Annotated in this window: 78 protein-coding genes, 3 tRNA genes and 1 pseudogene (1 of these 82 running past the window's edge); 45 read left to right on the top strand and 37 right to left on the bottom strand. The window is 73.3% G+C overall.

Annotated elements, in window-relative coordinates; genetic code table 11:
- Positions 1-204: 204 nt before the first annotated feature.
- From ACFYR0_RS02815 to ACFYR0_RS02780, 8 genes and pseudogenes are all read left to right on the top strand, one after another.
- Entirely contained in the window at positions 205-1,365 is a 1,161-nt protein-coding gene (locus ACFYR0_RS02815; RefSeq protein WP_389321057.1) for a mandelate racemase/muconate lactonizing enzyme family protein, read from the top strand.
- Entirely contained in the window at positions 1,362-2,369 is a 1,008-nt protein-coding gene (locus ACFYR0_RS02810) for a zinc-binding dehydrogenase (RefSeq protein WP_389321054.1), read from the top strand. Before ACFYR0_RS02815 ends, ACFYR0_RS02810 begins: the two co-directional genes overlap by 4 nt.
- Positions 2,370-2,551: 182 nt before the next feature.
- Entirely contained in the window at positions 2,552-3,526 is a 975-nt protein-coding gene (locus ACFYR0_RS02805; RefSeq protein ID WP_389321051.1) for a hypothetical protein, read from the top strand.
- A 194-nt stretch (positions 3,527-3,720) separates the two neighbouring features.
- A complete protein-coding gene (gene chvE / locus ACFYR0_RS02800) occupies positions 3,721-4,833 on the top strand; it encodes a multiple monosaccharide ABC transporter substrate-binding protein (RefSeq protein ID WP_389321048.1) in 1,113 nt (370 codons plus the stop codon).
- Positions 4,834-4,865: 32 nt separating this feature from the next.
- Positions 4,866-6,416 (top strand): multiple monosaccharide ABC transporter ATP-binding protein, encoded by a 1,551-nt coding sequence (mmsA, locus tag ACFYR0_RS02795; protein WP_389321045.1) that lies wholly within the window; start codon positions 4,866-4,868, stop codon positions 6,414-6,416.
- A complete protein-coding gene (gene mmsB, locus ACFYR0_RS02790; RefSeq protein WP_389321042.1) occupies positions 6,413-7,657 on the top strand; it encodes a multiple monosaccharide ABC transporter permease in 1,245 nt (414 codons plus the stop codon). Before mmsA ends, mmsB begins: the two co-directional genes overlap by 4 nt.
- A 103-nt stretch (positions 7,658-7,760) precedes the next feature.
- A pseudogene (locus ACFYR0_RS02785) lies at positions 7,761-7,912 on the top strand (galactose-1-epimerase); the annotation flags it as partial.
- Between the two features lie 159 nt (positions 7,913-8,071).
- On the top strand, positions 8,072-9,592 hold the full coding sequence (locus tag ACFYR0_RS02780; protein ID WP_389321141.1) for a pyridoxal phosphate-dependent aminotransferase: 1,521 nt from the start codon (positions 8,072-8,074) through the stop codon (positions 9,590-9,592).
- A 25-nt stretch (positions 9,593-9,617) separates the two neighbouring features.
- Here the strand turns inward: ACFYR0_RS02780 and ACFYR0_RS02775 are convergent, their stop codons facing one another.
- On the bottom strand, positions 9,618-10,025 hold the full coding sequence (locus ACFYR0_RS02775) for an ankyrin repeat domain-containing protein (RefSeq protein WP_389321038.1): 408 nt from the start codon (positions 10,023-10,025) through the stop codon (positions 9,618-9,620).
- A gap of 490 nt (positions 10,026-10,515) precedes the next feature.
- Here ACFYR0_RS02775 and ACFYR0_RS02770 point away from each other — a divergent pair, with 490 nt between their 5' ends.
- The 4 genes from ACFYR0_RS02770 (at position 10,516) to ACFYR0_RS02755 (ending at position 17,185) form a co-directional block, all read left to right on the top strand.
- Positions 10,516-13,455 (top strand): beta-galactosidase, encoded by a 2,940-nt coding sequence (locus ACFYR0_RS02770; protein ID WP_389321035.1) that lies wholly within the window; start codon positions 10,516-10,518, stop codon positions 13,453-13,455.
- Positions 13,456-13,938: 483 nt separating this feature from the next.
- Positions 13,939-14,538 carry a toxin-antitoxin system, toxin component family protein gene (locus ACFYR0_RS02765; protein ID WP_389321032.1) on the top strand — a complete coding sequence of 200 codons (600 nt, stop codon included), beginning with the start codon at positions 13,939-13,941 and terminating at the stop codon, positions 14,536-14,538.
- A 26-nt stretch (positions 14,539-14,564) separates the two neighbouring features.
- The gene (locus tag ACFYR0_RS02760; RefSeq protein WP_389321139.1) at positions 14,565-15,767 is read left to right on the top strand and encodes an MAB_1171c family putative transporter; all 1,203 of its coding nucleotides are present in this window, start codon (positions 14,565-14,567) and stop codon (positions 15,765-15,767) included.
- Positions 15,764-17,185: an NAD(P)/FAD-dependent oxidoreductase gene (locus ACFYR0_RS02755; protein ID WP_389321029.1), complete on the top strand. Its 1,422-nt coding sequence runs from the start codon at positions 15,764-15,766 to the stop codon at positions 17,183-17,185. Before ACFYR0_RS02760 ends, ACFYR0_RS02755 begins: the two co-directional genes overlap by 4 nt.
- A 104-nt stretch (positions 17,186-17,289) precedes the next feature.
- Here ACFYR0_RS02755 and ACFYR0_RS02750 read toward each other — a convergent pair whose 3' ends face one another.
- The 4 genes from ACFYR0_RS02750 to ACFYR0_RS02735 form a co-directional block, all read right to left on the bottom strand.
- Positions 17,290-18,135 carry an SMP-30/gluconolactonase/LRE family protein gene (locus ACFYR0_RS02750; RefSeq protein ID WP_389321026.1) on the bottom strand — a complete coding sequence of 282 codons (846 nt, stop codon included), beginning with the start codon at positions 18,133-18,135 and terminating at the stop codon, positions 17,290-17,292.
- Positions 18,132-18,905 carry an IclR family transcriptional regulator gene (locus ACFYR0_RS02745; RefSeq protein WP_389321023.1) on the bottom strand — a complete coding sequence of 258 codons (774 nt, stop codon included), beginning with the start codon at positions 18,903-18,905 and terminating at the stop codon, positions 18,132-18,134. Before ACFYR0_RS02745 ends, ACFYR0_RS02750 begins: the two co-directional genes overlap by 4 nt.
- 322 nt (positions 18,906-19,227) lie before the next feature.
- The gene (locus ACFYR0_RS02740) at positions 19,228-20,406 is read right to left on the bottom strand and encodes a PucR family transcriptional regulator (RefSeq protein WP_389321136.1); all 1,179 of its coding nucleotides are present in this window, start codon (positions 20,404-20,406) and stop codon (positions 19,228-19,230) included.
- Between the two features lie 53 nt (positions 20,407-20,459).
- On the bottom strand, positions 20,460-20,618 hold the full coding sequence (locus ACFYR0_RS02735) for a hypothetical protein (protein WP_386381309.1): 159 nt from the start codon (positions 20,616-20,618) through the stop codon (positions 20,460-20,462).
- Between the two features lie 405 nt (positions 20,619-21,023).
- Between ACFYR0_RS02735 and ACFYR0_RS02730 the strand changes: the two genes are divergently transcribed.
- The 12 genes from ACFYR0_RS02730 (at position 21,024) to ACFYR0_RS02675 (ending at position 36,862) form a co-directional block, all read left to right on the top strand.
- Positions 21,024-22,178 (top strand): glycosyltransferase family 4 protein, encoded by a 1,155-nt coding sequence (locus ACFYR0_RS02730; protein ID WP_389321020.1) that lies wholly within the window; start codon positions 21,024-21,026, stop codon positions 22,176-22,178.
- A gap of 122 nt (positions 22,179-22,300) precedes the next feature.
- Positions 22,301-22,978: a class I SAM-dependent methyltransferase gene (locus ACFYR0_RS02725; protein ID WP_389321134.1), complete on the top strand. Its 678-nt coding sequence runs from the start codon at positions 22,301-22,303 to the stop codon at positions 22,976-22,978.
- Positions 22,975-27,252: an alpha-(1->3)-arabinofuranosyltransferase family protein gene (locus ACFYR0_RS02720; RefSeq protein ID WP_389321017.1), complete on the top strand. Its 4,278-nt coding sequence runs from the start codon at positions 22,975-22,977 to the stop codon at positions 27,250-27,252. Before ACFYR0_RS02725 ends, ACFYR0_RS02720 begins: the two co-directional genes overlap by 4 nt.
- The gene (locus ACFYR0_RS02715; RefSeq protein WP_389321014.1) at positions 27,249-28,499 is read left to right on the top strand and encodes a condensation protein; all 1,251 of its coding nucleotides are present in this window, start codon (positions 27,249-27,251) and stop codon (positions 28,497-28,499) included. The genes ACFYR0_RS02720 and ACFYR0_RS02715 overlap by 4 nt, the downstream gene beginning before the upstream one ends.
- Positions 28,496-29,236: a methyltransferase domain-containing protein gene (locus ACFYR0_RS02710; protein WP_389321012.1), complete on the top strand. Its 741-nt coding sequence runs from the start codon at positions 28,496-28,498 to the stop codon at positions 29,234-29,236. The genes ACFYR0_RS02715 and ACFYR0_RS02710 overlap by 4 nt, the downstream gene beginning before the upstream one ends.
- A gap of 4 nt (positions 29,237-29,240) precedes the next feature.
- Positions 29,241-30,167 (top strand): hypothetical protein, encoded by a 927-nt coding sequence (locus ACFYR0_RS02705; protein ID WP_389321009.1) that lies wholly within the window; start codon positions 29,241-29,243, stop codon positions 30,165-30,167.
- A complete protein-coding gene (locus ACFYR0_RS02700; protein ID WP_389321006.1) occupies positions 30,164-30,421 on the top strand; it encodes a Trm112 family protein in 258 nt (85 codons plus the stop codon). The genes ACFYR0_RS02705 and ACFYR0_RS02700 overlap by 4 nt, the downstream gene beginning before the upstream one ends.
- Positions 30,422-30,782: 361 nt before the next feature.
- Positions 30,783-31,583, top strand: coding sequence for an FkbM family methyltransferase (locus tag ACFYR0_RS02695; protein WP_389321131.1), 801 nt, complete (start codon positions 30,783-30,785; stop codon positions 31,581-31,583).
- Positions 31,561-32,169: a hypothetical protein gene (locus ACFYR0_RS02690; RefSeq protein WP_389321003.1), complete on the top strand. Its 609-nt coding sequence runs from the start codon at positions 31,561-31,563 to the stop codon at positions 32,167-32,169. The genes ACFYR0_RS02695 and ACFYR0_RS02690 overlap by 23 nt, the downstream gene beginning before the upstream one ends.
- Positions 32,170-32,405: 236 nt before the next feature.
- A complete protein-coding gene (locus ACFYR0_RS02685) occupies positions 32,406-33,848 on the top strand; it encodes an acyl-CoA synthetase (protein WP_389321000.1) in 1,443 nt (480 codons plus the stop codon).
- Positions 33,845-35,194, top strand: coding sequence for a carboxyl transferase domain-containing protein (locus ACFYR0_RS02680; protein ID WP_389320997.1), 1,350 nt, complete (start codon positions 33,845-33,847; stop codon positions 35,192-35,194). Before ACFYR0_RS02685 ends, ACFYR0_RS02680 begins: the two co-directional genes overlap by 4 nt.
- 630 nt (positions 35,195-35,824) lie before the next feature.
- Complete coding sequence (locus ACFYR0_RS02675) at positions 35,825-36,862, top strand: rod shape-determining protein (protein ID WP_386381285.1); 1,038 nt, start codon at positions 35,825-35,827, stop codon at positions 36,860-36,862.
- Positions 36,863-36,876: 14 nt separating this feature from the next.
- Here the strand turns inward: ACFYR0_RS02675 and ACFYR0_RS02670 are convergent, their stop codons facing one another.
- From ACFYR0_RS02670 to ACFYR0_RS02595, 16 genes are all read right to left on the bottom strand, one after another.
- Positions 36,877-37,656, bottom strand: coding sequence for a phosphate ABC transporter ATP-binding protein (locus ACFYR0_RS02670; RefSeq protein WP_389321128.1), 780 nt, complete (start codon positions 37,654-37,656; stop codon positions 36,877-36,879).
- A gap of 99 nt (positions 37,657-37,755) precedes the next feature.
- Entirely contained in the window at positions 37,756-38,700 is a 945-nt protein-coding gene (locus ACFYR0_RS02665; RefSeq protein ID WP_389320994.1) for a sortase, read from the bottom strand.
- Complete coding sequence (locus ACFYR0_RS02660; protein ID WP_389320991.1) at positions 38,697-39,995, bottom strand: Ig-like domain repeat protein; 1,299 nt, start codon at positions 39,993-39,995, stop codon at positions 38,697-38,699. Before ACFYR0_RS02660 ends, ACFYR0_RS02665 begins: the two co-directional genes overlap by 4 nt.
- 94 nt (positions 39,996-40,089) lie before the next feature.
- Positions 40,090-41,019, bottom strand: coding sequence for a hypothetical protein (locus ACFYR0_RS02655; RefSeq protein WP_389320988.1), 930 nt, complete (start codon positions 41,017-41,019; stop codon positions 40,090-40,092).
- A 50-nt stretch (positions 41,020-41,069) separates the two neighbouring features.
- Positions 41,070-42,899: a WxL protein peptidoglycan domain-containing protein gene (locus ACFYR0_RS02650; RefSeq protein ID WP_389320985.1), complete on the bottom strand. Its 1,830-nt coding sequence runs from the start codon at positions 42,897-42,899 to the stop codon at positions 41,070-41,072.
- A gap of 130 nt (positions 42,900-43,029) precedes the next feature.
- Entirely contained in the window at positions 43,030-44,604 is a 1,575-nt protein-coding gene (locus tag ACFYR0_RS02645) for an Ig-like domain repeat protein (protein WP_389320982.1), read from the bottom strand.
- 34 nt (positions 44,605-44,638) lie between these two features.
- On the bottom strand, positions 44,639-45,622 hold the full coding sequence (locus ACFYR0_RS02640; protein WP_389320979.1) for a substrate-binding domain-containing protein: 984 nt from the start codon (positions 45,620-45,622) through the stop codon (positions 44,639-44,641).
- A 102-nt stretch (positions 45,623-45,724) separates the two neighbouring features.
- Positions 45,725-48,313, bottom strand: a complete 2,589-nt coding sequence (locus tag ACFYR0_RS02635; protein WP_389320976.1) for a hypothetical protein — start codon at positions 48,311-48,313, stop codon at positions 45,725-45,727.
- Positions 48,310-50,049, bottom strand: a complete 1,740-nt coding sequence (gene pstS / locus ACFYR0_RS02630) for a phosphate ABC transporter substrate-binding protein PstS (protein ID WP_389320973.1) — start codon at positions 50,047-50,049, stop codon at positions 48,310-48,312. Before pstS ends, ACFYR0_RS02635 begins: the two co-directional genes overlap by 4 nt.
- A 48-nt stretch (positions 50,050-50,097) precedes the next feature.
- Complete coding sequence (pstA, locus tag ACFYR0_RS02625) at positions 50,098-51,336, bottom strand: phosphate ABC transporter permease PstA (protein ID WP_389320970.1); 1,239 nt, start codon at positions 51,334-51,336, stop codon at positions 50,098-50,100.
- 3 nt (positions 51,337-51,339) lie between these two features.
- On the bottom strand, positions 51,340-52,368 hold the full coding sequence (pstC, locus tag ACFYR0_RS02620) for a phosphate ABC transporter permease subunit PstC (RefSeq protein WP_389320967.1): 1,029 nt from the start codon (positions 52,366-52,368) through the stop codon (positions 51,340-51,342).
- 8 nt (positions 52,369-52,376) lie between these two features.
- Positions 52,377-52,835 carry a hypothetical protein gene (locus ACFYR0_RS02615; protein ID WP_389320964.1) on the bottom strand — a complete coding sequence of 153 codons (459 nt, stop codon included), beginning with the start codon at positions 52,833-52,835 and terminating at the stop codon, positions 52,377-52,379.
- 294 nt (positions 52,836-53,129) lie between these two features.
- Positions 53,130-55,058, bottom strand: coding sequence for an ABC transporter ATP-binding protein (locus tag ACFYR0_RS02610; RefSeq protein WP_389320961.1), 1,929 nt, complete (start codon positions 55,056-55,058; stop codon positions 53,130-53,132).
- Positions 55,058-56,791 (bottom strand): ABC transporter ATP-binding protein, encoded by a 1,734-nt coding sequence (locus ACFYR0_RS02605; protein ID WP_389320958.1) that lies wholly within the window; start codon positions 56,789-56,791, stop codon positions 55,058-55,060. Before ACFYR0_RS02605 ends, ACFYR0_RS02610 begins: the two co-directional genes overlap by 1 nt.
- A gap of 126 nt (positions 56,792-56,917) precedes the next feature.
- Positions 56,918-58,369, bottom strand: coding sequence for an FGGY family carbohydrate kinase (locus tag ACFYR0_RS02600; protein ID WP_389320955.1), 1,452 nt, complete (start codon positions 58,367-58,369; stop codon positions 56,918-56,920).
- Between the two features lie 44 nt (positions 58,370-58,413).
- Positions 58,414-58,719, bottom strand: coding sequence for a YtxH domain-containing protein (locus tag ACFYR0_RS02595; RefSeq protein ID WP_389320952.1), 306 nt, complete (start codon positions 58,717-58,719; stop codon positions 58,414-58,416).
- A 134-nt stretch (positions 58,720-58,853) separates the two neighbouring features.
- Here ACFYR0_RS02595 and ACFYR0_RS02590 point away from each other — a divergent pair.
- The 3 genes from ACFYR0_RS02590 (at position 58,854) to ACFYR0_RS02580 (ending at position 59,268) form a co-directional block, all read left to right on the top strand.
- Positions 58,854-58,926, top strand: a tRNA-Asn gene (locus tag ACFYR0_RS02590).
- A 5-nt stretch (positions 58,927-58,931) separates the two neighbouring features.
- A tRNA-Asn gene (locus tag ACFYR0_RS02585) sits at positions 58,932-59,004 on the top strand.
- A gap of 187 nt (positions 59,005-59,191) precedes the next feature.
- Positions 59,192-59,268 (top strand) — tRNA-Ile (locus ACFYR0_RS02580).
- 21 nt (positions 59,269-59,289) lie between these two features.
- Here the strand turns inward: ACFYR0_RS02580 and ACFYR0_RS02575 are convergent.
- Complete coding sequence (locus ACFYR0_RS02575; RefSeq protein ID WP_389320949.1) at positions 59,290-60,588, bottom strand: RNA polymerase sigma factor; 1,299 nt, start codon at positions 60,586-60,588, stop codon at positions 59,290-59,292.
- A 138-nt stretch (positions 60,589-60,726) separates the two neighbouring features.
- On the opposite strand from ACFYR0_RS02575, the gene ACFYR0_RS02570 reads away from it, so the two are divergent.
- Complete coding sequence (locus ACFYR0_RS02570) at positions 60,727-61,038, top strand: hypothetical protein (RefSeq protein ID WP_389320946.1); 312 nt, start codon at positions 60,727-60,729, stop codon at positions 61,036-61,038.
- Positions 61,035-61,187 carry a hypothetical protein gene (locus ACFYR0_RS02565; RefSeq protein WP_389320943.1) on the top strand — a complete coding sequence of 51 codons (153 nt, stop codon included), beginning with the start codon at positions 61,035-61,037 and terminating at the stop codon, positions 61,185-61,187. The genes ACFYR0_RS02570 and ACFYR0_RS02565 overlap by 4 nt, the downstream gene beginning before the upstream one ends.
- Here ACFYR0_RS02565 and dnaG read toward each other — a convergent pair.
- The 4 genes from dnaG to ACFYR0_RS02545 form a co-directional block, all read right to left on the bottom strand.
- A complete protein-coding gene (gene dnaG, locus ACFYR0_RS02560) occupies positions 61,158-63,059 on the bottom strand; it encodes a DNA primase (protein ID WP_389320940.1) in 1,902 nt (633 codons plus the stop codon). The two genes, ACFYR0_RS02565 and dnaG, sit on opposite strands and share 30 nt — an antisense overlap.
- A 132-nt stretch (positions 63,060-63,191) precedes the next feature.
- Complete coding sequence (locus tag ACFYR0_RS02555; protein WP_389320938.1) at positions 63,192-64,457, bottom strand: NAD(P)/FAD-dependent oxidoreductase; 1,266 nt, start codon at positions 64,455-64,457, stop codon at positions 63,192-63,194.
- A gap of 119 nt (positions 64,458-64,576) precedes the next feature.
- Positions 64,577-65,839 carry a deoxyguanosinetriphosphate triphosphohydrolase gene (locus ACFYR0_RS02550; protein WP_389320936.1) on the bottom strand — a complete coding sequence of 421 codons (1,263 nt, stop codon included), beginning with the start codon at positions 65,837-65,839 and terminating at the stop codon, positions 64,577-64,579.
- Between the two features lie 111 nt (positions 65,840-65,950).
- Positions 65,951-66,751 carry a sirohydrochlorin chelatase gene (locus tag ACFYR0_RS02545; RefSeq protein WP_389320933.1) on the bottom strand — a complete coding sequence of 267 codons (801 nt, stop codon included), beginning with the start codon at positions 66,749-66,751 and terminating at the stop codon, positions 65,951-65,953.
- Positions 66,752-67,185: 434 nt separating this feature from the next.
- On the opposite strand from ACFYR0_RS02545, the gene ACFYR0_RS02540 reads away from it, so the two are divergent.
- The 3 genes from ACFYR0_RS02540 (at position 67,186) to ACFYR0_RS02530 (ending at position 70,685) form a co-directional block, all read left to right on the top strand.
- Positions 67,186-67,872, top strand: a complete 687-nt coding sequence (locus ACFYR0_RS02540; protein ID WP_389320930.1) for a vancomycin high temperature exclusion protein — start codon at positions 67,186-67,188, stop codon at positions 67,870-67,872.
- A 140-nt stretch (positions 67,873-68,012) separates the two neighbouring features.
- Entirely contained in the window at positions 68,013-70,148 is a 2,136-nt protein-coding gene (locus tag ACFYR0_RS02535) for a molybdopterin oxidoreductase family protein (RefSeq protein WP_389320927.1), read from the top strand.
- Between the two features lie 84 nt (positions 70,149-70,232).
- Positions 70,233-70,685, top strand: coding sequence for a carboxymuconolactone decarboxylase family protein (locus tag ACFYR0_RS02530; RefSeq protein ID WP_389320924.1), 453 nt, complete (start codon positions 70,233-70,235; stop codon positions 70,683-70,685).
- Positions 70,686-70,706: 21 nt separating this feature from the next.
- Here the strand turns inward: ACFYR0_RS02530 and ACFYR0_RS02525 are convergent, their stop codons facing one another.
- A complete protein-coding gene (locus ACFYR0_RS02525) occupies positions 70,707-71,162 on the bottom strand; it encodes a gamma-glutamylcyclotransferase family protein (RefSeq protein ID WP_389320921.1) in 456 nt (151 codons plus the stop codon).
- Between the two features lie 488 nt (positions 71,163-71,650).
- Between ACFYR0_RS02525 and ACFYR0_RS02520 the strand changes: the two genes are divergently transcribed.
- The gene (locus tag ACFYR0_RS02520; RefSeq protein ID WP_389320918.1) at positions 71,651-72,154 is read left to right on the top strand and encodes a hypothetical protein; all 504 of its coding nucleotides are present in this window, start codon (positions 71,651-71,653) and stop codon (positions 72,152-72,154) included.
- Positions 72,155-72,265: 111 nt separating this feature from the next.
- Entirely contained in the window at positions 72,266-72,886 is a 621-nt protein-coding gene (locus ACFYR0_RS02515) for a class F sortase (protein WP_389320916.1), read from the top strand.
- Here the strand turns inward: ACFYR0_RS02515 and ACFYR0_RS02510 are convergent.
- Positions 72,821-73,249, bottom strand: coding sequence for a winged helix-turn-helix transcriptional regulator (locus tag ACFYR0_RS02510; RefSeq protein WP_389321125.1), 429 nt, complete (start codon positions 73,247-73,249; stop codon positions 72,821-72,823). The two genes, ACFYR0_RS02515 and ACFYR0_RS02510, sit on opposite strands and share 66 nt — an antisense overlap.
- A gap of 120 nt (positions 73,250-73,369) precedes the next feature.
- Between ACFYR0_RS02510 and ACFYR0_RS02505 the strand changes: the two genes are divergently transcribed.
- Complete coding sequence (locus tag ACFYR0_RS02505) at positions 73,370-74,260, top strand: NAD(P)-dependent oxidoreductase (protein WP_389320913.1); 891 nt, start codon at positions 73,370-73,372, stop codon at positions 74,258-74,260.
- A 213-nt stretch (positions 74,261-74,473) separates the two neighbouring features.
- On the opposite strand, the gene ACFYR0_RS02500 is transcribed toward ACFYR0_RS02505, so the two are convergent.
- On the bottom strand, positions 74,474-75,256 hold the full coding sequence (locus tag ACFYR0_RS02500; RefSeq protein ID WP_389320910.1) for a sulfite exporter TauE/SafE family protein: 783 nt from the start codon (positions 75,254-75,256) through the stop codon (positions 74,474-74,476).
- 180 nt (positions 75,257-75,436) lie between these two features.
- On the opposite strand from ACFYR0_RS02500, the gene ACFYR0_RS02495 reads away from it, so the two are divergent.
- From ACFYR0_RS02495 to nirD, 3 genes are read left to right on the top strand one after another with little or no spacing between them, the layout of a single operon-like run.
- A complete protein-coding gene (locus tag ACFYR0_RS02495) occupies positions 75,437-76,642 on the top strand; it encodes an NAD(P)/FAD-dependent oxidoreductase (protein ID WP_389320907.1) in 1,206 nt (401 codons plus the stop codon).
- Positions 76,639-79,233: a nitrite reductase large subunit NirB gene (nirB, locus tag ACFYR0_RS02490; RefSeq protein WP_389320904.1), complete on the top strand. Its 2,595-nt coding sequence runs from the start codon at positions 76,639-76,641 to the stop codon at positions 79,231-79,233. Before ACFYR0_RS02495 ends, nirB begins: the two co-directional genes overlap by 4 nt.
- On the top strand, positions 79,230-79,580 hold the full coding sequence (gene nirD / locus ACFYR0_RS02485) for a nitrite reductase small subunit NirD (protein ID WP_389320901.1): 351 nt from the start codon (positions 79,230-79,232) through the stop codon (positions 79,578-79,580). Before nirB ends, nirD begins: the two co-directional genes overlap by 4 nt.
- 81 nt (positions 79,581-79,661) lie before the next feature.
- Here the strand turns inward: nirD and ACFYR0_RS02480 are convergent, their stop codons facing one another.
- Positions 79,662-81,578 carry a SulP family inorganic anion transporter gene (locus ACFYR0_RS02480; protein WP_389320899.1) on the bottom strand — a complete coding sequence of 639 codons (1,917 nt, stop codon included), beginning with the start codon at positions 81,576-81,578 and terminating at the stop codon, positions 79,662-79,664.
- Positions 81,575-82,177 (bottom strand): carbonic anhydrase, encoded by a 603-nt coding sequence (locus tag ACFYR0_RS02475; protein ID WP_389321122.1) that lies wholly within the window; start codon positions 82,175-82,177, stop codon positions 81,575-81,577. Before ACFYR0_RS02475 ends, ACFYR0_RS02480 begins: the two co-directional genes overlap by 4 nt.
- A 201-nt stretch (positions 82,178-82,378) precedes the next feature.
- Between ACFYR0_RS02475 and ACFYR0_RS02470 the strand changes: the two genes are divergently transcribed.
- The gene (locus ACFYR0_RS02470; RefSeq protein ID WP_389320896.1) at positions 82,379-83,089 is read left to right on the top strand and encodes a response regulator transcription factor; all 711 of its coding nucleotides are present in this window, start codon (positions 82,379-82,381) and stop codon (positions 83,087-83,089) included.
- Positions 83,086-84,558, top strand: a complete 1,473-nt coding sequence (locus ACFYR0_RS02465) for a sensor histidine kinase (protein ID WP_389320894.1) — start codon at positions 83,086-83,088, stop codon at positions 84,556-84,558. The genes ACFYR0_RS02470 and ACFYR0_RS02465 overlap by 4 nt, the downstream gene beginning before the upstream one ends.
- Before the next feature lie 10 nt (positions 84,559-84,568).
- On the opposite strand, the gene ACFYR0_RS02460 is transcribed toward ACFYR0_RS02465, so the two are convergent.
- Positions 84,569-85,054 carry an excalibur calcium-binding domain-containing protein gene (locus ACFYR0_RS02460; RefSeq protein ID WP_389320891.1) on the bottom strand — a complete coding sequence of 162 codons (486 nt, stop codon included), beginning with the start codon at positions 85,052-85,054 and terminating at the stop codon, positions 84,569-84,571.
- A gap of 406 nt (positions 85,055-85,460) precedes the next feature.
- Here ACFYR0_RS02460 and ACFYR0_RS02455 point away from each other — a divergent pair, with 406 nt between their 5' ends.
- Positions 85,461-86,618 carry an alkaline phosphatase PhoX gene (locus ACFYR0_RS02455; RefSeq protein ID WP_389320888.1) on the top strand — a complete coding sequence of 386 codons (1,158 nt, stop codon included), beginning with the start codon at positions 85,461-85,463 and terminating at the stop codon, positions 86,616-86,618.
- Positions 86,619-86,811: 193 nt separating this feature from the next.
- Here ACFYR0_RS02455 and ACFYR0_RS02450 read toward each other — a convergent pair whose 3' ends face one another.
- The 4 genes from ACFYR0_RS02450 to ACFYR0_RS02435 all read right to left on the bottom strand — a co-directional run bounded on the left by ACFYR0_RS02450 (position 86,812) and on the right by ACFYR0_RS02435 (position 92,072).
- Entirely contained in the window at positions 86,812-87,150 is a 339-nt protein-coding gene (locus tag ACFYR0_RS02450; RefSeq protein ID WP_389320885.1) for an XRE family transcriptional regulator, read from the bottom strand.
- On the bottom strand, positions 87,147-87,509 hold the full coding sequence (locus ACFYR0_RS02445; protein WP_389320882.1) for a type II toxin-antitoxin system RelE/ParE family toxin: 363 nt from the start codon (positions 87,507-87,509) through the stop codon (positions 87,147-87,149). The genes ACFYR0_RS02450 and ACFYR0_RS02445 overlap by 4 nt, the downstream gene beginning before the upstream one ends.
- Positions 87,510-87,744: 235 nt before the next feature.
- Complete coding sequence (gene ppdK / locus ACFYR0_RS02440) at positions 87,745-90,450, bottom strand: pyruvate, phosphate dikinase (RefSeq protein WP_389320879.1); 2,706 nt, start codon at positions 90,448-90,450, stop codon at positions 87,745-87,747.
- A 419-nt stretch (positions 90,451-90,869) separates the two neighbouring features.
- Complete coding sequence (locus ACFYR0_RS02435; protein WP_389320876.1) at positions 90,870-92,072, bottom strand: ROK family protein; 1,203 nt, start codon at positions 92,070-92,072, stop codon at positions 90,870-90,872.
- A gap of 130 nt (positions 92,073-92,202) precedes the next feature.
- Here ACFYR0_RS02435 and ACFYR0_RS02430 point away from each other — a divergent pair, with 130 nt between their 5' ends.
- The 3 genes from ACFYR0_RS02430 to ACFYR0_RS02420 all read left to right on the top strand — a co-directional run bounded on the left by ACFYR0_RS02430 (position 92,203) and on the right by ACFYR0_RS02420 (position 97,754).
- Positions 92,203-93,615: a trehalase family glycosidase gene (locus ACFYR0_RS02430; protein WP_389320873.1), complete on the top strand. Its 1,413-nt coding sequence runs from the start codon at positions 92,203-92,205 to the stop codon at positions 93,613-93,615.
- Positions 93,612-95,552: a glycogen debranching N-terminal domain-containing protein gene (locus ACFYR0_RS02425; RefSeq protein ID WP_389320871.1), complete on the top strand. Its 1,941-nt coding sequence runs from the start codon at positions 93,612-93,614 to the stop codon at positions 95,550-95,552. Before ACFYR0_RS02430 ends, ACFYR0_RS02425 begins: the two co-directional genes overlap by 4 nt.
- Before the next feature lie 120 nt (positions 95,553-95,672).
- Positions 95,673-97,754, top strand: a complete 2,082-nt coding sequence (locus tag ACFYR0_RS02420; protein ID WP_389320869.1) for a CDP-alcohol phosphatidyltransferase — start codon at positions 95,673-95,675, stop codon at positions 97,752-97,754.
- A gap of 37 nt (positions 97,755-97,791) precedes the next feature.
- Here the strand turns inward: ACFYR0_RS02420 and dusB are convergent, their stop codons facing one another.
- Entirely contained in the window at positions 97,792-98,946 is a 1,155-nt protein-coding gene (gene dusB, locus ACFYR0_RS02415; protein WP_389320866.1) for a tRNA dihydrouridine synthase DusB, read from the bottom strand.
- Between the two features lie 193 nt (positions 98,947-99,139).
- Here dusB and ACFYR0_RS02410 point away from each other — a divergent pair, with 193 nt between their 5' ends.
- A protein-coding gene (locus ACFYR0_RS02410; protein WP_389321119.1) for a hypothetical protein crosses the window boundary here: on the top strand, positions 99,140-99,359 show its 5' end (the start). The gene runs 248 nt beyond the window's last position; 220 of the gene's 468 nt are visible here — the first part of the coding sequence; it begins with the start codon at positions 99,140-99,142; its stop codon lies beyond the right edge, outside the window.

Genomic DNA, 99,359 nt, shown 5'->3' with positions numbered 1-99,359 from the left:
CCTTCAGTACCGCCCCCACACCCTCGACGGCTTCATAGCCGGCACCGGCCTCACCCTCGACGAATCGACGTCACCCTAACGAGCCGAAGTCAGTATCTGTGCGACCCATTGACACCCCCACCACCCCGTCCTTACTGTCACGCCAGCATTTCGAACGCATGTCGAAATATCGAACAGAGTCGACGTTCACGAGGGGCAACTGCCGTGCGCATCACCGGAATCAGCACACACGTGGTCGGGACGCCCTGGCGCAACCTGACGTACGTACAGGTGCACACCGACGAGGGCGTCACCGGGGTCGGTGAGACCCGGATGCTGGGCCACACCGACGCGCTGCTCGGCTATCTGCGGGAGGCGGAGGCGAACCACATCCTCGGCTCCGACCCGTTCGCCGTCGAGGACCTGGTGCGGCGCATGAAGTACGGCGACTACGGCCGGGCCGGCGAGATCGTGATGTCCGGGATCGCCGTCGTGGAGACGGCCTGCTGGGACATCAAGGGCAAGGCCCTGGGCGTGCCCGTCTGGCAGCTCCTCGGCGGCAAGGTCACCGACCGGGTGAAGGCGTACGCGAACGGCTGGTACACCACCGAGCGCACGCCCGAGGCGTACCACAAGGCCGCGAAGGGCGTGATCGAGCGCGGCTACAAGGCGCTGAAGATCGACCCGTTCGGGACCGGGCACTTCGAGCTCGACCACGAGCAGTCCCTGTACGCCGTGTCCCTCATCGAGGCCGTGCGCGACGCCATCGGGCCGGACACCGAACTGATGCTGGAGATGCACGGCCGGTTCTCGCCCGCGACGGCCGTGCGGCTGGCGAAGGAGCTGGCACCGTTCGGCCCGGCCTGGCTGGAGGAGCCGTGCCCGCCGGAGAACCTCAAGGCGCTGGAGAAGGTCGCCGCGAAGGTGGACGTCCCCGTGGCCACGGGTGAGCGCATCCACGACCGCATCGAGTTCCGCGAGCTGTTCGAGAGCCAGGCGGTCGACATCATCCAGCCCGACGTCGGCCACATCGGCGGCATCTGGGAGACCCGGAAGCTGGCCGCCACCGCCGAGACCCACTACATGCTGGTCGCCCCGCATAACGTGGGCGGCTCGGTGCTGACCGCCGCCTCCCTGCAGGTCGGCTTCACCTCCCCCAACTTCAAGGTCCTCGAACACTTCAACGACTTCGCGGACTCGGACATCAAGAAGGTCGTCAAGGGCGCGCCGCAGGTGATCGACGGCTACTTCCACCTCTCCGACGCGCCCGGCCTCGGGGTCGAGTTCGACGCCGAGGCCGCCGCCGAGTTCCCGCAGCAGCAGGCCCGGTTCGACCTGTGGGCCGAGGGCTGGGAGCAGCGCAGGCCGAAGGGAACCGACCGGTGACCCCGGCCGCCGTGGTCGTCGAGGCGCCCGGTGAGCACCGGCTGACCGATCACACCCCGCGCGAGCCCGGCCCCGGCGAGGCACTGGTCCGGGTGCACGCGGTCGGCATCTGCGGCAGCGACCGCGAGGTGTACCAGGGCAACCGGCCCGAGGGATACGTCCGTTACCCGCTCACGCCCGGCCACGAGTGGTCCGGGACCGTGCAGGCGGTGGGCGCCGGGGTGCCCGCCTCCCTGATCGGGCGGAAGGTCGTCGGCGAGGGGTTCCGCAACTGCCAGGTCTGCGACCGCTGCCACGCCGGCGAGACGACCCTGTGCACGGCTGGTTACGAGGAGACCGGGTTCACCGAGCCCGGCGCGATGGCGGCCACCCTCACCCTGCCCGCCCGGCTGCTGCACGTGCTGCCGGACGGCGCCGACCTCACCGCCGCGGCCCTGCTGGAGCCGGCCGCCTGTGTCGCGGCGGCCGCGCTGAAGGCGGGCGCCCGGCCGGGCGAGCGGGTCGCGGTCGTGGGCACGGGCACGCTCGGGATGTTCGCCGTGCAGTTCCTGCGGGCGGTGTCCCCGGCCGAGCTGCTGGTGGTGGGCACGCGCCGGGACCGGGAGGCGCTGTCGCGGCGGTTCGGCGCGACCGCCTTCCTGACCAAGGACCAGGAGCTGCCGGACGGCTTCGACGTCGTCGTCGAGACCGCCGGGTCCGCCGACGCGGCGCGTACCGCGGCCGGGCTGCTGCGGCGCGGCGGGCGGCTGGTGCTCACCGGCATCCCGGCGCCGGGCGCCGACGGTCTCGACCCGACGGATCTGGTCGTACGGCAGCTGGAGGTGCACACCGTCTTCGGTGCGCCGCCCGACGCCTGGGCGCACACCGTGCGGGTCTTCGCCGCGGGGCTGCTGGACCCGGTGCCGCTGGTGACGCACGAGCTGCCGCTGGAGGAGTTCGCGCAGGCCATCGAGCTGGTCGGGTCCGGCGATCCGAAGGTCGGGAAGGTGCTCCTGCGCCCCTAGGCCGCTAGGCCCCTGCCGGACGGGCCCTGGGGCGAAACCCGCTCCAGGCCCTGTCGCCGAACTCCCGCAACCCCCGGGGTGCGCCGGTACGGGGCGACCTGACCGTCGCCGTACCGGCGTACCGCCAGCTCACACGCTTGGACGCGAACAACGTCCGAAATACCGAACACGAAGGACAGCTTGTGACCGACGCCTTCACGGCGACCCGGCGGCCCGGCGAGCAGGCGCTCGCCGCGCTCGGCCTGGGCGCGCCCGACCTCTCCCCCGCCGACGCCTCGCCGTACTCCTTCCCCGGCGGCGGCCGCTGGCGCACCGAGATCCCCTCCGTGGAGGGACCCGAGGCGCTGGCCGTCGTCCTGAAGGAGGCCTCCCGGCTGGACGTGCCGGTCCACCGGATCAGCCAGGGCAGCGGTGTGTGGATGCTCACCGACGCCGAGATCACCGAGATGGCCGAGGCCACGGCCGAACGCGGCATCGAGCTCTGCCTGTTCACCGGCCCGCGCGGCACCTGGGACATCGGCGGTTCCGTGCGCACCGATTCGCGGGGTGCCGGAGTGCGCGCCCGGGGCCACGACGCCGTCGCGGGCTGTGTCGAGGACGCCGTACGCGCCACCGAACTCGGCGTGAGGTGCCTGCTGGTGGCCGACGAGGGGGTGCTGTGGACCCTGCACCGGGCGCGGGGGTCCGGCATCCTCCCGGCCGACACCACGCTGAAGGTGTCGGCGCTGATCGGCCCGGTCAACCCGGCCGCGTACGCGGTCTACGAGCGGCTCGGCGCCGACTCGGTCAATGTGCCCAGTGACCTGACGCTGCATCATCTCACCGAGATCCGGCGGGTGTCGGCCGCCCCGATGGACATGTACCTCGAGGCGCCGGACGACCTCGGCGGCTACGTCCGGATGTACGAGATCGCCGAGCTGATCCGGCGCGGGGCCCCGCTCTATCTGAAGTTCGGCCTGTCGAGGGCGCCCGGGATCTACCCGTACGGCGCCCATCTGCGGGACCTGACCCTGGACACCGCCCGGGAGCGGGTTCGGCGCGGCCGGCTCGCCCTGGACCTGCTCGCCCGGCACGGCGCGGACGGCGGGATGGCCCCGCTCGGCTCCCGGCTGCCCGGCGACCTCAGCCGCTTCCCCGCGGAGCGCTCCGCGGGATGACCGCCGCGGCTCGCTTCACGGGATGAGCCGCCGCGGCCGCCCTTACCCGCCCGCGCGGCGCAGCCGCACCCCGACCCAGCCCCGCATCCCTTCGGGGGCACGCCCCACCGACCCGGCCCCGCGCCCCCTCGGGCGCACGCCCCACCCACCGCTTCACCACCTCTCGACGACGAGAAGAACAGGGACCGATCACCATGCGCACTCGTAGAAGCGCCCTCGCCGGCATAGCCACCGCCGCCTGCCTCGCCCTCACCCTCACCGCCTGCGGCCAGAGCTCCGAGGGCGGCAGCGAGGAGGACAAGGGCGGCGGCGAGGGCGCCACCATCGGCATCGCGATGCCGACCAAGTCCTCCGAGCGCTGGATCGCCGACGGCGACAACGTCGTCAAGCACCTGGAGGAGAAGGGCTACAAGACCAAGCTGGTCTTCGGCGAGGACGACCCCGACCAGCAGGTCTCGCAGATCGAGAACCTGATCACCCAGGGCGTGAAGGCCCTGATCGTCGCGGCCATCGACAACAAGTCGATGAACAACGTCCTCCAGCAGGCGAAGGACGCCGGCATCCCGGTGATCTCCTACGACCGTCTGATCCTCGGCACCCCGAACGTCGACTACTACGCCTCCTTCGACAACGAGAAGGTCGGCGAGCTCCAGGGCGGCTACATCGTCGAGAAGCTGGGCCTGAAGGACGGCAGCGAGAAGGGCCCCTTCAACGTCGAGCTGTTCGCCGGGTCCAACGACGACAACAACACCCGCTACTTCTTCCAGGGCGCCATGAACGTCCTGCAGCCCTACATCGACAGGAAGCAGCTCGTCGTCCGCTCCGGCCAGACCGAGCTCACCCAGGTCACCACCCTGCGCTGGGACGGCGGCACCGCCCAGAAGCGCATGGACGACATCCTCACCTCGGCCTACAAGTCCGAGCGGGTCGACGCGGTGCTCTCGCCGTACGACGGCATCTCGATCGGCATCCTGTCGGCGCTGAAGTCCGACGACTACGGCTCGAAGGCCAAGCCGCTGCCGATCGTCACCGGGCAGGACGCCGAGGTCGCCTCGGTGAAGTCGATCATCGCCGACGAGCAGTCGATGACCGTCTACAAGGACACCCGCGAACTCGCCGAGGTCGCCTCGAACATGGTCGACGCGGTGCTCAACGACAAGAAGCCCGAGGTCAACGACGAGAAGACCTACGACAACGGCTCCAAGGTCGTCCCGGCCTACCTGCTGGAGCCGGTCAGCGTCGACAAGGGCAACTACCGGGCCACCGTGGTCGATTCCGGCTACATCAAGGTCGGCGACCTCAACTAAGCACCCCGACACAGGGATTGGAAGGCACGACCATGGCGGGACCCGTCCTGGAAATGCGCTCGATCGTCAAGACCTTTCCCGGCGTCAAGGCGCTGTCGGACGTCACGCTGACCGTCCGGCGGGGCGAGGTCCACGCCATCTGCGGGGAGAACGGCGCCGGGAAGTCGACCCTGATGAAGGTCCTCTCCGGAGTCCACCCGCACGGCACGTACGAGGGCGAGATCCTCTTCGAGGGGGAGGTCTGCTCCTTCAAGGACATCAGGGCCAGTGAGCATCACGGCATCGTGATCATCCACCAGGAACTGGCGCTGATCCCCTATCTCTCCATCGCGGAGAACATCTTCCTCGGCAACGAGCACGCCACCCGCGGGATCATCAGCTGGACCGAGACGCTGCGGCACGCCACCGAGCTGCTGCGCCGGGTCGGTCTCGGCGACCACCCCGACACCCGCGTCGCCGACATCGGCGTGGGCAAGCAGCAGCTGGTGGAGATCGCGAAGGCGCTGTCGAAGAAGGTGAAGCTGCTCATCCTGGATGAGCCGACCGCCGCCCTGAACGACGAGGACAGCGGCAAACTCCTCGATCTGATCCTGGAGTTGAAGAAGCAGGGCGTCACCTCGATCATCATCAGCCACAAGCTCAACGAGATCCGCAGGGTCGCCGACTCGGTGACGATCCTGCGCGACGGCCGGACCATCGAGACCCTCGACGTGAAGGCCGAGGGGACCACCGAGGACCGGATCATCAGCGGGATGGTCGGCCGGGACCTGGAGCACCGCTTCCCCGACCGCACCCCGCACACGCCCGAGGAGGGCGCGGCCCCGGCGCTGGAGGTCCGCAACTGGACCGTGCACCACCCGATCGACCAGCAGCGCAAGGTCGTCGACGACGTCTCCATCGAGGTCAGGCGCGGGGAGATCGTCGGGATCGCGGGCCTGATGGGCGCGGGCCGCACCGAACTCGCGATGAGCGTGTTCGGGCGGACCTACGGCCGGTACGCGGGCGGCACGGTCCTCAAGGACGGTGAGGAGATCCGCACCAGGTCCGTCCCCGAGGCGGTCCGCCACGGCATCGCGTACGTCACCGAGGACCGCAAGCACTTCGGCCTGAACCTCATCGACACCATCAACCGCAACATCTCGCTCAGCGCGCTGGGCAAGGTCGCCAGGCGGGGCGTGGTCGACGAGCACGAGGAGCGGCGGGTCGCCGAGGGCTTCCGCAAGTCCATGAACATCAAGGCGCCGACCGTCTTCGAGCCGGTGGGCAAGCTCTCCGGCGGCAACCAGCAGAAGGTCGTCCTCAGCAAGTGGATCTTCGCGGGTCCCGATGTGCTGATCCTGGACGAGCCGACGCGAGGGATCGACGTCGGCGCCAAGTACGAGATCTACACCGTCATCGACCGACTGGCCGCCCAGGGCAAGGCGGTCGTCTTCATCTCCTCCGAGCTGCCGGAGCTGCTCGGCATGTGCGACCGCATCTACACCATGGCCGCCGGGCGGCTCACGGGTGAGTTCTCGCGGGCCGAGGCCTCGCAGGAAGCGCTGATGCGTCAGATGACCAAGGACAAAGAGGTATCCCGATGAGCACGGATGTGACCGACAGGACGCCGGCCCCGGCGCCGCCCGGCAAGGGCCGCACGGCCACCGGGGACGGCCTGCTCCACCTGGTGACGGAGGGCATGCGCCGCAACATGCGGCAGTACGGCATGCTGATCGCCCTCGGTCTGATCGTGGTGCTGTTCGCCGTGTGGACCGACGGTGACCTGCTGCTGCCGCGCAACGTCTCCAACCTGGTGCTCCAGAACAGCTACATCCTGATCCTCGCGATCGGCATGATGCTGGTGATCATCGCTGGCCACATCGACCTGTCGGTCGGCTCGCTGACCGCGTTCATCGGGTCCATGGCGGCCGTGTTCATGGTCAAGAACGATCTGCCGTGGCCGGTCGCCGTCGTCCTCTGTCTCGCCATGGGCGCGCTGGCGGGCGCGGCACAAGGGTTCTTCATCGCCTACGGCGGCATACCCTCGTTCATCGTCACCCTCGCGGGCATGCTCGTCTTCCGCGGTCTGACGGAGATCTTCCTGGAGGGGCAGACCCTCGGCCCGTTCCCGGAGGGCCTGCAGAAGGTGTCCAACGGCTTCATGCCCGAGGCCGGCCCGGACACCAACTACCACAACCTCACGCTGCTGCTCGGTCTCGGGCTGATCGTCTTCGTGGTCCTCCAGGAGTTCCGCGACCGCCGCCGCCAGCAGGAGTTCTCCCTCGAGGTCCCGCCGTTCAAGGTCTTCCTGCTCAAGCTGGTCGCGCTGGGCGCCGCCATCCTCACCGTGACGATGCTGCTCGCCAGCTACAAGGGCGCCCCGTACGTCCTGCTGGTCCTCGGGGTGCTGCTGGTCGGCTTCGGCTACGTCATGCGAAACGCGATCGTCGGCCGCCACATCTACGCCATCGGCGGCAACCTCCCGGCGGCCAAGCTGTCGGGTGTGAAGGACAGGAAGGTCACCTTCCTGGTCTTCCTGAACATGGGCATGCTCGCGGCCCTTGCGGGTCTGGTCTTCGCCGCCCGCTTCAACGCGGCCTCGCCCAAGGCGGGCCTCAACTTCGAGCTGGAGGCCATCGCCGCCTCGTTCATCGGCGGCGCGTCGATGAGCGGCGGTGTCGGCACGGTGCTCGGCGCGATCATCGGCGGCCTGGTCCTCGGCGTGCTGAACAACGGTATGAACCTCGTCGGCATCGGCACGGACTGGCAGCAGGTCATCAAGGGTCTGGTGCTGCTGGCGGCGGTCGGGTTCGACGTGTGGAACAAGCGGCGGGTCGGTTCCTAGCGGTACAGCTCGGTCGCTCCGGTTCGTCCCCTGCCGGGGGCCGTTGTCGCCTGCTCGCGCGGTTCCCCGCGCCCCTGAAGGAGGGGCCCCCTTGGAGACGTACACCGGCGGTTCCGTCTACCGCCAGGGCGACGCGCTCCGCCTGGAGACCCCAGCTACTTCCCGGACTCGCCCGGCCAGCCGCCCTTCCCCTCGACGGTGCTGCGCCCCGGCCAGGCGTACCGCTCGACCAGGGTGCACTCGTTCGACGCGTGAACCTCCACACGTTCCCCACGAGTTGAACATCACCACGCCGGTCTCCGTATGGATGGGTGGCCCGTGCTCCCCCGCGCGGGCCACCCAGAAACGGAGGACCCCTTGACGACCGGCAACGTCACCTCGCTGTTCCGCAGCACCTCGGCGCACAGTCCGTCGATGGCGGCGCTGGCGCGCGAGGGAGGCGACGGGGCCGGTCCGGTGGACTTCTGCATCCCGTGCAACCCCTACTTCCCCACCCCGGCGATGTTCGACGAGATGGCGACCCGGCTGCGGGACATCGTCACGTACTACCCCAGCAGCGCCGACACCATCACCGCCGAGCTGTGCTCCCTGCTCGGACTTCCGCCGCAGTGCGTGGCGATGGGCAACGGCTCCACGGAGCTGATCACCTGGATCGACCATCTGCTGGTCCGGGAGTCCCTCGCCATCCCCGTCCCCACCTTCGGCCGCTGGACCGACCAGCCCATGGAGACCGGCAAACGCGTCGACATGTTCCCGCTCCAGGAGTCCAGCGGCTTCGCCCTCGACCTCGCCCAGTACGCCGCGTTCATCCGGGCGCGGGGCACCCGGGTCGCGGTCCTGTGCAACCCCAACAACCCCGACGGCGGCTATCTGCAGCGCCACCACGTGGTGCAGTTCATGGACGCCATGGCCGATCTGGACCTGGTGGTCGTCGACGAGAGCTTCCTGGAGTTCGCCGACGCCGAGGCCGACCCGTCCGTCGTGCAGGAGGCGATGCTGCGGCCCAACGTCGTCGTGCTGCGCAGCCTCGGCAAGAACTTCGGCCTGCACGGCATCCGCTTCGGCTACCTCGTCGCCAACCCCGCGCTGGCGGGCAAGGTCCGTTCCATGCTCCCCAAGTGGAACCTCAACTCCTTCGCCGAGCACGTGGTGTTCATGCTGAAGGATCACGGACAGGAGTACGCGCAGAGCCTCCAGCAGGTCCGCCGCGACCGGATGGAGATGTCCAGCGCCCTGTCCTCGCTGCCCGGCCTCACCGTCTACCCCTCCCAGGGCAACTTCCTCTTCGTCCGTCTGCCCGTAGGAGCCGAGGGCACCGTGGTCCGTGACCGGCTGCTCACCGAGCACCGGCTGCTGGTCCGCGAGTGCGGCAACAAGATCGGTTCCTCCAGTCGCTTCCTGAGACTCGTGGTGCGCCCCCAGGTCGACGTGCGTCGCCTGGTGTCCGGCCTGGAACAGGTGCTCTACGGGACCAGGAGGGGAGCGGCCGCCGTGCCCGAGCTGAGCACCGGGACCAGCTACAGCTCGGGCACGGCGGCCGTGGATCGGCTGATGGGCGCGACGAACGGCGCGGGCTTCGCGATGCCGGCCCCCGCCCCCGCGATGGCGGGCGCTCCCATGACCGCGCCCGCGATGGCCGCGCCGGCGATGGCGGCCCCCGCGATGTCCGCCCCGGCCGCCATGGCGGCTCCGCAGATGATGGAGGCCCCCGTGCCGGTGGCGGCCCCGGCGCCCGCCCCCATGCCCGTCGTGCCGCAGCAGGTCGCCCCGCCCCCGGCCCCTCAGCCGATACCCGCCGCCATGGGTCTCACCCCGCCCGGCGTCCCCGCCCAGGGTGGACGCACCGCCGCCGAGGTCAGAGGCACGAACGGCCTCACCCCCGCCCCCGCCACGGGCTGGCCGAACACCCCCAACTGGCCGATGGCCGCCGGCTGACGAAGGCGGCTGCCCCGGCCCGGGATCACCGGGCCGCCTCCAGCAACGCCGCGGTCCCCGGATACGGCCCCCGCCGCGCCCACTCCAGCGGGGTCAGGCCCGTGCCGCCGTCCTCGCGCAGGGACGGGTCGGCGCCGCCCGCGAGCAGGGCCCGCACCGCGGCCTCGTGGCCCCAGCAGGCCGCCGCGCACAGCGGGGTGCCCTCGGAGCCGTGGCCGCTCTCGGTGTCCGGGTCCGCCCCGGCCGCCAGCAGGAGGCGGACGATCTCCGCGTCGCCCTGCACGGACGCCTGGTAGAGCGGGGTCGTGCCGTCCGGGTCGGCGGCGCCCGGGTCCGCGCCCGAGCGCAGCAGCGCCCGGACCTCGTCGGCCCGGCCCAGCAGCGCCGCCGTCACCAGCCGCCGCGACAGCTTCTTGCTCCTGCGTCTGTTCACGGCCGTCGAGCCTATGCCGACCGCGAGTTCCCCGCGCCCCTGAGGGGTGAGCGTGCGTATGCGGGTGCGGGTGGTCGGTGGTTTTCGCGCAGTTCCCCGCGCCCCTGAGAGGGTGAACGTGCGTATGCCGGTGCGGGTGGTCGGTGGTTTTCGCGCAGTTCCCCGCGCCCCTGAGAGGGTGAACGTGCGTGCGCGAGTGCGGGTCGGGGGTGGGGTTTGCGTAGTTCTCCGCGCTCCTGGGCAGGGCGGTCTCGCGGCTCTCGAAGCGGGGCAGCGCAGGGCCCACCCGAAGGGGCGCGGGGAACTGCGCGACCGGCCAGGACGGACCCGCACCCGACAACGCGCACAAGGCATCGCGTCATCCGGGTTCACGACGACCGCCGTACCGCGTAATCCTCCCGTGCCACGCAGGTCGGAGCCCCGTCGCGCCGTCCCCTCACGGACACAATGACCGCGCACCCGCCCCCCACGGACCGTCACGGAGGCTCCCATGGAGCTGAGCAGACGCACCTTCCACACCCTCGCCGGCGCGACGGCCCTGGGTCTCGCCCTGGACGGGACGGCGACCGCGCACCCCCGTCCCGCCGCCGCGCCGCCCCCGGCCGCCGACGCCCTGCGGCACACGGTCGGCTTCGACCGGCACTCCCTGCTCGTGGACGGCGAGCGCGTGTTCGTCTGGTCCGGCGAGATGCACCCCTTCCGGCTGCCCAGCCCCTCCCTGTGGCGGGACGTGCTGCAGAAGATGCGGGCGTACGGCTACAACGCGGTCAGCGTCTACGTCGCCTGGAACGTCCACTCCCCCGCCCCCGGGCAGTACGACTTCACCGGCGTCCGGGACCTGGACCTGTTCCTGCGCACGGCCGCCGAGACGGGCCTGTTCGTGATCCTGCGACCGGGCCCCTACATCAACGCCGAGGTGGACGCGGGCGGCTTCCCCGGCTGGCTGACCGCCACCGCGGGCACCGCCCGCACCAGCGACCCCACGTATCTGGGCCATGTCGACGCGTGGCTGACCGCGGTGAACGGAATCGTCGCCCGCCATCTGTACACGCGGGGCACCGGCACGGTCCTGCTCTACCAGATCGAGAACGAGTACGACGCGCATGTGGACCAGCCCGCGGGCCGCGACTACATGGCCCACCTCTACGCCAAGGTCCGCGCCGACGGCATCGACGTGCCCCTCTTCCACAACGACAACGGGCGCAACGGCCACTGGGTGCCCGGCTCCTTCGACACGGGCGGGGAGACGGGCCGCTGGCTGTACGGGTTCGACGGCTACCCGAGCCCGTTCAGGACCCCGCCGGACTGGGGCCACTTCGGCAGCGGCGGCAGCAAGGGCGGCGCCACCGCCAGCCCGGACACGCCGGGTTTCGTACCGGAGTTCGGCGGCGGCTGGTTCGACCCGTGGGGCGGGGTGGAGTTCCAGGGCAAGGGCTACGCGGAGTCCCGCCGGACCCGTGACGCGGCGTACGAGCGGCGCTTCTACCTCACCAACCTCGCCAACGGCATCACCCTGCACAACGTCTACATGACCTTCGGCGGCACCAGCTGGGGCTGGCTGCCCTCGCCCCAGGTCTACACGTCGTACGACTACGGCGCCGCCTTCGACGAGGGCAGGGGCGCCACCGCCAAGCTCGTCCCGATGCACCAGCTCGGCCATCTGCTGCGCGGCGTACCGGACTTCGCCGAACTCGTCAGGGCGGCGGAGGTGAAGGCGGCCGACGCGCGCGTGAAGGTGTACCACCTGACGGCCGCGTCCACCGGCGCCCATGTCTATGTGCTGCGCAACGACAGCGCGGACCCGGTCGCCACCACCGTCCCCGTGGGCGGCGTCCGGCTGCCGGTGTCCCTGCCGGGGCAGGACGCACGGCTGCTTGCCGCCGGGCTGCGGCTCGGACGGCGGACGCTGCGCTACTCCAGCGCGCAGCCGATGCTCGGGATCACGGCCGGACGGCAGGACGTGCTGGTGCTGACCGGGCGCGGCGGCGAGGCCACCCGCACCGCCCTGGAGTGGGCGGACGAGCCCGAGGTGCGGGTGCTGGAGGGGGACGCGCAGCACTCGTACCAGGACGGCGCCCTGCGGGTCGACGCCCGGCTCGACGGCCTGACGCGGGTGCTGGTCAGCGGGGGCGGGGCGGCCGCGCCCGTGCTGCTGCTGCTCTGCGACGACGAGACCTCGGTGCGGCTGTGGCCGTACGAGACGCCCTCCGGGCCGGTGCTCGTGCACGGCCCGGCGCTGCTGCGGACGGCCGCGCTGGACGGGACCGTGCTGCGGCTGACCGGGGACACCGCCGAGGCGTCCGGTCTGGAGGTGTGGGCGCCGCGCGGTGTCGGCGAGGTCACCTGGAACGGCGTCGCCGTGCGCACCGGCGACTCCCCCTCGGGCGGTCTGCGCGCCGGCACCCCGCTCCCCGGGCCCGGCCCGGTCGCGCTGCCCTCGCTGAGCGGCGGCTGGCGGCGCCGGGAGGAGAACCCGGAGTCCGCGCCCGGCTTCGACGACTCCGCCTGGCGGCGCGCCGACCTGACCGGTTCGTTCAGCACCACGCCGGTGCCGGCCGGGCAGCCGGTGCTCTTCGCGGACGACTACGGCTTCCACTACGGCGACGTCTGGTACCGGGGCCGCTTCACCGGCGCCACCGGCGCCACGTCCCTCTCCCTCGGCTACAGCACCGGTACCCAGGGCATGCTGATGGCCTGGCTCGACGGGGTCGCGCTGGGCCGGCACCGGATGCCGGTGCCGGACAGCGCCAGTGTGCGCAAGGGCAGTTGGGAGGCCACGGCCGAGCTGGCCGTGCCGGAGCGGCTGCGCACCCCCGGCGCGCACGTGCTGTCGGTGCTGGTGCGGCGGATGCAGCACGACATGGACGGCAAGTCCCTGGACACCCACAAGGCCGCCCGCGGTCTGACGAGGGCCGCCTTCACCGGGGCCGCGCCGAGGATCGCCTGGCGGTTGCAGGGCGAGGCGGCGTACGACCCGGTGCGCGGCCCGCAGAACAACGGCGGACTGTACGGCGAGCGGCAGGGCTGGCATCTGCCGGGGCACCCGGACGCCGACTGGGCGGCCGTCGGGCTGCCGGGCGCGGCCGCGCGGCTCGGGGTGACCTGGTACCGGCGGTCGTTCCGGCTGGACGTCGACCCGGGCACGGACGCGTCGATCGGGCTGGTCCTGGACGACGACCCGGCGCTGGCGTACCGCGCGCAGATCTTCCTCAACGGCTGGAACATGGGGCAGTACATCAACGACGTGGGTCCGCAGCACACGTTCGTGCTGCCGAACGGGATTCTGCGGACCCGTGGCGGCAACACGCTCGCCCTCGCCGTGCTGTCCGACGGCACGACGGCTTCTGGGCCGGGGGTGGTGCGGCTCGCCCTGCTGGGCGCGGTGGTGGGGGGTGTGCCTGTCGAGGCGGTCGAGTCTCCTGGTCGGTGAGCTGACTCGGGCGGAGTCGGGGGCGTGGTCCTGCGTCGCTTGTCGGGGGGTGGTGGGGGTTGGTTGGCGGCTGACCGTCGCCGGTGGTTGTTCGCGCAGTTCCCCGCCCCTCAAGAAGGGCGGGTGCCGCTCGAGCGGGGCGGGAAGCTGATGCCAGGCGCGTCCACGCGGCGGAGCCGCATATCGACACAGCCCCGCGCCCCAAGAAGGGCGGGTGCCGCTCGGGCGGGGCGGGAGGCTGATGCCAGGCGCGTCCACGCGGCGGAGCCGCATATCGACACAGCCCCGCGCCCCAAGAAGGGCGGGTGCCGCTCGGGCAGGGCGGGAGGGTGGCGTTGGGCGCGGCCGGGGGCGGGGGTTTGGGTCGAGAGGGGTCAGGCGTGATCACTTCCGGTCGGACAACGGTCTTCGGATCGAGTGACGCGGGACGTTCTCCCCGCGTAGGCTCGAACAGCTTGCCGTACGGCGGTGGAAGGGGGCTCGATGGACAGCGCGGGGGCGCGCGGGAAAGCGGCCCGGTGGGTCGCGGCACTCCGGCGGCCGAGGGCGGCCTCCGCCATGCGCGGGCTGGCCCGCGATCTCGGTGCCGCGCTCGGCGAGCGGGCGCGGCAGCCCGCCGACGTGCGCGAGCTGTGCCGGGCCCTGTGCGAGGAGATGAGCGCGCGGCGCGGCGGCAGACCCGTCGAGCTGCGCTTCGAACGGTTCCCGGACGAGATCGAAGTGACCGGGCTGTGCGTGGAGTTCCAGGACTTCGACCTGGTCATCGTGGAGGAGCGGGCCGAGGCCTCCCAGCAACTGGTGATCCTCGGGCACGAGTTGTGGCATCTGCACGCGGGACACCGCCATCTGCACGGCCCCGGGCACGCGGCCGCCGCGCACGCGCTGGCCGGATTCGGCGGTTCCGCGCTGACCGTCGCCGCCCGCAACGGCTCCCGCCAGGCCGACGAGGCCCAGGCCGACGACTTCGGCCACCGCCTCGCCACCGCCTTCCGGCCGCTGCTGAGGGGCCAGGACCCGCGCCCGTCCCTCGACCCCGTCCAGCGGTCGATGGGCTACCGGGGACGGGGAGGTTCCGCGCGGTGACCCCCGCCCTCGGCGGGCCGCTCGCGCTGACCGCGCCCCGCGTGCTCACCGATCTCGACCTGGCCATCTGGCTGCCGACGGCGCTGCTGGCCACCGCCCTGGCGATCAAGCTGCCCAGCATCGTCAAGATGTGGCGGGACCCGCTGCTGCGCGCGGTGGGCGGACTGCTGCTGTTCGGCTGCGCGGTGTTCGTCTTCGCGGCCCCCTCCACCATCGCCTGGACCAACCGGGTCACCGGCGTGCCCAACATCGCCGCGCCCTGGGTGTACTCCCTGCTCACCACGCTGTGCGCGTCCTGGCTGCTGCTGATCGTCGCCTGGCGCAACGGCGCCGACCGCTCGGACGCCACCCGCCGGGCCACCCGCCGGGTCGTCGCCGCCTGCGCGGGCGTGGTCGTCACCCTGTGGGTGCTGTTCGCCTTCGCCGACGCGCCCGTGGAGCGGACGCGGGACCTGGACACGTACTACGCCAACACGCCGTTCATGCGCGAGCAGATCGTGCTGTACCTGATCGCGCACACCGTGGCGTGCGGGGTGATGGCCCGGCTGATCTGGAACTGGATCCGCACCGACGGCCTGGACGCGTGGCTGCGCTGGGGGCTGCGGTTCCTGGGCATGGGCTACACCACGAACCTGCTGTTCGACGCGGCCAAGTTCACCGCCGTCGGGGCCCGCTGGACGGGACACGACCTGGACTGGCTGAGCACGTACGTGGCGCCGGCCGCCGCCTGCTTCTCGGCGGCCCTGGTCGGCGTGGGCTTCATCGTCCCGCACACCGGCCAGTACCTTCAGGAGCACTGGCGGCTGCGCGCCCAGTACCGCGCACTGCGGCCGCTGTACGTGGTGACGCGCGCGGTCAGCGGCGGTCGCGAGCCCTACGACCCGCGCGCCACGGCCGAGTTGCGGCTGATCCGCCGCGAGACCTTCATCCGTGACGCCCTGCTCCAGGTGTCCCGGTACCTCGACGACGAACTGGGCAGCCGGGCCCGGGCCGCCGCCCGCGCCCTCGGCCACCCGCCCGGCCGGGCGGAGGCGCTGGCCGCCGCCGTGGCGCTCCTGGCGGCCGTAGAGGCCCGGCGGCTGCACCCCGACCGCGAGGGCAGCGGCCCGGCGGACACCGAGTACCTGATGCGGGAGATCCAGTCCGTCTCGCTCGCCCTGCGACGTCCCGAGGACCTCGAGGCGGTCCGCGCCCGTGCCACCGCCCCGGCAGAAAGTACACCCGCATGACCGAACGCACCTCCCCCGACGCCAGACCCGACGCCAGAACGGCCGTGGTCCTCGGGGGGTCCCACTCCGGCATGCTCGCCGCCCGTGCCCTGACCGCCGTCGCGGACCGGGTCGTCGTCGTCGAGCGTGACACCCTGCCGACGGGCTCCGCACCCCGCAGGGGACTGCCGCAGGCCCGGCACGCCCATGTGCTGTGGTCGGGCGGCGTCCGCGCGATGGAGGACCTGCTGCCGGGCGTCACCGGCGCCCTGCGCGCGGCCGGGGCCCACCGCATGCCGGTCACCACGGGGATCGTGGCCCTGTCCCCGTGGGGCTGGTTCCGCCGCTGGCCCGAGTCGCACCATGTGATCCTGGTCGGCCGCGACCTGCTGGACGCCACGGTGCGGGCCGAGGTCCTCGCCGACGAGCGCGTCGAACTCCTGGACGGCACCGAGGCGCTGGAGCTGACCGGCACGGCGGGGGCCGTCACCGGCGTACGCGTACGGCGGTGCGGCGGAGGCGAGGAGCGGGTCCTGGAGGCCGGTCTGGTGGTCGACGCCACGGGACGCGGCTCGGCGCTGCCGGGCTGGCTGGCCGCCCTCGGCCTGCCCGCCCCCGAGCGCCGCGAGGTCGACTCGGGCCTCGCCTACGCCACCCGCGTCTTCCGCGCCCCCGAGCCGGCCCTCACCGGCTTCCCGGTCGTCAACATCCTGCCCGACCCGCGGGCGGGCGGCCCCGGCCGCAACGGGCTCCTGCTGCCCATCGAGGACGGCCGCTGGATCATCACCCTGTCCGGCACCCGGGGCGGCACGCCCTCCCCGGACACCGCGGACTTCGCCCGCTTCGCCCGCGAGGAACTGCGCCATCCGCTGATCGCCGACCTCGTCGACCGCGCCGAGCCGCTCACCGACGTGTCCTTCACCCGGACGACCGTCAACCGCCGCCAGTTCTACGAGCGCATGCCGAGCTGGCCCGAGGGCCTGGTCGTACTCGGCGACGCGCTCGCCGCGTTCAACCCGGTCTACGGCCACGGGCTCGCCGCCGCCGCCCAGAGCGCGCTGATCCTGCGGGACGTGACACGCCGTCACGGCTGGGGCGCGCCGGGTGTCGCCCGCCGGGTGCAGCGGGCGGTGGCCCGGCCGGTGGGCGCGGCCTGGGACCTGGCGGTCGGCCAGGACGTCTTCTATCCAGGCGCCACCGAGCACGGTCCCACACGGCGGGATCGGCTGCTGGCCGACTACGTGGGGCGGCTGATGCTCACGGCCACCGGGAACGGCCGGATCGCGCGCCGGGTGACGGATGTGACGTCCCTGGAGCGCGGCGGCGCGGTGCTGCTGACGCCGAGCGTGCTGCTGGCAGCGGCGGTAGGCCCGCTCAGACCGGCGCTGGACGGACCGCCGCTGACCGTGGCGGAGAGAAAGGCGGCGGGCCTGCCGTAGGGCGAGGACCCCGCCCCGCTGCACCCCGTCCGGCGGACCCAGCCCTGCTCCACCCCGTCCGGCGGGGACCCGCCCTGCTCACCCGGTCTCCCCGGTCTCCCCGCTCACCCGGCGAACGCGGGCTGCGCGATCCCCTTCCCCGCGCCGGGGACGACCAGCAGCGACCCCGAGAACGGGCCGGGCCCGGTGAGTCCCGTGCGGGCCGTGGTGATGTACAGGTCGGACAGGTCGGCGCCGCCGAACGCGCACGCGGTCGGCCTGCGCACGGGCAGTTCGAGGACCCGGTCCAGGACGCCGTCCGGCGTGTACCGGCGTACGGCGCCGCCGTCCCACAGGGCGACCCAGACACAGCCCTCGGCGTCCACGGTCAGTCCGTCGGGGAAGCCCGCGCCCTCCTCGATCGCGGCGAGGGTCCGGCGGCCGGAGACGCTGCCCTCGGCGTGGTCGAGGACGTCGACGCGGCGGGCGTGCGAGTCGACGTAGTACATCAGCCGCCCGTCCGGGCTCCATCCGGTGCCGTTGCTGACGGTGACCCGGTCGAGGACGACGGACGGCCGCCCCTCGCCGGTCAGCCGGGACAGGGTGCCGCCGCCCGCTGCCTCGTCGTAGCGCATGGTGCCCGCCCACAGGGAGCCGTCGGGCGCCACGGCCGCGTCGTTGCCGCGCCGGCCGGGGACGGGCTCGCGGTGCAGCCAGCGGAAGGAGTCGTCGGGGTCGAGCAGGCCGACGCCGTCGCGCAGGTTCAGCACCAAGCCGCCGCCGGTCCGCGGCTTGGCCGCGCCCACGTGCTGCTCGGTGCGGCGCACGGTGCGCACACCGGTGAGCGGGTCGTACGTGTGCACCCGGCGACCCAGGATGTCGACCCAGAGCAGCCGGCCAGCGGCGGCGTCCCAGGTCGGGCCCTCGCCGAGCTCTGCCCCGGCGCGGACCGCGATCTCGCAGCCGCTCACACCGCGCTCCGGTGGCCGAGCCGCTCGGACAGTTCGGCGGCGCCCTTCACGGCGAGCTGCTCCAGCTCGGCGTGGCGGTCCTCGCTCCAGCGGATCATCGGCACGGAGATGGACAGCGCCGCGACGACCTGCCCGGTGCGGTCGCGCACGGGCGCGGCCACGCAGGAGACGTCCGGGTTGGACTCCCGGCTCTCGACGGCGATGCCGCGGGTCCTGATCCCGGCCAGGGCCTCGCGCAGCGCGCCCGGGTCGGTGATGCTGTTCGGGGTCATGGCGACCAGCTCGGCGCCGTCGGGGACGCGCGCGGCGAGCTCCTGCTCGGGAAGGGAGGCGAGCAGCATCTTGCCGACGGAGGTGCAGTGCGCCGGCAGTCTGCGGCCGGCCGCGGAGACCATCCGCACGGCGTGGGTGGAGTCGACCTTGGCGATGTAGATGACGTCCGTGCCCTCCAGGATCGCCACATGCACCGTCTCGTCGCAGGTCTCGGCGACCGAGCGGGCCACCTGCTGGCCCTCGGCGGCCAGGTCGAGCTGCTCGGCGTAGCGGCTGCCGAGTTGGTAGGGGCGTACGCCGAGCCGGTAGCGTCCGGGCTGGCCGGGCACGGGGACGATGTACTGGCGTGCGGCGAGCGTGGTCACCAGCTCGTGCACGGTGGTGCGTGGCAGCTGGAGCCTGCGCACGACGTCGGGGGCGGAGAGTGTGCCGTCCCCGTCGAGGAAGAGCTCGAGTATGTCGAGAGCCCGGGTCACGGCAGGCACGAGGCGTCCCACGTCGGCCCCCTCCCTTGATGAGGCTGTGTTCGAAATTTCAACAGCCGATCGGAATGACGAACACAGGCTACTCAAAGGGGGTTTCGCCCGGCAATGGCCCGGTGCTCCGCGCTCCGCGCGTATCCGGCCCACCGACAGCACCTCTCCGACCGGCCCGGCGGCGCACGCGACGCCCTGCTTCCAGGGGCGCGGGGAACCGCGCGACCAGCCACAACGCCCCGCTCCAAGGGGCGCGGGCAACTGCACGCCTGGCCACAACGCTCCCGCACGGGCGAACAACAGGACAGTCCCCCGCACGCGTGCGCAGCTCGGCGTGGGGCTGTCAGTCGGCCGCTTCGCCCAGGCGGCCGCGGAGGCGCTGGGCGCGCAGGACCAGTTCCAGTTCGAAGCGGCGGTCGGGGTCGTCGATCTCGTCACCCCACATCTCACGGATCTGACGGAGGCGGTAGCGGACGGTCTGCGGGTGGACGCCGAGCCGCGCGGCCACCTCGGGGGCGCCGCCGCGGGTCTCCAGCCAGGCCAGCAGCGTCTCGGCGAGCCGCCGCCCGTGCGTGGGCCCGCAGTCGGCCAGCGGCGCCATGCACCGCAGGGCGAGATCGTCGAGCAGTTCCTCGGGCTGGAGCAGGACGAGCGCCTCGGTGTGCTCGGTGCAGAACAGCACCTCGCCGGCCGGGAGCAGCCGCCGCTGCATCAGCCGCACGGCGGCCTCGGCCCAGCGCAGCGACTTCGCCGCGTCGGCCAGCGGCACCGGCGGCCCGATCGCGCCCGCCCAGCCGGCCAGCGCCCGGTTCAGCAGCTCGCGCCGCCCCGCCGCGTCGGGATCGGGGACGACCATGCGCGGCTGCTCGTACTCCATGTCGAGCAGCACCTCCTGCCCCACCGCGGGCGCGACCGCCTCCCGCGCCGGGCGCAGCAGCACCCCCACGGCGACCCTGCCGGGCAGCGCCCAGCCGACCCGGGCGGCGCGCTCACCGAGGGCGTCGCCGCCGTCGCTGCGGTGCCGGTCGGCGAGGAGCTGCTCCATGAGCCGGCGCTGGAGGCGCAGCCGCTCCCCGGCCTGGCGGGCGGCGGCCTCGGCGTAGCCGCGCACGGTCCGGTCGACGAGGCCGTCGAGGAACTCGTATCCGGCGTCGACCAGCTCGTACATCGCGGGCGGCGGGATCTCGACGCGCTGGCCGATCTCCGCGAACCGGCGCCAGGCGAGGCGTACGCCCATCCGGTAGATGGCCTGGAGGGAGTCCAGGCTGCGGCCCTCCAGTCCCTCGCCGAGGCCGAAGGTGTGGAAGACCTCGGGCGGCACGGTGGGGCGGATCTCGGAGTTCTCCACGCGCCGGACGAAGGCCTCGATGGCATGGCGGATGCCGACCAGGGCCATGGGTTCGCCGTTGTCGTCGAGGACGACGGGCAGGTGGGGGTACTCGCGGCGGATCTCGCTCATGATCTGCTGGGCGAGTTCCGGCGCCTCGGCGAGGGCGATGGCGGCGAACCGGCGCACCTGCATGCGCGGCACGTCGTGCCAGGCGGATCGGGTGGCGACAGCGGTGATCTCTACGGTCACGGTGTGCTCCCGTCGCCCGCCTGCTCATAGGTGATCAGCGGACTGTTGGGCTGCTCGGGTGCGGCTTCGAGCAGGGCGACGACGCCGAGGGCGGCGCCCACGGCGAGCGCGGCGGCGGCCACGACGGTGACAGTTGCGGCGAGCAGTCTGGACATCTCAGGGTCAGCCTCTCCGGTCCGAAAGGTCGTCCCACCCCGGCGTCCCACCCCTGTCTCAGGCGTGCCCAGTGTCGACACACTGTTGACACACAGTCAAGGGTCGGTGATGTGATTTGCCGAACAGTGTGAACATTCGCCCGGTTTTTCGGGCCTCCCCCGGGCCCCCGCCGGACCCTCCCGGGACCACCTCCACCCCCGCTCACGATCTGACGCGGCATCAGCCCCAACCGTGCCCGAAATTGTCACCTCGGTGAGTAGCCGTGGGGAACGCCTGGGCGAAAACTGTCGAACCCCACCCCAGCACAGGCCGTCCACACACCCCTCGTACGAACGGCTCAGTCCCCCCACAGTCACGCATGACCCCACGCTGAGTTCCGCACCCTGAGACCTGTTGGAGCACCGATGCCCCAGCACGTGCCATCCCCGCTGCGCACCGCACTCCCCCGGACGCAGCTCCTCCCCCCGGCGCCTCCCCCAGAACCGCGCCGGATCGTCTTCCTCGCCCACCGCGACCTCGGGAACCCGTCGGCAGGCGGCTCCGAGCTGCTCGTCGACCGGCTCGCCGACGGCCTCACCCGCCTCGGCCACCAGGTCACCCTGCTGTGCGGGGGCCCCGCGGCCTACCGCGACTACCGCGTCGTGTCCGCGGGCGGTACCTACGGCCACTACCTCCGCGCCCGCTCCGCCTTCGCCCGTCAGGTCGGCGAGACCGACCTGCTGGTCGAGGTCTGCAACGGCATGCCCTACCTGTCGCCGCTGTGGCACAAGGGGCCCACGCTGTGCCTGGTCAACCATGTCCACACCGACCTGTGGAAGATGCGCTTCGGCGGGCCCCTGGCCCCCGCGGCCCGCATCGGCCGCCGGCTGGAGCACTGGGCGCTGACCGGGGCCCGGCGGCAGGACGGGCTGCTCGTCGCCGTCTCGCCGTCCACCGCGCAGGCGCTGCGCGGGATCGGCGTCGAGCGCGAACGCATCCGCGTCGTGCACAACGGCGTCGAGGAGCCGGGCCCCCTCGCCGAGCGCTCGCCCGACCCGCTGTTCGTGGCGGTGGGCCGGCTCGTCGAGTACAAACGGATCGATCTCCTGCTGCGGCTGTGGGAGCGGGTCAGACCCGTGACCGGCGGCAAGCTGGTGATCATCGGCGACGGGCCCGAGCGCGAGCGGCTCCAGCGGCTCGCCGGCGAGAGCGTCTCCTTCGTCGGGCATGTGTCCGAGGCCGAGAAGCACCGGCTGCTGTGCGCGGCCTGGCTGCTGCTGCATCCCTCCGCCGTGGAGGGCTGGGGCCTGGTCGTCACCGAGGCCGCCGTCCGGCAGACGCCCGCCGTCGCCTTCGACGTCCCCGGGCTGCGCGACTCCGTCGTGGACGGCGAGACCGGGGTGCTGGCGAGGGGCGAGTCGTCGTTCGCGGCGGCCTGGTGCTCGCTCGCGCTGTCCGCCCGACGCCGTGAGCTGATGGGCAAGGCTGCACGGGAGCGGGCCGCCGTCTATCGCTGGGAGCGGACCGTACGGCAGTTCCGCGCGGTCGCCGCCGAGGCCGTCAGGGGCTGGGGCACGTGACTCCCGACCGACTCGAGGGCGAGGCAGGCTCCCGGACGCGGGCCGTTCACGGCGGCACCGCGCCGACCGCCCGGTTCAAGGACCCCTCCTTCCGGCGGTCCCTCACCCTCTTCCGGGCCTTCCTGCGCGAGCAGGACGACCCCGAGTACTGCTACTCGCTCCTCGCCCGGGACGCCGCCGACCAGGTGGAGGCCCACGCCGGCCCGCTCGGCGGACAGGTCGTCGTCGACATCGGCGGCGGCAGCGGCTACTTCACCGAGGAGTTCCGGCGGCGCGGCGCGAACGCCTACCTGTTCGAGCCCGATCCGGTGGAACTCGGCGAAGGGGCGCCCGACGGGTCCGTCGTCGCCGACGGGTACCTCCTGCCACTGGGCGACGGCGTCGCGGACGTCACCTTCTCCTCCAACGTGCTGGAGCACGTGGCCGATCCGCAGACCTTCCTCAGCGAACTGGCCCGGGTGACCCGGCCCGGCGGCCTGATCTACGTGTCGTTCACCAACTGGCTTTCCCCGTGGGGCGGTCACGAGTGGGCGCCCTGGCACTACCTCGGCGCCGAACGCGCCCGGGAACGCTACCGGCGCCGCACCGGGCGAGCGGCCAAGCACACCCTCGGCGAGAACCTGTTCGCCGTGCACATCGGGCCCACGCTGCGGCAGGTGCGGGCCCGGGACGACGTGCGGGTCGTCTCGGCGCGCTCGCGCTACTGGCCCTTCCTGGCGGAGACGATCGTCAAGGCACCCGGCCTTCGCGAACTCGCCACCTGGAACCTCCTTCTCATCCTCCGGCGGTGTGCCCCATGACGACCACGGTCCAGACTCCTCCCCCGGCGGCCGTCCCCACCTCCGCGACCGCGCCCGGCCCGCCCGAAGAGCCGCGGTCACGGCGCTGGCTGCTGGGGTTCTGGGCCGTGGTCCTCACGCTGTTCCTCGCGGTGCAGCCGGGCCGGCAGACCTTCGACACCAAGCTCGGCGTCACCACCGACCCCGGCCAGTTCCTCGCCGACCTGGGCCAGTTGTGGCACGACCGGGGCGGCTTCGGCGGGATCTCCGACCAGTACGTCGGCTATCTCTGGCCGATGCTGCCCTTCCACTGGGTGTTCCGTACGGCCGAGGTGCCGGTGTGGCTCGCCGAACGGCTGTGGCTCTCGCTGATCGTGACCGCCGCCTTCTGGGGCGCGCTGCGGCTCGCCGAACGGCTCGGCGTGGGCAGCGGCACCTCACGGCTGCTGGGCGCGACGGCGTACGCGCTGTGGCCGGTGTTCACGATCGTCGTCGGCTCCACCTCGGCCGCCGCGCTGCCCGGCGCGCTGCTGCCCTGGGTGCTGCTGCCGCTGGCCGACGAGCGGTACACGGCCCGGGTCGCGGCCCTGCGCTCGGCGCTGCTCGTGCCGTTCATGGGCGGGGTCAACGCGGCCTCCACGCTGGCCAGTCTGGTCCCGGTCGGGCTGTATCTGCTGTCCCGGCCGCGCGGACCCCGGCGGCGCAGACTGATCGCCTGGTGGACACCCGCGATGATCGTCGCCACCGCCTGGTGGTGGATCCCACTGCTGCTGCTCGGCGCGTACGGCGAGAACTTCCTTCCCTACGTGGAGAGTTCGCAGACCACGACGGAGACCATGTCGGCCGCCGAGGCGCTGCGCGGCGCCGGGAACTGGGTGGCCTATCTGCACTTCGGCGAGGCCTGGCTGCCCGCCGGATGGACCGTGGCGTCCTCGGCGCTGGCGATCGTCTGCTCGGCGCTCGCGGCCGGGGCCGGGCTCGCCGGACTGGCCCGCCGGGACATGCCGGAGCGGCGCTGGCTGGTGCTGACCGTGCTGGTGTGCGCGCTGGTGCTGCTCGCCGGGTACGGCGGCACGTTCGGCGCGCCCTTCCACGGGACCGTGCAGACCTGGCTGGACGGGGCGCTGGCCCCGTTCCGCAACATCTACAAGTTCCAGACCGGTGTGGCCCTCGCCCTCACCCTCGGCCTCGCCCATCTGGTGGCGGTGGCCGCCGAGACGCGCGGCGCGCGCACGGTGCCCGGCAGGCGGCTGGTGCCGCTCCTGGCGGCGGTGCTGGTGCTGCCGGGACTGCTGCTGCCGTACCTCAACGGGTCGATCCTCAACCCCGGTTCGTTCCAGCAGATCCCCGCGTACTGGAAGGCGACGGCCGGCTGGCTGGAGAAGTACTCGCCCGACTCGCGGGCTCTGGTCGTCCCGGCCACCGCGCACGGTGTCCACACCTGGGGATCGACCATCGACCAGCCCTTCGACGTGGTCGCCGAGTCCCGCTGGGCGCAGCGCGACTACGTCCCCTTCGGCACGGCCGGCAACCGGCGCGCGATGGACGCCGTCGAGCAGGCCCTGCTGACCGGCGGTGAGGTGCCGGGTCTCGCCGACTACCTGAGCCGGGCCGGGCTGTACTACGTGGTCGTCCGCAACGACCTGGACCCCGACCAGATCGGCTACACCCCGACCACCACCGTCAAGCGGACCCTGGAGCAGTCCGGCTACGAGCGCGTCACCGGGCTCGGCCCGGTCATGACCGCCGGCCGGATCGCCGAGGACACCCCCATCCAGGTCGAGGGCCTGTACCCGCGGGTGCGCGCGGTGGAGATCTACCGGCCCGCCGACACGGCCGTGCCCCGGCCGGGACAGGCCGGGCTGACCGCGGTCGCCGACACCGCCGAGGTCTCCGGCGGCCCCGAGGCGCTGCTGCCGCTCGCGGCCGGACTGCGCGGCCGGGCGTCCGTGCTGACCGGCGACAACCACCCCGGGCTCGGCACCCCGCCGGTCCGCGTCGACGGGGACGGGCTGCGCCGGGCGGACACCCGGTTCGGGCTGGTCAACGCCAACACCTCGTACACGTACACCCGCGACGAGCGCAACGCGCCGGAGGCCCACCAGGACGCGGGCGAGAAGCCGCACCAGATCCTTCCGGTGACCGGCCTCGACCACCAGACGGTGGCCGAGCTGCGCGGCGCCCGCTCGGTGACGGCCTCCTCGTACGGCAGCTGGTTCTTCCATCTGCCGCAGTTCGACCCGGTGGGCGCCTTCGACGGCGACCCGGACACCGCGTGGGCGGAGGGCTCGGCCGGTTCGCCCGACGGGCAGTGGCTGCGCATCGCCTTCACCGGCGAGTACGCCATGCCGTCCTCGTTCGACGTCACTCCGCTGCCGCAGGGCAGTGTGCGGGCCGCGCCGACGAGGGTGCGGGTGGAGACCGAGCGGGGCTCGGTCACCAGCCTGCTGCGGCCGGACGGCCAGAAGCAGAGCGTGCGGGCGCCCGAGGGTGCCACCGGCTGGATGAGACTGACCATCGTCGACTCGGTCGAGCGGCGCACCGGGCTGGCCGGCGCGGGCTTCTCCGAGATCGGCCTGCCGGACGTGACCGTGGCGCGGCTGCTGCGGCTGCCCAACGACTCCCGCGACTCCGGTTCCGCCGCGGACGTGGTGTCCCTGCACCGCACGGCCGACCCGGCGAGCGTCTCCCCGACCGGCACCGAGGCGGGCCTGCGCCGCGTCTTCGGCGTGCACGCGGCCGGCACCTACCAGGTCCGCGCCTCGGCCGTGCCCGTGGCCGGTGAGCAGCTCGACCGGCTGCTGTACGAGGTGGCGCCCGACCAGCGGAGCCGGATCACCGCCACCGCCGACTCCACCGCCCGCCTGGGCGTGGGCCTGTCGGCGCGCAACCTCACCGACGGCGACCTGACGACGGCCTGGATCGCCGGGGACCGTCCCACGCTCCGGCTGAGCTGGCCGGACAAGCAGCCGGTGAGCGAGCTGGTGCTGGCCCCGGCGGGCGGTCTGACCACCCGGCCGACCGAGGTGACCCTCAGTTCCCCGGACGGCGCCACCGTCGCCGCCGTGGACGGGAACGGCTGGGTCCGTTTCCCGGCCATCACCACCGACCGGCTCGACATCACCGTCACGAAGACGGCACCGCTCACCCTGCACAACCCGGTCGTCGACGAGGACCTCCAGCTGCCGGTCGGCCTGACCGAGGCCTACATCCCCGTCCTCGACCGCTACCGCGCCCCGCAGCCCGACCCCGAGCGCGCCTTCGAACTGCCGTGCGGGAAGGGCCCGGTGGTCGCGGTCGACGGGAAGCTCTACGAGACGGGTGTCTCCGGACTGGTGCGCGATCTGACCGAGCACCGGGCGGTGGACGTCACGCTCTGCGGGACGGACGCCGAGGGCGGCGCGCTGGAGCTGTCGGAGGGCAGCCACCGGCTGGAGTCCTCGGACTCCGGGGCGCTGCTGCTGACCGACGTCACGCTGACCCGGGGCACGTTCACCGAACCGTCCTCCGCCGGGCGGGAACTGGGCATCGAGGACTGGCTGGGCGACCGCCGCGAGGTGACCGTCGGCTCCGGAGCGGCCTCGTACCTCACCACGTACGAGAACCACAACGACGGCTGGAAGGCCACCCTGAACGGCCGGGAGCTGACCCCGGTACGGCTCGACGGCTGGCAGCAGGGCTGGCGCGTCCCGGCCGGGCCGGGCGGCACGGTGCAGCTGTCCTACGAGCCGTCCGGCACCTACGAGGCCGCGCTGATCGGCAGCGGCGTGGGCATCGCCGTCCTGATCGGCCTGGCGCTGTGGCGCCGGCGCGCCGAGAACCCGGACGAGCCGCAGCCGGCCGCGCCCGCGCCGGGCGTCTGGCTCGGCACGGTGGCGCTGACGCTGGTGGCGGTGGTGGTCGCGGGCTGGTTCGCGCTGCTGGTGCCGCCGCTGGCCCTGCTGGCCCACCGCCGTCACACCGTCCTCGTCCCGCTCGCCCTGGCCTGCCTCACGGTCGCGGGCATCGCGGCGGCGACGGGTGCGGGCCGGCCGGTGGCCGACGGGGACGGCGCCTTCGGGCCCGCCGCACAGCTGCTCGCTCTGGTGGGCCTGTTCGCCGCGCTGGTGAGCGTGCGGGAGCCGGGTCCGGCGCCCGGCGGCGGCTCGGGGGTCCCGGGTCCGCGCACGGCGCCCTCCCTGGCCCGGCGGCGCCGCCGCGGCGGTGCGGACGAGCCCTTCCCGCGCGGCGCGTCCGGGCCGACGGTCTCCGCGCGGGGGCCGGGCGGGCCCGGCGCGAAGGGGGACCGCGGATGACGGCCCGGGTCCCCTTCCCCGTCGTGGACGAGGTCTCCCGGCACTGCCTCCAGGAGGCGGAGCCGGAGACCGTCCACATCGAGGTCCACCTCCCCGGGCCCGTCGATCCGCCCCGGCTGCGCAAGGCGTTCTACGAGGCGCTGCGCCGGCACCCCCGCGTCCTGATGCGCGAGGCGCCGGGCCGCTGGTACCGCCGCCGCTACGAGTGGGAGCTGACGGCCGGCCCGGACACGGAGGTGGTGACCTTCACCGGGCCGGGCCAGGACGCGCTGCGCGCCGCGCGGGCCCGCGCCCTGGAGTCCGCGCCCGCGCTGTCGATGTCGCCGCCGGTACGGCTGGAGGCGGTCGAGGGCGTCGACGGGGGCACGGCCCTCGTCCTCACCGTCAACCACACCGCCCTGGACGGCCCGGCCTGTCTGCGGGTGCTGGCCACCGCCGCGGAGCTGTACAGCGGGCGGGACAACTCGCCCGCCGCGCCTCCCGTGCGCAGCGCCCAGGCCGTCCCGCCGCCCGCCGCGCCCTCCAACTGGGCCAGACCCGCGCGCGTCGCCCCCGGCACCCCGGAACACTCCCCGGGCAACGCCGTCATCGTGACCGAACTGCCGCTCCCGGGCCGCCCCGAGGGCGCCGGGTACACGGTGAACGACCAGCTGATGGTGGCGACCGCGCTCACCCTGGCCCACTGGAACCGGGAGCACGGCGCCCGTCCCCGCCCGCTGCGGATGACCATGCCGGTGGACGACCGGCCGAGGGACGCGACGATGCCGATCGGCAACGGCACCCGGCTGGTGGAAGTGACCCTGGCACCGGAGGAGCTGGACGTCCCGCTGCCGCAGCTGCTGCGCCGCACCGCCGCCCGCACCCGCGCCCTGAAGGCGCAGCCGCGGCCCCAGCTCGGTCACGGCGCGGCCCTGCTGACCGCGCCCGTCGCCCCGGTCGTGTGGCGGGCGGCCGCGACCCGGGGCCTGCGCCGGGCCGCCGCGCCGTGGACCTCGACCGCGCTGCTCAGCAACATCGGCCGCATCCCCTACCCGCTGGACTTCGGCGAGGACACGGGCCGCGCCCGGGCGGTGTGGTTCTCCGCCCCCGCCCGCATGCCGCGCGGCCTCACCGTGACGACCGCGTCCACCGCGGGCCGCCTCCACCTCGCGCTGCGCTGGTCGCGCAGCCTGCTCGGCCAGGCCGACGGCGCACGTCTGCGCGACCTCTTCGAGCACCATCTGCACTCCACGGAGGTCACCGAATGACGGCCACCGCTCCGCCGCCCAAGGACCTGCGCGACTTCTACGAGAACCCGGCCGTGCCGGTCGCCTCCGGCAGCGCCCGCTCGCTGCGCCAGGCCCGGATGCTCGCCGAGGCGCTCGGCCCGGCCACCGGCCCCGCGGGGCCCGCCACCGTCCTGGACATCGGCTGCGGCGACGGCACCGCCGCCGCCACCGCCGCACCCCTGCTGGCCGGGCACCGGCTGGTCGGCGTCGACTGGTCGCAGGACGCGCTGCGCCGCGCCCGCACCCGGCTGCCGTACGCGGTGCGCGGCGAACTCACCGGCGGCGGACTGCCGTTCGGGACCGGCTCGGCGGACGCCGTGCTGTTCAGCGAGGTGATCGAGCACCTCGTCGACCCGGACGCGGCCCTGGACGAACTGCGCCGGGTGCTGCGCAAGGGCGGTCATCTGATGCTCTCCACGCCGAACCTGGCCGCCTGGTACAACCGCGGGCTGCTGCTGGCCGGTGTGCAGCCGGTGTTCTCCGAGGTGAGTCTGCGCGCGATCCACGGCCGGCCCGGCCGGGAGGTCGTCGGGCACCTGCGGCTGTACACGGCACGGGCGCTCGGCGAGTTCGTCGCCGCCTCCGGCTTCGAGGTCGTACGGCTGCGGGGCGCGCCCTTCCACGGGGTGCCGCGGCCGCTGCGGGCACTGGACCGGCTGGCCTGCGCCCGCGCGCCGCTCGCCTCGATCCTGCTGCTGCACGCGCGAAGGACGTAACCGGATGTGGTGGGGTGTGGCCGCGGCCCTTCTGGCGAACCTGCTGTACAGCGGTGGGTTCGTGCTGGAGAAGCGGGCGCTGACGGGCATGCCGGAGGTGTCGGTGCGGCGCCCGGCGCGGCTGCTGCGGCAGGTGCTGGGCAGCCCGCTGTGGATCGCCGGGTCGGTGGCGCTCGCCGCCGGGTTCGCCGCCCAGCTCCTCGTCTACCGGACGCTGCCGATCGCCGCCGCGCAGGGCATCTTCGTCTCCGGCCTGGTCCTGCTGGTGCTGCTGTCGGCACGGCTGCTGGAGGAGGAGACCAGCGGCCGTGAGCGGTACGCGCTGGCGGCGATCCTCGGCGCGCTGCTGATGGTGGTGATGTCGCTGGACGAGCACGACCGCAGCGGTGCCACCGTCGGCCGCTCCGCGCCCTACGCACTGGTGCTGCTGGTCTGCGTGCCGTCGCTGGCGGGCGGGGTGTGGCTGTACCGCGCGGCCGAGCGGCGGGCCGCGCGCCGGCACCGGATGCCGACCACGGGCGTCGAGTACGGCGTGGCGGTCGGGGTGCTCTACGGCGTCAGCTCGCTGGCCATCAAGGGGGTGTCCGGGCACCTGGGGGCGGGCGGGCCGTGGGCCGCGCTGACCGGTGTGCTGCGCTCGCCGTACCCCTATCTGCTGCTGTTCACCGGCGCGTTCGGGCTGGTGATGTCGCAGGCGGCGCTCCAGCGCTGCCGGGCGTCGCTGATCGTGCCCGTGTGCACGACCGTGACGTGCCTGTACACGGCCGTGCTGGGCTCGCTGACCTTCGGCGAGGCGCTCCCGGCCGATCCGGTCCGGCTCACGCTGCGGCTGGCGGGCATCTGCCTCGCGGTGAGCGTGCTGCTGTCCATACCGAAGCACGACACCGTTTCCCGACCCCCGATAGGTGCCAAGGAGTTGACCCCACCGTGAAGTCCGACGACCCGCTGCTGAAGATTCTCGCCTGTCCGCTCGACAAGGGCCCGCTGCATCTGCTGGCGCCCGACGACCCGGGCGCGGCCGAGGCGCTGTACAACCCGCGGCTGCGGCGCCGCTACCCGATCGTGGACGGCGTGCCGCAACTGCTGCCGTCCTCCGGGGAGCAGGTGGCGGAGGACGAGCACGAGGACCTGCTGCTGCGGCTGCCCGGGGAGGGCCGTTCCACGGCCCCGGGGACGGCACCGTGAACGCGGCGGGGAAGGGGGTGGGCGCGTGAGCGCGGGCCGGGAGGAGAGCGGGCGGTCGGGCGCGGGCGGCGCGGACACCGGACGCGGGGGCGCGGGCGGCGCGGAGACGGGGCGCGGGGGCGCGGGCCGGGAGGAAGGCGGACGCGGGGACGCGGACCACGCGAAGGGCGGACGCGTGGGCGCGGACCACGCGGAGAGCGGACGCGTGGGCGCGGACCACGCGGAGAGCGGACGCGTGGGCGCGGACCACGCGGAGAGCGGACGCGTGGGCGCGGACCACGCGAAGGGCGAGCGCGAGGACGCGGACCACGCGAAGGGCGGACGCGCGGGCGCGGACCACGCGAAGGGCGGGCGTCCCACGCTGGCCGCACGGGTCGTCCCGCATCTGCCGCCGCGTCTGGTCGCGGCGGCGGCGCGGGCGGTGTACCCGCGCTTCGAACCGGAGCTGGCCCGGCTCGGCGACCTGTGCCCCGCGGGCTGCGGCACCGCCGTGGACGTGGGCGGCTGGTACGGCCCGTGGACCCGGCGGCTGTGCGGGCGGGCCCGCCGGGTGGTGACCGTGGAGCCGGTGCCGCATCTGGCGCGGCTGCTGTCGCGGACGGCCCCCGCGAACGTCCGGGTGATCCAGGCCGCCGCCGGCGACCGCCCCGGCATGGCCCGGCTCTGGTTACCGCAGGACGACCCGGGCGACCGCGGGGTCTCCTCGCTGGTGCGGCGGGACATCCACGCCCGTGCCGTGCCGGTGCGGGTGGTCGCGCTGGACGACCTGGGCCTGCGGGACGTCGGCTTCGTCAAGGTCGACGTGGACGGCAACGAGCTGGCGGTGCTGCGCGGCGCGACCGCGCTGCTGGCGCGCGACCGGCCCGCGCTGTTCGTGGAACTGGAGTCGCGCATCCAGCCGGTCGCGCCGGTGGTGACGTATCTGGGGCTGCTCGGCTACGAGGGCTGGGTGCTGCCCTCGGACCGCTGGGTGCCGCTGGCGGCCTTCCCGCTCCGGGAGCACCAGGCGGGCGCGGCGCACGTCGCCTCGCACGGCCTGCTCCGCCGGGTACTGCCCTTCTCCTCCCGGCCCCGGTACGTCAACTCGGTGCTGTTCCTGCCGGACGGCCGGCGGCCGGGCGGGCCGCGGGTGCGCGACGATGGGGGGCATGCCGTCCGCTGAGCCGTTCACACCGCTCCACTTCCAGCTGGTGCTGCTGCGCCGGATGGCCGACCACAACCCGGGGCTGGTCGAGAACGCCCGGCGCGAGCTCGGGGTGTCGGCGGGCGAGATGCGCGAGGCCAACAAGCGCTGGCAGGCGATGGCCCGTTCACCCCGCGCACGGGGCGCCGCCCGCCGCTACCGCTCCGTCCTCGGCCCTCCGGAGTCCACGGCCGCCCGCCGCGTCGGCGACCTGGACTGCGAGGCCCTGCTCTGGCCCGTCCCGCTCTGGCCCGGCCTGCGCTTCGAGGTGCTGCTCGCCCCGGACGGCGGGGTCTGGAACGAGTGGCTGATCCGCGCCCCCGGAGCCCCGGCACCCCGGCTCCGGACGCTGGAGGACCTCACCCCCTGGTCCTGCACGGTCGAGGAGGCCGCCCGCGCCTTCGCCCCGGCCCGCCCCCTCCAGGGCACCGCCCCCACGCGCTGGGGCCTGGCCTTCACCGCCCCCGACGCCCAGGGTGTACGCCACGACGTGGCGGCCGAGTTCACCTGGGGCCTGCTGCAGCGGACCGGGGCGGGCCCAGCCGCAGGGCCGGGCAGCCCTTGACCTTCACCTTCGGGCGCGGGCGGCGCGGACAACGTCAGCTGTGTGGTGGCGGACGTGGTGGAGGCGACGGCCTGAGCCCGGGAGGACCCGGCGGCTGTCGGAGGGGGTGGACGTCACGGCGGGTCGGTGACCGGGGTCACGGGTCGGGTGCGGCGCGTGGGGGCGGGGTTCGGGTAGGAAGTGGGTGTTGTCCCCCAGTTGTCTCCCCCGGTGTCCGACGGTCAAGGAGTGCCCGCGTGTCCTCCCTCTTCCCCGCACTCGCCCAGGGACCGGGCGAGCGTGTCGCGCTGCGGTTCGGTGAGCGGTCGCTGACGTACGCCCGGCTCGCCGCCGCGGCCGGCGCCCTCGCGCCGCGGGTGCGCGGCGCGCGCCGGGTCGCCGTGTGGGCGACGCCCGAGCTGGAGACGGCGGTCGGCGCGGTGGGCGTGCTGCTCGCCGGGCTGCCGCTGGTGCCGCTGAACCCGAAGTCCGGCGGGAGGGAGCTGGGGCACATCCTGGCCGACAGCGGGCCGGAGATCGTGCTCGCCGCCCCGGGCGCCGAGCTCCCCGCCGCCCTCGGGGAACTGACCCGGATCGACGTCGACGTACACGCCTCGGGAACGCTCCCCGAGGAGACCGCCGGGGACGACGACCCCGCGCTCGTCGTCTACACCTCGGGCACCACCGGCCCGCCCAAGGGCGCCGTCCTCCCCCGCCGGGCCGTCGCCTCGACGCTGGACGCGCTGGCCGACGCCTGGCAGTGGACGGACGCCGACGTGCTGGTGCACGGGCTGCCGCTGTTCCATGTGCACGGGCTGGTGCTCGGCGTGCTGGGCCCGCTGCGGCGCGGCGGCGGCGTACGGCATCTGGGCCGGTTCGACACCGACGGAGTGGCACGGGAGCTGGCCTCGGGCGCCACGATGCTGTTCGGGGTGCCGACGATGTACCACCGCCTCGCCGAGTCCCTGCCCGCCGACCCGGAGCTGGCGAAGGCCCTGGCCGGGGCACGGCTGCTGGTGTCCGGGTCGGCCGCGCTGCCGGTGCACGACCACGAGCGGATCGCCGCGGCGACGGGACGCCGGGTCATCGAGCGCTACGGCATGACCGAGACCCTCATGAACACCAGTGTCCGGGCCGACGGCGAGGCCCGCGCGGGCACCGTCGGCGTGCCGCTGCCGGGTGTGCGGCTGCGGCTGGTGGAGGAGGACGGCTCCGAGATCACGGCCTCCGACGGGGAGAGCGTCGGGGAGATCCAGGTGAGCGGGCCCAATCTGTTCACCGAGTACCTCAACCGGCCCGACGCCACCGCCGCCGCGTTCACCGGCGACGGCTTCTTCCGCACCGGCGACATGGCGGTACGAGAGGTGGACGGGTATGTCAGGATCGTCGGCCGCAGGGCCACCGACCTGATCAAGAGCGGCGGTTACAAGATCGGGGCCGGGGAGATCGAGAACGCGCTGCTGGAGCACCCGGGGGTGCGGGAGGCCGCCGTCACCGGGGAGCCGGACCCCGACCTGGGCGAGCGGATCGTGGCCTGGGTGGTGCCCGCCGACCCCGGGGCGCCGCCCACGCTGGAGGAGCTGGCCGGGCATGTGGCCGCACGGCTCGCCCCGCACAAGCGGCCCCGGGTGCTGCACCACCTCGACGCCCTGCCCCGCAACGACATGGGCAAGATCATGAAGCGGGCGCTGACCCCGTGACCGGCCGTCCCAGCGCACGGCAGGCGATCGGGCTGGTCGCGGACGAGGCGACCTTCACCGAACTGCCGCCGCCCGTCCGCCCGTCCGTGCCCGACGGCCCGCTCGGCTGGCGGGGCTACGACGCCGCGCACGCGAGGGCCGCCGAGCGCACCGGCGAGACCGAGTCCGTGGTCTGCGGCACCGCCAGGGTCGAGGGCACCCTCGCGGTGCTGGTCTCCTTCGAGTTCGGCTTCCTCGGCGGCTCGCTGGGCGAGCGCACCGGGGACCGGCTGGAGGCGGCCTACGTCCACGCCCGTGAACACCGGCTGCCCGTGGTGCCGTTGATCGCCACGGGCGGCAGCCGGATGCAGGAGGGCATGATCGCCCTCACCCAGCTCCAGCGCGTGGCCCGGCAGACGGTGCTCCTGCGTGAGGCGGGGCTGGCGCAGATCGCCGTGCTGCGCGACCCGACGACCGGGGGCGGCTGGGCCACCCTGGGCGCGGGCGCCGACGTGGTGCTGGCGCTGCCCGGGGCGCAGGTGGGCTTCGCCGGGTCCCGGGTGCGCCCGGCGGACGCCGACCCGGCCGCGTACACCGCCGAGGCGCAGGTGGCGGCGGGCGCGGCCGACGCGGTCGTCCCGCCCGGGGAACTGCGCGGGACGCTGGGCCGCTGGCTGCGGCTGCTGGCCGGGCCGTCCCGGGAGGACCGCCCCTCCCCCGCGCCCCCGCCGCCGCCCCTCGGCGCGCTCGACCTGCCCGCGACCGGCTGGGACGCGGTGCGCCGCGCCCGCGCCGCCGGGCGGCCTCGCGCGCGGGCCTATCTGGACGCCTACTTCACCGAACGGGCGGCCATCAGCGGCGACCGCTGCGGCGGCACCGACGAGGGCATGCTGTGCGGCTTCGGCGCACACGACGGCCGTACGGTCGCCTACGCCGCCCAGTGCGGCACCGCCACCCGCCCGGCCGGCTACCGCACGGCCACCCGGCTGATCCGGCTCGCGGACCGGCTGGGCGTGCCGGTGCTGACACTGGTGGACACCCCGGGCGCGGCGAACGACGCCGAGGCGGAGCGGCAGGGGGCGGGCGCGGCGATCGCGGACCTGTTCGCGGCGGTGGCGGGCGCGCGTACCCCGGTGACCACGCTGGTCATCGGCGAGGGCGGCTCGGGCGGCGCCCTGGCCCTGGCCGCCCCCGGCAACACCTGGGCCACGCCGGACAGCTACTTCTCGGTGATCGCCCCGGAACTGGCGGCCGCCATCCTCAAACGCCCACCAGACCAGACCGAGACAACCGCAGCCCAACTCCACCTACGCCCCCAGGACTTGTCAGCCCTGGGACTGACCCGCCCGAACGACCCGTACCAGTAACGACACCCCCAGGGGCGCGAGGAACCGCGCGCCCAGCCCCCGGCCACCCGCACCAAAGAACCCACACGAACCACCCACCCCCAAGGGACGCGCGGAACTACGCGAACATCCACCACCCACCTCCCCAGGGGCGCGGGGAACCACGCAAACGCCCACCTCCCCAGGGGCGCGGGGAACTGCGCGACCAGCCACCATCCACCCGCACCAAAGAACCCACATGAAGCACCCCACCTCTCAGGGGCGCGCGGAACCGCGCAAACACCCACCTCCCCAGGGGCGCGGGGAACTGCGCGACCAGCCACCATCCACCCGCACCAAAGCACGCACACGAACCACCCCACCCCCAAGGGGCGCGGGGAACTGCGCGACCAGCCCCGGCCGCCCCCGGACGATCCCCCGCCGGCCGGAGCCGCCCACGACCGCCCACAGAACACCCGCACCTGACGCCCCCTTAGGCCACAAAGGGCAAATCAACCGTTCGGCGGCGCCCCACCCGGCGCATCCCAGAAGGCGCCCTCCCCCCCACCCCCCGCACGATGCGAGTACGGCCCGCCACCCGGCGGGCGGCAAGCGAGGCCCGCCACCCACCAGGGCGGCGCCCACGGTCTGCGCTCTCGGGAGGACCAGCCAATGACCGCCAGCCTGGAGCAGTTGCGCCGCTGCCACTTCGCCGTCGACCTCGGCGCGGCGCGGACGCGGGTGTACGTCAAGGGCGCCGGGCTCGTCGTCGACCAGCCCTCCGCCGCCGCCGTCAACACCCGCACCGGCGCACTGATCGCGGTCGGCGAGTTCGCCGAGAAGATGACGGGCCGCACCCCCAGCTACATCCGGGTCGTACGCCCCGTCTCGGGCGGCACGGTCGTCGACATCGAGATGGCCCAGCGGATGCTGCGCCACCTGCTCGGCGACAAGATCCGCCGCTCGCTGCGCCGCAGGCCCCGGCTGCGGGCGGCCGCGTGCACCCCGCACGACGCGGACCCGCTGGCCCGGCGCGCCACCATCGAGACCCTGGTCGGCCTCGGGGCGCGCCGCGTCGAACTGGTCGACACGCTGATCGCCACGGCCGTGGGCTGCGGTCTCCCGGTCGAGCAGCCGGAGGCGACCATGGTGCTGGACTGCGGGGCGGCGGCCACCCAGGTCGCCGTGCTCTCCCTCGGCTCGATCGTCACCGCCGAGCGCATCCCGGTCGGAGGCGAGGCCGTGGACCACGCGATCGTCCAGCACCTGCGGCACGAGCACGAGCTGATGCTGCCGAGCCAGTCGGTGCGGCCGCTCCAGCTCGCCCTGTCCGGCAACGGCCTGACCGCGCAGGGCCCGGCCTCCACGGAGATCCACGGCCGGGACGTCGCCACCGGCCTGGCCCGCTCCGTGCAGGTCGACACCGCCGCCGTGCGCGACGCGATCCAGACCCTGCTGACGGCCGTCCTCGACGGCATCGGCAAGGTGCTGCGCGACTGCCCGCCCGACCTGGTGGCCGACCTCGCGGACCGCGGCATCATGATGGTCGGCGGCAGCGCCCTGCTACCCGGCCTCGACCAGATGCTGCGCCAGGCCACCGGCATGCCGGTGCACATCGCGGAACGCCCCGACGTCTGCGCGGTGCAGGGTCTCGGCACCATGCTGGAGGGCCGGATCCAGCCCCTGGAACTGGACCCGCTGGGCTCCTGAGCACCCCCGCCTCCTCAGCCGAAGCGGCCCTCCACGTAGTCCGCCGTGCGCGGGTCCTGCGGCGTGGAGAACATCGCCCCGGTGGCGCCGTGCTCGACGATCGCGCCCGGGGTGCCCTGTTCCGCGAGGAAGAACGCGCACTGGTCGGAGACCCGGGCGGCCTGCTGCATGTTGTGGGTGACGATGACGATGGTCACCTCGTGGGCCAGTTCCCGGATGGTCTCCTCGATCCGGCGGGTCGAGGTCGGGTCCAGGGCCGAGCAGGGCTCGTCCATCAGCAGCACCTTGGGCCGCACCGCGAGGGAGCGGGCGATGCACAGCCGCTGCTGCTGGCCGCCGGACAGCGCGCCGCCGGGCTGCCGGAGCCGGTCCCTGACCTCCTTCCACAGGCCGCCCTTGGTGAGGCACTCCTCCACCAGGTCGTCCTTGGCCTCGGAGCCGAGCCGGAGACCGGTGAGCTTCAGGCCGGAGGTGACGTTGTCGTAGATCGACATCGCGGGGAACGGGTTCGGCTTCTGGAAGACCATGCCGACCTTGCGGCGGGCCTCGGTGAGCCGCTGCCCGGCGGCGTAGACGTCCTGGCCGTCGACCAGGACCTCGCCAGACAGGGAGGCGGCTGGGACGAGTTCGTGCATACGGTTGAGGATGCGCAGGAACGTCGACTTGCCGCAGCCGGAGGGGCCGATGAGGGCCGTGACCAGGCCTGCGGGCATGGTCAGCGACACCCGGTCGAGCACCTTGTGGTCGCCGAACCAGGCCGAGACGCGGCGGGCGTCGAGCGTCGCGCCGGTCACCACGGGCGCCGGGACCGTCGGGAGGGGCAGCGTGGTCTCGGTCTGGGTTGTCTGGTCGGTCACGGCGTGTCCTTCATCAGCGGGTGAACTCAACAGTCGTCACAGCAGGTTGGGCAGGAGCATGAGCGCCCGGTCGGCGACCGCCAGGCCGAGCGCGCCGAGCAGCGGTACGCCGACGACCCAGGTGTGCGGCCTGCCCCAGCGGGCGTGCGCCCAGGCGAGGGCGGCGGCGGCCAGCACGAGCGCCTGTCCCCACAGCACCAGCGCCAGCCAGGCGGACTGTCCGAGCGCCATCGGCTTCTCGTCCTCCGGCAGCGCGCCGGCGGCGAGGGCCGGGGCCGGGGTGGGCTGCACGTCGGAGACCAGGTCGGCGTCCACGCGCAGGATGCCGCGGGGCATGAACGGGGTGCCGTCGGCCGTGACGAGCGTGATGCGGCCGCGGCCGTTCTCCGGTGGGGGCGGCTGCGGGTCGCCGGCCCGGCGCGGGCCGATCACCTTGTAGGTGTGCTTGCCCTGGCCGGTGGTGACGGTGAACGTGTCGCCGGTGTTCAGCTCGTCGAGGTGCCGGAACGGACCGCCGTAGGTGGCCTGGCGGCCCAGGACGACGCTGGTGCCGGACTGGCCGGGCAGCGGGGTGTCCCGGCGGTGGCCGGGGCCGCGTGCCAGGTCGTCGGCGGTGGTGCCCTCGCGGACGACCTCGCGCAGGTCCAGCGCGGGGATCTCCAGGAGCGCCACCAGGTCACCGGGCGCGGGGGCCGTGCTGCCGCCCGCCGAACGCCCGATCGGCGCGGTGCCGTTGGCCAGGGCGAGCCGCAGCGCGGCGTGGTCGACCTGCCGGTCGCGGGACTGGCGCAGATCGCCGACCAGGCCGGCGTCGGCGACGAGGCCGAGGAGCAGCGCGGCCAGGATGCTCAGCGCCGCCCCGGCGACGCGCAGGCCGGGGCCGGCCGCCGGGTGGCGTGCGGGCCGTTCCCGGACGGGCGGGGGAGCCGACGTGCGGTCGGCTGCCCCGGGCCCGGCCGGGGCGGTGGTGGGTGCCGTCATCCGATCCTCACCGCGGCGGAGGTGGCGGTGCCGGTGGAGTAGGCGGTGCGCTTGGCCTTCACCGTGACGGTGAGCTTGTGGCCGCGGTCGGAGCGGGTGGCGACGTAGGTGGAGCGGGTGGCGCCGCTGATCGCCCGGCCGTCGCGCAGCCACTGGTAGGTGTACGAGGTGGCGCTGGGCGACCAGCTGCCCGGCCTGGCGGTCTGCTTGTAGCCGGCCCGGTGGGTGCCGGAGATCGACGGCTTGACGAGGTTCCTCAGCGCGGGGCCGACGGCGACCGGGCCGACCTGCGGGCTGGTGGAGGTGGTGCTGCCGGTGCTGTTGGTGCCCTTGGCCCGGCAGGCGATCTTGTGCTTGTAGTCGGCGGAGGTCAGCTTGCGGGTGCGCGCGGTGGCGCCGCTGATGGTGGTGCCGTCCCGCAGCCAGGAGTACGCCACCGAGCTCGCGCCGTTGAAGGTCACCGCGCAGGTCACCGTGGAGGCGACCTTGACCGTGCCGGTCACCTTGGCCGCCGAGACGACGGCCGGGGGCTTGATCTTGACCTTGTAGGTCAGGTCCACGGACTCCGAGGCACCGTACGCCGGGTCGGCCGGGGTGAAGGCGGCCCTGAGCTTGTGGGTACCGAGGGCGAGGGTGCTGGTGGTGAGGGTGGCCGTGCCGGCGGTGACGGTGACGGGCCCGCCGAGCGCCTGGCCGTTGTCCCGGAACTGGACGGTGCCCGTGGCGGCGGCCGGGGCGACGGTGGCGGTGAGGGTGACCGGCTTGCCCTCGACGACCTCGGTGGCGGGGCTCGCGGTGAGGGCCGTGGTGGTGGCCGCGGCGGGCGCGGTGTCCTGGTAGGCGGTGTTGGTGGTGAACCAGATCGGCGCGGTGAACTCGCCGTAGGTCGCCGGGCCGAAGGCGCCGCGGCAGGTGAGCGTGAAGTCGTAGCGGCCTGCCAGGGTGTCGAACCCGGCGGTGCTGGCGTAGTCGCGCATGGTCGAGGTCAGCGGCACCACGATGCCGCCGCTCGGGGCCCCGGCGTAGGCGCTGATCGGCGAGTTGCCGACCACGACCTGGCCCTCGGCGGGGAAGCCCTGGCCCTTGACCCCGACGATGACGTTGGTGGCCGGCGCGGGGCAGGCCGCCGACGTGGTCAGCGACATGCCCTGGGTGTCCGAACCGGAGTGCGGGGTCACCTCCATCGAGCCGATGGGGTCGGCCTCGGCGCCGCTCGTGCCGAGCGCGAGCGCACCGGCGGCGAGCACGGTCACGAGGGTGGCCGCCAGGGGGCGGCGTACAGCCTTGGCGTGCATGATGTGTCGTCTCTCCAGTAGTTGTCTGGGCGTTGTCGCGGTGCCGGGCACCCCGGCCCACCGGCGGATGCCCTGGTGGGCCGGGGTGCCGGACTCAGAGGTGCGTGCCGCCGGTGCCGGGGAAGTCCTCGCGGGGGCGGGAGCGGCGGACCAGGTAGAGGCCGCCCAGGACCATCGCGGCCGACAGCGCGCCGAGGCCGGCCGCGTCGCTGCCGGTGGCCGCGAGCGAGCCACCGCCGCCGCCCGGACCGCCGCCGGAGGCACCGCCGTCGACCTCGGTGGAGATGTCCTGGGAGCCGTCGCCGCCGTCCGTGGTCGTGTCGTCGGTGGGCGGCGTGGTGTCGTCGGTCGGGAAGCCGGTGTCGGTCGGCTCACCCGTGTCGGTCGGCTCACCCGTGTCGGTGGGCTCGCCGGTGTCGGTGGGCTCACCGGTGTCGGTCGGCGTGGCCGAGCCGCTCGGGGTGGTGCTGGTGGTGTTCGACGGGGTGGGGTCGCCGGTCGCCCCGGACGGGTCGGAGTCCTGGTAGGCGGTGGTGGAGGTGAACCAGACCGACCCGCCGAAGTCGCCGTGGGTGTCGCTGCCGAAGGCCTCGCGGCAGGTCAGGGTGAAGTCGTAGCGGCCCTTCAGGTTCTCGAAGCCGGCGATCTTCGCGTAGTCCTGCATGGTCGAGGTCAGCGGCACCTGGTAGCCGCCCGCCTCGTTCGCCGGGTAGGCGCTGATCGGGGAGTTGCCGACCACGATCTGGCCCTCGGCGGGGAAGCCCGTGCCCGTCACCCTGACGATCAGGTTGGTCGCGGCGGCCGGGCAGGCGGCCGAGGTGTTCAGCGTCATGCCCGACGTGTTCGTGCCCGTCCTGGGCACCACGCCCAGCGTGCCGAGCGAGGCCTGCGCCTCCGCGGCCGAGGCCTGCACGGCGGTCGCGGCCGTGACGAGCAGCCCCGCCGTGCCGACGGCGGCGATCAGCGAGCCGGTGCGGGTCGCGGCCGCCCTGGACATCCGGGGTGTGCGAGCTGTGAGGGACACGGGGTTTCTCTCCTGGGCAGTGGTTCGGTCGGTGGGTGGTGGGTGCGCGGTCACCCGGCCGGGGTCCGGCGGCCGCGCAGCCACAGGGCGGCGCCCGCCGCCAGGGCCAGCGCGAACACGCCGAATCCGGCCAGGGACCAGACGCTCGGGCCGCCGTCGGCGGCCGTGGCGGCGGCCCGGGGCTGTGCCGCGCCCTGCGCGGCGGCGTCGCCGCCGGGCGGGACGGAGCCGGGCACCGGGATGCCGCCCGGCTGCCGGGGCTGCTGCCCCTGCGCCCCGGTCGCGCCGGCCCCGCTGTCCGGGGCCGGGGTGGCGCCGCCGGCCGGCGGGGCGGGCGCGGGGTTCTTGGGCGGCGCGACCTCGGTGCCGTCCTCGTACGCCTTGCCGGCCTTCCCCGGCCGGAAGGTCAGCGAACCGGTGAAGTCCTTGACGCCGTCCAGCTCGAAGGGGGCCTCGAGGCAGCTGACGGTGAAGGTGTAGGTGCCGCGCAGGTCGGTGAAGCCGGCCGTGGTGGCGTAGTCCCGCAGGGTGAAGGTGAGCGGGATGGCGGGGCCGCCGCCGGGGGCCTGTCCGTAAGTGGTGATCGGGGCGTTGCCGACGACGATCTGGCCCTCGGGCGGGAAGCCCGCTCCCTTGACGCGGGCGATGACGTTCCTGGTCCTCGCCGGGCAGGGCCCCGCCGCGGTGAGGGTGATGGGCTGGGTGTCGCTGCCCTCGGCGGGGGTGACGCCGAGCTTGCCGCCGTCCGCGGCCCGTGCGTCGCCGGGCGTACCGGCGACGATCATGGTCGCGGCGAGCAGCGCGGCGGCGGCGAGACCGACGGCCTCCCGGGTGCGGCCGCCGACGGGCGCGAGCGGGGCCCGGGCGGCCCGGCGGCGCCGGATGCGGCGCAGCAGCAGCGCGGCGGTGAGCAGCGCGAGCGCGAGCAGCAGGCCGAGGAAGGCCCAGGGCACGGCGGTGAAGGCCTCGGTGCGGGTGACGCGGGGCAGGACGCGGTGCTTGATGTCGCCCTTCACGGGCAGCGGGTCGACGGTGACCGTCGTCCTGTCGCGGAAGGCGGGCAGCACGCCGGTGGCGGTCGTCCGGAACGTCACGGAGTCGCCGGGCAGCAGCTCGGGCAGGGCGGGCACCTTGCCGGCCTTCGCCGCGCCGCCCAGTCCGTCGCGGACCTCGACCTTCTGACGGGCCGCCAGCCGTACGTTGCCGGTGTTGCGGACGGTGTACGTCACCGTCGCGTCGCCCGTGCCGAAGGGGTTGGCGTCGCCGTGGTACTCGGTGCGCAGGTTCTCGACGGACAGCCGGGGCGAGAGCTCGCCGGCCACCCGGAGGTAGACGCGCGCGCCGACGCGCTGGTCGAGGGCGACGTCGTTGCCCTTGGCGTCCTTGGTGCCCGCCGACAGGGAGGCGACGATGCCGCCGACGTGGTCGCCGGGGGTCGCCTTCGCCGGGACGGTCATCGTGAACGGCACGATCGCGCGGCCGCGGGCGGGGATCTTCACCCGGTTCTCGCGCAACCGGATCCAGGAGCCGACGTCGTCGGGCCTGTGCCGGGCGGCGAAGAGGTCGAAACCGCCGTCGGCGGTGGTGAACGCGTCCTGGGCGTAGACCCGCAGGGTCAGCGGCTTCCTGCCGTAGTTGACGACCGCGATGTGGTCCAGGACGCGGGCGCCGGGGGTGGCGCCGTAGGAGAAGTTCGGGCGGGCGTCGGGCTTCCTGGCGGCCGAGGGCTGGACGCCGAACGTGACGCGTCCCTCGCCCGCACGTCCCGCGTCGCCCGGTACGGCGTCCGGCGCTGCGGCCGCCGCGCCGGCGGCCGGCAGGACCGCGAGGACGCAGGCGGCCAGGACGGCGGCGATGCGGCGGGCGGTGCTGGTGATCATGTCGGGTCGTCCGTTCTCGGCTGGGGCCTGGCCGGTGGGGCGGGGGTGGGCCGGGACGGACGTGCCGTCCGTCCCGGCCCGGGCGATGTCCTCAGGGGTGAGGTGTTCGCCCCCGGCCGTCCGGTGAGGGTCAGATGGCCGTCAGGGTGAGCGTGGCGGTGTAGGTACCGGCCACGGTCGAGGTCGGCGCGTCGAGGGCCAGGTCGGCGCCGAGGTGGGCGGTGCCCAGACCGGTGCCGTTGGCCAGCGAGCGGGACGACTTCAGACCGGCCGAACCGGCGTCGCCGGGGGCGACACCGTGCGCGGCGGCGACCGCGGCACCCGGGGCGACCGTCTGGGACGCGCCCTTGTCGATCAGCTTCGGGGACCAGCCGAGGTTCTGGCCGTTGATCAGGTGCGAGCCACCGTCGGAGAAGTCGGTGACCTGGCCGCTGACGCTCCAGCCCGGGTTGCCGGCACGGGTGTCCGTGAGGGTGACCGGGTTGATGGCGCCCGCGGTGGAGAGCAGGTCGCCGTTGCTGTTCAGCTGCGGCGAGGGCAGCGTCACGTGCGGGTTGTCGACGCTGATGACCAGGGCACCGGCCTCGACCGTGGTGGTGATGTCCTCGGACGCGGTGACACCCTGGAAGGCGCCGACCACGTAGGGGACGGCACCGGAGGTGGAGCCGAGGTGGGCGGCGGTGTCCGCGGGGACGAACACGGCCGTGAAGGAGTGGTCGCCCTCACCGAGGCTGCTGGTGGTGAAGGAGGCCTGGCCGCCGACGACCTGGACGGTGCCCAGGGTGGAGGTGGTGCCGCCCACGGTGTCCTGGAACCTGACGGAGCCGGCCGCCGAGGCGGGCGACACCGAGGCCGTCATGGAGACCGGGCTGAACCTGGTGGCCGTACCGGCCGGGGAGACCGCGAGCGCCGTGGTGGTCTGGGTCGCCGGGGCGGCCTCGACGGTGTAGGCGACGGCGGTGGAGGTGGAGCCGTTGTAGCCGGCGCCGGCCGGGGTGAAGACCGCGGTCAGCTGGTGGCCGCCCGCGCCCAGGGCGCTGGTGACGAGCTGGGCCTGGCCGTCGGCGACGGTGACCGGGCCGCCGAGGGCCTGGCCGTTGTCACGGAACTGGACCTGGCCGCCCGCGGCCGCCGGGGCGACGGTCGCGGTCAGGGTGACCGGGGTGCCCGCGGTGACCGGCGAGGCCGGGGAGACCGCGAGGGAGGTGGCGGTGTCGGTGACCGCGGCCGGGTCGGAGTTCTGGTACGTCGTGTTGGACGTGAACCAGATCGAGGCCGGGAAGTCGCCGAGGCTGGTGGCGTTGAACGCGGTGCGGCAGGTGACCTTGAAGGTGTACTTGCCGGTCAGGTTCGTGAAGCCCGCCGTGTTGGCGTAGTCCCGCATCGTGGAGGTCAGCGGGATGATCAGACCACCGCTGGGCGCGGTGCCGTAGCTGCCGATCGGCGAGTTGCCGACCACGTTCTGGCCGCCGGCCGGGAAGCCGGTGCCCGTCACCGAGACGATGACGTTGGTGGCGCCTGCCGGGCAGGCCGCCGAGGTGGTCAGGGAGATACCGCTGGTGTCCGCACCGGTGGCCGGGGTGACCTCGGCGGTGCCGATCTCGGCGGCCTGGGCGGCCGGAGCCGCGACGATGCCGCCGGCCAGCACGGCGAGGGCACCCGCGATGCCGCCCGCCAGCGCCCGCGAGAGGGTCTTCTTCAGCACTGTCGTGCTCTCCTTCTTACGAAGTTCTCAGAAGTCAGGGGGTCTGCTTGGAGGTGTCGCCGCACTGCGGGCTGGTCGCGAAGCCGTAGGTGTTGATCACCGCGGGCTGCTGGCAGACCAGGGAGTTGCCGCCGACGAAGACCGTGCTCCACGGGGCGGTGGTGAGCTTCGACGTCGGGATCACGTTGTAGACGTCGCGCTTGATCGCGAAGTCGCTGTTCAGCACGTTCGGCGCCTTGTCGTCGATCGTGCCGAGGATCGCGCGGCCGCGGAGGTCGGCGATGGTCTGCGACGCCTGGGAGTTGTACTGCGCGATGGAGAACGGGACGATCGACTTGTCGTCGACGACACGGCCGTCGTGCTCCTGCACCGGGCCGTTCTTGTTGTCCTTCACGCAGGGGTAGTTGCCCGAGGTGATGTCGCCCTCGGTGAGGCCGACCTGGCCCAGCCAGAAGCTGCGGGTGCCGGAACCGGCCTGCGGCAGCAGGGGGGTCACGTCGTAGTTCGGGCCGGTGCCCACGTAGTTGGGGTCGCAGTGGTAGATGGCCGTGAGGTCGGCCTTGGAGAGCTTGCGCGGCACGACCGACGACGGCGTGATCGCGTAGGTCACCGCGTCCACGGCGAACGGCACATAGGTCAGGCCGTTGGCGGTGGCGGCCAGGTTCAGGCTGGAGGAGCGGGAGAAGTCCAGGCAGCCGTTGGCGGCACCCAGGGAGTTCACCAGGGCGGTACGGCCCGCACCCGAGCCGTTCGGGCGGGCCATGCTGCAGCCCGTGGCCTTGGTGGTGATGGTGGCGGAGCCCGTGGCGTCGTAGGAGCCGATGACCTTCTGGCCGCCGATGGTGATCGCGTTGGCCAGGCCGTTCATGACGTCCTGCGTGGTGTCGGAACCGACACCGGCCAGCTGGCGGTACTGGGGCGGGCCGGACGGGTCGGCCGAGGCCTGCGAGACGCTGAGGGTGCCCGTGACGAGGCCGGCGAGACCCACGGCGGCAACTGCGGCCATTCTCTTGTTCACTTGCTTGATACCTCTCGACTAGGCTTTGCCGGGCGGTGATGCCCGGCGCGGTGGTTCAGGACAGTTCGTTGGCGCGGACCTGTCGGTGGATCGGGCCGGGCATCACCTCTTTCGGACGGGTGACTGTCGGTCCCTGCGCCGGTCGGTCACGGCCAGGGCCAGTCGCGGTACGGCCCTCGGGAGGAGGGGACCGCAGACGGCGGCGGCGAGGCCGGCGACGAGGGCGATCAGGAGGGCGTAGCGCACGGCGCCGAGCGCCCAGGCGGGAGTACGCAGCAGCGGGCTGCCCGCGGCAGCCGCCGGTGTGGTGGACGGATTCCCGAAGGGGCCGCCGCTCGCGGCGCTCTCGGTGGCGGACGGAGAGGTGCTCGGGTCCCCGGCGCCGCCGGCCGGCCCGCCGCCGGGGCCCGTCCCGCCGGCCGGATCGCCTCCACCCGTGCCGCCGCTGTCGCCGCCCGGACCGCCGTTCCCGCCGGAGGAGTCGCCGCCGGTGGTCGGCTCGGTGGGCGCCTTGGCCCCGGCCCGGCGCACGATCGCGTCGGCGGCCTCGCGGGTCTGGGTGCGCAGCGCGCCGGGCAGGGGGGCGTAGCCCTCGGGGAGGGTGCCCGCCGCCACGCCGGGAATCTGTCCGTCGCCGACCCCGTACCTCAGCAGGGCGGCGTACTCGCCGGCCGCCTTCCTGTCGAGCAGCTCGGGGACGGTCGCGGCGTAGACGAGCTGGGTGAGCGGGTAGGCGGCCCGGCTCCTGGTGGTGGGGTCGGCGACCAGGAATCCGGGGACGCCGCTGGGCTTCATGGCCGCCTGCGCGGCCAGCAGTCCGCGGTTGTCGGGGGCGACGAACTCACCGGCCGCGTTCTGGAGTCTCGCCGTGACCAGGCCGTAGCGGGCGGCGGTCGCCGAGTCGGTGAGGGCCAGCATGGCCCGTCGGCCCGCGGGCTGGAGCGGGTCCTTCTTGTAGCCCGGCGGGGTGGAGGTGGGGTCCCATGCGGTACGGGCCAGGGTGTCGCCGCGCGCGGCGGCGCGGGCCGCGACGTGCAGGTCGCCGGCGTAGGGGCGCTTGTCCTGGATGCACAGAGGTTGATCCGGATGGTCCTCGAACTGCTGGCAGAACGGGTCGCTCTTGGGGAACTCGCTGCGCGGCAGGGTCATGCCCTCGTAGGCCGGGTTCAGCTTCATGCCCGAGAAGGCGGGGTCGCCGTGACCGCCCTCGTTGTCGGGGGTGCCGGCCAGGAACTCGGCGGCCGCCGGGTCGCTCTTCACCCACTCCCACAGTGCCCAGGTCGCGTCGGACACCGGCTGGGACACGAGCGCGTCACCGAGGGTGCCGACGAAGAGGAGGTCCTTGTAGTCCGGGTTGTGCTTCAGGAACTCGGGGTCGTGGCCGAGGTTGAAGGGGTTCTTCCGGGTGCTCTCCGCCAGGCGGGAGTTGCCGTCCTGGTACGACTCGGTGAGCAGCTTGGCGACCAGGCGCGCGGTGAGGTTCAGCGACCGCAGCCGGGTGCCGTTGCGGGCCTTGACCTCGGCGGGGGCGTCGAACCCCGCCTGGCTCTCGATGAAGAAGCCGAAGGCCAGACCGGACAGGGAGACGGGGGCGTAGACCGGGCGTCGGTCGGCGGGCACCGTGCCGCGGGCGGGCGGGCGGCCGAAGAACACCAGACTCTGTTCCTCGCCCTGCGTCAGCTGTCCGCGGGCCGTGTCGTCGGTGACGGACGAGTAGGAGTAGATGGTCCTTCCCGCCTCGGTGCACATCGCGGGCTGCCAGCGCTCGACGGCCTCGCGGACGAGCTCGGAGCCGAGTGTGGCCCGCTCCTGCGCGCCCAGCGGGCAGAAGGTGCCGATCCGCTCGAACTGCAGCGGTACGACGAGACGGTGCTTCCAGTTGCTCGCGCTGAGCGGCGACGACTGGAGCATGCCGCCGGACTGGGTGGTGTACGAGGTGCCGTCGACCTCCTTGTCGTTGCGCGGCACGACGACCAGCCAGCACTTGCGTCCCACGGTGGACGACCCGTCGACCTTCTCGCCGCAGCCGAGGCCGGGGGCCTCCATGCCGGTCTGGGCCTCGAACCACACCTCGCCCCTGCCGCTGGGGCCGCTGCGGGCGTAGGGGACCTCGTTGGTGGTGTTGCCGTCGAAGAAGTCGTTCGAACCGGGCGTGCTGAACACGTCCCCGGAGACCGAGCGGAACGGCATGAAGGACAGGCCCGTCGGGGAAGGCGGCGGCAGCTCCTGCCCGGGGTCCTTCAGCCCGCTGCCGTAGCTGAGCTGGCGGGAGTTGGTGAAGGCTCCGGCCGTCTGGCCGCCGGCGCCCGAGCCGAAGTCCGACGAGCCGCCGAACTGGCACTGCCGGGGGTCGGGGCCACCGCCGCCGTCGCCCCAGCACTGCATGATCTGGAGGTAGTTCGCGGAGTAGTCGGAGGGCGAGACCGTCTGGGCGGCGCCCTTCCAGGACACCTTGACGACCTGGTTGACCAGGTTTCGGGTCTGACTGACCGTCACCTTCAGGCTCGCGAAGTCGCCCTTGCCCGAGACGGTCACCTCGGAGGAGGTGCCGGCCGCCGCCGCGGGGGCGGGCGCCGAGACCAGCGCGGTGACGCCGATCACGGAGCACAGGGTGACCGCCACGGCCGTGGACGTGGTGAGGAAGCGGCGCGCCGCGCCGGACACGGCGGACCTGCGGACTGCGGAGATCATGCGCGCCCGCCCCGCCTCAGCCGCCGCCCGAGCAGCGGGGGCCCGACCGTGAGGGCGACCAGCAGCACGCCGGCCACCGCCATGAGGGCCGTGCGGGTGCCCGAGCTGATGCTGCGGGAGGTGCTGACGGGCACGGCGAAGGCGTCCACACCGGTGCCGCCGGCCGCCGCGCCGCCGTCGGCGCCGATGACCTGGCCGGTGTCGGGGTCGACCGTCGCGCCGCCGGTCCCGCCGGAGGCCGCGGTGCCGCCGCTGTCCGCGCCGGTGCCGCCGCCCGTGGTGCCCGCGCCGCCGACGGTGGTTCCCGCGCCGCCGGTGCCGGAGCCGCCCGTGGAGCCGGAGCCGTTGCCGCCGCCCGTGCCGCCGCTGCCGCCGGTCGAGCCGCCTGTCGAGCCACCGGAGCCGCCGCCGACCTGGGTCGGTGTCTTGGCACCGCCCGTGCCGGTCGCGCACTGGCTGGAGCCGCGCTTGTCACAGGACTTGGGGTACGGGGCCGTCTTGGCGAGGGTGTTGCTGCCGTCGCTGGAGAAGGTGGGGTTGTTGCACTTCTTGATGTCGATCCGCTGCGTGTCGACGCCGGGGACCTTGCGGACCTGGTCCAGGCCCGCCTGCACCAGGTTGATCGGCAGCGGCGAGTAGCCGAGGCTGTCCACCTTGCGCTGGCCCTCGCACAGGACGTAGTAGGCGAAGGCGCCGAGGGTCTTGCCCTTCTGGGGGTTGAAGTTCTGCTCGGCCCTGGTCGGAATGATCATGTAGCTGTAGCTGGACAGCGGGTACGAGCGCGGGTCGCCGCTGTTGTAGACGTCGTCGAGGATCTGGGTCAGATACCTCGGCGAGCGGGGGTTCTGGTCGATGCGCGCCTTCAGCAGCGCCACCGCCACGTTCTTCGCGGTCGGCTCGACGTAGTACCCGCTCCTGTTCAGCACCTTGGCGACCGGGAACCTGGTCGTGTAGACGGCGTAGGAGTACTCGACGTAGGTGATGGTGCCGACGTTGCCGGGCTGGGAGACGTAGCCGGAGACGCCGTTGGAGCCGGACTGGCCGACGAAGCCGCTGCCGGAGACGACGGGGTAGTTGGACGTGGCGCCGCAGGGCGTGGTGCGGCCCGCGCGGCGGCAGTAGTCGTCCCACAGACCCTGGTACTGCTTGCTCATCCAGGTGGTGAACTGCGCGGTCGTGCCGGAGCCGTCGGAGCGGACCACGGGCACCACCCGGCGGGCGGGCAGCGCGGCGGCGAGCCCCGGGTTGTCGGCCTTGATGGCCGGGTCGTTCCAGGTCTTGATCTGACCGGTGAACATCTTGGCGATCACGTCGCCGGACAGCCGCAGGTTGGTGACCCGCCTGTTGCCGATGGTCAGGTTGTACATGAACGAGGTACCGCCGGCCACGATCGGCATGTACGCGTACTTGCGCGCGGGCGGGTTGTCGACGACCCCGGAGTCCTTGATGCCGTACGGGATCTCGGAGACGGCGTAGTCCACGGTGCCGTTGCGGAACTGGTTGCGGCCGTCGGAGGAACCCGTGCCGTTGTAGGTCAGGTTCATGCCGTACTGCTTGACGTTGGCCCGCCACTGGTCGATCGCGTTCTGGCTCCAGGTGGAGCCCGCGCCCGAGATCGGCACGTAGGTCGCCGCGTGCGCGGGCAGGGCGCCGAGGAACAGGGCGGCGAGCAGCACGAGCGCGGTGACGGCCCGCGTACGGACGTGGGTGGACGTGGCCGGAGGTGATCCGGGCATAACGGGGAACTCCTGGTCGGTGATGTCGCGGGTGTGTGCGGCGGCGGGTTACGCCGGGTTCGGTCCGGACCGGTCGGCGGCCGGCCGGTGCCGTGCGCCGGTGGGCGGGTGGGGGCGCCGGGCGCGCGCGGACATGCGCTGGACGTCGCGCCGTGAGGCCAGCACGCGGCGGTGGCGCTGGCCGCGGGTCAGTTCGCCGGGGCCGCGCCCGCCGGCCACGCGGGCCAGCACGAACAGCAGCAGGACGAGGGCCATGAGGAGCGCGGCGGTGCCGAACCCCCGGACGATGAAGCTGGGCTGCGGCGAGCGCACCAGGTCGAAGGTGGCCAGCGGCAGCGAGATCTGGGGGCCGTTGAACGGGTCGGCGTTCAGGCCGGCGTTGACACCGGAGGTGAGCAGCACGGGCGAGGTCTCGCCGATGCCGCGGGCGGTGCCGAGGATCACGGCGGTGGTCAGGCCGGAGCGGGCGGTGGGCAGCACCACCGTCCACACCGTGCGCCAGCGGCTCGCGCCGAGGGCGTAGGAGGCCTCGCGCAGGGAGCCGGGCACCAGCCTCAGCACCACGTCGGCGGCGCGGATGATGATCGGCAGCATCATCACGCTGAGCGCGAGGGCTGCGGCGAGGCCGGACTTGTCGAAGCCCAGCATCAGGATCACCGTGGCGTAGATGAACAGACCGGCGACGATCGAGGGCAGGGCGGTCATCGCCTCGACGATGGTGCGCACGAAACGCGCGTAGCGTCCGGGCACCTCGTTGAGGAACACCGCGCACGACAGACCGAGCGGGACGGTGACCAGCAGCGAGATGGCGATCTGCCACAGCGTGCCGACGATCGCGTGGACCATGCCGCCCTTGGAGAGCGGCTCCAGCGGGCCGGTGCTGGACATGTCCTCGGTGAAGAAGTTGAGGTGCACCAGCGCCGAGCGGCCGCGCCACAGGGTGAACGCCACCACCATCACCAGCGCGCCGAGCAGCAGCAGGGCGAGGCTCTGCCAGACGACGGCGGCGACCTTGTCGCGTACGGCAGGCCCGTCCTCGTCGAAGGAGACGAGGGTGGCGTACAGGCCGAGGAAGCACAGGTACGCGACGACGACGAAGCCGAGGACCGAGTCGAACGGGGCGACCCAGACGAACAGCAGAGCGGTCAGGGAGAGCGAGCCGGCGGCGGCGCCGGCCAGGGCGAGCAGGTCGGAGGCGTGCACGGTCGAGGTGGAGCGGCGCGTCTCCGGGCCGTTCCCGGCGACGGGCAGCACGGTCGCGGGCTGTTCGAGGACGTCGGTGGTCATGGTTCAGGCCTCCGCGCCGGCGCCCGAGCGGCTGCGGGCCGCGATCGAGGACGCGACGAAGTTGACGACGAGGGTCAGGACGAACAGCGCGAGGCCGGCGGCCATCAGGGCCGACATGCCGAAGCCGCTCGACGAGCCGTAGCGCAGGGCGATCAGCGAGGAGACGGAGTTGGCGCCGTTCTCCAGGACGTGCCACTGGATCTTGAACACCGGCGAGATGATCATGAAGATGGCGATCGTCTCGCCCAGCGCCCGGCCGAGGCCGAGCATGGTGCCGCCGATGATGCCGCCGCGGCCGTACGGCAGGACCACCGCGCGGATCATGCCCCACCGGGTCGAGCCCAGCGCCAGCGCGCCCTCCCGCTCGCCCTGGGGCGCCTGGGAGAACGTCTCGCGCATCACCGAGCAGGCGATCGGCGTGACCATCAGGGCCACGACCATGCCCGCGATGAAGGTCGAGGAGGTGTAGGCGGTGGCCGTCTGGAGCGGGTCGCCCGGGTCGGCCCCGTCCACCCGGAAGACCGGGATCCAGGCGAAGTAGGTGGAGATCCAGCGGGAGACCCCGGTCACCTCCCCCTGGAACAGGAACAGGCCCCACAGGCCGAACACCACGCTGGGCACGGCGGCCATCAGGTCGACCAGGCTGATCAGGGTCCGCTTCAGCTTCCGCGGCGCGTACTCCGAGATGTACAGCGCGGTGCCGAGCGCCAGCGGCAGCGCGAAGCAGATCGCCGTCACGCCGATCAGCACCGTGCCGGTCAGGACGGCGGCGATGCCGAAGTTGTGCGAGTCCGGCTCCCACGCCTCGGTGGTGATGAAGTCCCACCCGGCCACGCGCAGTGCCTGGGCCGCGCGGTAGGTGAGGAACACGCCGACCAGCAGCATGATCGCCAGTACTCCGGCCCCGCTGCCGCGCAGCAGGCCCCGGAAGACGCGGTCCACCGGCTCGACGCGGCCGGGCGAGACCCGCCGCGCGTCGTCGGTGGGGCCGGCCTCCGGTCCGGGCTCGGGCGAGGACCCAAGCCTGGGCATGACAACGCTCATCTCGCACCCGATCCGGCGCGGCGCGTGACGCCGCGGTCCTCGGCGGCGGCCCGGGACCGGACCGCTCGTTCGTCCTTCGTCCGGGGCGGCGTCGGCTCGGTGAGCTCCGCCACCGGGACCGCGTTCAGGAACTGCCCGAGGTTGTACTGGCAGTCCCGCTGCCGCTGGTACGGCCGTCCGGCGTTCGCCGCGGCACGGCCGTCGATCTCCAGGCGCCAGCTCCAGCCACCGGCCGACTCCGTGGTCGTCAGCAGCACCCGGGCGTCCCCGATCCGCTCGCGCAGCGTCAGCAGCGCGGCCCGGCACTCGGCGAACCCGGCGTACATCTCGGCGCTGCGGCCCAGCTCACGATGGTTGGAGCCGACGAGCCGCCAGCCGACGCGATCGCCCTCCCCCGCCCCCACGGGTCTTCGCTGCGCCCCGCGCACGACGTACAGAAAACGCGACGGAACCATGGAAACCACCCCCTCCCTGTCGCCCCAGGGACTGTTTTCCGCCACCGGCGAAGAACAGCCCAAAGCGCACTGAGAGTCCCGGACCTGTGTACGAGCTGAGCCCACAGATGAGTGAAGGCCGAACGCAGGTGAGATGAACGAGAGGGTTCGCTGCTTGTGGAGATTCCGAGGAGAGCGACCCGAACCCCACCCACCTGTCCTGACAGCGCCGGGACATGGGAATCCCCCGGCGCGGGCGTGCCGCGCCGGGGGATCCGGGTGAGGTGGCAGGACCGGGAACGGCCCTGGTACCGGCTAGTCGACCTCCGCGACCGCCTCCGCGAACTGGGCCTTGTACAGGCGGGCGTACGCGCCGTCCGCGGACAGCAGGTCCGTGTGGGCGCCCTGTTCGACTATGGAGCCGTTCTCCATGACCAGGATCGTGTCCGCGTCGCGGATCGTGGAGAGGCGGTGGGCGATGACGAACGACGTGCGGCCGTGGGCGAGTTTGGACATGGCCTTCTGGATGAGGACCTCCGTGCGGGTGTCGACCGAGGACGTCGCCTCGTCCAGGACCAGGATCACCGGGTCGGAGAGGAACGCGCGGGCGATGGTGACGAGCTGCTTCTCGCCCGCGCTGACGCCCGTGCCCTCGTCGTCGATCACCGTGTCGTAGCCGTCCGGGAGCGTGCGGATGAAACGGTCCGCGTGGGCCGCACGCGCGGCCTCCTCGACCTCACCGCGCGTGACCTCCCGCGAGGCCCCGTACGCGATGTTCTCCGCGATCGTGCCGCCGAACAGCCAGGTGTCCTGGAGGACCATGCCGATGGCGGACCGCAGGTCGTCGCGGGACATCCCGGCGATGTCGGCGCCGTCGAGGGTGATCCGCCCGCCGGACACCTCGTAGAACCGCATCAGCAGGTTGACCAGCGTGGTCTTGCCCGCGCCGGTCGGCCCGACGATCGCGACCGTCTGCCCCGGCTCGACCTTCAGCGACAGGTCCTCGATGAGCGGCTTGTCGGGGTCGTAGCGGAAGGAGACCTCCTCCAGCGCGACCCGCCCGCGCAGCTCCTGCGGCCGCCCGCCCGCCACCGGGTCCGCCGACTGCTCGGGCGCGTCCAGGAGTTCGAAGACCCGCTCGGCGGAGGCGACGCCCGACTGCACGAGGTTCGCCATCGACGCGATCTGCGTCAGCGGCATGGAGAACTGGCGGGAGTACTGGATGAACGCCTGCACGTCGCCGATCGAGAGGGAACCGGACGCCACCCGCAGTCCGCCGACCACCGCCACCAGCACATAGTTGATGTTCGACACGAACATCATCAGCGGCTGCATGATCCCGCTGTTGAACTGCGCCTTGAACCCGGCCTCGTACAGCGCCTCGTTCTGCTCGGCGAACTGCTTCGCCGACTCCTGCTGCCGCCCGAACACCTTCACCAGCGTGTGGCCGGTGTACATCTCCTCGATGTGCGCGTTCAGCTGCCCCGTGGTCCGCCACTGCTGCACGAAGTGCGGCTGCGACCGCTTGCCGACCCGGGTCGCCACGACGAACGACAGCGGCACGGTCACCAGCGCGACCAGCGCGAGTATCCAGGACACCCAGAACATCATCGCCAGTACGCCGATGACGGTGAGCACCGAGTTGATCAGCTGCCCCATCGACTGCTGGAGGGTCTGCCCGATGTTGTCGATGTCGTTGGTGGCCCGGCTGAGCACCTCACCGCGCCGGCTCTTGTCGAAGTACGACAGCGGCAGCCGGGACAGCTTCGTCTGCACGTCCTCGCGCATCCGGAACATGGTGTTGTTGACCGACCGGTTGACCAGCCGCGTCGCCACCGCCATCAGCAGACCGGCGGCCAGGAACACCCCGAGCGCGATCAGCAGCACATGCCCGACGGCGGTGAAGTCGATGCCCTCGCCGGGGGTGAAGTCGGTGCCGCCCAGCATGTCGGCGACCTCGCCGTCGCCGCGCCCGCGCATCCCGTCGAGGACCTGCTCCTTGGTCTGCCCGGGCTCCATCTCCCGCCCGACCAGCCCCGCGAACACCAGGTCGGTGGCCGTGCCGAGGATCTTCGGACCGGCCACCGAGAGGCCCACGCTGACGATCACGCACAACAGCAGCAGACCGATCGTCAGCCGTTCCGGGCGGAACTGCCCGACGAGCCGTTTGAACGACCCCTTGAAGTCCAGCGAGCGCTGGTCGGGGCCGCCGCCGGCCATCATCCGCCCCATGGGCCCGGCCATCAGGCGGCCTCCGCTTCCGTCAGCTGGGAGAGCACGATCTCCCGGTAGGTCTCGTTGTCCGCCATCAGCTCGTGGTGGCGGCCCTCACCGACCACCCGGCCCTCGTCCAGCACGACGATCCGGTCCGCGTCCCGGATGGTCGCCACCCGCTGGGCCACGATCACCACCGTCGCCTCGGCCGTCTCCCGGGACAGCGCGGCCCGCAGGGCGGCGTCGGTGGAGTAGTCGAGCGCCGAGAAGGAGTCGTCGAACAGATAGATCTCCGGGCGCTGCACCAGCGTGCGGGCGATCGCCAGGCGCTGCCGCTGACCGCCGGAGACGTTGGTGCCGCCCTGCGCGATCGGCGCGTCCAGACCGCCCTCCAGCGCCTCCACGAACTCCTTGGCCTGCGCCACCTCCAGCGCGTGCCACAGCTCCGCGTCGGTGGCGTCCGGATCGCCGTAGCGCAGATTCGTCGCGACCGTGCCCGCGAACAGGTACGGCTTCTGCGGCACGAGGCCGACCACCCGTGCCAGCACCTGCGGGTCCACCCCGGCCACGTCCTCCCCGTCGACCAGCACCCGCCCCTCGGTGACGTCGAACAGCCGCGGCACCAGTCCCAGCAGGGTGGACTTGCCGCTGCCGGTCGAGCCGATCACGGCCGTGGTCTGCCCCGGGCGGGCCACCAGGTCCACGTTCCTGAGCACCGGCTCCTCGGCGCCGGGGTAGCGGAACCCGGCGCCGCGGATCTCCAGATGCCCGTGCCGGCGCAGCTCGCGCACCGGGTCCGCCGGCGGCACCACACTGCTCTCGGTGTCCAGGACCTCCTGGACACGCTCGGCACAGACCTCGGCGCGCGGCACCATCATGAACATGAAGGTGGCCATCATCACGGACATCACGATCTGCATCAGATAGGCGAGGAACGCCGTCAGATCGCCGATCTCCATGCCGCCGCTGTCGATGCGGTGCGCGCCGAACCACACCACCGCGATCGACGACAGGTTCACCACCGTCATCACGATGGGGAACATCAGCGCGAGCAGCCGGCCGGTGCCCAGCGACATCTCGGTCAGCTCGGTGTTGGACTTCCGGAACCGCTGCTGCTCGTACTCGTCGCGGACGAAGGCGCGGATGACGCGGTTGCCGGTGATCTGCTCGCGCAGCACCCGGTTCACCGTGTCCAGCCGCTCCTGCATGGACCGGAACAGCGGCCGCAGCGCCCGCACGATCAGCGTCACGCAGATGCCGAGCACCGGCACCACCGCGATCAGCACGGCGGACAGCGGCACGTCCAGGCCGAGGGCCATCACGATGCCGCCGACGCACATGATCGGCGCCGACGCGAGCAGCGTGAACGCCATCAGGGCCAGCATCTGCACCTGCTGGACGTCGTTGGTCGTCCGGGTGATCAGCGAGGGCGCGCCGAAGTGGCCGAGCTCGCGCGAGGAGAAGGACTGGACGCGCTCGAAGACGGCGGCGCGCACGTCCCGGCCGAGCGCGGCGGCCGTGCGGGCACCGTGGTGGACGGCGCCGATGTTGCACACGACCTGGACCACCGAGATGGCGATCATGAGCGCGCCGAAGCCGAGGATGTAGCCCGTGTCCCCGCGCACGACACCGTTGTCGATGATGTCCGCGTTGAGGGTGGGCAGGTAGAGGGTGGCGCACGTCTGGAGGAACTGGAGCAGCACCAGCAGGGCGATGGGTTTGCGGTAGGGACTGAGGTAGGTCCGCAGAAGTCGTATGAGCACGTCGCTTCTCTCGGAGTCGGCGGGGTCCGGCGATGGGGGCGAATGGTTGCCCTTGGCCCCTATCGTCGGACACCGCACCCGCGTTACCTCAACCGATTAACGCCCCGGCGCGCCGCGGTCCGTCCGTTACTGCCGGAACGCCCCGGGATGCGTCTGCTCCCGCACCGACACGAACTGCTGGCGCACCGCCTGTCCCACGGCCAGGTCGTCGCCCGGGTCGAGCACCTGCCCGGCCGCGCCCTGCCACGGCGGCGGGGTGCGCGGGTCGAGTGTGCCCTGCGACACGCCGAGGGCCCAGGCGGCCTGCCGGGCGGCGCCGATCGCGGCGTAGTCGGCCGGCTGCGGCACCACGACCCGCGCCCCGAACAGCGCGGGCGCTGCCGCCTGCACCGCGGGCAGCTCGGCGGCGGGGCCCAGCAGGAAGATCCGCCGCACCTCCACGCCCCGCCCGCGCAGCACGTCCAGGGCGTCGGCGAGCCCGCACAGCATGCCCTCGAAGGCGGCCCGCGCCAGGTGCTCCGGGCGCATCGCCTCGCGCCTGAGGCCCGCCAGGGTCCCGGCGGTGTGCGGCAGATGCGGGGTGCGCTCGCCCTCCAGATAGGGCAGCAGCACCAGCCCGTGCGCGCCGGGCGTGGACTTCATCGCCAGGTCGGACAGCGCCTCGAGATCGGGCAGCCCGAGCAGCTCGGCGGTGCCGCGCAGGGCCCGTACGGCGTTCAGGGTGGTCACCACCGGCAGATGCATCCCGGTCGCGTCGGCGAGCGAGGTGATCATCCCGGTGGCGTCGTGCAGCGGCTCGGGGTGCACGGCCATCACCGAGCCGGACGCGCCCAGCGACACGACGGCGTCACCGAACCCCACCCCCAGCCCGAACGCGGCGGCCATGGTCTCGCCGGTCCCGGCCGAGATCAGCAGGCCCTCCGGCGTGGTGCCGGCCGCCTCGGCGGGCCCGATCACCTCGGGCAGCATCACCTGGTGACCGAGCGCCAGCTCCACCAGATCGGGCCGGTAGGCGCCGGTCGCCGCCGACCAGTAGCCGGTCCCGGAGGCCCCGCCCCGGTCGGTCGTCCGGCGCGCCGGACGGCCCAGCAGCTGCCAGACCAGCCAGTCGTGGGCCTGCATCAGCCCGGCGGTGCGCAGCGCGTTGTCCGGCTCGCTCCTCTGGAGCCAGCGCAGTTTGGTGATCGCCTGTGCGGCGGTGGGGACGCTGCCCACCGCCTGCGACCAGGCCTCGCGGCCGCCGAGCGCGTCGGTCAGGTCCGCGGCGGCGACCTGGGCGCGCTTGTCGCCGCCGACCATCGCCGGGCGCACGGTGCCGCCCTGCGTGTCCAGCGGGACCACGGCGTTGGCCTGCGAGGAGACGCCGATGGCCTGGACGCCCTCCAGCAGCCCGCCGCCGGCCGCCTCACCGAGGGAGAGCAGCCAGACCTGCGGGTCCACGTCACTGGGGCGTGTGTCGTCGGCGCCCTCCGCCGGGTGAGGGGCGTACCCCTGCCTCAGTACCGACCCGGTGTCCGTGTCACAGACCACGATGCGCGTGAAATCGGGTGAGCTGTCCAACCCGGCGACTATCCCCATGAGTGAGATTTTGCCGTACGCGGGCCGCATCGGCGTTCACAGGATCAGGTGTTGCTCGTGCCCCAGTCGTCGTCCTCCGGGAAGCTGCCGTTGCGGTCCCGCAGATGACGGACCCGGGCGGCCACGGAGGCGGGGATCCGGTCGCCCACCTTGGTGCCCACCGCGTGGAAGGCCTTGCCGGTGAACTCGCGGCCCTGGTGCGCGGCGGTCTCCGCGGTGTTGCGGACGGCCGGGTTCTGGGCGACCCGGCGGGCGGACTTCTTCAGCTGTTCGTAGCGCTCGCGCCCGGCACGTGTGCCCAGCACGTAACCCGCGGCCAGTCCGACGACGAACGTGAGCTTGTAGCGCATGGCGGAGCCACCCTTCCGTGGTGGTGGAGAACCGATTGGCGGAGCACCCCCCTGCTTGCGCTAATGTATGTGTCGCAGCGAGCGAGCGCCCACTGGCGAATACCCAGGTAGGTACGTTCGATGCAACGAGGCATTCCTCCGTAGCTCAATTGGCAGAGCAGCCGGCTGTTAACCGGCAGGTTACTGGTTCGAGTCCAGTCGGGGGAGCTCGGTCCTCCGTAGCTCAATTGGCAGAGCAGCCGGCTGTTAACCGGCAGGTTACTGGTTCGAGTCCAGTCGGGGGAGCATCGTGAAGAGGACCCCTCCGGGGTCCTTTTTCATGTCCGGTTCGGGCCGGGTGGAACCGCCGCAGCCAGGGCGGAGTCTCCATGGTCACGAAGGCAGCGGTAAGCCGACCATCCGGAGCAGGAGATCGTATGAGCGGCTATGCTGCGGCAGACGGCGCGCACACATGTACGCGACACGCCGCTATGGGGCGGTAGCTCAGCCGGTTAGAGCAGCGGACTCATAATCCGTCGGCCGTGGGTTCGAGTCCCACCCGCCCCACCACAAGCCTGCCGTGCAGGAACGTTAGTCCAGATACCCCCGCAGCTGGTCCGCGAACGCGTGGTCCCTCAGCTTGTTCAGGGTCTTCGACTCGATCTGCCGGATGCGCTCCCGGGTCACCCCGAAGATGCGGCCTATCTCCTCCAGCGTGCGCGGCCGTCCGTCCATCAGGCCGTAGCGCAGCTGGACCACCTTGCGCTCCCGCTCCCCCAGCGTCGACAGCACCGCCTCCAGGTGCTCCCTCAGCAGCAGGAACGCGGCCGACTCGACCGGGGAGGCGGCGTCGCCGTCCTCGATGAGGTCGCCGAGCGCCACGTCGTCCTCCTCGCCGACCGGCGCGTGCAGCGAGACAGGCTCCTGGGCCAGGCGCAGCACCTCGCCCACCCGCTCGGGCGCCAGGTCCAGTTGGCCGGCCACCTCCTCCGGGGTCGGCTCGTAGCCGCGCTCCTGGAGCATGCGGCGCTGCACGCGCACCACACGGTTGATGAGCTCGACGACATGGACGGGCACCCGGATGGTGCGGGCCTGGTCGGCGAGGGCGCGGGACATGGCCTGGCGGATCCACCAGGTGGCGTAGGTGGAGAACTTGTAGCCGCGGGCGTAGTCGAACTTCTCCACCGCCCGGATCAGCCCGAGGTTGCCCTCCTGGACCAGGTCGAGCATGGTCAGGCCGCGGCCGACGTACCGTTTGGCGACCGACACCACCAGGCGCAGATTCGCCTCGATGAGACGCCGTTTGGCCATCCGGCCCATGACGACGAGCCGGTCGAGGTCGAGCGCGAGCCGGGTGTCCAGGTGGGGGGTGCTGAGCAGCTTCTCCTCGGCGAACAGGCCGGCCTCGACGCGGCGGGCGAGGTCGACCTCCTCGGCGGCGGTGAGCAGCGGGATGCGGCCGATCTCCCGCAGGTACTGGCGGAACAGGTCCGAGGACGGCGCGCTGGTGTCGGCGCGTGCGGGAGCCGGTTCGGCGGGCTCGGGGGCCTCCGCCGCCTCCAGCGCCCCGGCGGGTGGTTCGGCCGGCTCGGACGCCGGCTCGGGGCCGGCCTCGGGTCGGAGCGTGGCACGGCCCTGCGGCGGTACGGCGACGAGCATGCCGCCGTCGGGGCCGGGCTCCGGCCCGTCGGTGTCGGTGTCGTTCTGGACGAGGGTCTGGGTCTGCACGGGGGCGACCTCCAGGGTGATCGCTGCGGAGTGGCACGGCAGCGCTGCTTCGGGGGCGGAGTCGGCGGCCTCGCCGCTGTCCGTCCCGTCCGCGATGAGCGGAATCGCGGGGGTGGGGGACCCGTCGGGGACGGATCGGCCGCGCTCCGGGGACTCAGGCACCGGGACCCAGTGTGGGGTAAGACACATCGCCGCCACGAGGGGCGTGCGAGGACTTTTTGGGACCGGTCCGTGACCGCGTGGTTACCGTGACGGCAGACCGGTGTGTCGACGCCCCCGCTGATCTGGCACGATCCCCCGGTGTCCGGATCCTTGTACGAAACCCATGTCACGGTCCGGCGCGACGGCTCCGCCGAGTCCGCGCGGCGCGACGGGCCGGAGCCCGTCGGGCTGCCGGGCGGCGCCGTCCTCCGGGCCGCGGCACGCGCGCTGTCGCCGGCGTGGAAGACGATGTGGCTGCTCAACGACGCCCACGCGCAGGGCAGGGACCTCTACGACGCCGTCCTGCTCGCCGAACGGCACCCCTGCGCCACGAGCTGCCGCACAAGGTGTCCGAACTGTCGGGCGAGTGGCCCTACCCGCGGCGGCGGTACGTCACGTTGGACGACGTGACCGAGCTGGTGCGGTACGTCGAGTGGGAGCACTTCGCCGTCGGGTACCCGCGCCACGCCGACGCCGAGGCGGAGTTCACCGTCCGGGCCGTACCTCCCGCCTTCGAGGAGGGGGAACGGTCACAGGGCGCCGGCCCCGTGCTCCCGTAGCGCCTGGTCGTACTGCTGGAGCACCCACAACTCGTTCTGCACGGCGGCCAGTTCGGCCGGGTCGCCGCCGGCGGCCAGGCGGGTCAGCCGGGACTGGATGTCCCGGATGCGCCGCTCCACCGCGCGGCGGCGGACCTGGACCAGCACCATGCCCGCGTACACCTCGTCGACCGTGCGGCGCATGATCGCCTCGACGGCCAGCTCGGTGACCATCGCGCGGACGGTGTCGTCGGGGGCGGCCTCGCGGACCCGGACCAGATACTGCTGCGGGTCCGGGACGCCGTACTCGGCGCCGCCCGCCTCGATGATCGCCAGCCGCACGGCCGCGTAGGGCGCGGCGGTGAACTCGTCCACCCCGTAGGCGTCGAAGGCCGGGGAGACCAGGTCCGGGCGCTGGAGGGCGAGTTTGAGCAGCTCGCGCTCGGTGGCGTAGACGGGGTTGCGCAGGTTCAGCGCCGGGCCGGCGGGCGCGGCGGGGGCCGCCTGCCGGATCTGCCCGCCGCGCTGCCGCTCGGGGGCGGGGCCCCGGCCGCCGCGGTCGCGGGCCCAGCGGGCCAGCTGGCCCACCCGCTTGACGACGAACTGCGTGTCCAGGATGCCGAGCATCCCGGCGAGCTGGACGGCGACCTCGTGCTGGGCGCCGCTGTTCTTGATCCGGGCGACGATCGGCGCGGCCTCGTCCAGGGCGGCGGCGCGGCCGGCCGGGGTGTTCAGGTCGTAGCGCAGGACGATCTGTCGCAACGCGAACTCGAAGAGCGGGGTGCGCGGTTCGGCCAGGTCGGCGACGGCCTCGTCGCCCTTGGCCAGGCGCAGCTCGCAGGGGTCCATGCCGTCGGGGGCGATGGCGATATAGGTCTCGGCGGCGAACTTCTGGTCGTCCTCGAACGCGCGCAGGGCGGCCTTCTGGCCGGCCGCGTCACCGTCGAAGGTGAAGATCACCCGGGCCGAGCCGTTGTCCATCAGCAGGCGGCGCAGGATACGGATGTGCTCGCCGCCGAAGGCCGTGCCGCAGGTGGCGATGGCCGTGGTGACCCCGGCGAGATGGCAGGCCATGACGTCGGTGTAGCCCTCGACGACGACGGCCCGGCTGGACTTGGCGATGGGCTGCTTGGCCAGGTCGATGCCGTAGAGGACCTGCGACTTCTTGTAGATCGGGGTCTCGGGGGTGTTGAGGTACTTCGGGCCGTTGTCCGCCTCGTACAGCTTGCGTGCGCCGAAGCCGACGACCTCACCGCCGATGTCGCGGATGGGCCACATCAGCCGGCCGCGGAAGCGGTCGATGGGGCCGCGGCGGCCCTCCTGGGACAGGCCCGACAGGATCAGCTCCTTGTCGGTGAAGCCCTTGCCGCGCAGGAAGCGGGTGAGGTGGTCCCAGCCCTGGGGGCTGTAGCCGACGCCGAAGTGCACGGCCGCGGCCTGGTCGAAGCCGCGCTCGGCGAGGAAGAGCCGGCCGGTGTCGGCCTCGGGGCCGGTGGCGAGCTGCTCCGCGTACCACTCGGCCGCGATCTTGTGCGCCTCGACCAGGCGGATGCGCTCGCCGCGCTGGTGGGCGGGGTTGTAGCCGCCCTCCTCGTAGCGCAGGGTGATGCCCGCCTGGCCGGCCAGCCGCTCGACCGCCTCGGAGAAGGTGAGGTGGTCGATCTTCATCACGAAGGTGATGGTGTCGCCGCCCTCCTGGCAGCCGAAGCAGTGGAAGAACCCCTTGCTCGGGCTGACCTGGAAGGACGGCGACTTCTCGTCGTGGAACGGGCACAGCCCCTTGAGGTTGCCGCCACCCGCGTTGCGCAGCTGGAGGTACTCGGACACGACGGCGTCGATCGGAACCGCGTCCCGTACCGCCTTCACGTCCTCGTCATTGATCCGTCCTGCCACGAGGAGATTCTACGGTGAGGGACTGACACACCACCCCCTGCCAAGGGGCGTGGGGCCGTATCGATGTGCGGCTCCGCCGCGTGGGCGCGAAGAGCGACCAGGCCCTCGAGTCGGCCGGGACCGGGCAGACGCTCAGGCGCCCAGTTCGCTCAACGCCACACGAGGATCGGCGAGGGCGTCCGAAGAGACCCGGACCTTCGTCCGGATCAGCCGTTGGATCGGCTCTGTGACGTCCCACACGTTCACGTTCATCCCGGCCAGCACCCTCCCCTCCTTCACCCAGAACGCGATGAACTCCCGCTTCCCGGCGTCCCCGCGGACCACGACCTCGTCGTACGACCCCGGCGGCGCCCATCCGCTGTACTCCATGCCCAGGTCGTACTGGTCGGAGAAGAAGTAGGGCACGCGGTCGTAGACGACGTCCTGGCCGAGCATGGCCTTCGCGGCGGCGGGCCCGCCGTTGAGGGCGTTGGCCCAGTGCTCCACCCGCAGCCGGGTGCCGAACAGCTCGTGCGGGAACGAGACCACGTCACCGGCGGCGTAGATGTCCGGGTCGGAGGTGCGCAGCCGGTCGTCGGCGAGGATGCCGCCGCCCTGTGCCCGGTCGGCGATCTCCAGCCCGGCCGCCTCCGCGAGCGCGGTGCGCGGGGCCGCGCCGATCGCGGCGAGGACGGCGTGCGCGGGGTGCTCCTCCCCGTCGGAGGTCTGCGCCGCGAGGACCATGCCGTCCTGGCCGGTGATCTCGGTCAGCCGCGCGCCGAAGTGGAAGCGGACACCGTGCTCGCGGTGCAGCTCGGCGAAGAGGTTGCCGAGCTCGGGGCCGAGGACGCCGTGCAGCGGGGTGGGCTCCGGCTCGACGACGGTGACCTCGGCGCCGTAGCCGCGGGCGGCCGCCGCGACCTCCAGGCCGATCCAGCCGGCGCCGGCGATCACCAGATGGCCGTTGTCGCGACCGAGCGTGGTCAGGGCCTGCTTGAGCCGTTCGGCGTGGGCGAGGCGGCGCAGATGGTGGACGCCGACGAGGTCGGTGCCGGGGATGTCCAGACGGCGCGGTTCGGCGCCGGTCACGATCAGCAGCTTGTCGTAGTGGACGAGGGTGCCGTCGTCGCCGAAGCGGACCGTCCTCGCCGCGCGGTCGATCCGGTCGACGGTCTGGCCGAGGTGGAGTTCGATGTCGTTGCGCGCGTACCAGGCCGGTTCGTGCACGAAGACGCTGTCGCGGCCCTCCTTGCCGAGCAGGAACCCCTTGGACAGCGGGGGCCGCTCGTAGGGGTGGTCGCGTTCGTCGCAGATCAGTATCACCCGCCCCGAGAAGCCCTCCGCCCGGAGCGTCTCGGCCGCCTTGGCTCCCGCGAGACCGCCACCGACGATGACGAATGTCTGATCCGCGTCGACCACTTGATGCCTCCTCGTTGACGTAGCGCCACATGCGAGCCTCCCGCACGCAGCGTGATGGGGGAAGAGGGAGTGACCCGATCAGGCCACGGAGGGTCACGGTCCTACGGTGTATGCCCCCGTCACGCGTACCCCGTCAGACGTGTGTGCAGCGACCGCGCTGACGCGTCGGTGAGGGAGGCGATCTGGTCGACGATCACCCGCTTGCGGGCGCGGTCGTCGCCGGCCCGGTCGAACAGGGCGCGGAACTGCGGGTCGAGGCCGTCGGGGGCGCGCAGGGTGAGCGCCTCGGCGAGTCCGGCGACGACGATCCGCTGGTCGGCGCGGATGCGGGTCTGTTCGTCGCGCTGCATGACGTACCGGTCGGCGACCGCCTTCAGCACCGCGCACTCCATGCGCGTCGCGCGCGGCACGACCAGTTCGGCGGAGTAGCGGGTGAGCCGGCCGCCGCCGTACGCGGCCCGGGTGGCGGTCTCGGCGGCCAGGCAGAACCGGCCGATGAGCTGGCTGGTGGCGTCCTTCAGCCGGGCCTGGGCGAGGGCCGTGCCGTCGTAGCCGTGCGGCCACCACTCCTCGTCCTGGAGCCGGTCGAGGGCCTCGGCGAGTTCGGCCGGGTCGGTGTCCGCGGGCACGTAGCGGCCGACGGCCACCGCGAACACGTCCCGCCGTTCCGGCTCGGCGTGCAGGAGGTTGGGGTCGATGTGCCCGGCGTGCAGGCCGTCCTCCACGTCGTGCACCGAGTACGCCACGTCGTCCGACCAGTCCATGACCTGCGCCTCGAAGCAGGTGCGGGTGCCCGGGGCGTCCTTGCGGGCCCAGTCGAAGACCGGGCGGTCGTCCTCGTACACGCCGAACTTCTGCGAGCCGGGGGTCTCGGGGTGGGCGCCGCGCGGCCAGGGGTACTTGGTGGACGCGTCCAGGGCGGCGCGGGTGAGGTTCAGTCCGACGGAGCCGTCCTCGGTGAACCGCTTGGGCTCGATGCGGGTGAGGAGCCTGAGGGACTGGGCGTTGCCCTCGAAGCCGCCGCAGTCCGCGGCGAACTCGTTGAGGGCCTGTTCGCCGTTGTGGCCGAAGGGCGGGTGGCCGAGGTCGTGGGACAGACAGGCGGCCTCGACCAGGTCGGGGTCGCAGCCGAGGGCCGCGCCGAGCTCCCGGCCCACCTGGGCGCACTCCAGGGAGTGGGTGAGGCGGGTGCGGGGGCTGGCGTCCCAGGCGCTGCCGCTGGCGCCGGGGGTGACGACCTGGGTCTTTCCGGCGAGCCTTCTGAGGGCGGAGGAGTGCAGGACGCGGGCGCGGTCGCGCTGGAAGGCGGTGCGGCCCGGGCGTTTGTCGGGCTCGGGGGCCCAGCGTTCGGTCGCCGTGTCGTCGTAGGGGGTGCCAGCCATGGTTCGACAGTAGTGCGCCCGTGCGTCCGCGACGTGCTGTTGTGTCGCGGGTTCGTTCGCCGTGTGCCGTTGTGTCGGGGGTGCGGGTGGTTCGTGGCCCGTTGCGAACGGTCAGGCGGCCGTCCTCATCCGCGTGGCGAGGGCCTGGTCGTAGCGGTGCAGGAGCAGGCGGGCCATCGCCGGGTGGGCGCCCAGGGGGGCCGCGGCGATCCAGGGGGCCGCGTTCGCGCACTCCGTCGCGAAGCGGCCGGGGGCGGTGAAGCAGGAGGCGACGGCGACGCGGTGGCGGCCGCGCGCGGCCAGGGAACGGATCGCGGCCGGGACGGTGGGCTTGGCGGCGCAGGCGTAGGCGGGGACGACCGGCACGCCCACACGCTCGGCGAGCAGGGCGGCGATCCGGCGGGTGCCCACGGCGGACTCGGGGTCGCGGGAGCCGGCGGCGGCCAGCACGACCGCGCTGGAGCGGCGCTCGGACTCGGTGCGCGGGGCGTGCCAGCCGGCCTCGGTGAGACGCTCGTAGAGGGCCTCCACCAGCAGCGGGTGCGGGCCCAGCGGTGCGGCCACGTAGGTGTGCGCCCGCGCCTCGGCCGCCATCTCGGGGATGTCCTGCTTGACGTGGTAGCCGCGGCTCAGCAGCAGTGGGACCAGGACGGACTCGCCGGGCAGGGCGGCGAGGGTGTCCGTCAGCAGCGGCGCGTTGAGCTCGATGTGGCCGAGGTGGACGGCGAGGTCGGGGCGCAGCTCGCGGACCCGGTCGAGCAGCTCGCGCACGGTCGCCAGGGCCCGCGGGTCGCGGCTGCCGTGGGCGACCAGGACGAGCGCGGGCGCGGCCGGGCGGTGGCCGTCGAGCGGGGCGAGGCCGAGGCGGCTCGCGAGCTCGCCGCTGATCCGGTTCCTGAGATACGCCGTCATGCGGAGAGCCTGGCGGACGGAGATTGCGTGGCCGTTGCACGGCCGTCACGGGTGTTTTCCGCTGCTTCACGGAGTGCCGGGGAACGGTGTGAGGCGCGGCACGGGACCGGTGCGCCGTGGACCCGACCGCGGGGTGAGGTGTGACGCGGAACTGCCGCGCGATGGACCGGACCGCGGGGTGAGGTGCGGCGCGGGACCGGTGCGCGGTGCGGGACCGCTGCGCGGTGGACCCGACCGCGGGTGAGGCGCGGCGCGGAACTGCCGCGCGATGCACCGCACCGCGGGGTGAGGTGTGACGCGGGACCGGTGCGCGGTGCACCGCACCGCGGGGTGAGGTGCGGCGGGGATGCCTGCGCGGTGAACCGGACCGGCGTGTCCGGCGTCCTCCCTTCTCGGGACCGGAGGGGACCGGTGCCGGATCGGAGGGTGGCCGGATGAAGATCGCGCGACCTCGGCTGCCGCGCACGCGTACCGGGTGGCGGCGCCTGGCGCAGGCCGTGATGGCGGTCTGCGCGCTGGCGCTGCTGCCGTCGGCGTGGCTGCATCTCGTGACCGACGGACGGTTGCGTACGACGGCGGACGTGCCGCGCTCGGACGTGGCCGTGGTGTTCGGCGCCGGGCTGTGGAACGGGGAGCCGTCGCCGTACCTCGCGCACCGGCTGGACGCGGCGGCCGAGCTGTACCGCGCGGGGCGGGTGAAGGTCGTCCTGGTGACCGGGGACAACAGCCGGAAGGAGTACGACGAGCCGGACGCGATGCGCGCCTATCTGACCCGGCACGGTGTACCGGACCGGCGGATCGTGTCGGACTACGCGGGCTTCGACACCTGGGACTCCTGTGTGCGCGCGAAGAGGATCTTCGGGGTCGACGAGGCGGTGCTGATCAGCCAGGGCTTCCATGTCCGCAGGGCGGTGGCGCTGTGCGAGGAGGCGGGGGTGCGCTCGTACGGCGTCGGGGTCGACGAGCCGCACGACGCGACCTGGTACTCCGGCGAGGTCCGGGACGTCGTCGCCTCCGGCAAGGCCGCGCTGGACGCCCTGTTCGAGCCGGACCCGCGGTTCCTGGGGCGCAGGGAGCCCGGAGTGACGCGGGCGCTGCGGGACGCCCGCCGGGGGGTGTGACCTCGCCCACGCCCGCGGAGGCCGGTGGGGCGGGTGACCGCCCACCTCACGGCGGGCGCGGGGCCCCGGGGAGGTCGCCGTGCGCTTCGTTTAACAATCAGCCGTCCTCCGCGTAACACGCCCGACCCACGCTGAGGTGCATGGAGACCACCTCGACGCCCACTCACTGCCCTTACTGCGCCCTGCAGTGCGGGATGAACCTGTCGCCCGCACGCGAGGGGGGCGTCGAGGTGACCGAGCGCGCCGACTTCCCGGTGAACCGGGGCGCCCTGTGCGGCAAGGGCCGCACGGCGGCGGCGGTCCTGGCGCCGGGCGTGCGGCTGACCACCCCGCTGGTGCGCTCGGGCGGGGTGCTGGTGCCGGCCGGCTGGGACGAGGCGCTCGACCGGATCGCCGGGGCGATGCGCGGCACGCGCGCCGAGCACGGCCCCGACGCGTGCGGGGTGTTCGGCGGCGGCGGCCTGACCAACGAGAAGGCCTACAGCCTGGGCAAGTTCGCCCGGATCGCGCTGGGCACCTCGCAGATCGACTACAACGGCCGGTTCTGCATGTCCTCCGCGGCGGCGGCCGGGATCAAGGCGTTCGGGCTGGACCGCGGGCTGCCGTTCCCGCTGGAGGACATCCCCCGCACCGGGTGCGTGATCCTGGTCGGCTCCAACCTCGTGGAGACGATGCCGCCCGCGCTGCGCTACCTCACCGAGCTCAAGGAGAACGGCGGCACGCTGATCGTCGTCGACCCGCGCCGCACCCGCACCGCCGAGCAGGCCGATCTGCATCTTGCCCCCCGGCCGGGCACCGACCTGGCGCTCGCGCTGGGCATGCTGCACCTGGTCGTGGCGGAGGGGCGCACCGACGAGGGCTACATCGGTGAGCGGACGACGGGCTGGGAGGAGGCCCGCGCGGCGGCGATGGCGCACTGGCCGGAGTACGTCGAGCGCGTCACCGGCGTGTCCGTGCCCGAACTGCGCGAGGCCGTACGGCTGTTCTGCGAGCCCGAGGCGGCGATGGTGCTCACCGCGCGCGGGCCCGAGCAGCAGTCCAAGGGCACCGACACCGTGGGCGCCTGGATCAACCTGTGCCTGGCCACGGGCCGCGCGGGCCGACCGCTGTCCGGGTACGGCTGTCTGACCGGCCAGGGCAACGGACAGGGCGGCCGCGAGCACGGCCAGAAGGCCGACCAGCTGCCCGGCTACCGCAAGCTGGACGACCCCGAGGCGCGGCGGCACGTGGCCGCGGTGTGGGGCGTGGACCCGGACTCGCTGCCGGGGCCGGGGCGCAGCGCGTACGAGCTGCTGGAGGCGCTCGGGTCCGACATCAGGTCCCTGCTGCTGATGGGCTCCAACCCGGTCGTCTCCGCGCCGCGCGCCGCGCACGTCGAGGAGCGGCTGCGGTCGCTGGACTTCCTCGCGGTGGCCGACGTGGTGCTGTCGGAGACGGCCGAACTCGCCGACGTCGTGCTGCCGGTGACGCAGTGGGCGGAGGAGACCGGCACGACGACCAGCCTGGAGGGCCGCGTCCTGCTGCGCCGCCGGGCGCTCACCCCGCCCGACGGCGTCCGCAGCGACCTGGACGTCCTGCACGGCCTCGCCGCCCGGCTGGGGGTGGAGAAGGGCTTCCCGACCGATCCCGAGGAGGTCTTCGAGGAGCTGCGGCGCGCGAGCGCGGGCGGGGTCGCGGACTACTCCGGGATGACGTACGGGAGGCTGGCGGAGGAGAACGGGGTGTTCTGGCCCTGCCCGGGTCCGGTGGAGCCGGGTTCGCCCGACGGCGCCGAGGCCGCCGGGACCGGCTCGTCCGATGCGCACCCCGGCACCCCGCGTCTCTTCCTGGACCGTTTCGCCACGCCGGACGGGCGGGCGCGGTTCGCCCCGGTCTCGCACCGGGCGATCGCCGAGGAGCCCGACGAGGAGTACCCGGTGCTGCTCACCACCGGCCGGGTGGTCTCGCAGTACCAGTCGGGCGCGCAGACCCGGCGGGTGGCGGAACTCAACGCCGCGGCGCCGGGCCCCTTCGTGGAGCTGCACCCGCGGCTGGCGGCCCGGCTGGGCGCGTCCGAGGGCGACCCGGTGGCGGTGGTCTCACGGCGCGGCCGCGCGGTGGCACCGGCCCGGATCACCACGGCCATCCGCCCGGACACGGTGTTCATGCCGTTCCACTGGCCGGGCGAGGGCCGGGCCAACACGCTCACCAACCCGGCCCTGGACCCGACCTCGCGGATGCCTGAGTTCAAGGCGTGCGCGGTGCGGCTGGAGGCGGTCGCGCCGACCGGTGAATGACCCGTGTCCGGCCCGGAATTGACCCATGATTCCCGGGCCGGAATGCACCCCGTGGCAGGTCTTCTGGCCTCGTAGATTCGAGACATGACGACCTACCAGGTACCCCAGCGCATGAACTTCTCCGCCGTCGCCCCGAAGGTGTTCAAGGCGGTTCTGGCCCTGGACGCGGCCGCCCGGCAGGGCGTCGACCCGGTCCTGCTGGAGCTGGTCCAGATCCGCGCCTCACAGATCAACCGGTGCGCGTACTGCATCGACTACCACACCGGTGACGCCCGCAAGGGCGGCGAGAGCGAGGACCGGATCCACCAGCTGTCGGCGTGGCAGGAGTCGAGCCTGTACACGGAGAGGGAGCGGGCCGCGCTCGCCCTCACCGAGGCGGTCACGCTGCTGCCGCACGGCGTCCACGACGAGGTGTACGAGGAGGCCGCGCGCCACTTCGGGGAGCAGGAGCTGGCCCAGCTGATCGCGCTGGTCTTCACGGTGAACACGTGGAACCGGATGAATGTGACGACGCGTAAGACACCCGGCACGATGTGAGCGGCGGCGGACGGGGGCGGGTCAGCCGCCGCCCGGGAGTGGCCGTTCGCGGGCGAGCCAGTCGCCGCCCGCGATGAGCCGCCCGCACGCCCGCAGCCGTACGGCGACGGAGGGCGCGGCGAGGTAGACCCAGGCCCGCACGGCGGTCCGGTCGGCGTCCCGGGTGACCTCGCGGGCCACCCGCTCGTAGAGGCTGCGGCGCGGGTCGCCGGGGACGTACTCCTCCAACCGGTCCAGTTCTTCGAGGAGTCGGCCGTAGGCCTCGGGCCGCGCGGTGACCAGTTCGCCGCTTACCTCTCCCCCGGCCTCCTCCACGGCGTAGGGGTAGCCGGGGCCCTCGTACAGCACCGCGCCGGTGAGCCGGGCGGGCTCCTCGGCACGGGTGCGGCCGCGCAGGAAGGCGTCGTGGTTGGGCTCGCCGGGGCGGAGGGTGCCGTAGACGAAGAAGGGGAGGCGGCGGGGGCTGTCGGGCGTCACGGAAACGATTCTCACCTCTCACAGCTGCACGGATCTCGCACACCTGCACGGAATCGCTATGGCCATGGCAGGTGCGCGGCCCCTGGAATCCCGGTCACGCGCGGTCGGGGTGCGCCGAGGCGCCCGGCCCAGGCGGTCCCGACGGGGGGAGGCCCCCGAGCGTCGGTGACGGAGACGGCCGCATATGGCGGCGCGGCTACCGCCCCGCACACCGCGGCGCGGGTACCGCCGGTGACGGAACGGCCGCACGGGCGGCGGGGCGCCGCCCGGGGTCACCCGTTCACCCCGTCGCCCTGCGCCCTTCGGGTGTTCTTCCGCGGCACCTCCCCCTCACGGTCGTGACCTGCCGAAACGGGTTCCGGGAGGCACCCGCTCGGCGGCCGCGCACGGCGTTTCTGACGGTGGGTCAGCAAGCGGGTCCGGCGTGCTGCCCTTTACCTCGGAGGAGCAGGGAAGAGCAGACCGCCGATGCTCGTGAGGAGCGACCGATGCGACGTACCGCCCGGCTGCTGACCGGTGCCGCGCTCGCCGCCGCCGTCGGCGGGCCGCTCGCCGCACCCGCCCTGGCCGCCGGCGGTCTCGACGTGCTCCCGTCGTCCGTGGTGCCGGGCGGCGTGGTCACCGTGGGCACCGCCGCCTGCGGTGACGGCGGTACGGCGGCCGGTGACGCCAGCGCGGTCGGGGCGGGGCACTTCACCCTGGCGCCCGGCGCGCCCGAGGGCGAGGCGACGGGACGGTTCAAGGTGCCGCCGAGCGCGCAGCCCGGGACGTACGAGATCGTCGTGGCGTGTGCCCGGGGCGGCCGCGAGGTGCGCGGCGACCTGGTGGTGACGCTGACCGCCGTGCAGCCGCGCGGCAGTGTGAGGACGGGGGTCGGCGGCGCGTTGGGCCCCGATCCCGTGCAGACCGCGGCAGGCGTGGCGGCTCTCGCCGTCGCCGCCGCGGGCGGTACCTGGCTCCTGCATCGCCGGGCGAGAGGCGACGGGATCTGACGGACACCCTCCGCTGTCCGTCCGCCGGTACCGCTTGTCCCCTCCCCCTCCGGGTCCGACCGCCCCCCACGGCCCGGAGGGGGCACGGGCAGGCCCCCACGGGAGGTCAAGGTGCGCCGACACGGCACCGCCGCGACAGCGGCCGTCACCGTCATCGCCCTGTGCGCGGGCGCCTGGCTGCTGCACGACGGCCTCGCCACGCACGCCCCGCCGCAGCCCTCCGCGGCCGAGGCCCGCGCCGACGCCGCCGCCGAGCCCGCCGCCCGCCCGCTGCCGCCCTCGCCGCCGGACCGCATCCGCATCCCCGCGATCCGCGTGGACGCGCCCCTGACGGGCCTCGGCCTCACCGCCTCCGGCAGCCTGGACGTGCCGCCCGCCGAGCGCGAGAACCTGGCCGGCTGGTACGAGGCCGGCACCACCCCCGGCGAGAGGGGCACCGCGATCGTCGCCGGGCACGTCGACAACGCGGACGGCCCGGCCGTCTTCTTCTCCCTCGGCGCCCTGAAGAAGGGCGGCGTCATCGAGATCGACCGGCGCGACGGCGGCACGGCCCGGTTCAGCGTCTACGCCGTCGAGGTCTACCGGGCGGCCGACTTCCCCGACCAGAAGGTCTACGGCACCGCGCCCCGGCCCGAGCTGCGGGTGATCACCTGCGGCGGCGGCTGGTCACGCGCGACCGGCTACCAGGGCAACGTCGTCGTCTTCGCCCGGCTCACCGGTGCCGCGCGCTGACCCGCCCAGCACGTTCTCCCTGCCCCACGCACCGAGCGGCTCCAGCGCGGCGTCGAGGCTCTCGCCCCGCGCCGTCAGGGAGTACTCCACCCTGGGCGGCACCTCGTCGTACTCCTCGCGGTGCACGACGCCGTCCGCCTCCAGCTCGCGCAGATGCGCGGCGAGCACCTTCTCCGTGACGCCGGGCAGTTCGCGGCGCAGCTCGCCGAAGCGGTGCGGGCGGGTGCGCAGCGCCCACAGGATCAGCACCTTCCACTTGCCGCCGATCACGTCCATCGCCGCGTCGATCCCGCAGACGTACGACCCCGGCCGCCTGCCCGCCGTCCCGCCCGGGCCCCTGCCCGGCCCCGTCCCCGTCGCCATGCCCGGCCCCGTACCCGTCGCCATGCCCGGTCTCCCTGCCTGGATGCTTTCCCGGCGGTAACCACCCACTCCGAAGTGCGTACTTGAGCGGGCCCGCCACCCTGATCGAGCCTAACCGTCATGACCGACACCGCACCTGCCCCGCTCACCGTCCTCGGCACCGGCGCCATGGGCAGCGCCCTGGTGCGCGCCTGGCTCGCCGCCGGCCACCCCGTCACCGTCTGGAACCGCACCCCCGCCCGAGCCGAGGCGCTGGCCGCCGAGGGAGCCTCCGTCGCCGGCAGCGCGGCTGAGGCGGTCGCCGCGGGCGGGCTCGTGATCGTCTGCCTGCTCGACGACGCCTCCGTCGGCGAGGCCCTGGAGGACACCGTCCTCACCGGCCGGGACCTGGTGAACCTCACCACCGGCACCCCCGCGGAAGGCCGTGCCCGGGCCGCCTGGGCCGAGGCGCGCGGCGCCCGTTTCCTGGACGCGGGCATCATGGCCGTGCCGCCGATGATCGCCGACCCCGCCTCGGGGGCGTACGTGTTCTACAGCGGTTCGGCCGGGCTGTTCGAGCAGCACCGGGACACCCTCGCCGTACCGGCCGGGGCGGTCTTCACCGGCACCGACCCGGGCTTCGCGGCGCTGCACGACGTGGCGCTGCTCAGCGCCATGAGCGGCATGTTCGCCGGGGTGTTCCACGCCTTCGCGCTGGTGCGCCGCGAGAACATCGCGCCGAAGGAGTTCGCGCCGCTGCTCGAGGGCTGGCTCACCGCGATGGCGGGGCAGGTGCACGGCGCTGCCGCCCGACTGGAGAGCGGGGACCACACCGAGGGCGTCGTGTCCAACGCGGCGATGCAGGCGGCGGGCAACGCCACGCTGCTGCGCACCGCCGAGGAGCAGGGCGTCAGCCCCGAGCTGCTCACGCCGTACATGGCGCTGATGGACCGGCTGGTCGCCGAGGGGCGGGGCGCGGAGGACACCGTCGGGATGGTCGACCTGCTCGCGGTGCGCGCCGCGGGGTCCTGACGCCCGGCCCGGTCACCGGGGCACGGGGCCACCGGGTGCCGACGCCCGGCCCGGTCACCGCGTCCTGCCCCCCGACCGTGCACCGCGTCCCGACGCCCGACCCCGTCACCCGGTCACCGGGTCCCGACGCCCGACCGTGCACCGGGTCCCGACGCCCGGCCCCATTGCCGCGTCCCGACACCCCGCCCGGTCAGCGGGCACGCCCCCGGCGGATCAGGCGAGCCACTGCTCCCACGCCAGCTTCGCCACCAGCGTGAACACCACCGTCAGCAGCACGACGCGGACGAAGCCGCTGCCCTTCTTCAGGGCGGTGCGGGCGCCCAGCGTGCCGCCCGCGAGGTTGAACACGGCCATCAGCGCGGCCAGCTGCCACAGCACGGCGCCCTGCCAGGCGAACATGGCGAGGGCGCCGGCGTTGGTGCAGCAGTTGACGATCTTGGCGGTGGCGGAGGCGGTCACCAGGTCGAGACGGAGGACGGCGGTGAGGGCGAGGACGAGGAACGTACCGGTGCCGGGGCCGATCAGCCCGTCGTAGAACCCGATGCCGAGGCCCGCCAGGCCGATCGCGGCGAGAATGCGGCGGCGGGTGACCGCGCCCGGCGCCGGGGCCGTGCCGAAGGCGGGCCGCAGGATCACGAACGCCGCCACCCCCAGCAGCACGACCATGATCACCGGCTTGAGTACCTCGGTGCTCATCCCGGCCGCGAAGAACGCCCCCGCCGAGGACCCGGCCAGCGCCGCGAGCCCGATCCGCACGGCCAGCCGGACGTCCACCGGCGCCTTGCGGGTGTACGTCACGGCGGCGCCCGTGGTGCCCACGATGGCCACCGCCTTGTTCGTGCCCAGCGCGTGCGCGGCCGGGGTGTTACCCGGCAGACCCAGCAGCAGCGCCGGGAGAAGCAGCAGCCCGCCACCGCCCACCACGGCGTCGATCCAGCCGGCCGCGAGGGCGGCCAGGCACAGCAGGGCGATCATGGTGAGAGGTATGTCGGGCATGGTCGGGACCCTACGGGACGGGATACATGCCCTGTCCACGTAGATCGGCGGGTTCAGAGCGTCCCCTGAGGTTCGGCCCGGTTCCCTCACATCGCGGCGCCCCGCACGCTGAGGGCAGAGTTCCTCCCGTGAAACAGACGTGATGCGGCCGGGTAACACCCGCACCGCACGCTCGTTGACATGACCTCGAAATCGCGTGTGGTGGTGATCGGCGCCGGCCTCGCGGGCGTACGGCTCGCCCGGCGCCTGGCGGAGCTCGGCATGTCCGCGGTGCTCGTCGGCGAGGAGGAGCACCGGCCCTACAACCGGGTGCTGCTCGCCGAGGTGCTGGCCGGGCGCTACAGCCCCGACGTCATCGCGCTGCCCGCCCCGGCGGACCTGGTCCGCGCCCGGGTGACCGGGATCGACCGCGCGGCCCGCAGGGTGAACTGCGCGGACGGGTCGGAGATCGCATACGACACGCTGGTCCTGGCCACCGGCTCCAACCCGGTGCTGCCCCCGCTGCGCGGCCTGTTCACCCCCGAGCACGTGCTCCCCGAGGGCGTCCACGCCTTCCGCACCCTGGACGACTGCCTGGGACTGTCCAAGGCGGTCCGCCCCGGCATCAGGGCCGTCGTCATCGGCGGCGGACTGCTCGGCGTGTCCGCCGCCCGCGCCCTCGCCCTGCGCGGTGCCTCGGTCGTCCTGGCCCAGCAGTCGGAACGGCTGATGGAGCGCCAGCTCGACCCGGCCGCCTCGCGGCTCGTGCACCGGCACCTCCTCGCGCTCGGCGTGGAGATCCACACCGAGTCCCGGGTCCGCGACGTGCGCTGCGTCGGCGGCGCCGTCCGCTCCGTGGAGATGCCCGACGGCTACGCCCTCGACGCCGACCTCGTCGTCCTGGCCTGCGGCGTCCACCCCCGCGTGGGCCTCGCCAAGGACGCCGGGCTCTCCGTGCACAAGGGCGTCCTCGTCGACGACGAGCTGCGCACCTCCGACCCGGACATCTTCGCCGTCGGCGACTGCGCCCAGCACGACGGCGAGGTCTACGGCCTCGCCGCGCCCGCCCTGGAGCAGGCCGACGTCCTCGCCGAGGTACTCGCCGGCCGGGCCGGCGCCCGCTACCGCGGCACCCGCGCCCTGACCCGGCTCACGCTCACCGGGCTCGACCTCGCCGCGTTCGGCGAGACCGTGCCCCTGCCGGGCGACGACGTCGTCCAGCTCGCCGACGCCACGCGCGGCACCTACCGCAAGGTCGTCGTCCGCGACGACCGCCTGGTCGGCGGGGTGCTCGTCGGCGAACTCGGCACCGTCGGCGCGCTGGCGCGCGCCTGGGAGGGAGCAGAGCCGCTCCCCGACGACGGCCCCCTGCTCCACCTGCTCACCAACGACGGAGGCTCCTCATGACCGCCACCCCGGGGGCCACCCCCACGATCGTGCTCGTCGGCCACGGCATGGTCGGCCAGTGCTTCCTCGAAGCCCTCGCCGAGCGCGGTCTCACCGCCACCCACCGCGTCGTCGTCCTGTGCGAGGAGCCGCGCCCGGCCTACGACCGCGTCCAGCTGACCTCGTACTTCTCGGGCACCTCGCCCGAGGAGCTCTCCATGACCGACATGGAGTTCATCAAGGCGCACGGCATCGAACTGCACCTCGGCGACCCGGCCGAGACCGTCGACCGCGAGGCCCGGAAGGTCACCGCCCGCTCCGGCCTCGTCGTCGACTACGACATCCTCGTCCTGGCCACCGGCTCCTACCCGTTCGTGCCGCCGGTGCCGAACAAGGACGCCGCCGGCTGCTTCGTCTACCGCACCATCGACGACCTGCTGGCCATCGAGGACTACGCCAGGACCCGCACCACCGGCGCGGTCGTCGGCGGCGGCCTGCTCGGCCTGGAGGCCGCGGGCGCGCTCAAGGGCCTCGGGCTCGACAGCCACATCGTGGAGTTCGCCCCCCGGCTGATGCCCGTCCAGGTCGACGAGGGCGGCGGCGCGGCCCTGCTGCGCACCATCGAGGGCATGGGCCTGTCGGTGCACACCGGGGTCGGCACCCAGGAGATCCTCACCGGCGCCGACGGCTTGGTGACCGGTATGAAGCTGTCGGACGGCTCCGAACTCTCCGTCGACCTGGTGGTGTTCAGCGCCGGTGTCCGCCCCCGCGACCAGCTCGCCCGCGACTGCGGCCTGACGGTCGGCGAGCGCGGCGGCATCACGGTCGACGAGCAGTGCCGCACGGTGGACGACCCGAGCGTGTTCGCCATCGGCGAGTGCGCGCTGGCCGCCGACGGCCGGGTCTACGGTCTGGTCGCGCCCGGCTACGAGCAGGCGAAGACCGCCGCCGCGACCATCGCCGCCGACGAGGCCTCCTTCACCGGCGCCGACCTCTCCACCAAGCTGAAGCTGCTCGGCGTGGACGTGGCCTCCTTCGGCGACGCCCACGGCGCCACCGAGAACTGCCTGGACGTCGTCTACTCCGACTCCCGCTCGGGCCTGTACAAGAAGCTGGTCATCGGCAGCGACGGCACCCTCCTCGGCGGCATCCTGGTCGGCGACGCGGAGGCGTACGGCACGCTGCGGGCCCTGACCGGCACGGTTCCGCCCGTCGCCCCGGAGAGCCTGGTGCTGCCGGCCGGCTCCGGCGAGGCCGTGCAGCTCGGCCCCGGCGCGCTGCCGGACGACGCGATCGTCTGCTCCTGCCACAACGTCACCAAGGGCCAGATCCGCGGCGCGGTCACCGACCACCAGTGCACGTCCGTGCCCGAGGTGAAGAAGTGCACCAAGGCCGGCACCGGCTGCGGCAGCTGCGTCAAGGTCCTCGGCCAGCTCGTGGACGCCGAGCTGGAGGCCGGCGGCATCGTGGTCGACAAGGGCCTGTGCGGCTGCTTCTCGCAGACCCGCGAGGAGCTCTACGAGATCGTCCTCGCCCTGCGGATCAACTCCTACCAGGACCTCCTCGACCGGTACGGCCGCGACAGCGCCCGCGGCGGCGACGGCTGCGAGGTGTGCAAGCCCGCCGTCGGCTCGATCATCGCCTCCCTGGCCCCGACCATCGGCGCGAGCGGCTACGTCCTCGACGGGGAGCAGGCCGCCCTCCAGGACAGCAACGACCACTTCCTGGCGAACCTCCAGAGGAACGGCTCGTACTCGGTCGTCCCGCGGATCGCCGGCGGTGAGATCACCCCGGAGAAGCTGATCGTCATCGGCGAGATCGCCCGCGACTTCGGCCTCTACACCAAGATCACCGGCGGTCAGCGCATCGACCTCTTCGGCGCCCGCGTCGAACAGCTGCCGCTGATCTGGACCCGGCTGGTGGACGCCGGCTTCGAGTCCGGCCACGCCTACGGCAAGGCGCTGCGCACGGTGAAGTCCTGCGTCGGCTCCACCTGGTGCCGCTACGGCCAGCAGGACTCGGTCCGCATGGCCATCGACCTGGAGCTGCGCTACCGGGGCCTGCGCTCCCCGCACAAGCTGAAGTCGGCGGTGTCCGGCTGCGCCCGCGAGTGCGCGGAGGCCCAGTCCAAGGACTTCGGCGTGATCGCCACCTCCAACGGCTGGAACCTCTACGTCGGCGGCAACGGCGGCGCCACCCCGCGCCACGCGGACCTCCTCGCGCAGGACCTCTCCGACGCCGAGCTGATCCGTCTGATCGACCGGTTCCTGATGTTCTACATCCGCACCGCGGACCGCCTGGAGCGCACCTCGACCTGGCTGGAGCGCATCCCGGGCGGCCTGGACCACGTCCGTGACGTGGTCGTGGAGGACTCCCTCGGCATCTGCGAGGAGCTGGAGTCGCTGATGACCGACCACGTGGCGAACTACCGCGACGAGTGGGCCGAGACCATCAAGGACCCGGAGAAGCTCGCCCGGTTCGTGTCCTTCGTGAACGCGCCCGACACCCCCGACCCGGTCGTCGGCTTCGTCCCCGAGCGGGACCAGATCAAGCCCGACCTCCCCCTGCTCACCATCGGCCACCGTCCCCTGGAAGGGAGCGCCCAGCGATGACCCTGGCACTCGAGACGACCGACCTGAAGGTCGAGATCCGACTGGCCTCCGAATGGCTGGCGATCTGCGAGCTCGGCCGGCTGCTGCCCGGCCGGGGTGTGGCGGCGCTGCTGCCCGACGGCGGCCAGATCGCCCTGTTCCGCGACCGGGCGGGCCGGGTGTACGCCATCGACAACCGCGACCCGTTCAACGGCGCCGCCGTGCTGTCCCGCGGCCTCATCGGCACCCACGAGGGCCGGGCCTACGTCGCCTCGCCGCTGCTGAAGCAGCGCTTCGACCTGGAGACGGGGGCCTGTCTGGACGACGACACGGTCAGCGTGCCGACGTACGAGGTCCGCACGTCCTGACCTGCCGGGAAAGCCGGACGCGCGAGGCGCGCACCCACGCCGACGGGTGCGCGCCTCGCCGTGTGCTCCCGGCGCCGGCGCTCAGCCGGCCCGCCCGTAGGTGCCGTGGGCGTGCGGGGCCGGCCGGGTCTCCAGGTAGAACCACTCCGAGGTGGGGCCGGGCACCGGCGACGGGCCCACGAGGTCGGGCCACTCCCCGTCGTCCCCGGTCCCCGGCCAGGGCGGACCGTCCGCGGACGGGGGCGGCACGGACGGCGACGGTCCGGACGGCGGCCGGGGCTGCTCCGCGGCCGGTCGCGGGTGTTCCGCCGCTGATCGCGGCTGCTCCGCCGCCGGTTGCTGCTGTTCCGCCGCCGGTCGCGCCCGTTCCTCCACCGGGCGGGGCCGCTCGTCCGTCTGTCGGGGCATCAGTACGTCCACCAGGACCCCCGCGCCCCGCTGCTGGGCCGTGAACTCGTCGATCTGGGTGCGGCAGGCGTGGTCCAGGTGGGTCACCGCGCTCAGGTCCAGCCGGACGCGGGGCCGGCCGGACGCCGCGGCCTGCTCCAGGCCCTCGATCAGCCGGGGCAGCCGCAGGAACGTCGCGTTGCCCGCCACGACGACCTCGGCGGTGTCGTCCGCGGTGCGCAGCCGCACGACCGCCTGGGACATCCGCAGCGCGGCCACCACCACACCGGCCAGCAGGCCGACGAGCACGCCCTCCAGCAGCGCGGTGACGGTGATGACGGCGGTGGTGAGCGTCATCACCGCGAACTCGGCCCGGTCGGCCCGCCACATCTTCGGGAACTCCTCCGGCGCGAACAGCTTCCAGCCGCTGTGCACCAGCACCCCGGCGAGCACCGAGATCGGGATCAGCGCCAGGACCTGGGGCAGCAGCAGCGCGAAGGCCAGCAGCCACAGACCGTGCAGGGTGCGCGAGATCCGGGTCTTCGCCCCGGCCTGGACGTTCGCCGAACTGCGGGCGACGACCGCCGTGACAGGCAGCGCGCCCAGCAGTCCGGCGACGGTGTTCCCCGCGCCCTGGGCGAGGAGCTCGGAGTTGTACTTCGTGCGCGGCCCGCTGTGCATCCGGTCCACGGCCGCCGCGGTGAACAGGCTCTCCGCCGACGCGATCACCGTGAAGGTGAGGACGGCGGTGACGATCCCGGCGTCGGCGAGCAGCGCGAACTGCCCGGGTCCCGGCACGTCCACCGCGTCCGCGAGGTCGCCGACCTTGAGCGTCCTGACGTTCACGCCCGGCAGCGCGGCGACCGCGATACCGATGCCGACGGCGACGAGGGCGGCCGGGATCCTGCGGACCGGTCCGGGCACCTTCTTCCAGGCGAAGCTGAGCACGATCGTGACGACGCCGAGGCCCGCCGCGATCGCCGCCTGCGGATCGGCCGCGACACCGGCGGCCAGCGCGGGGACACCGGCGATGTTCTCGACCGGTGTGCCGGGGGCCTTCGCGTCGGACATCGGGTACACCTGGCTGAACATCAGAGGCAGTCCGATGCCGGCGAGCATGCCCTGCACGACGGCGAGGGAGATCGCCTGGAACATCCGGCCGAGCCGCACCAGCCCCAGCACGATCTGCAGGACGCCGGAACCCAGGACGATCACCCCGAGCGCCGCCACCCCGTGCTCGGCCACCGTCTCGGCCACCAGTGCCGCCAGCCCCGCGGCCGGGCCGCTGACCTGGAGGGTGCTGCCCCGCGCGGCCCCGACCACGAGCCCGCCGACGACCCCGGAGACGATGCCGAGCTCGGCGGGCACCCCGGAGGCGACGGCCACGCCGATGCACAACGGGAGGGCGACGAGGAAGACGACCAGGGACGCGGTGATCTCGGTACCGAGGTCGACGCCCCCCTTGCGGGGCGCGCGGGCACCCCCGGTTCGGGAGCCGGCTCCGCGCTTCGTGTCCTCAGCGCCGGACCCGGCGGCGTGCGGCGGATCCTCCGCGCCGGACCGGGCCGCGCGCGGCGGGCGGGAGCGGCGGCGCGCATGTGCCCCGCTCACGAGCCGTGCACCCGGAACAGACCGTCCTCGTCCAGCTCGTGGACCCGTCCGGAGTCCACCTCGTAGTACCAGCCGTGCAGCCGCAGCCTCCCGGCCTCGGTCCGCCGGCGCACGGCCGGATGACCGCGCAGCACGTCGAGCTGGTGACGGACGTTCAGCTGGACGACCTCCCGCAGCGCGGGCTCCGGCGGTCCGCCCGCCCCCTCCAGCGCGGGCCGGACCATGTCCAGCCAGGCGTCCACCCGGGGCAGTGCGGACAGGTCGGTGCCGTGCCGCAGCGCGCCCATGGCACCGCAGTGGGAGTGGCCGCAGACGACGACGTCCTGAACGCCCAGCACCTCCACCGCGTACTCGATGGTGGCGGCCTCCCCACCGGCGGTCCCCTGTGCGTCGTGGGGCGGCACGATGTTGCCCGCATTCCGCAGCTCGAATATCTCTCCCGGGCGCGCTCCGGTGATGAGCGCGGGAATCACCCGCGAGTCGGAGCAGGTTATGAAGAGGGCCTCGGGGAATTGCCCGACGGCCAGTTTCCGGTATTCGTCACCCTCGAAGTCCACACGTCGCTTGAACGACCGGGCGCGGTCCAGCAATGCCTTCATCATGCCTCCAGACACAGGTCCGAACAGGTCCGACGACCGTAGGAGGGGCAAATGCAGAGGAAGGTTAGAGGAATGCCAAAAGACTGGACGCAAGCGGTTTCTGAGGGTCATTTCACATTGCCCCGGATTTACTGCCGAAGGCCGGGATCCTCCTTGTAGCGTGTCGAACCCCGTCCCCCATTCATGGAGAGACACGACGCCATGGGCGTACGAGTGCTGCTCATCGAGGACGACGAGACGATCGCCGAACCGCTCGGCGAAGGACTGCGGGGCTACGGACTGACGGTCCGCCATGTCCCCACCGGAGCGGAGGGGCTGCGCGGTCCGTACGGCGATGTCGTGCTGCTGGACCTGGGACTGCCCGACATGGACGGCATCGATGTGTGCCGCGGCATCCGGCGGACCTCCGACGTGCCGGTCATCATCCTCAGCGCGCGCGGCGAGGAGGCCGACCGGGTGCTGGGCCTGGAGCTCGGCGCCGACGACTACCTGGCGAAGCCGTTCAGCGTGCGGGAGCTGGTCGCCCGCATCCGGGCCGTGCACCGGCGCCGCGGACCGGCCCGGGAGACGCCGTACGAGGGGGAGCCGGAGCGGGCCGCGCCCGGCCCGCTCGTCGTGGACCGCCGCACCCGGCAGGTGTGGGTGGGCGAGGAGCAGGTGGCGCTGACCCCGAAGGAGTTCGAGCTGCTGGCGCTGCTCGCCGAGGACGCCGGCGCGGTGTACTCCCGGCAGCAGATCCTGGACCGGGTCTGGGACGAGCACTACGACGGCCCGACCAGGACCCTGGACGTCCATGTGGCCACGCTGCGCCGCAAGCTGGGCGAGCCGGGGTGGATCCGGACCCTGCGTGGGGTCGGTTTCCGCCTGGCGGTCCAGACGCCCGAGCAGGGCCCGCCGCGGGGCGCCGCATGACCCGCCGGCTGCTGCTGGGCTATGTCGGCCTGGCCACGATCGTGCTGCTGTGCCTGGAGATCCCGCTGGGGATCGTGCACTCGCGGACCGAGCGGGCGCGGATCGTCGAGGCGGCCGCCGCGGAGGCCGAGGCGGTCGCCGCGTACACGGAGCTGGCCCTGGCCTCCGGCCGGCCCGGCGCCCTGGCCGAGCGGGTCGCGCACTGTGCGCGACGCATCGGCGGTCGGGTGGTGGTCGTCGGCACGGACGGTGAGGTGCTGGCCGCGGCGCCCGGCGCCCCGCCCGCCGGACCACCGGGCCGGGTGGGGCACCCGGACCTGACGGCGGCGCTGCGCGGGCGGCCCGCCACGGATGTGCGCGCCTCCTGGCTCGGCGGGGTCGGGCATCTGTCGGTGGCCCGGCCGGTCGGCGCCCGGGCGGCCCTCGGCGCCGTCCGCATCACCCTGCCGACCGAAGCGGTGAACGCCCGGATCATGCGGGTCTGGCTGCTGCTCGCCCTGGCGGGGCCCGTCGCGCTCGCGGGGGCCGTGGCGGCGGCGTTCTCCTTCGCCCGCTGGGCCGGCCGTCCCATCCGGCTGCTGGAGGAGGCCGCGCACCGGCTGGCCGAGGGCGGCCCCGTCTCCGGCGTTCCGGTGAAGTCGGGCCCGCCGGAGGTGCGCAGCCTGGCGGCCGCGTTCAACACGACGGCCGCCCGGCTGGAACACATCCTGGCCTCGCAGCGCGCCTTCGCGGGCGAGGCCTCGCACCAGCTGCGCACCCCGCTGGCGGCGCTGCGGCTGCGCCTGGAGAACCTCGAACCCGCCGTGGCCCGGCGCGCCCGGCCCAGCCTGGCCGCCGCGATGACCGAGACCGACCGGCTGGCCAGGATGGTCGAGGACCTGCTCGCCATGGCCCGCCTGGAGGAGGACGAGACCGTGCCCGGCCCGGTCGACGTGGGCGCGGTCTGCGCGGAACGCCACCGCACCTGGCAGCCGCTGTTCGCCCGCGAGGGCGTGTCCCTGGTGCTGTTCGCCGGGAGCGTGGGCCCGGTGCTGGCACTGACGGGCGCGGTGGAGCAGATCCTGGACAACCTGCTGTCGAACGCCCTGCGCGCCTCCCTGGCGGGCAGCACGGTCACCGTGGAGCTGCGGCTGCACACGCCCGCCCGCCGCCCGTTGCGGGACAGCCGGCCGTGCTGGGCCGACCTCCATGTGACGGACGAGGGCCCCGGTATGACGGCCGAGCAGCGGGCCCGCGCCTTCGACCGGTTCTGGCGCGCCCCGCAGGCCCCGAAGGGCGGCGCCGGGCTGGGGCTCACCCTGGTCCGGCGGCTGGCTCGCGCGAGCGGCGGCGAGGTCACGCTGCGGGAGGCGGCCACCGGCGGGGTGGACGCGGTGGTCCGGCTGCCCTCGGCCCGTCCGCCCGGCCCGGAGCCGAGCGCGGGCAGGGCCGACCAGCCCGGACGCCGGGTGCCCGCCCTGCCCGCGTGACGCGGCGCGGCTACTCGCAGGCGGCCCCGTCGCCGTCCCGGTCGAGGTGCCGGCCGTAGCCGGGGTCACCGGCGTACAGCGGTGCGGCTCCGGCGGCGCGGGCCGCGGTGCAGTTGGCGTAGTAGGCGGAGGTGCCGGAGTCGTCGGACCCGGAGCCGTCGGATCCGGAGTCGGCGGCCTCGGCGGTGACGGTCTCCGTGACCTCGGTCCTGACGGTCCTCGTCACGGTCTCGGTGACCGTGGGCGCGGCCTCGGCCCGGGGCGTCTCGGTGACGGTGGCCGTCACGGTGGCGGTCACGGTGGGCGCGGGGGTGCCCACGGCCGCCGCGGCATCGGCCTTCTCGCCGTCCCCGCCGCCCGCCCCCATCCCGATCCCGATCAGCAGCGCGAGCCCGAGCGCGGGCAGCACGAATCGCTTGCGGGCCCACCGGGGCGCCGGGGCCGGCACCCCGGGCGCGGGGTGCGGCATCGGCGGGGTGGTGTACGGGTTGCTCATGTCGTCGCCCCCACGGGTGTCACGTCGGACACTGCTGTCACTTCGGGTGACGACCGTACGTCCACCCCATCACATGTGAAGGACTTGTGATGGTTTCGTGACCGTGAGTGAAGGGTTTGCCGTACCGCGAAGCGTCACGGATTGTCCATGGACCGTCTACCGAGCGCGTCTAGGGTCCTTCTGCTGGATCTCCGCGGGAGAAGGAGCGGCGTCCGGTGCGTGCGATCGGTGTGCGGTGTGGAGGGTCATGTGGCGGAGCCACCTGTCCCTCCGCGCCGTGCGCCGAGGGTGCGTGCCGGACGCCGCGACGCCGCGGAGATCCAGCAGAAGGACCCTAGGGTCCATCAGCGCACGGCCCCGTCGTCTGCCCGGCGGCGGGCGGTCACGGCACCCCTTTGGAGTGAGCGTGGAACGTCGTACCCTCCTGCGCGCGGCCGTCCTCGGTGGTTCCTCCGCCGTGTTCGGCGGGACCCTGTGGCGCGGCGCCGCCTACGCGGCCCCGGCCCAGCCCGGCACCGGCCCCTACGGCGCACTCGGTTCCCCGGACGCCAACGGCATCCGGCTGCCCAGCGGCTTCACCAGCCGGGTCGTCGCGCGATCCGGCCAGACGGTCTCCGGCACTTCGTACACCTGGCACAACGCCCCCGACGGCGGCGCCTGTTACACCGACGGCACCGGGTGGATATACGTCTCCAACTCGGAGATCAACCCCTCGGGCGGCGCGAGCGCCGTGAAGTTCTCCTCCGGCGGCCAGATCACGGGCGCGTACCGCATCCTGTCCAACACCCGGCAGAACTGCGCGGGCGGCAAGACCCCGTGGAACACCTGGCTGTCCTGCGAGGAGGTGTCCCTCGGCTACGTCTACGAGACGGACCCCTGGGGCGTGAACGCTGCGGTGCAGCGCCCGGCGATGGGCCGCTTCAAGCACGAGGCGGCCGCGGCCGACCCGGTGCGCCGGGTGATCTACCTGACCGAGGACGAGACCAACGGCCGCTTCTACCGGTTCGTCCCGAACACCTGGGGCAACCTCTCCTCCGGCACCCTCCAGGTCATGGTCGCGGGCAGCGCCACCTCCGGCTCCTTCACCTGGGCGAACGTGCCCGACCCCGACGGCTCCCCGACCACGACCCGCACCCAGGTCTCCGGGTCGAAGTCCTTCAACGGCGGCGAGGGCTGCCACTACGCCGACGACACGGTGTGGTTCACCACCAAGGGCGACAACCGGGTCTGGCAGGTCAACCTGACGAACAACACCTACGAACTCGCCTACGACGACTCCCTGGTGAACGGCACGGCCCCGCTCACCGGCGTCGACAACATCACCGGCTCCACCTCCGGCGACCTCTACGTCGCCGAGGACGGCGGCAACATGGAGATCTGCCTGATCACCCCGGACGACGTGATCTCCGTCTTCCTGCGCATCGACGGCCAGTCCTCCTCCGAGATCACCGGCCCGGCCTTCTCCCCCGACGGCACCCGCCTGTACTTCTCCAGCCAACGCGGCACCACGGGCTCCTCCTCGGGCGGCATCACCTACGAGGTGACGGGTCCCTTCCGGTCGTAACCCCGTGAACCGCGCCCTCGTCCGCCGACTCACCCGCCGTGCCCGGCCCGTCGACGGGCCGGGCACGGCCCTTCAGGTCGCTCACCTTTCGCGCTCCACGAGGAAGGCCCAGGTCGATGACCCGGGCCTTCCTGCTTGTCAGGAGCGTTGGCCACTGCTGGACTCAACTCCACGGCCTCCGGCGACAAGCGCCTCACGCCACGGTGTACTCGGCATCCCCGAAGTCTGCGACCACGCGCAGTCGACCGCCGAGCGCCTCCACGTAGGCTCGGAGGGTCGCGACCTCCGCGCGATCCACCTCACCATGCTCGATCGCGGAGACCCGGGGTGCGGAGACCCCCATCGACGCAGCCACTTGTCGCTGGGTCAGCGCCTGTTCACGCCTGAGCTCCGCGAGCTTGTGAGCACGCACTTCGGCGGTCAGCCGGTCCATGGCCGCTTGCTTCTCCTGAGCCGACCGCACCTGCAACCCGGCGGCCGCACGCCGCTCGCGGGCCTTGCGCCTGGTTTCCTCCCAGCTCACGGTGCTCATTCGTACTCCCTGGTTTCAAGATCGGCCAGATGTGTCCGGTACCGCTCCTCAGCAAGCGGAATGTTGATGTCGTACCAGCGCTGCCAATTCCCGGCCTTGTCACCGGCCACCAGCAATACTGCCCGGCGCACCGGATCGAAGGCGAAGAGGATGCGGATCTCGCTGCTCCCGGATGACCCTGGCCTCAGCTCTTTCAGGTGATGACTCTCGGCACCCTTGATGCGATCGACCAGCGGACGGCCGAGCGTCGGGCCCGTGGCCGCCAGCATGTCGATAGCGTCTTCTACCTGTTCAGCGCTGCCCCAGTCCTCTTCGGCCAGTGCCTCGAACCACGCGGCGACCTCCCCGACAAGGACCACTTCCTATTGAGCCACGACCGTCATGTTAATGCAAGCATTAACCTCGCCAGGGTGATCTGCGGACTCGGCGCCGGTGCTCGGGCCAGATGCTGGGCGGGCTCGGACAAGGCCGCAAGCCCCCCGGGCGCACGAAGGGGCGGCACCCCCGCACGGGTGCCGCCCTTCTCGTGGGCCGGGGCCGCCGCCGATCGGTACTGAGGGTCGGGGACCGACGGCGGCTCCGGGTTCGGTGAGGTCAGCGGTGGTCGCTGCCCTCGGACTGGGAGGCGGCGCGGCCTGCCTCGAGGCGGGCCACCGGGATGCGGAACGGGGAGCAGGAGACGTAGTCCAGACCCACCTCGTGGAAGAAGTGGACCGACTCCGGGTCACCGCCGTGCTCGCCGCACACGCCCAGCTTCAGGTCGGGACGGGTCTCGCGGCCGGCCTTCGCCGCGGCCTTGACCAGCGAGCCCACGCCGTCCTTGTCGATCGTCTCGAACGGGCTGACGCCGAAGATGCCCTTCTCCAGGTACGCCGTGAAGAACGAGGCCTCCACGTCGTCGCGGGAGAAGCCCCACACGGTCTGGGTGAGGTCGTTGGTGCCGAAGGAGAAGAACTCGGCGGCCTCGGCGATCTGGCCGGCGGTGAGCGCGGCGCGCGGCAGCTCGATCATGGTGCCGATGGCGAGCCTGAGCTCGGCACCGGTGGCGGCCTCGACCTCGGCGACGACCTGGTCGGCCTCCTCGCGGACGATCTCCAGCTCCTGGACGGTGCCGACGAGCGGGATCATGATCTCGGCGCGCGGGTCGCCCTTGGCGTTCTTGCGCTCGGCGGCGGCCTCGGCGATGGCGCGGACCTGCATGGTGAACAGGCCGGGGATGACCAGGCCGAGGCGGACCCCGCGCAGACCCAGCATCGGGTTCTGCTCGTGCAGCCGGTGCACGGCCTGGAGCAGGCGCAGGTCGTTCTCGTTGGCGTCCTTGCGGGACTCGGCGAGGGCGACGCGTACGGACAGCTCGGTGATGTCGGGCAGGAACTCGTGCAGCGGCGGGTCCAGGAGACGGACCGTCACCGGCAGGCCGTCCATCGCCGAGAACAGCTCGACGAAGTCCTTCTTCTGGAGCGGGAGCAGCGCCTTGAGGGACTCCTCGCGCTCGGCGTCCGTGTCGGCGAGGATCAGCCGCTCGACCAGCTCACGGCGGTCGCCGAGGAACATGTGCTCGGTGCGGCACAGGCCGATGCCCTGGGCGCCGAAGCGGCGGGCGCGCATCGCGTCCTCGGCGTTGTCGGCGTTGGCGCGGACGCGCAGGCTGCGCTTGCGGTCGGCGAAGGCCATGATCCGGTGGACGGCCTGGACCAGCTCGTCGGCGTCGTCGGCGCCGGCGTGCATACGGCCCTCGAAGTACTCCACGACCGGGGAGGGGACGACCGGGACCTCGCCCAGGTAGACCTTGCCGGAGGAGCCGTCGATGGAGATCAGGTCGCCTTCCTCGACGACGTGCCCGCCGGGGACGGTCATCCGGCGGCGCTTGGTGTCGACCTCCAGCTCCTCGGCGCCGCAGACACAGGTCTTGCCCATGCCGCGCGCGACGACGGCCGCGTGGGAGGTCTTGCCGCCGCGGGAGGTCAGGATGCCCTCGGCCGCGATCATGCCGTCGAGGTCGTCGGGGTTGGTCTCGCGGCGGATCAGGATGACCTTCTCGCCGGAGCGGGACCACTTGACCGCGGTGTAGGAGTCGAAGACGGCCTTGCCGACCGCCGCGCCCGGGGACGCGGCGATGCCGCGGCCGACCTGCTCGACCTTCGCGCTCTCGTCGAAGCGGGGGAACATCAGCTGGGCGAGCTGCGCGCCGGTGACGCGCTGGAGGGCCTCGGCCTCGTCGATCAGGCCCTGGTCGACGAGCTGCGTCGCGATGCGGAAGGCGGCACCGGCGGTGCGCTTGCCGACGCGGGTCTGGAGCATCCAGAGCTGGCCGCGCTCGATGGTGAACTCGATGTCGCAGAGGTCCTTGTAGTGGTTCTCAAGGGTCTCCATGATCTGCATGAGCTGGTCGTACGACTTCTTGTCGATCGACTCCAGCTCCGCGAGCGGCACGGTGTTGCGGATGCCGGCGACGACGTCCTCGCCCTGGGCGTTCTGGAGGTAGTCGCCGTAGACGCCCTGGTGGCCGGAGGCGGGGTCGCGGGTGAAGGCGACGCCGGTGCCGGAGTCGGGGCCGAGGTTGCCGAAGACCATGGAGCAGACGTTGACGGCGGTGCCCAGGTCGCCCGGGATGCGCTCCTGGCGGCGGTAGAGCTTGGCGCGGTCGCCGTTCCAGGACTCGAAGACGGCCTTGATGGCGAGGTCCATCTGCTCGCGCGGGTCCTGCGGGAAGTCCCGGCCGGTCTCCTTCTTCACGATCTTCTTGAAGAGGGTGACCAGTTTCCTGAGGTCGGCGGCCTCGAGGTCGGTGTCGACCGTGACCTTCTTGGTCTCCTTGGCCTTGTCGAGGGCTTCCTCGAACAGCTCGCCGTCGACGCCGAGGACGGTCTTGCCGAACATCTGGATGAGGCGGCGGTAGGAGTCCCAGGCGAACCGCTCGTCGCCGGCCTGCTTGGCCAGGCCCTGTACGGACTTGTCCGAGAGGCCGATGTTCAGGACGGTGTCCATCATGCCGGGCATGGAGAACTTGGCGCCGGAGCGCACGGACACGAGGAGGGGGTTGTCGGGCTGGCCGAGCTTCTTGCCCATCCGCTGCTCCAGCGCGTCGAGGTGCGCACTCACCTCGTCACGCAGTGCCACAGGCTCCGCGCCGCTCTCCAGGTAGACCTTGCAGGCCTCGGTGGTGATGGTGAAGCCCGGAGGGACGGGAAGACCCAGATTGGTCATCTCGGCGAGGTTCGCACCCTTGCCGCCGAGAAGGTCCTTGAGGTCCTTGTTGCCCTCGGTGAAGTCGTAAACGAACTTTTGAATTTCCGACACGGGTCCCAACTCCTCGAGGACGCGGTGGCTGCCCTGACGGCGAGGAACATACCCAGATCGAAGGCACCTGGGTACGTCTACTTGTGCGTCATGCGCCTGTAACCAGCCGTCCGCCACGGGATCGAAAGTCAAAGGTTGGTAAGCGATCCGGCCGGAATGTGTTCACTTCTTGAATGCATCAACACCCGTAGACCGACTATTGCGCTCACATGAGCGGCCCTCAGCACGCCTGATTTCGATCGATGAACGATCAAGTGGTGGCACTGAGTGCCACCCCTTGAGGAAGTGCAGTCGCGCCGCAATTGCTCATCTGAGCGCAACCCTTATCAAGGGTGGCGAGAATCACGCTGTCCCGGGCGTCCGGAGACCACCATGCGGACCGCCGTCCGGACCGGAAACACGCTTGTCACCAGCGTGCCTCACACCCCGAGCGCGCGCAGCCGCTCCTCGGCCCGGTCGGGCGCGTACAGGTGCTCCACCACCAGCGCCCCGGCCCCCACGAGCCCCGCCCGCTCCCCCAGCCGGGAGGTGACGATGTCCAGGTGGGCCGTGGAACGCGGCAGCGCCCGCTGGTACAGCAGCTCGCGCACCCCCGTCAGGAACGGCGTCCCCGCCAGATCCCCGGCGATCATCAGCACCCCCGGGTTGAGCAGGGTCACCACGGTCGCGAGCACCTCCCCGACCATCCGCCCGGCCTCCCGCGCGAGACCCACGGCCTCCGGGTGTCCGGCCGCCAGCAGGGCGCGCACATCGGACCCCGAGGCCGCCGGCACCCCGGCCTCGGCCAGCCGCCGGGCCACCGCGCCACCACTGGCGACCGCGGCCAGACAGCCGTACGAACCGCACCGGCACAGCGCCTGGGCGCCCTCCGGCACCCGGATGTGGCCGAGGTCGCCGGCGCCGCCGTCTATGCCCCGGTAGAGCGAACCGCCCACCACGACACCCGCGCCGATACCGGTGGAGACCTTCACCAGGACGAAGGCCGAGCAGTCGGGATGCCCCGTGCGCTGCTCGCCGTACGCCATGAGGTTGGCGTCGTTGTCGACCATGACCGGCACCTCGGCGCCGCCCGTGTGCTCGGAGAACGCCCTGGCCAGCCGCCCCCTTATGTCGTAGCCGTCCCAGCCGGGCATGATCGGCGGCTGGACCACCCGGCCGGTCTCGGAGTCCACCGGGCCGGGCACCGCGAGGCCTATCCCGCACACCTCCTCGGGGCGGTGGCCCGCCTTCTCCAGCAGCTCGGCGAACCAGCGGCCGAGCTCGCCGAGCACCGCGTCCGGGCCGTCCTCGATCGCCAGTGTGCCGCCGTGCTCGGCGTGGATCTCGCCGGTCAGCGACAGCAGCGCCACGCGCGCGTGCCGGGTGTCGAGGTCCGCGGCCAGCACCACCGCGTGCCCGCCGTCGAACTCCAGCGTGATGGAGGGGCGTCCACCGAGCGGGGAGCCCACCGGGCCGCCCGCGCCCTCGCGCAGCCAGCCCGCGCGGAACAGCCGGTCCAGCCGCTGCCCCACGGTCGCCCGGGACAGCCCGGTCGCCTGCTGAAGCGCTCCGCGCGTGGTGGCACGGCCGCTGCGCACCAGCTCCAGCAGCTCGCCCGCGCCGGCCTGACTTCTGGCAGTCATGCACACCCCCTTGTGTTTCTCAATCCTGCATTACATATTGAGTTTTGCGTGTTAAATAGGCGTAACCCCACGGTAGCCAGTGCTGACCCGGCTACCCATGTCCTCGCTGCCATTCTCGCGGGAGCCCCGAGTGGATCGCACTGCCCAGCTCGTCGCCCGGCCACCCGAGTCCGCCGTTGCATACGATCGTCCGCCCCGCGCCGGTGTCCTGCACGACCGGGCCGCCCGGGTGCTGGAGGAGAACTGGACCGGGAGCTCGACCGTGCCCTCCCGGGGCCTGTACCCCCACCAGTGGTCCTGGGACTCGGCGTTCATCGCGATCGGGCTGCGTCACATCTCCCCGTTACGGGCCCAGAGCGAGCTGGAGACACTGCTCGCCGCGCAGTGGGCCGACGGGCGTGTCCCGCACATCGTGTTCAACCCGGCCGTGCCGCTCGACGCGTACTTCCCGAGCCCGGACTTCTGGCGCTCCTCCACCGCCGGGCACGCGGCGGGCGCCCCTCGGGCGGTGGAGACCTCGGGGATCGTGCAGCCGCCGGTGCACGCGCTGGCCGCCTGGCTGGTGCACTGCGCCGACCCCGAGCTGTCGCGCGGGCGCGGCTTCCTGGCCCGTGTCTATCCGCGGCTCGCCGCCTGGCACCGCTATCTGCTGCACCACCGCGACCTCGGCGGCGGCGGGCTCGCCTCCGTGGTGCACCCCTGGGAACAGGGCATGGACAACGCCCCCAGCTGGGACGCCCCGCTGGCCCGGGTCGTCCCGGCCCCCGCCCGGTCCTTCCGCCGCGCCGACCTCGACCACGGCGCCGCCGAGGACCGGCCCACCGACCTCGACTACGGGCGGTACGTGCGGCTGGCGGCGGACTACCGCGACGAGGGGTACGCCGACGTCGTCTCCGGCTTCGCCGTCGAGGACCCCTCCTTCAACGCCCTGCTCATCGCCTCCGAGCACGCCCTCGCCCGGATCGCCCGCGAACTGGGCGCGACCGGCACCGCGCGGCACGCCCGCGCCGAGCGGCTCACCGCCGCGCTGATCGAGCGGCTGTGGGACCCGGCGGCGGGCATGTTCCTCTGCCGGGACCTGCGCGGCGGCGCCCTGGTGCCGGAACGCGGGGTGTCCGGGCTGATCCCGCTGCTGTTGCCGGCCCTGCCGCGCGACACCGCCGCCACGCTGGTGCGCACCCTGACCGGCCCGCACTTCGGGCTCGGCGCCACCACCCGTCTCGCCCCCAGCTACGACCTGCTCGGCGAGGCCTTCGACCCGCACCGGTACTGGCGCGGCCCGGCCTGGTTCAACACCAACTGGCTGCTGGAACGCGGACTGCGCCTGCACGGCGAGCGCGACCGGGCCGACGCGCTGCGCCGGTCGCTGCTGGACACCGCCGGAGCCACCGACTTCGCCGAGTACGTCGACCCGTACACCGGCGAGGCGTGCGGAGCCACCGGCTTCGGCTGGACGGCCGCACTCACGCTCGACCTGCTGCACACGCCGACGTTCGACATCAGGGCCAAGGACACGAGGGACAAGGGAGGGGACCGCGGATGACCGATCGGCAGCATCTGCTCCTGTACGGGGGGACGTTCGCCGCCGTGGGCGACGGGGGCGACATCAGCGGCGTACGGGGCGGCAACCTCCCCGACGGGCTGTTCGTGCGCGACGCCCGGCATCTGAGCCGCTGGCAGCTCACGGTCGACGGGGCCGTGCCGGAGACGCTCACGCCCGTCGCCGAGGGCGACACCGCCCGCTGCGTCCTCGTCCCGCGCGGCGGCCGGCTGGAGCCCGCGGCGTACACGCTGTTCCGCGAACAGGCCGTCGCGGACAGCTCGTTCGTGGAGACCGTGCGCGTCACCAGCAACCGCCCGGTGCCCACCACCCTGCGCCTGGCGATCACCGCCGACGCCGACTTCACCGACCAGTTCGAACTCCGCTCGGACTACCGCACCTACGCCAAGCCCGGCGCGGTCCGCCACCGCCAGGTGCTCGACCACGGCGTGGAGTTCACCTACCAGCGCGGCGCCTGGCTCTCCCGTACGACGGTGAGCGCCCAGCCCGCCCCCGACGCCGTGGAGGAGACCGGTACCGGGGCGCGGCGGATGGTGTGGACCTTGGACCTGGAGGCCTACGGCACCGCCGAGCTGACCCTGCGCGTGGTGGCCCGGCCGCACGGCGAGAAGCGGGCCCTGCGGGTGCCCGCCTCCCCGGCCGCGGTGAGCAGCCAACTGCTGTCCCTGGAGGGCACGTTCGTGGAGGGCGTGGCCTTCCCGACCGGCTGGCCCGAGCTGGCCGCGGCCTGCGCCCGGGGGCTGGCCGACCTCGCCGCGCTCCAGGTCCCGGCCACCGGCCCGGACGGCGAGGACCTGCGGGTGCCGGCCGCGGGCGCGCCCTGGTTCCTCACCCTGCTCGGCCGGGACGCCCTGCTCACCTCCCTGTTCGCGCTCCCCTACCGCCCCCAGCTGGCCGCCCAGACCCTGCCCGCGCTGGCCGCCGCCCAGGCCGGTGAGCGCGACGCCGCGGGGTCCGCGGCCCAGCCCGGGAAGATCGTGCACGAGGTCCGGCACGGCGAGCTGGCCTACTTCAGCCAGGTGCCCTACGGCCGCTACTACGGCTCGGTGGACGCCACCCCACTCTTCCTGGTGCTGCTCGGCGCGTACACCGAGCAGACCGGGGACACCGCGCTCGCCCGCCGGCTGGAGTCCCACGCGCGGGCCGCGATCGGCTGGATGCTCGACCACGGCGGCCTCACCTCCCGCGGCTATCTCGTCTACCGCGCCGACGAGGGCGGTCTCGCCAACCAGAACTGGAAGGACTCCCCCGGCGCCATCTGCGGCTCCGACGGCAGCCGGCCGACCGGCGCGGTCATGGCCGCGGGCGCCCAGGGCTACGCCTACGACGCCCTGCGCCGCACGTCGTGGCTGGCCCGCACGGTCTGGGACGACCAGACGTACGCGGCCCTGCTCGAACAGGCCGCGGGTGATCTGCGCGACCGCTTCCAGCGCGACTTCTGGATGCACGACCGGGCGTTCCCCGCCCTCGCCCTGGACGGCGCGGGTCACCAGATCGACGCGCTGGCCTCGGACGCGGGCCATCTGCTGTGGTCGGGCCTGCTGGACAAGGAGTACGGGGAGCTGGTGGGGCGGCGGCTGCTGGAGCCGGACTTCTTCTCCGGCTGGGGCGTGCGCACTGTGGCCGCGGGGCAGCCGGCCTACCACCCGCTCTCCTACCACCGCGGCTCGGTCTGGCCGCACGACAACGCCCTGATCGCCCTCGGCCTGGCCCGCTACGGCCTGCACGACGAGGCCCGCACGGTCGCCCACGCCCTCGTCGACGCGGCGCGCGCCACCGGGCACCGTCTCCCGGAGGTCCTCGCCGGCTACTCCCGCGAGGACCACGCCCAGCCAGTCCCCTACCCGCACGCCTGTACCCGCGAGTCCCGCGCCGCGGCGACCCCGCTGGCCCTGCTGACGGCGGTGGGAGGGGCGTAGCGAAGGTTTGCCCGGAGTTTGCCGAGCGCCTGAACAGCCCCCGTGGACGCTCCGTACGAAAGGACGGCGGGCCCGGCTCCCCGGGCCGGACCCGCCGTCTCCGTACGGAAGGACCCGAGGGTGCCCGCGTCGATACGTCTGAACCACCAGCCGCCCACGAACGACGCCGCCCCGCCGGCCACGGACTCGAACCCACCTCCCACCGACACGGACACCCCCTCACCGCCGGTCACCGGCGAGGACGCCCCACCGCCACCCGCCGAAGCGGAGAACGCCCCGCAGAAGCCACCCACCCCCGCCGCCACCGCGAACCCCCCACAGGAATCCCCCACCCCCGCGGACACGGCGAACCCCCCGCAGGACTCCCCCACACCAGACGGCCCCCCGTCACCCCCCACCGACACGGCCAACGCCCCGCAGGACACCCCCACACCCACCGACACCCCGCCACCCGCCGACGGCGAGGACGCCCCACAGGGGCCACCCGCACCCGCCGACGAGAGCCGCACGGGTGGTGCGGGCGGGAAACCCCATCCCGCCGAAGGCGAAGCCGAGGGCACCGCCGACGCCAAGCCCCGCAGGGCCACCGCCCTGGTCACCGCCCTGGCGGCCGCCCTGGTCATAGGAGCCCTGCTGCTCCCCAACGCCCTCCCCGCCATCAAACCCATCCGCTTCGTCCGCCTCCCCGGCGAAGCGGTCATCGGCGCGGCCCTGCTCCTCCTGCTCCCCCGCAGGGGCGCGCGAACGGCCGCCGCCGTGGTGATGGGCCTGGCCCTGGCCTGCCTGACGGCCCTCAACGTCCTGGACATCGGCTTCCGCCAGTACCTGGGCCGCGGCTTCAACCCCGTACTGGACTGGGAACTGCTGGACGACGCGCAGGCGTACATGCAGGACACCCTCGGCCGCACGGCCATCGTGGCCCTGACGGCCGGCGCGCTCGCGGGCGTCGCGGCCCTGTTCACCGTCCTCGTCCTCGCCACCGTACGGCTGTCCCGCGCCCTGGACCGGCACCGCTCCCCCGCGGCCCTCGGCACCCTGATCGCCGGAACCGTGTGGATGACCACCGCCTCCCTGGGCCTCCAGATCGGCAACGTGCCGTTCGCCAGCGACCGCGCCGCCCAGGCCGTGTCGGTGCAGTACCGCCGGGTGCAGGCGACTCTGGAGGACGAGGCGCGGTTCGAGAAGGAGGCGAAGGCCGACGTCTTCGGCGCGACCCCGCCCGCCCAGCTCGTGCCCGGCCTGCGCGGCAAGGACATGGTCTTCGCGTTCATCGAGAGCTACGGCCGCAGCGCGATCGAGGACCCGATGATCGCCCCCGGTGTGAACCGCACCCTGGACGCGCGCACCGAGGCCCTGGCGAAGGCGGGCTTCCAGGCCCGCAGCGGCTGGCTCACCTCGGCGACGTACGGGGGCAGCAGCTGGCTGGGGCACTCCACGTTCATGTCGGGCCTGTGGATCGCCAACCAGCAGCGCTACCGCACGGTGACCTCGGGAGACCACCTCTCGCTCACCAAGGCGTTCCAGAAGACGGGCGCCTGGCGCACGGTCGGCATCATGCCGGGTGTGCAGAAGGCCTGGCCGGAGGCGGAGTACTACGGCCTCGACCACGTCTACGACGCGGACCGTCTCGGCTACGAGGGGCCGAAGTTCAGCTGGTCGACGATGCCGGACCAGTACGCGCTGGAGGCGTTCCAGCGGCTGGAGCACGGCCGCGAGCAGGACAGGCCGCTGATGGCGGAGGTCATCCTGACGTCCAGCCATCAGCCGTGGGCGCCGATCCCGCGCTCGGTGGGCTGGGACGAGCTGGGCGACGGCCGGATCTTCGAGGACATCGAGAAGGCGGGCAAGGACCCGGAGGGCGTCATCGCCTCCTCGGACCGCTCGAAGGTGGAGTACGGCAAGTCGGTCCAGTACTCGGTGACGAGCCTGACCGAGTGGCTGGAGCGCTACGGCACCGACGACACGGTCCTGGTCTTCCTCGGCGACCACCAGCCGGTCGCCCGGGTCAGCGGCGAGCGCGCGAGCCGGGACGTGCCGGTGACGATCGTCGCCAGGGACCCGAAGGTGCTGGCCGCCGTCGACGGCTGGGGGTGGAGCCCGGGCCTGCGGCCGCGGAGCGACGCGCCGGTGTGGAGGATGAGCGCCTTCCGCGACCGCTTCCTGACCGCCTACGGCTCCGTACCGCACCCGACGAAGGGCTGACTCCCGACGACGGGCCGACTCCCGACGAAGAGCCGACTCAGCCGCCGGAGGTGTCCAGTTCGGCTTCCTCGTCGACGCCCGCGCAGTCGTAGGGGTCCTTCAGCCAGCCGTCCGGCAGCACCACACGGTTGTTGCCGGACGTACGGCCGCGGGGGCCGTCGGCGCCGGTGGGCCACGGCTGGTCGAGGTCGAGTTCGTCGAGCCCGGTCCGCAGCGCCTCCAGGGAGGACGTGATCGCGAGCCGCTTGCGCATCTCGGAGCCGACGGCGAAGCCCTTGAGGTACCAGGCGACGTGCTTGCGGAAGTCGATCACACCGCGCGCCTCGTCGCCGATCCACTCGCCGAGCAGCGCGGCGTGCCGGACCATGACGTCCGCGACCTGGCGCAGCGCAGGCCGCGCGAGGTCGTCGGCGCGCCCCTCGAAGGCGGCGACCAGGTCGGCGAACAGCCAGGGCCGGCCCAGGCAGCCGCGACCGACGACGACGCCGTCGCAGCCGGTCTCCCGGACCATGCGCAGCGCGTCCTCGGCGGACCAGATGTCGCCGTTGCCGAGGACGGGGATCTCGGGCACGTGCTCCTTGAGCCGGGCGATGGCGTCCCAGTCGGCGGTGCCGCCGTAGTGCTGGGCGGTGGTGCGGCCGTGCAGGGCGATGGCGGTGACGCCCTCCTCCACGGCGATCCGGCCGGCGTCGAGGTAGGTGAGGTGGTCGTCGTCGATGCCCTTGCGCATCTTCATGGTGACGGGCAGGTCACCGGCGCCGCTGACGGCCTCGCGCAGGATGGCCCGCAGCAGGTTCCGCTTGTACGGCAGCGCCGAGCCGCCGCCCTTGCGGGTCACCTTCGGCACGGGGCAGCCGAAGTTGAGGTCGATGTGGTCGGCGAGGTCCTCCTCCGCGATCATGCGGACGGCCTTGCCGACGGTCGCGGGGTCGACGCCGTACAGCTGGATCGAGCGCGGCTTCTCGCTCGCGTCGAAGTGGATCAGCTGCATGGTCTTCTCGTTGCGCTCGACCAGCGCCCGGGTGGTGATCATCTCGCTGACGTAGAGGCCCTTGCCGCCGGAGAACTCCCTGCACAGGGTTCGGAAGGGCGCGTTCGTGATCCCCGCCATGGGGGCGAGGACGACGGGCGGCGAGACGATGTGCGGACCGATCCGCAGCGCGGTGTCGGGGGCGGTGGTGGGCGTGGCCATTGCTCCATTGTGCCCTGCGCCCGGCGGCCGTCCGGCTGCGCTCGTCCGCCCCGTGACCGGACGGCTGTCACAGGGCTGTGACCGGAGGTGTGGCTTCCGCCACAGCCGCGCGGCGGAGTCGCTGATGAGCTGGGCCGATGCGCGCCCATCCCCTCGATCGTCCGCGGCCCGGCAGGGGGCATCGGCCGTGATCATGCTGCTGGCCCTTCCGGCCTTCCTCGCCGCCGCCCTCGGCATCGTCCTCGCCTCGGTCGGCGTTCTCACCGCGGTCCTGCCGGGCCGTCCCGGGCCCTGGCGCCCGCTGCTGGCCCGACGGGCCGCGTGGCTGGCGGCCGCCGGGGCCGCCGCCGTCTACTTCTGGGGGCTGGCCTCGGTGGGGGCCGCCGAGCACGGCTTCGGCAACGGTGCCGACT

Source organism: Streptomyces sp. NPDC005017 (assembly GCF_042873115.1).
In the GTDB taxonomy this organism is placed as follows: domain Bacteria; phylum Actinomycetota; class Actinomycetes; order Streptomycetales; family Streptomycetaceae; genus Streptomyces.
This window is presented reverse-complemented; position numbering and strand designations above follow the sequence as displayed.

Bases quoted from the DNA above. Each gene is read 5' to 3' on its own strand.
- ACFYR0_RS02425 (WP_389320871.1), top strand. From the start codon at position 93,612: ATGACCGATCGGCAGCATCTGCTCCTGTACGGGGGGACGTTCGCCGCC.
- ACFYR0_RS02730 (WP_389321020.1), top strand. From the start codon at position 21,024: ATGCCCCAGCACGTGCCATCCCCGCTGCGCACCGCACTCCCCCGGACG.
- ACFYR0_RS02545 (WP_389320933.1), bottom strand. From the start codon at position 66,751: ATGACGGCGTATCTCAGGAACCGGATCAGCGGCGAGCTCGCGAGCCGC.
- ACFYR0_RS02740 (WP_389321136.1), bottom strand. From the start codon at position 20,406: ATGCAGGTGCGCCGGTTCGCCGCCATCGCCCTCGCCGAGGCGCCGGAA.
- ACFYR0_RS02705 (WP_389321009.1), top strand. From the start codon at position 29,241: ATGTGGTGGGGTGTGGCCGCGGCCCTTCTGGCGAACCTGCTGTACAGC.
- ACFYR0_RS02450 (WP_389320885.1), bottom strand. From the start codon at position 87,150: ATGAGCACCGTGAGCTGGGAGGAAACCAGGCGCAAGGCCCGCGAGCGG.
- ACFYR0_RS02595 (WP_389320952.1), bottom strand. From the start codon at position 58,719: ATGCGCTACAAGCTCACGTTCGTCGTCGGACTGGCCGCGGGTTACGTG.
- ACFYR0_RS02540 (WP_389320930.1), top strand. From the start codon at position 67,186: ATGAAGATCGCGCGACCTCGGCTGCCGCGCACGCGTACCGGGTGGCGG.
- chvE (WP_389321048.1), top strand. From the start codon at position 3,721: ATGCGCACTCGTAGAAGCGCCCTCGCCGGCATAGCCACCGCCGCCTGC.
- ACFYR0_RS02550 (WP_389320936.1), bottom strand. From the start codon at position 65,839: ATGGCTGGCACCCCCTACGACGACACGGCGACCGAACGCTGGGCCCCC.
- ACFYR0_RS02660 (WP_389320991.1), bottom strand. From the start codon at position 39,995: ATGCACGCCAAGGCTGTACGCCGCCCCCTGGCGGCCACCCTCGTGACC.
- ACFYR0_RS02610 (WP_389320961.1), bottom strand. From the start codon at position 55,058: ATGGCCGGGCCCATGGGGCGGATGATGGCCGGCGGCGGCCCCGACCAG.
- nirB (WP_389320904.1), top strand. From the start codon at position 76,639: ATGACCGCCACCCCGGGGGCCACCCCCACGATCGTGCTCGTCGGCCAC.
- ACFYR0_RS02600 (WP_389320955.1), bottom strand. From the start codon at position 58,369: ATGGGGATAGTCGCCGGGTTGGACAGCTCACCCGATTTCACGCGCATC.
- ACFYR0_RS02495 (WP_389320907.1), top strand. From the start codon at position 75,437: ATGACCTCGAAATCGCGTGTGGTGGTGATCGGCGCCGGCCTCGCGGGC.
- ACFYR0_RS02690 (WP_389321003.1), top strand. From the start codon at position 31,561: ATGGGGGGCATGCCGTCCGCTGAGCCGTTCACACCGCTCCACTTCCAG.
- ACFYR0_RS02510 (WP_389321125.1), bottom strand. From the start codon at position 73,249: ATGGCGACGGGGACGGGGCCGGGCAGGGGCCCGGGCGGGACGGCGGGC.
- ACFYR0_RS02765 (WP_389321032.1), top strand. From the start codon at position 13,939: ATGGACAGCGCGGGGGCGCGCGGGAAAGCGGCCCGGTGGGTCGCGGCA.
- pstC (WP_389320967.1), bottom strand. From the start codon at position 52,368: ATGCCCAGGCTTGGGTCCTCGCCCGAGCCCGGACCGGAGGCCGGCCCC.
- mmsA (WP_389321045.1), top strand. From the start codon at position 4,866: ATGGCGGGACCCGTCCTGGAAATGCGCTCGATCGTCAAGACCTTTCCC.
- ACFYR0_RS02650 (WP_389320985.1), bottom strand. From the start codon at position 42,899: ATGATCACCAGCACCGCCCGCCGCATCGCCGCCGTCCTGGCCGCCTGC.
- ACFYR0_RS02530 (WP_389320924.1), top strand. From the start codon at position 70,233: ATGACGACCTACCAGGTACCCCAGCGCATGAACTTCTCCGCCGTCGCC.
- ACFYR0_RS02675 (WP_386381285.1), top strand. From the start codon at position 35,825: ATGACCGCCAGCCTGGAGCAGTTGCGCCGCTGCCACTTCGCCGTCGAC.
- ACFYR0_RS02520 (WP_389320918.1), top strand. From the start codon at position 71,651: ATGCGACGTACCGCCCGGCTGCTGACCGGTGCCGCGCTCGCCGCCGCC.
- ACFYR0_RS02535 (WP_389320927.1), top strand. From the start codon at position 68,013: ATGGAGACCACCTCGACGCCCACTCACTGCCCTTACTGCGCCCTGCAG.
- dusB (WP_389320866.1), bottom strand. From the start codon at position 98,946: ATGGCCACGCCCACCACCGCCCCCGACACCGCGCTGCGGATCGGTCCG.
- ACFYR0_RS02615 (WP_389320964.1), bottom strand. From the start codon at position 52,835: ATGGTTCCGTCGCGTTTTCTGTACGTCGTGCGCGGGGCGCAGCGAAGA.
- ACFYR0_RS02715 (WP_389321014.1), top strand. From the start codon at position 27,249: ATGACGGCCCGGGTCCCCTTCCCCGTCGTGGACGAGGTCTCCCGGCAC.
- ACFYR0_RS02475 (WP_389321122.1), bottom strand. From the start codon at position 82,177: ATGAAGGCATTGCTGGACCGCGCCCGGTCGTTCAAGCGACGTGTGGAC.
- ACFYR0_RS02710 (WP_389321012.1), top strand. From the start codon at position 28,496: ATGACGGCCACCGCTCCGCCGCCCAAGGACCTGCGCGACTTCTACGAG.
- ACFYR0_RS02460 (WP_389320891.1), bottom strand. From the start codon at position 85,054: ATGAGCAACCCGTACACCACCCCGCCGATGCCGCACCCCGCGCCCGGG.
- ACFYR0_RS02500 (WP_389320910.1), bottom strand. From the start codon at position 75,256: ATGCCCGACATACCTCTCACCATGATCGCCCTGCTGTGCCTGGCCGCC.
- ACFYR0_RS02505 (WP_389320913.1), top strand. From the start codon at position 73,370: ATGACCGACACCGCACCTGCCCCGCTCACCGTCCTCGGCACCGGCGCC.
- ACFYR0_RS02780 (WP_389321141.1), top strand. From the start codon at position 8,072: ATGGCGGCGCTGGCGCGCGAGGGAGGCGACGGGGCCGGTCCGGTGGAC.
- nirD (WP_389320901.1), top strand. From the start codon at position 79,230: ATGACCCTGGCACTCGAGACGACCGACCTGAAGGTCGAGATCCGACTG.
- mmsB (WP_389321042.1), top strand. From the start codon at position 6,413: ATGAGCACGGATGTGACCGACAGGACGCCGGCCCCGGCGCCGCCCGGC.
- ACFYR0_RS02735 (WP_386381309.1), bottom strand. From the start codon at position 20,618: ATGTCCAGACTGCTCGCCGCAACTGTCACCGTCGTGGCCGCCGCCGCG.
- ACFYR0_RS02770 (WP_389321035.1), top strand. From the start codon at position 10,516: ATGGAGCTGAGCAGACGCACCTTCCACACCCTCGCCGGCGCGACGGCC.
- ACFYR0_RS02755 (WP_389321029.1), top strand. From the start codon at position 15,764: ATGACCGAACGCACCTCCCCCGACGCCAGACCCGACGCCAGAACGGCC.
- pstS (WP_389320973.1), bottom strand. From the start codon at position 50,049: ATGCCCGGATCACCTCCGGCCACGTCCACCCACGTCCGTACGCGGGCC.
- pstA (WP_389320970.1), bottom strand. From the start codon at position 51,336: ATGACCACCGACGTCCTCGAACAGCCCGCGACCGTGCTGCCCGTCGCC.
- ACFYR0_RS02635 (WP_389320976.1), bottom strand. From the start codon at position 48,313: ATGATCTCCGCAGTCCGCAGGTCCGCCGTGTCCGGCGCGGCGCGCCGC.
- ACFYR0_RS02465 (WP_389320894.1), top strand. From the start codon at position 83,086: ATGACCCGCCGGCTGCTGCTGGGCTATGTCGGCCTGGCCACGATCGTG.
- ACFYR0_RS02470 (WP_389320896.1), top strand. From the start codon at position 82,379: ATGGGCGTACGAGTGCTGCTCATCGAGGACGACGAGACGATCGCCGAA.
- ACFYR0_RS02720 (WP_389321017.1), top strand. From the start codon at position 22,975: ATGACGACCACGGTCCAGACTCCTCCCCCGGCGGCCGTCCCCACCTCC.
- ACFYR0_RS02665 (WP_389320994.1), bottom strand. From the start codon at position 38,700: ATGACGGCACCCACCACCGCCCCGGCCGGGCCCGGGGCAGCCGACCGC.
- ACFYR0_RS02435 (WP_389320876.1), bottom strand. From the start codon at position 92,072: ATGACTGCCAGAAGTCAGGCCGGCGCGGGCGAGCTGCTGGAGCTGGTG.